Source organism: Candidatus Alcyoniella australis, assembly GCA_030765605.1.
Lineage (GTDB): Bacteria > Lernaellota > Lernaellaia > JAVCCG01 > Alcyoniellaceae > Alcyoniella > Alcyoniella australis.
On the sequence record JAVCCG010000098.1, the window covers coordinates 1 to 95,977 of the forward strand.

The 95,977-nt window shown below is 62.3% G+C and carries 79 protein-coding genes and 3 pseudogenes; 48 read left to right on the forward strand and 34 right to left on the reverse strand.

From position 1 onward, the window contains the following. From P9M14_11180 to P9M14_11200, 5 genes are all read right to left on the reverse strand, one after another. Nucleotides 1-2,318 (reverse strand): DUF4062 domain-containing protein (locus tag P9M14_11180; GenBank protein ID MDP8256303.1); only part of this gene is annotated, 2,318 nt, incomplete at its 3' end. Nucleotides 2,319-2,699: 381 nt separating this feature from the next. After that, nucleotides 2,700-3,824 (reverse strand): hypothetical protein, encoded by a 1,125-nt coding sequence (locus tag P9M14_11185; GenBank protein ID MDP8256304.1) that lies wholly within the window; start codon nucleotides 3,822-3,824, stop codon nucleotides 2,700-2,702. A gap of 16 nt (nucleotides 3,825-3,840) precedes the next feature. Next, on the reverse strand, nucleotides 3,841-6,024 hold the full coding sequence (locus tag P9M14_11190) for a hypothetical protein (protein ID MDP8256305.1): 2,184 nt from the start codon (nucleotides 6,022-6,024) through the stop codon (nucleotides 3,841-3,843). Nucleotides 6,025-6,035: 11 nt separating this feature from the next. Beyond that, nucleotides 6,036-7,067 (reverse strand): hypothetical protein, encoded by a 1,032-nt coding sequence (locus P9M14_11195; protein MDP8256306.1) that lies wholly within the window; start codon nucleotides 7,065-7,067, stop codon nucleotides 6,036-6,038. A 16-nt stretch (nucleotides 7,068-7,083) separates the two neighbouring features. Further along, complete coding sequence (locus P9M14_11200) at nucleotides 7,084-9,333, reverse strand: AAA family ATPase (GenBank protein MDP8256307.1); 2,250 nt, start codon at nucleotides 9,331-9,333, stop codon at nucleotides 7,084-7,086. A gap of 331 nt (nucleotides 9,334-9,664) precedes the next feature. Here P9M14_11200 and P9M14_11205 point away from each other — a divergent pair, with 331 nt between their 5' ends. Beyond that, nucleotides 9,665-12,715, forward strand: a complete 3,051-nt coding sequence (locus tag P9M14_11205; GenBank protein ID MDP8256308.1) for a tetratricopeptide repeat protein — start codon at nucleotides 9,665-9,667, stop codon at nucleotides 12,713-12,715. A 55-nt stretch (nucleotides 12,716-12,770) separates the two neighbouring features. After that, nucleotides 12,771-14,489: a sigma 54-interacting transcriptional regulator gene (locus P9M14_11210; protein ID MDP8256309.1), complete on the forward strand. Its 1,719-nt coding sequence runs from the start codon at nucleotides 12,771-12,773 to the stop codon at nucleotides 14,487-14,489. Between the two features lie 256 nt (nucleotides 14,490-14,745). Here P9M14_11210 and P9M14_11215 read toward each other — a convergent pair whose 3' ends face one another. From P9M14_11215 to P9M14_11230, 4 genes and pseudogenes are all read right to left on the reverse strand, one after another. Further along, the gene (locus tag P9M14_11215) at nucleotides 14,746-15,468 is read right to left on the reverse strand and encodes an integrase core domain-containing protein (GenBank protein ID MDP8256310.1); all 723 of its coding nucleotides are present in this window, start codon (nucleotides 15,466-15,468) and stop codon (nucleotides 14,746-14,748) included. Between the two features lie 204 nt (nucleotides 15,469-15,672). After that, nucleotides 15,673-16,044, reverse strand: a pseudogene (locus P9M14_11220) (integrase core domain-containing protein). Between the two features lie 105 nt (nucleotides 16,045-16,149). Further along, entirely contained in the window at nucleotides 16,150-16,566 is a 417-nt protein-coding gene (locus P9M14_11225) for a hypothetical protein (GenBank protein MDP8256311.1), read from the reverse strand. Between the two features lie 539 nt (nucleotides 16,567-17,105). Beyond that, a pseudogene (locus P9M14_11230) lies at nucleotides 17,106-17,420 on the reverse strand (transposase). 48 nt (nucleotides 17,421-17,468) lie between these two features. On the opposite strand from P9M14_11230, the gene P9M14_11235 reads away from it, so the two are divergent. The 4 genes from P9M14_11235 to P9M14_11250 all read left to right on the forward strand — a co-directional run bounded on the left by P9M14_11235 (nucleotide 17,469) and on the right by P9M14_11250 (nucleotide 20,506). Then, complete coding sequence (locus tag P9M14_11235) at nucleotides 17,469-18,413, forward strand: GNAT family N-acetyltransferase (protein MDP8256312.1); 945 nt, start codon at nucleotides 17,469-17,471, stop codon at nucleotides 18,411-18,413. Nucleotides 18,414-18,458: 45 nt separating this feature from the next. Further along, nucleotides 18,459-19,391, forward strand: coding sequence for a DUF6263 family protein (locus P9M14_11240; protein MDP8256313.1), 933 nt, complete (start codon nucleotides 18,459-18,461; stop codon nucleotides 19,389-19,391). A 7-nt stretch (nucleotides 19,392-19,398) separates the two neighbouring features. Continuing rightward, nucleotides 19,399-20,076, forward strand: coding sequence for a HEAT repeat domain-containing protein (locus tag P9M14_11245; protein MDP8256314.1), 678 nt, complete (start codon nucleotides 19,399-19,401; stop codon nucleotides 20,074-20,076). Between the two features lie 94 nt (nucleotides 20,077-20,170). Beyond that, entirely contained in the window at nucleotides 20,171-20,506 is a 336-nt protein-coding gene (locus tag P9M14_11250) for a LysR family transcriptional regulator (protein ID MDP8256315.1), read from the forward strand. A gap of 45 nt (nucleotides 20,507-20,551) precedes the next feature. Here P9M14_11250 and P9M14_11255 read toward each other — a convergent pair whose 3' ends face one another. Both P9M14_11255 and P9M14_11260 read right to left on the reverse strand, forming a co-directional pair. Beyond that, entirely contained in the window at nucleotides 20,552-21,322 is a 771-nt protein-coding gene (locus P9M14_11255; protein ID MDP8256316.1) for a hypothetical protein, read from the reverse strand. Continuing rightward, complete coding sequence (locus P9M14_11260) at nucleotides 21,315-22,127, reverse strand: hypothetical protein (protein ID MDP8256317.1); 813 nt, start codon at nucleotides 22,125-22,127, stop codon at nucleotides 21,315-21,317. Before P9M14_11260 ends, P9M14_11255 begins: the two co-directional genes overlap by 8 nt. Nucleotides 22,128-22,212: 85 nt before the next feature. Here P9M14_11260 and P9M14_11265 point away from each other — a divergent pair, with 85 nt between their 5' ends. From P9M14_11265 to P9M14_11280, 4 genes are all read left to right on the forward strand, one after another. Then, nucleotides 22,213-23,040: a substrate-binding domain-containing protein gene (locus tag P9M14_11265; GenBank protein MDP8256318.1), complete on the forward strand. Its 828-nt coding sequence runs from the start codon at nucleotides 22,213-22,215 to the stop codon at nucleotides 23,038-23,040. Between the two features lie 7 nt (nucleotides 23,041-23,047). Further along, nucleotides 23,048-23,740 (forward strand): ABC transporter permease, encoded by a 693-nt coding sequence (locus P9M14_11270; GenBank protein MDP8256319.1) that lies wholly within the window; start codon nucleotides 23,048-23,050, stop codon nucleotides 23,738-23,740. Continuing rightward, the gene (locus tag P9M14_11275) at nucleotides 23,740-24,420 is read left to right on the forward strand and encodes an ATP-binding cassette domain-containing protein (GenBank protein MDP8256320.1); all 681 of its coding nucleotides are present in this window, start codon (nucleotides 23,740-23,742) and stop codon (nucleotides 24,418-24,420) included. Before P9M14_11270 ends, P9M14_11275 begins: the two co-directional genes overlap by 1 nt. Before the next feature lie 302 nt (nucleotides 24,421-24,722). Then, nucleotides 24,723-26,693 (forward strand): hypothetical protein, encoded by a 1,971-nt coding sequence (locus tag P9M14_11280; GenBank protein MDP8256321.1) that lies wholly within the window; start codon nucleotides 24,723-24,725, stop codon nucleotides 26,691-26,693. A 6-nt stretch (nucleotides 26,694-26,699) separates the two neighbouring features. On the opposite strand, the gene P9M14_11285 is transcribed toward P9M14_11280, so the two are convergent. From P9M14_11285 to P9M14_11295, 3 genes are all read right to left on the reverse strand, one after another. Further along, nucleotides 26,700-27,488 (reverse strand): hypothetical protein, encoded by a 789-nt coding sequence (locus tag P9M14_11285; protein MDP8256322.1) that lies wholly within the window; start codon nucleotides 27,486-27,488, stop codon nucleotides 26,700-26,702. Between the two features lie 92 nt (nucleotides 27,489-27,580). After that, complete coding sequence (locus P9M14_11290) at nucleotides 27,581-27,889, reverse strand: hypothetical protein (GenBank protein ID MDP8256323.1); 309 nt, start codon at nucleotides 27,887-27,889, stop codon at nucleotides 27,581-27,583. A 49-nt stretch (nucleotides 27,890-27,938) separates the two neighbouring features. Then, nucleotides 27,939-29,552, reverse strand: coding sequence for a hypothetical protein (locus tag P9M14_11295; GenBank protein MDP8256324.1), 1,614 nt, complete (start codon nucleotides 29,550-29,552; stop codon nucleotides 27,939-27,941). A 240-nt stretch (nucleotides 29,553-29,792) separates the two neighbouring features. On the opposite strand from P9M14_11295, the gene P9M14_11300 reads away from it, so the two are divergent. The 7 genes from P9M14_11300 (at nucleotide 29,793) to P9M14_11330 (ending at nucleotide 38,387) form a co-directional block, all read left to right on the forward strand. Then, a complete protein-coding gene (locus P9M14_11300; protein ID MDP8256325.1) occupies nucleotides 29,793-30,395 on the forward strand; it encodes a hypothetical protein in 603 nt (200 codons plus the stop codon). Between the two features lie 121 nt (nucleotides 30,396-30,516). Beyond that, a complete protein-coding gene (locus P9M14_11305; GenBank protein MDP8256326.1) occupies nucleotides 30,517-31,692 on the forward strand; it encodes a thiolase family protein in 1,176 nt (391 codons plus the stop codon). A gap of 103 nt (nucleotides 31,693-31,795) precedes the next feature. Further along, nucleotides 31,796-34,093 (forward strand): efflux RND transporter permease subunit, encoded by a 2,298-nt coding sequence (locus P9M14_11310; GenBank protein ID MDP8256327.1) that lies wholly within the window; start codon nucleotides 31,796-31,798, stop codon nucleotides 34,091-34,093. After that, the gene (locus P9M14_11315; GenBank protein MDP8256328.1) at nucleotides 34,090-34,317 is read left to right on the forward strand and encodes a hypothetical protein; all 228 of its coding nucleotides are present in this window, start codon (nucleotides 34,090-34,092) and stop codon (nucleotides 34,315-34,317) included. The genes P9M14_11310 and P9M14_11315 overlap by 4 nt, the downstream gene beginning before the upstream one ends. Before the next feature lie 46 nt (nucleotides 34,318-34,363). Further along, entirely contained in the window at nucleotides 34,364-36,259 is a 1,896-nt protein-coding gene (locus tag P9M14_11320; protein ID MDP8256329.1) for a CocE/NonD family hydrolase, read from the forward strand. After that, nucleotides 36,259-37,269: a hypothetical protein gene (locus P9M14_11325; GenBank protein MDP8256330.1), complete on the forward strand. Its 1,011-nt coding sequence runs from the start codon at nucleotides 36,259-36,261 to the stop codon at nucleotides 37,267-37,269. The genes P9M14_11320 and P9M14_11325 overlap by 1 nt, the downstream gene beginning before the upstream one ends. Then, entirely contained in the window at nucleotides 37,269-38,387 is a 1,119-nt protein-coding gene (locus P9M14_11330) for an endonuclease/exonuclease/phosphatase family protein (protein ID MDP8256331.1), read from the forward strand. Before P9M14_11325 ends, P9M14_11330 begins: the two co-directional genes overlap by 1 nt. Nucleotides 38,388-38,781: 394 nt before the next feature. Here the strand turns inward: P9M14_11330 and P9M14_11335 are convergent, their stop codons facing one another. From P9M14_11335 to P9M14_11355, 5 genes are all read right to left on the reverse strand, one after another. Then, entirely contained in the window at nucleotides 38,782-38,976 is a 195-nt protein-coding gene (locus tag P9M14_11335; protein MDP8256332.1) for a twin-arginine translocase TatA/TatE family subunit, read from the reverse strand. A gap of 31 nt (nucleotides 38,977-39,007) precedes the next feature. After that, nucleotides 39,008-39,145 (reverse strand): hypothetical protein, encoded by a 138-nt coding sequence (locus P9M14_11340; protein ID MDP8256333.1) that lies wholly within the window; start codon nucleotides 39,143-39,145, stop codon nucleotides 39,008-39,010. A 31-nt stretch (nucleotides 39,146-39,176) separates the two neighbouring features. Beyond that, nucleotides 39,177-41,252 carry a M14 family zinc carboxypeptidase gene (locus P9M14_11345; protein ID MDP8256334.1) on the reverse strand — a complete coding sequence of 692 codons (2,076 nt, stop codon included), beginning with the start codon at nucleotides 41,250-41,252 and terminating at the stop codon, nucleotides 39,177-39,179. 193 nt (nucleotides 41,253-41,445) lie between these two features. Further along, nucleotides 41,446-42,402, reverse strand: coding sequence for a DUF6263 family protein (locus P9M14_11350; GenBank protein ID MDP8256335.1), 957 nt, complete (start codon nucleotides 42,400-42,402; stop codon nucleotides 41,446-41,448). Between the two features lie 63 nt (nucleotides 42,403-42,465). Then, the gene (locus P9M14_11355; protein MDP8256336.1) at nucleotides 42,466-43,392 is read right to left on the reverse strand and encodes a DUF6263 family protein; all 927 of its coding nucleotides are present in this window, start codon (nucleotides 43,390-43,392) and stop codon (nucleotides 42,466-42,468) included. A gap of 129 nt (nucleotides 43,393-43,521) precedes the next feature. Here P9M14_11355 and P9M14_11360 point away from each other — a divergent pair, with 129 nt between their 5' ends. Further along, nucleotides 43,522-44,673, forward strand: a complete 1,152-nt coding sequence (locus P9M14_11360; GenBank protein MDP8256337.1) for a mechanosensitive ion channel family protein — start codon at nucleotides 43,522-43,524, stop codon at nucleotides 44,671-44,673. A gap of 11 nt (nucleotides 44,674-44,684) precedes the next feature. Here the strand turns inward: P9M14_11360 and P9M14_11365 are convergent, their stop codons facing one another. Next, a complete protein-coding gene (locus P9M14_11365) occupies nucleotides 44,685-45,611 on the reverse strand; it encodes a pentapeptide repeat-containing protein (GenBank protein MDP8256338.1) in 927 nt (308 codons plus the stop codon). Between the two features lie 177 nt (nucleotides 45,612-45,788). On the opposite strand from P9M14_11365, the gene P9M14_11370 reads away from it, so the two are divergent. Beyond that, entirely contained in the window at nucleotides 45,789-47,372 is a 1,584-nt protein-coding gene (locus tag P9M14_11370; protein MDP8256339.1) for an aldehyde dehydrogenase family protein, read from the forward strand. Nucleotides 47,373-47,378: 6 nt separating this feature from the next. Here the strand turns inward: P9M14_11370 and P9M14_11375 are convergent, their stop codons facing one another. The 3 genes from P9M14_11375 to P9M14_11385 are packed head-to-tail and all read right to left on the reverse strand — an operon-like array spanning nucleotide 47,379 to nucleotide 49,712. After that, the gene (locus P9M14_11375) at nucleotides 47,379-47,819 is read right to left on the reverse strand and encodes a hypothetical protein (GenBank protein MDP8256340.1); all 441 of its coding nucleotides are present in this window, start codon (nucleotides 47,817-47,819) and stop codon (nucleotides 47,379-47,381) included. Further along, nucleotides 47,816-48,475: a hypothetical protein gene (locus P9M14_11380; GenBank protein MDP8256341.1), complete on the reverse strand. Its 660-nt coding sequence runs from the start codon at nucleotides 48,473-48,475 to the stop codon at nucleotides 47,816-47,818. The genes P9M14_11375 and P9M14_11380 overlap by 4 nt, the downstream gene beginning before the upstream one ends. A 16-nt stretch (nucleotides 48,476-48,491) precedes the next feature. Next, the gene (locus tag P9M14_11385; GenBank protein MDP8256342.1) at nucleotides 48,492-49,712 is read right to left on the reverse strand and encodes an ATP-dependent 6-phosphofructokinase; all 1,221 of its coding nucleotides are present in this window, start codon (nucleotides 49,710-49,712) and stop codon (nucleotides 48,492-48,494) included. Nucleotides 49,713-50,006: 294 nt separating this feature from the next. On the opposite strand from P9M14_11385, the gene P9M14_11390 reads away from it, so the two are divergent. Continuing rightward, on the forward strand, nucleotides 50,007-52,010 hold the full coding sequence (locus tag P9M14_11390) for a glycosyltransferase family 39 protein (GenBank protein MDP8256343.1): 2,004 nt from the start codon (nucleotides 50,007-50,009) through the stop codon (nucleotides 52,008-52,010). 5 nt (nucleotides 52,011-52,015) lie between these two features. On the opposite strand, the gene coaE is transcribed toward P9M14_11390, so the two are convergent. Both coaE and P9M14_11400 read right to left on the reverse strand, forming a co-directional pair. Then, complete coding sequence (coaE, locus tag P9M14_11395) at nucleotides 52,016-52,615, reverse strand: dephospho-CoA kinase (GenBank protein ID MDP8256344.1); 600 nt, start codon at nucleotides 52,613-52,615, stop codon at nucleotides 52,016-52,018. Further along, nucleotides 52,612-53,316: a PHP-associated domain-containing protein gene (locus P9M14_11400; protein MDP8256345.1), complete on the reverse strand. Its 705-nt coding sequence runs from the start codon at nucleotides 53,314-53,316 to the stop codon at nucleotides 52,612-52,614. The genes coaE and P9M14_11400 overlap by 4 nt, the downstream gene beginning before the upstream one ends. A gap of 203 nt (nucleotides 53,317-53,519) precedes the next feature. Between P9M14_11400 and P9M14_11405 the strand changes: the two genes are divergently transcribed. The 7 genes from P9M14_11405 to P9M14_11435 are packed head-to-tail and all read left to right on the forward strand — an operon-like array spanning nucleotide 53,520 to nucleotide 63,729. Then, entirely contained in the window at nucleotides 53,520-55,313 is a 1,794-nt protein-coding gene (locus P9M14_11405; protein ID MDP8256346.1) for a long-chain fatty acid--CoA ligase, read from the forward strand. A gap of 55 nt (nucleotides 55,314-55,368) precedes the next feature. Beyond that, the gene (locus P9M14_11410; GenBank protein MDP8256347.1) at nucleotides 55,369-56,478 is read left to right on the forward strand and encodes a 2-hydroxyacyl-CoA dehydratase family protein; all 1,110 of its coding nucleotides are present in this window, start codon (nucleotides 55,369-55,371) and stop codon (nucleotides 56,476-56,478) included. Continuing rightward, entirely contained in the window at nucleotides 56,478-57,689 is a 1,212-nt protein-coding gene (locus P9M14_11415; protein ID MDP8256348.1) for a 2-hydroxyacyl-CoA dehydratase family protein, read from the forward strand. Before P9M14_11410 ends, P9M14_11415 begins: the two co-directional genes overlap by 1 nt. After that, entirely contained in the window at nucleotides 57,689-58,507 is an 819-nt protein-coding gene (gene larE, locus P9M14_11420) for an ATP-dependent sacrificial sulfur transferase LarE (GenBank protein ID MDP8256349.1), read from the forward strand. Before P9M14_11415 ends, larE begins: the two co-directional genes overlap by 1 nt. A 31-nt stretch (nucleotides 58,508-58,538) precedes the next feature. Beyond that, a complete protein-coding gene (locus P9M14_11425) occupies nucleotides 58,539-61,916 on the forward strand; it encodes a glycosyltransferase (protein ID MDP8256350.1) in 3,378 nt (1,125 codons plus the stop codon). Then, a complete protein-coding gene (locus P9M14_11430) occupies nucleotides 61,913-62,431 on the forward strand; it encodes a hypothetical protein (GenBank protein ID MDP8256351.1) in 519 nt (172 codons plus the stop codon). Before P9M14_11425 ends, P9M14_11430 begins: the two co-directional genes overlap by 4 nt. Continuing rightward, complete coding sequence (locus tag P9M14_11435) at nucleotides 62,428-63,729, forward strand: nucleotide sugar dehydrogenase (GenBank protein ID MDP8256352.1); 1,302 nt, start codon at nucleotides 62,428-62,430, stop codon at nucleotides 63,727-63,729. Before P9M14_11430 ends, P9M14_11435 begins: the two co-directional genes overlap by 4 nt. On the opposite strand, the gene P9M14_11440 is transcribed toward P9M14_11435, so the two are convergent. Genes P9M14_11440 through ispH form a run of 4 tightly spaced genes read right to left on the reverse strand, consistent with a single transcriptional unit; the run spans nucleotide 63,726 to nucleotide 67,889 of the window. Further along, entirely contained in the window at nucleotides 63,726-64,460 is a 735-nt protein-coding gene (locus P9M14_11440) for an RNA pseudouridine synthase (protein ID MDP8256353.1), read from the reverse strand. The two genes, P9M14_11435 and P9M14_11440, sit on opposite strands and share 4 nt — an antisense overlap. Further along, entirely contained in the window at nucleotides 64,457-65,386 is a 930-nt protein-coding gene (locus P9M14_11445) for an RluA family pseudouridine synthase (GenBank protein ID MDP8256354.1), read from the reverse strand. The genes P9M14_11440 and P9M14_11445 overlap by 4 nt, the downstream gene beginning before the upstream one ends. After that, nucleotides 65,383-66,168 (reverse strand): class I SAM-dependent methyltransferase, encoded by a 786-nt coding sequence (locus P9M14_11450; protein MDP8256355.1) that lies wholly within the window; start codon nucleotides 66,166-66,168, stop codon nucleotides 65,383-65,385. Before P9M14_11450 ends, P9M14_11445 begins: the two co-directional genes overlap by 4 nt. Next, complete coding sequence (gene ispH / locus P9M14_11455; GenBank protein MDP8256356.1) at nucleotides 66,165-67,889, reverse strand: 4-hydroxy-3-methylbut-2-enyl diphosphate reductase; 1,725 nt, start codon at nucleotides 67,887-67,889, stop codon at nucleotides 66,165-66,167. The genes P9M14_11450 and ispH overlap by 4 nt, the downstream gene beginning before the upstream one ends. A 128-nt stretch (nucleotides 67,890-68,017) precedes the next feature. Between ispH and P9M14_11460 the strand changes: the two genes are divergently transcribed. The 17 genes from P9M14_11460 to P9M14_11540 all read left to right on the forward strand — a co-directional run bounded on the left by P9M14_11460 (nucleotide 68,018) and on the right by P9M14_11540 (nucleotide 84,873). Next, complete coding sequence (locus tag P9M14_11460) at nucleotides 68,018-69,262, forward strand: MFS transporter (GenBank protein ID MDP8256357.1); 1,245 nt, start codon at nucleotides 68,018-68,020, stop codon at nucleotides 69,260-69,262. A 56-nt stretch (nucleotides 69,263-69,318) separates the two neighbouring features. Next, nucleotides 69,319-70,551 carry an acyl-CoA dehydrogenase family protein gene (locus tag P9M14_11465; protein ID MDP8256358.1) on the forward strand — a complete coding sequence of 411 codons (1,233 nt, stop codon included), beginning with the start codon at nucleotides 69,319-69,321 and terminating at the stop codon, nucleotides 70,549-70,551. A 42-nt stretch (nucleotides 70,552-70,593) separates the two neighbouring features. Next, nucleotides 70,594-71,034, forward strand: coding sequence for a DUF3887 domain-containing protein (locus tag P9M14_11470; protein MDP8256359.1), 441 nt, complete (start codon nucleotides 70,594-70,596; stop codon nucleotides 71,032-71,034). A 282-nt stretch (nucleotides 71,035-71,316) separates the two neighbouring features. After that, complete coding sequence (locus P9M14_11475; protein ID MDP8256360.1) at nucleotides 71,317-72,549, forward strand: hypothetical protein; 1,233 nt, start codon at nucleotides 71,317-71,319, stop codon at nucleotides 72,547-72,549. Beyond that, the gene (locus P9M14_11480; protein ID MDP8256361.1) at nucleotides 72,549-73,265 is read left to right on the forward strand and encodes a hypothetical protein; all 717 of its coding nucleotides are present in this window, start codon (nucleotides 72,549-72,551) and stop codon (nucleotides 73,263-73,265) included. The genes P9M14_11475 and P9M14_11480 overlap by 1 nt, the downstream gene beginning before the upstream one ends. Then, the gene (locus tag P9M14_11485) at nucleotides 73,262-74,188 is read left to right on the forward strand and encodes a zinc ABC transporter substrate-binding protein (protein MDP8256362.1); all 927 of its coding nucleotides are present in this window, start codon (nucleotides 73,262-73,264) and stop codon (nucleotides 74,186-74,188) included. Before P9M14_11480 ends, P9M14_11485 begins: the two co-directional genes overlap by 4 nt. A gap of 3 nt (nucleotides 74,189-74,191) precedes the next feature. Continuing rightward, nucleotides 74,192-74,926: an ATP-binding cassette domain-containing protein gene (locus tag P9M14_11490; GenBank protein MDP8256363.1), complete on the forward strand. Its 735-nt coding sequence runs from the start codon at nucleotides 74,192-74,194 to the stop codon at nucleotides 74,924-74,926. Further along, nucleotides 74,926-75,819 carry a metal ABC transporter permease gene (locus P9M14_11495; protein MDP8256364.1) on the forward strand — a complete coding sequence of 298 codons (894 nt, stop codon included), beginning with the start codon at nucleotides 74,926-74,928 and terminating at the stop codon, nucleotides 75,817-75,819. The genes P9M14_11490 and P9M14_11495 overlap by 1 nt, the downstream gene beginning before the upstream one ends. Before the next feature lie 35 nt (nucleotides 75,820-75,854). Further along, entirely contained in the window at nucleotides 75,855-76,625 is a 771-nt protein-coding gene (locus P9M14_11500; protein MDP8256365.1) for a DUF4198 domain-containing protein, read from the forward strand. 8 nt (nucleotides 76,626-76,633) lie between these two features. Then, nucleotides 76,634-77,002, forward strand: coding sequence for a hypothetical protein (locus P9M14_11505; GenBank protein ID MDP8256366.1), 369 nt, complete (start codon nucleotides 76,634-76,636; stop codon nucleotides 77,000-77,002). A 142-nt stretch (nucleotides 77,003-77,144) separates the two neighbouring features. Then, complete coding sequence (locus P9M14_11510) at nucleotides 77,145-77,597, forward strand: Fur family transcriptional regulator (GenBank protein MDP8256367.1); 453 nt, start codon at nucleotides 77,145-77,147, stop codon at nucleotides 77,595-77,597. After that, nucleotides 77,598-78,338 carry a transcriptional repressor gene (locus P9M14_11515; protein ID MDP8256368.1) on the forward strand — a complete coding sequence of 247 codons (741 nt, stop codon included), beginning with the start codon at nucleotides 77,598-77,600 and terminating at the stop codon, nucleotides 78,336-78,338. After that, nucleotides 78,335-78,610: a FeoA family protein gene (locus P9M14_11520; protein ID MDP8256369.1), complete on the forward strand. Its 276-nt coding sequence runs from the start codon at nucleotides 78,335-78,337 to the stop codon at nucleotides 78,608-78,610. Before P9M14_11515 ends, P9M14_11520 begins: the two co-directional genes overlap by 4 nt. A gap of 7 nt (nucleotides 78,611-78,617) precedes the next feature. Further along, nucleotides 78,618-80,795 (forward strand): ferrous iron transport protein B, encoded by a 2,178-nt coding sequence (feoB, locus tag P9M14_11525; GenBank protein MDP8256370.1) that lies wholly within the window; start codon nucleotides 78,618-78,620, stop codon nucleotides 80,793-80,795. Between the two features lie 58 nt (nucleotides 80,796-80,853). Then, on the forward strand, nucleotides 80,854-81,489 hold the full coding sequence (locus P9M14_11530) for an L-2-amino-thiazoline-4-carboxylic acid hydrolase (protein MDP8256371.1): 636 nt from the start codon (nucleotides 80,854-80,856) through the stop codon (nucleotides 81,487-81,489). After that, nucleotides 81,489-83,204 (forward strand): DNA polymerase/3'-5' exonuclease PolX, encoded by a 1,716-nt coding sequence (polX, locus tag P9M14_11535; protein MDP8256372.1) that lies wholly within the window; start codon nucleotides 81,489-81,491, stop codon nucleotides 83,202-83,204. Before P9M14_11530 ends, polX begins: the two co-directional genes overlap by 1 nt. After that, entirely contained in the window at nucleotides 83,197-84,873 is a 1,677-nt protein-coding gene (locus P9M14_11540; GenBank protein ID MDP8256373.1) for a hypothetical protein, read from the forward strand. Before polX ends, P9M14_11540 begins: the two co-directional genes overlap by 8 nt. Nucleotides 84,874-84,951: 78 nt before the next feature. Here the strand turns inward: P9M14_11540 and P9M14_11545 are convergent, their stop codons facing one another. The 5 genes and pseudogenes from P9M14_11545 to P9M14_11565 all read right to left on the reverse strand — a co-directional run bounded on the left by P9M14_11545 (nucleotide 84,952) and on the right by P9M14_11565 (nucleotide 92,116). Then, nucleotides 84,952-85,842 (reverse strand): prepilin-type N-terminal cleavage/methylation domain-containing protein, encoded by an 891-nt coding sequence (locus P9M14_11545; GenBank protein ID MDP8256374.1) that lies wholly within the window; start codon nucleotides 85,840-85,842, stop codon nucleotides 84,952-84,954. Between the two features lie 740 nt (nucleotides 85,843-86,582). Beyond that, a pseudogene (locus P9M14_11550) lies at nucleotides 86,583-86,681 on the reverse strand (prepilin-type N-terminal cleavage/methylation domain-containing protein). Nucleotides 86,682-86,940: 259 nt separating this feature from the next. Then, nucleotides 86,941-88,740 carry a phosphatidylserine/phosphatidylglycerophosphate/cardiolipin synthase family protein gene (locus P9M14_11555; GenBank protein ID MDP8256375.1) on the reverse strand — a complete coding sequence of 600 codons (1,800 nt, stop codon included), beginning with the start codon at nucleotides 88,738-88,740 and terminating at the stop codon, nucleotides 86,941-86,943. Nucleotides 88,741-88,788: 48 nt separating this feature from the next. Next, complete coding sequence (locus tag P9M14_11560; GenBank protein MDP8256376.1) at nucleotides 88,789-89,655, reverse strand: FHA domain-containing protein; 867 nt, start codon at nucleotides 89,653-89,655, stop codon at nucleotides 88,789-88,791. Nucleotides 89,656-90,364: 709 nt separating this feature from the next. Further along, a complete protein-coding gene (locus P9M14_11565; protein ID MDP8256377.1) occupies nucleotides 90,365-92,116 on the reverse strand; it encodes a cadherin repeat domain-containing protein in 1,752 nt (583 codons plus the stop codon). A gap of 452 nt (nucleotides 92,117-92,568) precedes the next feature. On the opposite strand from P9M14_11565, the gene folD reads away from it, so the two are divergent. From folD to P9M14_11585, 4 genes are all read left to right on the forward strand, one after another. Then, entirely contained in the window at nucleotides 92,569-93,450 is an 882-nt protein-coding gene (gene folD, locus P9M14_11570) for a bifunctional methylenetetrahydrofolate dehydrogenase/methenyltetrahydrofolate cyclohydrolase FolD (GenBank protein ID MDP8256378.1), read from the forward strand. Nucleotides 93,451-93,462: 12 nt separating this feature from the next. Beyond that, nucleotides 93,463-94,029, forward strand: a complete 567-nt coding sequence (locus P9M14_11575) for a 4Fe-4S dicluster domain-containing protein (GenBank protein ID MDP8256379.1) — start codon at nucleotides 93,463-93,465, stop codon at nucleotides 94,027-94,029. A 2-nt stretch (nucleotides 94,030-94,031) separates the two neighbouring features. Further along, nucleotides 94,032-94,883, forward strand: coding sequence for a CoB--CoM heterodisulfide reductase iron-sulfur subunit B family protein (locus tag P9M14_11580; protein ID MDP8256380.1), 852 nt, complete (start codon nucleotides 94,032-94,034; stop codon nucleotides 94,881-94,883). Next, nucleotides 94,884-95,977, forward strand: a 1,094-nt coding sequence (locus tag P9M14_11585) for an FAD-dependent oxidoreductase (protein ID MDP8256381.1), incomplete at its 3' end; no start/stop codon positions are given.

Genomic DNA, 95,977 nt, shown 5'->3' on the forward strand with positions numbered 1-95,977 from the left:
AAGACCTTCAGGCAGGCTGAGCGCTCGAACTCCTCCGGTCGGTTGACACGTTCTAACCAGTGAGCCTGGGGCGCCTTTCCCTGATCTAAACGCGATTGAGCAACGCGGGAGACCACGCCTTTCTTGGGCTGGTTGTACGCCTGCTGGAAAGCGAGTTGAGGGAAATCCTTGCTGTACCGGTCGATTGTTCCAGCTTCGCTCTCCACAAACTGCTTCCATTCTGTCCAATCCGGCCCGAGCAGGCCTGACGTAGGTACACGTTTTTCTGCATCGATGAAATCGCGCACCAAATCGTAGACCATGCCGTGATTGACCTTGGCCTCGATAAAGCCCAGATCGCAGAGCGTTTGTCCGAGACGCTTCCACTGGGCCTCCTGCCGGACTGCCATCAGGTGGTGCGGCAGTTCGGAGACCGTACGTTTCGGTGCACCCTGCCAGGGGTTATCCTTGTCCGGGTTGCCCTTGTCAAAGAAATAGTTGGCCAGCTCCTTGTGCGCGGCCTGCGCGTCGGTTTCGTCCGGCAGGTAGCGCGCTCGCACAGCCTTGAACAGGTTGCGGTGGTAGAAATCAACGTACGGCCCGCGCTTGAGCAGGTAGGGTCGCAGGCGGCGCAGCATGGGGAACAGGTCTTCGTCTTTATCCAAACCGGCGACCAGCTCCTTCAGCTCCGCCTCGCTGAGTCCGTTGCGCGAGACGGCAACCAGCGACATTGCTTTGCGAACCACTTGCCTGTCAAACTCGCGTTCGACCTGATCCAGCACCTGATCGAACAGGTCGTCCAGCCCCTCAGACGGAAACGCCTTGATTCGCTCATTGAGCCGCTCGAACGAGCCGAAGCCACGCAGCTCCTCTAGCGACACCGCGAGGTAAAGCGGGTTGTCCGTGGCCGGGTTGTCGAGCAGCAACTTAACTTGGTCATTGTCGAGCCGTTTGGCCGCCAATGAGGGGATGAGCCGAACGATCTCCCTCCGGTCGTCGATAGTGAGCGGCTCGACTTGCTTGATCTCCCAATCCCGCCGCCTTGCCTCCTGCGTCGTGATCGAGGGCTCCGCCCCGTCGTCAATTGTGCTTAGCACCACGCGCACGCCCGGCGGAAGCTCCGCGGGCAGCCAGTGCAGGTTGTCGGCCTGCGACCAGGCGTCGAACTGGTTCACGGCGTCGATGAGGAACACCGCCTTTTTGCCGTCAGGGATCTTTTTCAGAAACTCCTGAAACGTCATAGGCAGCTTGTTGGGGTCGGAGGGAATCAAGTCCTCAATATTGAATGCCCTCTGAAGCTCCAGGCAGAAACGGCGTAGCGTGGTGTAGAGACTCGTCGAGCCCGGCGATGCGCCGACGAAATGCGGCACGTCGAGCGCGTAGCCCTTGCCTTTCACGGAGTCGAGATAGAGCTTGCCCAGAATCGCCGATTTGCCGCAGCCGGAAGGCCCTGTGAGCAGCAGCGGTTTAGGCGAGTCGCTTTTTAGATACGATGCGAGGTCCGCCAGCAACTTCTCCCGGCCAACGAAAACCCGCAGCCGCGACTCGATGAAACGCTCGTGAAAGTCGCGCTCGTCGTCCAGCCATTCCTCGCCTTGCGGCAACGGCTCATCAACCTTAGCGCCCGCCGCCTGGAACTCGCGCTCTTCCTCTTCGAGCCAGTCGAACTTCCGGCAGCATCCTTCCCACAGGTCCTTTTCGACCTGCTCGCCGAACTCCTTGAGCCCTTCGACTCGACCATGAGTTCCGTCAGGATTCTCGTGTGCTGGATTCCATTGACACGGGTAACGGTCGAAGAGCGGCAGGTGATGATCGGCGATCTCTCTCTTGAGCGCGTCGAGTTTTTTCCTCAGATCGGGCGCGGCGTCAACGAATACCTCTGAGCGCAGCGGCTCGGGCACTTTCTTCAGAAACGCCGGGTCCCGGAAGTAGAAGAAGGCCAGGCTCTCCATCTTGGGATCGCGCAGCACGCCGTGGACGATCTCCAGCGCCGTGACCGAGTGCTCGCACAGCTCGGCGTCTTTGATCCAGCCGTACTTGGCCAGCGCCTCCGCCGGATGCGATTTGGGCACCCATCCGTAGCGCTCGCCCAGCAGCCCGATAAAGAAGGGGCGGCTCTCGTCGATAAGCTGAAGGCATAGGCCGAGCACCTGGTCGTTGTCAGCGTCCTGCTTGGTCACGCCCCAGCGCAGGTCGATGTCAACGAAGTAGATGCGGTGCCGCTCTAGCTTTTCCCGTAGCCCCGGGAAGACCGACCGCACCAGGTAGTCCCGCTCCGCCTGCATGTCGCGGAAGGTCGATGAGATGAAAACCCGGACCGTTTGCCATTTGCGGCGCATGGCGCCCCCTTGATTCAACTGCAATAGTTATCCCAAACAGCATAAGAATGCAAAGATCCACCAGCAGGACCACAGGATCTCGAGGCGTTCTCTCAATCAATTGATGAGGGCAATATCGATATCCAAATGATCAATACGCCCGCTCTTGTCGCACTTTTCCGGCTATTCCGTCCATCCTTTGAACTCCATCTCGCCACTGCATACCGGGCATGAGCGCCTTTGGACTTCCATCAGGATCTCCTTTTGTCCCGGAGACTGATCGAACGCGCGGTAATGAAAGTCGTCCTCATCAAACTTGTATATCTTGTCCCGGCTCCTGATTTCATGGCCGCACTTGCCGCATTGATAAACAATATACGCTCTCCACATCGCTTGCTCCTTTCATTTATTATTTTTAGCAATATTCTCTTTGTCGTTTTCTATGTCCAAGATGACGTCAATTATCCTACGGGACTGGGTCTCAAGCTTCGTCGAGGCCTTGCGCACTTCCGGATTCTCACCAAGATTTCCGGCGACCAGGTGCATGCGATTCACGTTGGCGAAAACCAGCTTGTGCAGCGGGACCTTGGTTTGCCTAGATCCCCATACCACCTCGGTGCGCAAGAATGCGCTGAAGGCTTTTCCCAACTTCGAAAACTGTCTCAAGGCAACGCGCGGGATATCGTTCAGAGCGCTGCCGGGAACCCTTTTCAGGCAGGCCATAAATGCGACAATTGCCGGCTGCCTGTAGACCTTCTCAAAGAACTCGAAAAGATCGCCGCTGGCAACAGCTCGCAGCTCGCACAGTTCGCCGCTCAGACACAGGTAGAGCAGCTCGATAGCACGCTGAAAGCAGGGCATATTGAAATGCCGCGCCGCCAAAACTCCCAGCCGTTGGTCCTCGTGCCAGGCCGCCTGGAACACGTGCCTGCCCAAGAGGTACAGCAGCTCGTCCGTTTGGCGATCGATGCGCCACTGGTCACCCTTTATCGCCCTTATTGCGGGAAGATGTTTCATTCGCTCACGAAACTGCGCAAGGCGCAAATAATAGGTTTCGTGCCCGGTTGACATGAGTTTAACAAATCTATCGTCATGCATTGGATAATCCGGGCTGATGTATAAATCCTCGACGATCAACCCGTATTCCGACCAGTAATCACGGTGAATCCGGCACAGATAATATACCGGCATGTGTGTGGCAAGTTGTCGAACCTGAATGCTAAGATCGAATCCGTTGATGCTTATCAGGGCGGTCTTGATGGTATTTAGCTTCGTCAATGAAACCACGTGCTTCCCGAAATTGTCCCCCAACTCGAAATTTGCGCTGAGCAACGCGGCGATCATGCCCAAATCAAATAAGCTCCCCCCCTCTTGCTGCAGAACAAGCCTTCTTTTGTCATATGCTTTAATTTTTTCAATCAACGGTTTGAGGATTTTTTTTAGATCGCCGGAAGCCCTGGGGTAAACGTAATTCGTATATTGCCACCCATCGTAATCGCCCTCGGCGAGACTCTCGGTCTTGCTCATCGGATACTTCCATGGATCATCGTTTTGATAACTCATCTTGTCTCCCAGTTACTATCCTTGCTCGCGTGTTTTTTTTTCTTTCCTTAATGCAAGAAGCCACGTACACGCTGATCTGTTCGGCAACGGCGACGTAGTCTTCAAGTTTGTCCTTGGATACTGTTATCACCTTGTCCAACTGGTCTTCTAATTTTGTGCGTCCTTCGACTCCCAGGGCCACCAGCGTTGTGTGCAGCTTGCCCGCAAGGTTTTCATAGGCAGATTTAAAGCAAGAGATTACTTCCTCTCGTCCGCTTTTATCCGTATCAAAGGATCTGTTCCAGCGGCAATCGGATATTAGAATCAGGTAGATCATTTTTCCCTTGGCGATTTTCGTCGCCTCCTCGAGCATGAATGCAATGGACAACGCGTCCGATTGCACTCCCGTTCCACTATCCGGCAGCGAGACCAAGGTCCGCACAGCATCTTTTCGACCGAATGAAGGCGTCTTGTGCGGATGAAACATCCACTGCACAAGCGGCCCGGAGACGCCGTTTCTTATCTGTCCGCTGTGATACAGGCCCGCAAGAACCTGGATCTGACTTTTGATCGTGGAATCCAACCAGGCAGCAGCCAGTACTTTCAGCATTCCCATCTGTCTATCGTTTAGCGATCCGGAACCATCGCAGGCGATCAGTAGGACTGGCCGTCCTCGCATGTCAGCACGCTGGTGAATACGGTAGCGCTTGAACACGACCTGGGAGAACGTGGCCAGGGCCAGACGTGACGGGTCAAGCGACCCGCTGGTGCAAAGCCTCTCCGTTTCCGGGATCTGCTTGATGTTTGGATAGAGAACCAGTTTCAGTGCATCGGCAACGGGCCGGGAGCGATCGAGAAGTCTTTCGTAGGCGGGAAGATCGTCAGAGAGTTCGACCGCTCTATCGAAAATCTCGCCTCCGGCCATATGTTCCGCGTTCAGCCGGACCTGCACCTCGTGTCCGTCGGTCGGACTTCCCTGAATCGGCCCCTGTCTGAAGGCCGACTGCCTCATCGTTTGTTCGATAAGATCCGATCGCATATCCTCCCACTCACTACTCTGCTTCCCGGCCCTATCAACGGCGTTGCTGAATTCCTTTAGTATTTTTTCAGTGTTGCGGGAAAGGCCGCTTTCGCCATTGTCCGGCCAATCAGGCGGTTGGAGGGTTCCAGGATTCTGTGCTTCCTTGCCTTGTTCGATCATTTCGGCAATCTGTGCAGGCAAACTCGGTCCGTCTGTCAACGATGGCGGCCGGGGATCATTCAGGGGCGGGAACTCATCGTTCTCCTGGCGTGCTTGCTTCTCGTTGGTGAACTTATATCCTTTTCTTTCGCCGATACGTCCGATGATGTGCTCGAATTCCTCTATCGAATCTATCTCCTCCGAAATTGGTTCATCCGGCTTGGGTTCCGGAAGATACCTGGCGATCGTTGCGCAAAGGCTTTTTACCCATTGAACGCATATTTCCGGCAGCTTGGAATAGTCGTTCTGCGATAGAAGCGTAAAAAAGGGATCCGAGGTTTCCGTCATATCCTCAAGCATTTGACGGGTCATCGGATGAAGATTCTGGTCCCTCCAATTGGGCAGAACGTCTCCGAAAAGAACTACCGCAGCTATCATTTCCCTCAGGGTATTAAAATCCATTTTCTGCTGTGAGGCCAAAAATAAACGGTAGATCTCGATGGTTGCCATGGCCGGTATGCGGGATAGATCTTCGATAAAAAGCCGCTCTTGAACGGTTTTGGTCACGGTCATGGCAACAGCATGGTAACTCGCAGGATCGACGTTCACCCCGACCCCTGGCTCGGGGCACTCCAGGGATTCTTTTAGCAGTTCGATTAAAAATCTTGCCTCGGCCCTTGACTTGTATTCGAGGTAGCCGGTCATCCCAATCGCTGCAAATACGGCAAGATTGGAAGGGTATGTTGTATAGCAGGGACTCAGTTGCGGTTTCTCATGCGGTTGAAATACATCTTCCGAGGTTCCGGACGCGATGTTCGCTGAGAGCCTTTGAATCTTTTTAATCGTCCCGTAGAAAATGCGTTGGGCGGAGAGCCGGGTGTAATAATCGATGTTGCTTTTGAAGGCGTCTCCGATGTTGACGCCCGCCCAATCCGACTTGGCCCGACGTTTACGGTGAACATATGAATATCCATGACTCGGAGGGGTGGCGTGCGCCATGCTCATCAGTTTTCCCCTTAGAACAGGTTTTCTCCCAGCGCGGGATCTTCGTCCGGATCATTTTGGCGCAGGCCGAATACTTCTTTCAGCACGCTGGCGACCACCTTCTGGTCTTCCATGGCCGCATTCCCGAGCATGGTCAATCCTGCGACCTGTTGCAGGCTTAGATGGGGCAGCGATTTTGCCATCCTGAGGAATGTCAAATAACCGTAGATCGTGGGAGGTGCCAGGGATTGAAGCTCTCCTTCGGCCCTGTGGCGTCGGATGATGTTGCCAAGCTTTACGACGTTGATGATAATTTTCATCTCGTCCTCGTCATCGATACCCTCGCTTCCATTTCCATTGGCGAAAAGATGGCGAAGGATCTCCACCTCCTGCTCGGCTGAAAGATAATCGAGTGTCAGATTGACCGAGAAGCGGCGCTTCAGCGCGTCGTCCAATGTCACCAGGGTATGCGTCGAGTCGTTTTCCGCCTGGTAGTTGCTGTCCGCCACCCAGGCGACCCCTGATCCGTCGATATAGCGCCCGTTGGAGAGCCGCACATATCCTTTGGTCATCAGGTTCAGCAGCCCACCCTGGACGCTGGATGAGTGCACGCGTCCCATCTCCCGCACCCAGACCAACGGATATTGATGATCTTTCAATTTCTCGGCGTCCCCCAGCGCCCTGACCAGGCTGCTGTCCTCGTCAAATGTGGAGCCGTCCTTAAGCGCGCGCCTTTGGAAAAGCTCTCCGGGCGCCTCGTAGGTGGCCATCTCGATGTGGTAGATCTTCAGTTTCTTTGACGGCAAACCCAGCTCATCGCAGATCGTATTGAAGTTGTCAGGAACAGTGTGCATCGCCTCGAGCAACGAGCTTTTCGCGGTCCCGGTCGGACCGGACAGGTGGATGAACTCGTGATGAACGATGGCATAGACCAATGTCTCGAGCTGCAGCTTCATGATGAACAGCGGGTGACTGCCCGGAGCGGGCAGAAGTTGGATCAGATCCGTGGGACCCGCCTGGCGAAGTTCGTCCTTTTCCGATATTCTGAAGACTTGATTGGCCATGTTGCGTCTCCTTGTTTCAATAGGGGTCGATCACGAGATTGCCGTCTTGTCCGGCCCGAACACGTATTTTTTTCCCTGCCAGATCGGTTTTTGGGTTTAACGCGCATAGCAGGGCGTCGGATGCCGCGACGCGTCCGAGTTCCAACAGGCCCCGGGCGCCGAAAGCTCCTGCACCTTTCCCCATGCACGCCACGAGGAACTCCCCGATTCCGGGTTCGAGTTCAACGGCTGCAATTGGTATCTGAAGATGCTCTGTAGCCGAGCGGACTGCGGAGCGCACCGCGCGCTCGACAATGGTTGCCAGGGCCTCGCTCGTCAGGGGCTCGAAAAGGATCGGCGTGCCGACGCGGCTGAGGAAGGCGCTCGAAAGAACTCTCTTGATCTCGGCTGACACGCGGAAGGCGATCTCCTGCTTGGAGCGTTCGCCAAAGCCGATCGACCTGTATAGCGCCTCGTCCATGCCCTCGGGCAGGTTCATGGTAAAGGAGAAGATAATGTTCGAGCATGAGAACATTGCGCCCGTCGCGCTTTGGGCCTCGCCCGTCTCGAGGACCTGGAGAAACAGGTCGGCCAGGGCGCTGCGAACCGAGGGGACGGCGTGGTCCAGGTCGCTGATCTCGAGCAATACGCCCTGGTGATGCTTGGCAGCCTGCTCCAACCGTCCGCTTTGATGTGAGCCCACTATTCCACGACCGGAGCCGAGCAACTGGGCCGCGGCCGTATGGTAATCGGGCATGCTCGCCGCATCGATGTTGACGTATGGAACATTCAACGAATCAGCGAGCATCACCGCGCTTGCGGATTTTCCGGTCGCAGGGGTGCCCTGTGCGCAATAGCGAACCGGCTGATGCTCAGGGCGGGTCAGGATCTCCGCTCGTAATCGTTCGACCAGCATGCGTAGAGCCGCATCCTGTGCGAGCAGCTTCTCTTGCAAAAAACAGAGCAGGCCCGGGTCGGTCAGAACGCGGGTGAAGTGCTCCTGTACAGCGGGCGCGCGACTGACGCGGGGCTTGGCGCTCAACCCGGCCAGGGATTCGGAAAGAGCGCTGACCGATGTTACGAACGAGGCGCTCGATTCAGTTAAGCAGCTTTTTCCTGACGACCATTGGCTTACAGCCCTTCCGACGACTGCGGGCAGAAAACGTTTTTGACCCGCGGGATCTTTTTCCCGCAGCACGCTTATAACCGTTTGGCACAGCCTGGCCTGCGCAGATTGCGGAATGCCGCCGGCAAAACGGGATTGGGACCAGATTGCAAAACCAGCGAGATCCTCGAGCGAAACCTCGGGAACCCGCATGACCACAGGGCAGAGCGGATCGCTTTGTCCGCCTTGCCCGCCGTGAAACACCCCCTGGAGCTGTTCATAGGTGCCTGTAAACAACACCGGCGTGTTGGCCGAAGACAGCGCAGCCAACATGGCCTGCATCTCGTTGCCCAGCTCATAGGGGCTTGTCCCGAGGCTGATGCGTGACGCTGGCACCACAGCGGTTCCCGGTGCCTCCCTGGCAATATCAACTATCGCCTTGGCGTTGATCGCCGGCAGCAGACATCGGCCGAAAACGCGGCCGGACTGCTCCCCGGCCTTGGATAAGGCTGAGAGGGCGTACTCCAGGCATGTCTCAAACGGCGAGGCTACGGCGATGCACAGGGACCCGGACATGAAATCGCATAGCTGCTCGGCCCAGCGATTGACCTCTGAGCCTGAATCGATATTCCAGGAATAGACCGGCTGCAAGATCTGCGAGTGCTTTTCAAACAGCTTGTCCAGGTCGCTTTGGCTGCGCGGCGCAGGGACCTGCTTTTGAAGATCTTTGGCCAACTCGTCGATTCTCTTCAACTCGTTGAGCAGGGCGTTCGCCCGGACGGCTGAAAGGGGAACCGCCTTGGCCTGGAGCTCCAAGCAATATGAATAGTCGCTGGTTTTTTTCCAAATTGAAGGGGCGAGCACGCGGCATTTATTGCCCAGGGAGGACAGGGATCTGCAAAACATCCCCATAGAGATTCGTATGTTCTCGGGCGCCCTGAGCACTTCAACCTTCAACGAGATGATTGAATCGCCCATTGATTCGCCGATAATCGATAGGATTCCTCGCTTGCTCTTGTTGCTCTTCTCAAACGCTGTGAATACCCGTCCGCCTCGGGACACCTCCACTTGCAAGCCATTGATGTGTTTGCATAGGTCGGCAATTTGCTGCAGGGCCAGTTCAGCGGAGATCCCAGCGTCCTGGGAATCGTTTTTGGCATCAATGATGGGGTCTAGTTCCATGGACCTTGCCTGTGTTTGAATTCAACAGGAGCTTCTACCTCCAGGGCGGATCGCCCGGCTTTCTTTACCTGGGTTTTCCGTTGACTTACTTTCCTATTAAACCGAATTGCATTAGATGTGCCAATGGCTGCCTAGACAGGGTTGTCCCTTAATTTCAATAGGTTATCAAACGCCCGGGTGCTTTATTGCGTTGAATTACCCGCCTTTGCCCGCAGGAAATGGCGATTTAATCCTGATGGTGATAGCATTACAAGACTTTATCCATCGATCGGCGTGCACATGGATGTGGATCTATTCGATGTGACAAGTTTGGCGCAATGAGGGGGGCACGATGAGTACGACGGTAACTGCCTGGAAAGCCCGTCCGATGTTTGTGAGCTCGACGTTCCGCGACATGCAGGCGGAACGCGATCGTTTGCGCAATTTTGTCTTCCCGCTGCTGGAGGAGCGGCTGCGCGAGCGGCGGGTCCACCTGGAGCCGATCGACCTGCGCCAGGGCGTGGAAACCTCTGCTGTGCCAGACGAGGCCGGCCGCGAGATGCTTGTGCTCAAGGTGTGTCTCGACGAGATCAAGCGTAGCCGCCCGTTTCTGTTCGTGCTGCTCGGCGACCGCTATGGTTGGGTGCCACCGGAAGGCCGCATGGCCGCCGCTGCGCAGGAGGAGGGCTTCCAGGCCGACCTCGCGGGCAAGAGCGTGACTGCGCTGGAGGTCGAGTTCGGCATCCTGAAGAAAGACGCGGAGCAGAAACGCCGGAGCTTCTTCTTCTTCCGCGATCCGCTGCCGTGTCAGGACCCGGACTTCAACGACGAGTTCTCGCCCGATCCAGCCGTGCGCTCCGGACACGCGAAGCTGGAAGCACTGAAGACGAAAATCGCCACCGACCCGGAACTCGGAGCACGCGTTCACCACTACCAAGCGGGGTGGGACGGACGCGTGATTCTTTCGGAGGAATGGGACAAGCAGGTTGTCGACCTGATTTGGCCTGACCTCGAAGAAGAGACGCGGGCCCTGGCCGCGCAGCCGCCGCCGACCTGGGAGGAGGCCGAGCGGCAGGCGCTGGCCGAGTTCGTCGAGCACCGTTCGTTGGGTTTCGTCGGGCGCGAGGAGATAACGCAGCAGTTGTCAGACGTGGCGCGAGGCGACGAGGCGCAATCCCGTCTGGGCGCGTGCATCACGGGCGGGCCGGGCTCGGGCAAGAGCGCGCTGTTCGCGCACCTGTATAGCAAGCTGACCAGGGCCCAGGACGCTCAGCTCGTTCTGGCCAACGCGGCGGGGATCAGTGCGCGCAGCGGCTCCGTGGATGCGATGCTGCGGCGTTGGATTCAGGAACTGGCCGACTTCCTCAATATGGCCAACCCGTTGCCGGAGAAGGCGACGGAAGAGGACGTGGACAATACATTCTATTCGCTGCTGAGCCGGGCTTCCCAGCAACTGCGCGTTGTGGTGCTGATCGACGCGCTCAACCAGTTTGAGCAAAGCGTGCGTGCGCAGCACCTGACCTGGTTCCGACCCAAGTCCTGGCCTGCCAACGCGCGGATTATCGCCTCATCGCTGTCGTGTCAGCCGGCGGACATTCTCGCGCGGTCCGAAGGCGTCGCGCGCTTGGAACTTCAGCCCCTGGCTGAGCGGGATGCCGAGCAGATCGCACGTAACGTGTGGAAACGCTATCACCGGCAGTTCAACAACGAGGTCTATCGGGCACTGTGTGAAAAGCGGACATCGGATGGCGCGGCGGCATTGGGCAATCCGCTCTGGCTCAACCTGGCGCTGGAACAGCTGAACTTGCTCGATGCGGACGACTTCAGCCGAGCGGAGCAGGAGTTCACGGGCTCGCCGGAGGAGCGGTTGCAAGCCATGCAGGTTGACGTGGCGCGCCGCCTGCCGGCCGAGGTCGAGGGGCTGTTCGACTGGATGCTCGCACGCGCGGAGAAGGTCCACGGCGTGGGCTGGACTCGGGCGTTCACGGCGGCGATCGCCCTAAGCCGCTTCGGCTGGCGGGAGAGCGATTTGCTGACACTGGTGCCGAGCCTGGCGCCGGCGCTTTCTCCGGGCTGGGCAGAGACGGACTACGACGCCCTGCGCCTGGCCTCGCTGCGCCGGGCGTTTCGCGGGCAGGTGGTCCGGCGTGGAACGTTGGAGCAGTGGGACTTCTTTCATGCTCAGATGCGGGCGTCGGTCTTACGGCGCTGTGTGGATAATGATTTGGCCGCGAAGAGACTCCACGGTTTGATCGCCGACCATCTGCTCAGCCTGCCTGATGACGACTCGCTGCGCGAGAGCGAGACCATGCACCACCTGGTGGAGGCTGACGATCAGCCTCGCGCGGCACATTTCTATGCAACAGTGGTCCATGCGAATCCGGCGACCGAGACGCTTGCCCGGCAAATATTAGATGCCACGGAGTCCGATTCACGGGATGCAGTGGAGTGGATTATCGGCCTGCTCGTCCAGCCGGGCTTGGCGTCTGTGCGGGTTGCCGCGCTCTGCAATCGTTTTCAGTTCGACCTTGAGGATGCACTGGCTATTACGGGCAATCTAGTGCCCCGACTTCGCTTGCTGATATCTACGCGGGACGCAGGCGAGCGTCTGGCAACGGCCGATCCCAGCAACACCGGCTGGCAGCGGGACCTGTCCGTCAGCCATAACAAGCTGGGCGACGTGCTGCGGGCGCAGGGCGACTTGGCCGGGGCGCTGCGGGAATACCGGGCGGCTTTGGAGATTAGCGAGCGTCTGGCAACGGCCGATCCCAGCAACGCCAAACGGCAGCGGGATCTGTCCATCAGCCATGAAAAACTGGGCAACGTGCTGCGGGCGCAGGGCGATCTGGCCGGGGCGCTGCGGGAATACCGGGCGGATTTGGAGATTAGCGAGCGTCTGGCAACGGCCGATTCCAGCAACGCCGGCTGGCAGCGGGACCTGTCCCTCAGCCATATCAACCTGGGCGACGTGCTGCGGGATCAGGGCGACCTGGCCGGGGCGCTGAGGGAATACCGGGCGAGCTTGCAGATTAGCGAGCGTCTGACCACGACCGATCCCAGCAACACCGGCTGGCAGCGGAACCTGTCCGTCAGCCATAGCAAGCTGGGCGACGTGCTGCGGGATCAGGGCGACCTGGCCGGGGCGCTGAGGGAATACCGGGCGAGCTTGCAGATTAGCGAGCGTCTGACCGCGGCCGATCCCAGCAACGCCGGCTGGCAGCGGGACCTGTACATCAGTTACTGGAGAATGGCTGGTATCAGCGAGAATACGGGACAGGGTGACGCGATGAATTTGTATCGGAAGGCTTACGAGCAATTATCGGGTATGAAAAAGCGCGGCATCATGCAACCGGCGGACGAAAAGTTTCTGACGCGATTGCAAACGAAGGTCGGCGGCAGGTAAGACCGAAGAATAAGGATATATCCACGGTCCGATTGCTGTGAATTGGGAGGCGCAAATGAAGGTTCGGACATTGAAATTCGTCGCGGGATCCGACGACGGAGTTCCGGTCGTGTGCGAGGATTTTGGTCAGAACGAGGTGATGAGGATAATTGAGGAGAACAATTCGGACCCGCCCGCGCTCTATGTCGTGAATCCGGACGGCCTGGCAGAGCTTCGCAGATTGACCAGGCACGGCTACGTGGCAGACCTTGGAAAGCAAAGCCCGCCCATGCGCAGGGACCTGTTCAAATGCTTCCAGGGATGCGGGCAAATTCCGCTGATCGAGGGCAAATATAAAAGCTCGGGCAGGCTCGAGCAGGGTGTGACGAGCTTCTTAAATAGAGTCCACGAGATCAGGCCGGGAAAAGCCGGCAAGCGCCCGCCGATCTATATTCTCGGCACCACGGAAGCGATCTTCAACGAGCTGGTGATAAAGGGCAAGACCAAAGATGCGGCGGCCGCCAGGGGCGGCGAGGACGATCAGGCCACGTTAAACCGCATCCTGGAGCAGATGCTCGGAGAATGTGCCGGAGTCAACCCCGAGGATCAAGAGCGGATCGATGAGCTGGCGCAGGTCTTCATCGGCAACTCCATTGAGGCACAGGCCGTGCGCTGGCTGGCGCTGCGCGCGGCCCAGGACGACGTGTCCGTGCTGATTCTCGGGGAGTCGGGAACCGGCAAGGAGATCGTGGCGAACATCATCCATGGCTATAGCCGCCGGGGGAAAAGGCAGGACATGCTTTTTCCCCTGAACTGCGCCGCAATCAGCCCTTATCTGTTTGAGGCGATTCTCTTCGGCCAAGAGAAGATTTGGCATGACTCGCCCGCACGGGACGGCATCTTGACCAAGGCCAACGGCGGCACCGTGTTCCTCGACGAGATCGGCGACCTTTTGCTGGACCACCAGACAAAGCTGCTGCGTTTTTTATCCACCGGCAAATACCTGCCCATCGGCGCGACCAAAGAGCGTTCATCCGACGTGCGGATCATCGCAGCCACCAACCAGGATCTTTTCAGGATGGTGCTGGCCAAGGAGTTCCGCGAAGACCTCTATTACCGCCTACTGCCGATGCTGATCCGCACGCCGGCCCTGCGAGACCATGCCCAGGATATCGCCCACCTAGCCCAGCATTGCTGGAGGAAAATTTGTCAAGATCCCAGCGCTGTCTTGCCAAAAGATGTTCTATCTGAGCTTCAAATGCATAAATGGCCGGGAAATATCAGGGAGATGAAATTTATTCTGAAGAGCATGCACGTGATGTTCCCCGGACAAAAGCTGAGCCGCAAGCACTTTCGGATCGCATTGCAATACCATTACGGCCCGCAATTCGCGCCCAGCACCACGGAGGAGCTGCTCGACGCCGGTCTCCCCTGGCTTGAGACAATACGCCATTTACATCGCGTGGAGGAGCTTGTCCGAGCGTGCAAGGTATGCGTCGGCCCCCTACTCTCAGCCTCCGAAATGAGCAAGCAGACCGTTCTGGCAGTCAAGGGCCAGTTGGGATATCACCTTTTCGAACTGGAGCGCCTGCTGGAATCTCGGGACCTGTTAGATAATGACGCAATGTGGAACCTGGTCGTCCAGTTCAAGGAGAGAGTGGCGGAGTTGAGGGAATGCCTGCCGGAAAACGAGAGAAGGGCCGGGCGACTGTGGAACAAGGAAACAAAACGCGCCCACAAGAAAACCGCGTCGATGCTGGGCAAGACGATCGAGAGGCTGATTTCAGGAGCTTGAAAGACAGACAGGCTATTTCAGCGACCGGCGTGGGTACCGAAAACTCCATCCGGCCTTGAATTGGTGCAAAATTTGAAATTGTTCGAATCGAATTGGGTTTCGAAATAATGATTCCAGTCCGAGAAGAGCAGATATTAACACTGAAGGTTTTTGATAAGTTCATTGAAAATGGAAAACAGCGTGTTTGTGATAGAGAAGCCCATCGGCTTTATCGCCGGGTTGCCATCGGGATTGTCGAATAGGAAAGCCGGAAGCTTCAGGCGGCCAAACGATAGCTGTGATGCAGACCGTTCAGGATCGGTAGGGAAACCAGCGCGCCTTTGCCTTCAAGATTCCGGCTTTGGGTAATATCCTCGGCTGGCACGGAAATCCTTTTGACTCCCTGGTGGTATCTCTCGTGGTTGTAGAAGTCTCGGTATTCACTCAAAACACAAATCAGATGCCGCTCATTGAAAATCAGCATGTGATCCAGGCATTCCCGTCGTAGCGTACCGATCAATCGTTCGCAATATGCGTTCGCGTTGGGTGCTTCAAATGGAGTCGAAATTCCCCGGATATTCATTGTATGGACCAACCAGTAGTCCAACGAAGAGCGGCAGGAAGCGGTTTTTCCATTGAATCTGACCCTAACAGGCTTCCCCAACTGACCAAAGATACCGTCGTTATCATGGATAAGAAATTTGGGAGATTCATCCCAGGTGGCTTGACGAATTTGCTGCTTCAACCAATCCAGGGTCGGGTGTTGTGTCACTGTAATGTAAACGATCCGTCGGCTTTCCAGTTCCATGATGACGAGGATGTAAATCTGGGCGAAGAAAAAGGTGACTTGAACGCAGAAATCGAAGGACCAGATGGCGGATGCATGGTTTTTCAGAAAGGTGCTCCATCGCTGGATATCCCGGGGAGGCTTCGACTTATTGATCCGGTATCGGTCTACGGTGCTCGGGGCATGCACAACACCGAAAAGCTCTTTCAGCATTCCGGCGATTCGCCTGCCGCTGAAGTCCGGGTAATCGGCGGAAATGTGCTTGATAAATTCGATATGCTCCTTGGTAATGGTCGGTCTGCCCGCTTTCTTTTTCGGGTTCGACAGCTTTCGCCAATAGTCCTTGAAGCGCCTTTGGTTCCATCGTACGACAGTTTCCGGTTTGACCTTGCCCCGGTTTAGTGGACAGGTATTTCGCTAAGCTGCCACGCTGGCAGCCTGTTGTGCAATGCGTTCATACTCGGCCGGGCTGAGATAGCCCAGGTACGAGTGACTACGCTTGCGGTTATAGAAAACCTCGATGTATTCGTGGATCGCAATGCGGGCCGCCTCGCGGGTCTGCCATGCACAGCGGTCCTCGAGCTCGGATTGCAGCGTGCTGAAGAAGCTCTCGACCACCGCATTGTCCCAGCAGTCGCCCTTGCGGCTCATGCTGCACACGATCCCCGCGGCGTCCAGCGCACACCGATAGGCTCGGCTCGCGTACTGGCTCCCCCGGTCCGAGTGGTGCAGCAGCCCCGACGACGGACAACGCTGCATAAGCGCCATTTGCAGCGCGCTCAGGGCCAGGAGTGATTCCGATCTTTGATTGAAGCCTACCCGATCATTTTCTGTTTGAGTCAAATATCCTCTGGTAGTCTTGTCCGGTTAAAGATGTATAAAGATCCTCTTCCTTCATAGTACCGTCTGAACACAGGAATCGAAATGTTTTGATAGCCTCGCAAACACAAACCTGATTCCGGCCACATGCGATTCGACACTCTCAAAAAGACCCCAGAGCCCTTTTATTATTTGGTTTACCAGCATTTCCCGGTAATCGATGGTCTCAGGAGTGACCTTACCGGTAAAATAATCATGTCTGGAAGAATGATACTCCCACTCCATTGCGTTTCCCAATTCCTTCAAGTCTATCCCATCAATTGGCTCAAGTTCTTTTACTCGTTTTAGCGCCATTATCAACTGAAAGCGAAATTCCGAATCATGCTTACGTTGCCCTTCCAGACTATCCGCGACATCATGACATATCTCATGTATGATAAGGTGTTGAACTTGGTAATCATGTTCTAATCCCGGTTTTACTCTGATTGCCATACACTTTCTGTCACAGCGCCCATAAGCATTATCGCCCACGAACGTCGGTGCTAACCTCCATTGATTGTCAGGGTCCCAATTTGGGAATAGGGTTTCTCTTATCCATTTGTAGATTTTCTGTTCCCGATCAGTCAGACCGCTTCGTTCCGCATACATTCAGAGGTCACCCATTTCTCTTCTTATCAACAGCAGATTTTAATCTTCATCCTGAACCTCAGCACAGGTCAGATTGATAAATACTATTAAACTTTGCGCCCCTATTCAAGCGCGGAGTCTAGCCTGATATTAATGATCCCCTTTAACCTGGGAGGGAAGGCGGACACTGTCTGAACCCTTCTGGACCATCATCGAACCCTTCCTTATCGAGCGACCCGTCGCCAAGCCGAAGATCACAAAGTCCCTTGAACCCAGTCGGTTAGAACGCCTCCAGCGCGCCCAGGAGATGTTGAAGGTCTTGGAGCAGGATGGCTTGGGTTACCGCGAAATAGGGGCTCTTTTCGGCGTTTCCGGGCCTGACCTTCCCCCGAAAGTGGTACCACTCATTGCGGTAGTCCCAGGGTAGCCGCTTGGATGCGAGACCCCCCAAAGGTCTCGTCGCCGACAAGCGGCGGCAGGATCGATTCCGGTGCCGGTGGGCGGTAGCCCAATGCGCTGTGGGGGCGCACCGTATTGTATTCCCGCCGCCACCTTTCGATCAGCACCTGCGCCTCTTTGAGCGTATCAAACAGTTCACGATTGAGCAATTCGTCTCTCAGTTTTCCGTTGAAGCTCTCCACGTATCCATTCTCCCAGGGGCTGCCCGGCTCGATAAAAAGCGGTTTTACATCCAGGGTCTTCAGCCAATCCCGCGCCGCCTGCCTCTTGCCTGGAACGCGGGCGTTTTTCTGTGATAGGAATGCGCCATGATAAGTAAAAATTTCGAGCAACGTCTGGAAAAATGCCTGTCCCTGCCCCGCGAGCGCCTGGCAGGCGAGCTCGAGCTGCGTTGCGGCTACTACAACCAGCCGCGCGGCCGCGCCTGTCTCAACGCCTTTGCGGCCCGCGCCTTCCCGGGGTTTGATTTCAGCCCGTGGAACGCCCTGGGTTATGAATTCGACGAGTACCGGCCCTATTCATACTTTCTCGACGATCAGATCGTGGCCAACGTCTCGGCCTCGACCATGAACCTGGTTGTGGACGGTGCGGCTGTCGAGGCGCTGCAGATCGGCACAGTGGCGACCATCGAGCCGCTGCGCAGGCGCGGACTGATCCGCTCGCTGTTCAGCGAGGTCTTTGCCGATCACCCGGCGCCGCAGGGCCTGATGATGCTGTTCGCCAACCAGACAAGTGCCGGATTCTACCAGCAATTCGGCTTTCGCCGGGTGACCGAGCACGCGTTTCAGGCCCCGGCCCCGAAGTTCTCGCCGCCAATGCAAAGCGCGCGAACGCTGGACCTGAAAAGCGTTGCGGACCGCGACCTGCTGCGTGACCTGGCCCAGCAACGCGCTCCGGTCTCCCGCGTGCTGGGCGTGCAATGCCAAAGCTGGCTGCTGATGTTCCACGCGCCTGTTGTTTACCCCACGTGCCTGCATTACATTGAGCCGCTCAAAGTTGTCGCGATCAGCACGATCCAGGGCCGCACCCTGCGCTTGATCGACGTCATCGGCACGGAAGTTCCGTCGCTGGATGCGATCTACCCGTTTATCGGGGGGCCGCAGGTCGAGACGGTCGATTTCGAGTTCACGCCGGATCTGATGGGCGTCGAGAATCTACAGGTGACGCCCCTGGACGATTCCCTGGCCCTGGTGCGCGGCCCGTTCCCCATTGAGCACGAGCCCTTCGGCTTCCCCGCCACCAGCGAGGCCTAGCCTGGACATGATACATTGGATTAAATCATGCTCCGGAGGACAGAGATGAAGCGCGCCCTGCTGTGCATCGCCGCGGCCCTGGCTTTGGCCTCGTTGTTCGGCTGCGGGTTCAAGCCCTCCCTCGACCTTGAGCAGGGCAGCGAGTACCTGGTCGAGCAAACCTCGGAGCAGCACGTCAATCAGGCGATGGGCGGCCGACCGCAAAATGTGGACTCGACCATCAGCCTAAGCTACCTGTTTTCGGTCGAGCAGATCCGACCGGACAAGGACGCCGTTGTTAAGGTGCTCTACCAACGCGTACAGGTCCAACAGGTCGGAGCGGCTGGCAGCCTGACCTATGACTCCGATAATTCCAACGGCCTGGTCGACCCGCAGATGGCGGCCTACGCGACATTGGCCGGCCACAGTTTCAGCATGGTCCTGCAGCCCGGCGGCGAGGTCGCCGAGGTCTTCGGCATGGAGCAGCTGATTGCGGATATGGCCCGGAAAATGAGCCTGCCTCCCGAGGTCGACCGGCTGAGGGTAGAGCAGGCCCTGGCCCGACAATACGGCGGCCAGGCCATGCGCGAAAGCCTCAACCCGCTGATGCAGATCTACCCCCAGGGCGCGATCGAGCCCGGCGATTCGTGGAGCAGGACGTTCGACGTCGGCGGCAACACGCCGATGAAGATCCACAACACCTGGACCCTGGTCCAGCGCAGCAATGGGGTCTCGCAGATCGAGCTGAGTTCGCAGATCACGCCCGATACCAGCGAGGTCGAGCTGCCGATGTCCGGCGCGCGGCTGAGCTACGAGCTCGAGGGGACCCAGGGCGGCTCGTTGCAGATGCAGGAATCCAGCGGCCTGGTGATATACTCGCAGCTCAGCCAACAAATCAGCGGAACGGTCACCCTGCGCGGCAGGCCCGGTGAACCCGATTCGCTGCAATGGCCGATCGAGATCAACGGAACCCAGAGCCTGCGCATGAGCAAACGGTAATCCAGCGATGATCCCTGAGGCGAGATGGATTGGCCGCGCCGCGATCAGGGCGTCGCTATTCGTAGCGATCCTGGCGCTGCTGCTATGCGGCTGCTCGACCCCGGCGGACAAGCTGATCGCCCGCGCCAACGACCCCGACCCGGTGGTGCGGCTGCGCGCCGTGTGGAGCCTCGGAGGGCTGGACCCGCGGCAAGAGAACGTGCTGCAAGCGTTGATCAACGCGCTCGCCGACGAGGACAAACATGTAAAGATCGCCGCCTGCCGCCAACTGGGCGCCATCGGCCCCCAAGCCGCAACAGCCGTACCGCACCTGCTGCTGTGCCTACGTAACGAAGATCCGCTGATCAGACGCTACACAGCCTGGGCCCTGGGCAACATGGGGCATGCAGCTCGACCGGCAGTGCCCGAGCTGGCCGGGCTGCTCGTTGACCGCGAGGGCAAGGTGCGCGGCGAGGCGGCCCAGGCGCTGGGTCGTCTGGGACCGTACTCCCTGCCGGCCCTACGACCGCTGATCGAGCTGGCAATCTGCGACGAAGATCCCGCGCGATTGGTCGCGATCAACGCCTTGGGCTCGATCGGACCCGAGGCTCGCGCGGCCGCCCCCGCCCTCAAGACCTTGCGCCGCCACTGGGACCCCGAGGTGCGCGACGCGGCCTTCAAGGCGTTGAGCCAAATCATTCCCTAGGCCGAATCGACCCCCGCGACAGGTCCGAGAAAATAACTGATAGTATTTGACCATGAAGCGTCCTTAGGCTAGAACCATGTCATTGGAGGCATAATTGGAAGTCAAGACCAAAGTATGGATCGAGGACGACAAGGGACACGTGGTCTTCGGCGGCGGCAGGATGAAAATCCTGCAGGCCGTGCAAGATCTGGGATCCTTGAACAAGGCCTCCAAGGCACTGAAAATGAGCTACCGCGCGGCCTGGGGCAAAATCAAAACGACCGAGGAGCGACTGGGACTCAAGCTGATCAACTCGCAGATCGGCGGGGGATCCAGAGGCGGCTCGCAGCTCACCGCAGAGGGTCTGGCCCTGCTGGACAAGTACAATACCCTGCAAAGCGAGCTACGCGACATTTCCAATAAATACTTCGACGACCTGTTCAATCACTGAAGCCGATCACCGATGGAGGGGCGAGCGTTGCATTGCGGACGCGGGTTAGGCGTAGATCCGCACGCCCGTCTGTTCTCCGGCCAGCGCGCGAGCCAGCAGCTCGGGCCGCAGGCCGTTGACGATCCGTACTTCGCGCAGCAAATGCGCGCCTTGCAGCAGATCGAGCAGACAACGTTCGACGATCAAGTCGGGCAGGTCCATTTGCCGCAGCTGGTCCACGCTCAAATCGCCGAACAACTCGGCGCTCGGATCCTTCTTGGGGTCCGTGGCGTACATTCCGTCCTCATCCTTGACGTAGATCATCGCCCGCGCGCCGATCGCCTCGGCGGTCAGAAAGCTGCCCGCGTCGGTCCGATATTCGGGAATGCGACCCGCGGCCGGCGGCGTGGTCCAATAGCCGTAGGGCGGCATGCCGGCCAGCACCGGAAGCTGGCCCGAGCGAACAAAGGCCGGGAGCTGTTCGAACAGCTCGTCGGGAACGTAAACTCCGCCTCGGTCGGCCAGCAGCATCTGCACCATGCGCGCGTTCTGCTTGGCCACGGCCGCGCCCAACCTCGCCAGCACTCCGGTGGGCAGACCCAGTTCCACGCCCAGATGGTAGGCGTGCCTGGCGCGGGTTCCTCCGCCAGTGCAGATCACTAGCGGCTCGCGCACGTTGCGCAACACCTGGATCAGCGGCAACACAGCCGCGGCTCCGCGGTCGATGATGCTCTGTCCGCCGAGCTTGATCACCGTCACGTCGGGCAGCAGCCGTAGCGGCGCATCGGATCGTTGCGCCGCGAGCACGCGGTCGCTAAACGCGACCCGCTTAAGCATCTCCGGGCTCCAGCGCTGTGCCCTCGGGCTCGCCGCGCACACAGCGCTCCAGGGGCCCGGGCTCCAGGCCGCTGATCAGCCGCACCTGGCGCACCCGGCGGCAGCGCTTCAAGATCCGCGCGAACAGCGGCTCGAGCGGTCCGTCGCCTTGATCGAGCGCTGCGAGCCCGGCCGCGTTCAGCCGCTCGATGGGCTGAGCTTGGGGATTGCGTCGCGGATCAGCGTCGTAGATCGCCGGAACGTCCTTGAGCAGCAGCAGGCTGCATCCCAGGGTCTCGGCCAGCAGCAGCGCGCCGCAGTCGCAGCCGTGCATCGGCACGTTGCCGCGCTCGGGCGGAAACTCCCAGTATTCGTAGGGCGGATACGAGGTCAGGATCGGCAGCTTGCCCAGGGCCAGGAAGGTCGGCAGCAACTCGATCTCGTCCTTGGGCAGGCGCACGCCGCCGCGTTGTGCCAGCAGCGCCCAGAGCATCAGAGCGTTTTGTTCCGCGGCGCCGCCGGCCACTGCGGCCAGTCCGCCCGCGGGCAAGCCCAGCTCGAGGCCGATGCTCAGCACGTGGCGCTCGCGCACGCCGCCGCCGCAGCTCAGCGCAAGCTGGTGCTCGTTTATCAGCTCCGCCGCCTTATCAGCCAACGCCTTAAGCGGCGCGGCCCCGGCGTCGAACACCGAGCCGCCCACCGCCGCCAGCCAAAGCTTTGGCAGCAGCGGCAGCTCCTCGCCGCCGGTGCCGGCGATCACCCGGCGATCGACCAGGCTCTGGGCGGCCAGGCTCGACTCGATGTGTTTACGTTCGTCCTTGGGCATCGGCCCTGGGTAGCACAGATCGAAACAGCCAACAAGACAGCCGAGAGACACGTCCGATAGAAATGAAAAAAACCAAGGAGAAAATATGAACCGGAAACTTGTTTACTCGTTGACCATCGCCGTACTGGCGATTGTCCTGGCGCTGGGTGTGTGCGTGGCGAGCGCCGAGGAGATGCGGATCAAGTTGGCCACGACCACCAGCACCGACAACTCGGGGCTGTTGGCCTACCTGCTGCCCGAGTTCGAGAAGGCCAGCGGCTACAAGGTCGACGTGATCGCCGTGGGCACGGGCAAGGCGATCCGCCACGGTGAGAACGGCGACGTGGACGTGATCCTGGTCCATGCCCCGGCGGCCGAACAAGCATTCGTCGATTCGGGATTCGGAGTGCAGCGCGTGGGCGTGATGGAGAACGACTTCATCATCCTCGGGCCTGCCGACGATCCGGCGGGAATCAAGGGCCTGTCCGTGACCGAGGCGTTCGCCAAGCTCGCCGCGAGCGGCCAGCCGTTCATCAGCCGCGGCGACGACTCGGGCACCCATAAAAAAGAGCTGCTGATCTGGGCCAAGGCCGAAATCGAGCCCAAGGGCGATTGGTACATGGAGGCCGGCCAGGGCATGGGCGCCTGCCTGACGATCGCCGACGAGAAGAAGTGCTACGTTCTCGCCGACCGCGGCACCTACCTGGCGCGCAAGAAAGGGCTCGATATCGTCGTACTGAACGAGGGCGACCCGCTGCTGGCCAATCCCTACGCGATCATCGCGGTCAATCCGGCCAAGCATCCGCACGTCAACACCAAGGGCGCGCAGTCGCTGATCGACTGGATCACCAGCCCCGCGGCGCAGCAGCTGATCGGCGATTTCCGCGTGGACGACGAGGTGCTGTTCAAGCCCACGGCCGCAGCGCAGAAGTAAGGCAACGATGAACGATTGGAGTACGGGGGTCATTCAGGCCCTGCATCTGCTGTTCTCCGGCGACCCGCAGCTGTGGACCATTGTCTGGACCAGCCTCTGGATCTCGCTGTGCAGCACGCTGCTGGCCTCGTGCGCCGGCGTGCCCGCCGGAGTGCTGCTGGCCCTGCGCGACTTTCGCGGTCGCGAGACGTTGATCTCCGTGCTCCACACTATGCTCGCACTGCCCACGGTGGTGATCGGGCTGTTCTGCTACGTGTTCATCAGCCGCCAGGGACCGCTGGGCGAACACAACCTGCTGTTCTCGCCCGCCGGGATCATCATCGGCCAGACGTTGCTGATTTTTCCGATCGTCGTCACCTTCTCGCACAGCGCGTTGGCCGCGGTGAGCCGCGACGTGCGGGCCACGGCCCTGACGTTGGGCGCGGGCGCGGCGCGCGCATCGCTCAGCGTGGTCAACGAGGCGCGCTTCGGCATTATGGCCGCGCTGACCGCGGCCTTTGGCCGGGCCATCGGCGAGGTCGGAATTTCGATGATGCTCGGCGGCAACATTAAGGGCTTCACCCGCACGATCACCACCGCCATCGCCCTGGAGACCAGCAAGGGCGAGTTCGCCCTGGGCCTGGGCCTGGGCGTGGTGCTGATCGCCTTCGCCCTGACGATCAACCTCACCACGCGCCGCCTGGGAAAGCAGGGCAGCTGATGAATACCGTGCACGAAGCGGCGATCAGCGTCCGCAAGATCGAGCATCTGTACGGCAAGCAACCGGCGCTGCGCATCGATGAACTCGACGTGCCCCAGGGCAAGGTGACCGCGCTGGTGGGTCCCAACGGCTCGGGCAAGTCCACGCTGATGCTAATCGCGGCGCTGCTGATGCGCCCGACGCATGGAGAGCTGCGCATCTTGGGGCGGCCCACGGATCTCGGGTCCGATCGTTTCGAGCTGCGGCGCAGTATGACGATGGTCTTTCAACGGCCGCTGTTGTTCCGCTCCAGCGTGGCCGACAACGTGGCCTACGGCCTGCGCTGCCGCAGCCTGCGCACTCAGGAACGCGAAGAGCGCGTGCGCCAAGCACTGGAGCTGGTGGGTATGCAAAAACTCGCCACGCGCGCGGCCCGCGGGCTGTCCGGCGGAGAGGCTCAGCGTGTGGCCCTGGCCCGCGCCCTGGTGCTTGAAACCCCGCTGCTGCTGCTCGACGAGCCAACCGTGGCCCTGGACCGCGACTTCCGCCGCGAGCTGGAGCAGCTGCTGGTCCAGCGCTGCCGCGACTTGGGCACGACCGTGGTGATCGCCACCCACGAGCGCGGGTTCGTGCGTCGCGTGGCGCAAAACGTGGTCTACCTCGACCAGGGAATGATCGTCGACGCGCCCGAGATGTACTGATCCAAACCCAGCGAGCCGCCAGGACATGCAATTAAAATCATTATTAATATTTATGCTATACTGGGTTGGTCCACTCCACGACCCGGAATACCACTGGGAAACAAACCGTGACTCTGCGGCAGACTTGTTTGGGTATCACAACCTCAACGTTGACATTGGTCGTTGTTGTGCTGTGTCTGCTGATGGTGACAAACGGTTGCGATGCCGGTCAACTCCCCGCCCCGAACCTTCTTGACGGATCGCCCGACAAATCGACGATTACCAACAGGGACGACGATCCCTATTTCCTCAGGGAGCGCATCGTGGGATACCATCCGGGAGCGGGTGGAATCTCCTCGGTAATCGGCCTCGACGGCACGCTTTACACTGCGGCGGCCCACGACACCGTGCTGTTCCTTTACAGCCAGAGAGACGGCGAGGTGGCCAAGGAGCGCGTGGCCTTTGACGCGCGCTGGCCCGCACTGGCCCTCGACAGCGAAGGCTGCCTGCACATCGCCTTCCGCGACCTACGGCACCAGGCGCTGGGCTATGCCCTGCGTTGCGAAGACCGTTGGTCAACCCAGGTCGTGGACGATTCGGGCAATGTGGGCAGCACGCCTTCGATCGCCCTGGACTCGGGGGGCGGGGTGCATATCAGCTACAACGATCTGGCGAACGGCGAGCTGAAGTATGCCCACGGCGCAATGGGCGACTGGACGGTGGAGATTTTGGATGGGCACGAGGTCTACGCCGGCCTAAGCTCGTCGATCGCGATCGAATCGGCCGGGACCGTGCATATCGGCTATTTCGTGGTCGACGTACGCGACACCCTGCGTTACGCCACCAACGAAGGCGGCCAGTGGTCGATCAGCATCGTCGACTCGGGAATCGTCGAGGGTGCCTTTGCCTCGCTGGCCCTGGACTCGTCCGGCACGGTGCACATCGCCTACTCCGACCTGCTGGGCACACGCCTACGCCATGCCTGGGGCGACCTCGAAGGATGGGAAACCGAGACGGTCGATCCCGAAATGTTCAGCGGCGCGTTCTGTGATCTGGAAATCGATGATGAGGACAACCTGCACATCGCCTATCACTGGCACCTGGGGCCACGTTACGCAGTCAAGGTCGACGGCGAGTGGCGGATCACCCAGCTTGGCGATGTGCTGCTCTTCGGCCTGAACGTCACCCTGGCCCTGGGCCCCGAGGGCAAGATCAACGTTGTGTTCGCCGATGTACCGCACCAGAGGATGATCAAGCTCGGCAATGAGGAGGGCGGGCATTGGGGGATCAACCCGCTGCTCTACCCACAGATGATCGAGCCCCCCAACGGCTACGTCCGTGACGACCCGCCGCCGATGCTGGCCCTGAACTCGAACAACGTCGCGCATGTCTGCTTGTGCCGCACCGGTCTGCTGACGCAGCCGGGCATGGCCTATGCCACCAACGAATCCGGCCTGTGGCGCATTGAGGTACCCGATCCGGACACGACATACGAATGCGAGTTCTCAATCGGCCTGGACAACGTCGACGTGCCGCACATTTTCTATACCGTCTCCGGACGTAGCGCGTTGCAGCACGCGGCGCGAACTGCCCAAGGCTGGCTGATCGAGCAGATCCCCGAGGCGGGCGATGTGTCCGGCATGCACTCCTGGCTGTTCGATGAGAACGATCACTTCTTCGGCACATACCCCTCCAACGAGAAGGGTGTACTGTACGGTTTATTCCTGCTCACTGATGCCTCGGGACAATGGGAAAGAGAACTGATTAGCCGCAACTACGCCCGCGACTCCAAGCTGGCGATCGATTCCCAGGGCGTGGTGCACGTCGCCTTCAGGAGTAATGACAAGCTGCTGTACGCCGAGAACTCGAACGGCGAATGGCTCTGCCAGACCCTTGAGGAAGACGACCGAGTCAACGAGCTGTCAATGCAAATCGACCACGACGACGTGCTGCACCTGGTCTATGCTTCAGCCCAGAACGACGCAGCGAAAGAGGCGGTCCGTCGTCTGATCTACATGGTCAAGGCTGATGGCCAGTGGCAATCCCAGACGCTCGTAGAAAATGAGAGTTGTTTCGTCATCCGCGCCGTCGGACTACAGCTCGATTCCGCCTCGGAGCCGCATCTCTTCTACAAGGATGCCGGGATTACTTATCATCTCCGTAGAGTCGGCGGCCAGTGGTCCAGCGTATTGATCGATGTAAATCCCGAGTCAGTGCGCATCGACTCCGAAGATCGGCTGCACGACTGCCATTACGATGGTAATTACTGCGCGGTCTACGGCGTGTTCGAGTAACTCCGGCTAATCCCCGGGCAACTCTTGATCCACCAGCTGGAACAGCCGCGCCAAATTTTCCGCCGACACAGCCGACTCGAAGATCCCCGCGCTGAAACACAGCGTGTCGCGAAAGCCCGAGAGACCGCAGGCGAACGCCGGCGGAACCGCCGGCGGACACAGTAAGTGCGCAGCAATCACAATCGGCCCGTCGAGCCCGAGCAGCTCATGGTCCACGCGTCCCATGTTGGTCATGGTCGGAGGCATGTTCCCCGAGCTGATCATTCGGCCGAACATCCGGCGCACCATCGACCGCCGCCAGGCAAACGGCAGAGCCCCCATTAAAAGGTACGCCACGAGCATGAACGGCAGGCCGATCATATCGGCCTTGATCGGGTCGATCTGCGCCTTGACCGCGTCCAGCGTGTCCGCGAAGTCCTCGCCCAGCTCGTAGCCCAGGTTGGGCTGAAACATGAACGAGCTTAGGTTGCAAAGGGCCGCGCCGCGTCCGCCGGGCAGGTAGCGCCGCAGGTCCACGGTGCCGGCCAGGCGCAGGGCCGAGTCGCCCTGCCAGTCGCTGAAACGCGCCAGTCCGCGCAGCATGCCGGCCACGGCCAGGTCGTTGAGCGTGGCGTTGCGCTTTGCCGCAAAGGCGCGCAACGCCTGCACGCGCTGCGGTCCCAGACGATGGATCACAAAGCGCGGCGCTCCGCTGTGTTGCTCGCCGACTTTAAACGTCATGCTGCGGTACGGCCGTAGCGCCAGCAGCTGGTCCGAAGCGTGTCTGCGCAACAGATGAAACAGGCTGCGCGGCAAGAAGCCGTCGTAAATCTGGCGTAGCGAGCGCGAGCCGCGGTTGGGCTGCGGCCGGTGGTGCGCATCGTCGCCCAGCGCACGATAGATCTCGGTCAGCCGATAGAGGTACTTCTTGACTCCGCCTCGTCCTCGGCCTTGCCCTGGGCCAGAAATTGCACCGCGTCGAGCTGCTCATCGGACAGCCGCTGCCAGTAGGGCACGGCCCAATGCTCGACAAAGCGGCAGCCGAGCACCGGCTCGGCGTCGCACAGCAAACGCATTGCCTGCGCCAGCCGGTCGCGGTCGATCCGCCCCTCGAGATCGAGCACCGCGTGAATCTGGCCGACGAACAGCGAATCCATCGCCAGCACCGCCTGGTCCAGGTAGCTGGCGCGGATTTTCTGCGGGGTCGAACCCTGCATCACACCCCTTCCCTTGATTGCTTGGAATCCAGTCGCCTTGGCACGAGTGTCAATAGTCCAGGCCCAGGCCGAACAGCGCCTGGACGGCCCGGCTGCCAGCGGAGGCGAGCATGAAAAACGGGTCGTGGGTGCGCGCCCAATGTCCGGGCGTACCCGGACCGAGTCGGTCGAAATCAAGGCGAAACACACCGCAATGCGTGGAGGTGAAGTAGACGCTGCGTCCCTGGTCGTCCACGTCGAACCAACGGACCCAAGGCGGCGCGTAGATCCGGTCGATCAGCGACAGGTCGTCCAGCGAGCGCAGCTCGAGGTATGGCCCGAACCCGCCCAGCAGCAGCCGACGCCCCGGGACGTCAACGTGCAGCGCGCGCACTCCGGGCAGCGAATCGATCAGCGCCGTGGTCTCGTAGGTCGCGGCGTCCACCACCAGCACCTGGCCTTGCAACGGCAGGGCGACCAGCACGCGATCGGTCTGCGGGTCAAAGCCGATACGGTCGGCAAAGGGCGGAATCGCGATTCTGCGTCGCTGGGTGAGAGTGCGCGCGTCCAGAGCCACCAGCGCGCCCGGATCGAACAGAGACAGGTGCAGCTCGTCGCGCGCCGGGTCCAGGGCGTAATAAGCGATGCTCGCATTGTAGGTCGCCTCGATCCGGTCGGCCTGCGGGTTGAGCAGCACCAGCCAGCGCATGCAGTAGCTGATCAGCGAGCCGTCGTCCGGACGAACGGCGGTGCGCCATAGATGGCCGCCCGGCGGCCGATCGACCAGATCCAGGGGGTTGTCGATGCGCACATCGCGTACTGTTCGCAGGTCCGCGGCCCGCACCAACAGCGTGCGTCCTACGTTCAGATTGCACAGCACCACCAGGCCCCGACGCTCGTTATAGCCCACGCCCTGCATGTTGGGCATAAAATCGAAGTTGGAGGCCAGCCGCTCGCCGCTACGTTGATCGATTTTAAACAGCCCGTCATTGTTGGTCGAGAGGATCAGCCCGCCGTTCTGACGGTCGATGATCACCTGGTAGTACTCGCGCGGATCCAGACGCGTCAGCGCCGGACCGAACGCGGTCTGCGGATCGAACGGCCCGGGCGCGATGATCCAGGGCAAAAACGGCACAACCAGCAGCAGCAACGCGGGCAGCACGCGCAACGGAATCAGCCGCGGCCCGACCCGACGGCGATAGGCTGCCCAGACCAGCGTGGGCGCGAACAGGTCGGCGATCAGCACGCCGCGCACCAGCGCCCGGCGCAGCTTTTCGCCGAGGCGTCCGCCGATGTAAAAATAGAGCGCCGCCCAGAGGTTGAATCCGACGTAGACCGCGCAGACCAAGGTCCAAACCCGGAACGCGCCCGGACGCCGTAGCTCGACCGCCGAGACGATCAGCCCGGCGGCCACCACTGCGGCCAAGCATGTGAGCGCGAGGATCGGCCAAGACCAGCCGCAGTCGTCGCGGCGGGAGCCGGGGACCAGCAGTGCCACAACGGCCGCGGGCAGCAGGGCGTAAAACAACTCACGGTAAAGGTCGAGCTGCTCGACTAAAAAAAACAGCTCGTTGGAGATCTGGCCATCGGGGAAGAACCCGGACAGTCGCAGTTTGAGCGCCATCGCCAGGACCAGCAGCGGCCAGCTGCCACGGATCAGGTAGATCCACCAACCGAACCTCATACTGCGATCCGGTGCTGGATTATTTGCAATCGCACTTGTCATCTTGCGACTAACCTGGAGTATTGAAAGAGGTTCGTCAATGCAACCAAGGTTCGGGCCGGATCGCTGGATCGATTACCGTAAGGTATGTAGGATAGATGTAATCATATGTACGCCAAGGCTCCATTTATCCGCCTTATCGCTGCATTGTCCGGCTTTTTCAGGCGACCGTCGGCATGGCTGATCGGCTTATGCCTGGTTGTGGTCTGCAACCTCTTGCTTGCCGGCAACATCCTCACCGATCAGCTCGAACTAGAGCGGGCGATGCTCGCCAAGGGACCGGCGCTACCCGCGCTCAACGACGGGGTGGACGATATCGACTTGTACCAACTGAACGATCCGTTGGTCGAATCGTTGTTGCGCATCGCCGAAAACAGCAACAACTACAGTCTGCACCGCTATCTGGGCGAGGTCTTCCTCGAGCGCCCGGACTACCAGCAGCTGGCCGAGCAGGAGTTTCTCGCGGCCCTGGATGCGGCGCAATACCTGCCCGACGGGCTGACCCCCTATCAGAAGCCTCCGCGCTGTCCGCACATGGGACTGGGCGCGATTTACATGAACCGCGGCGACCTACGTGCCGCAGCCGAGCACTTCGAGACCTACATCGCCAACTCCGACGATAACGCGGCAATCAATCCCACCCGCTGGCAAGCGGCCCTGCTGCGCTCCAAGCTCGGTGATTACCAAGCTGCACGCTATCAACTTGATGGGATCGTCCGCACCTCTGACAAAGATGCGCAACGCCTGCTCGCCCGGCTACACTGCGGCGCACTGAAAATCCGCCAACGCCTGGCCTCGGCCTGATCTAATCCAGATCGAATTTTAGGGGACTGGTTAGCCGCGCGCTGATCTGGTAAATTCCCTCGACCCGCAACTTGGCCCGCATTATTTATGCGGGCTGGATACCACTATAGGAGACGCCAAAATGAAGGAAGTGTGGATTGTCAGCGCCGCACGTACGCCCATCGGAAGCTTCGGCGGCGTACTAAAGGATAAGAGCGCCATTGAGCTGGGTGTAGTCGCGGCCAAAGAGGCGATCAAGCGCGCAGGAGTGGAACCCGACGTATTTCAAGACGTAATCGCCGGCCAGTGTATGGCCCGTTCCGATGAGCTGAACATGGGCCGCTGTATCGGCCTCGAGGCCGGTCTGCCCTTCACCGTCCCCGGTTGTACGATCCAGCGCCAGTGTTCGAGCTCAATGCAGGCGATGGTCTTCGGCGGCCAGCAGATCATGCTCGAAGAGAACGACTGCGTACTGATCGCCGGTGTCGAGGCCATGAGCCGTACGCCCTACGTGCTCTACGATATGCGTTGGGGCGCGCGGATGTGGGACAAGAAGGTCACCGACGCCCTGATGGAAGGTCTGGCCGACCCGCTGGGCCATTTCATGATGGGCATCACCGCCGAGAACCTGGCCACCAAGCACAACATCAGCCGCGAAGAGCAGGACGAGCTGGCCTACACCAGCCAGACCCGCGCCATCGCTGCGATCGACGCCGGCCGCTTCAAAGACGAGATCGTGCCGGTCGAGGTGGTTACGCGCAAAGGGACCACGATCGTCGACACTGACGAGCACCCACGCCGCGGCGTGACCCTCGAGAAACTGGCCTCGCTCAAGCCCGCGTTCAAGAAGGACGGCACGGTCACCGCAGGCAACTCCTCGGGAATCAACGACGGCGCCGCGGCACTGGTCTTGATGAGCCCGGAACGCGCCAAGGAGCTGGGTTGCAAACCGATCGCCAAGCTGATCGGCAATGCCGTGGCCGCGGTCGAGCCCGAATTGATGGGTTACGGACCGGTGCCCGCAGTGCAAAAGGTGCTCAAGAAGACCGGAATGGATCTCAAGGACATGGAGCTGATCGAGCTCAACGAGGCGTTCGCCGCGCAGTACCTGGCCTGCGAGAAGCTGCTGGGCCTGGACCGCGACATCACCAACGTCAACGGCTCGGGCGTCGCCCTGGGCCACCCGGTGGGCTGCACCGGCATCCGCATCGTCATCTCGCTGCTCTACGAGATGGCAAGACGCGACATGAGCGTCGGCCTGGCGTCGCTGTGCGTCGGCGGCGGCATGGGCAAAGCCGTGATCGTGGAGCGCATCTGAGCAGCAAGGCTGCTAATCGGATTTTTACAGGCGGGCCGTTTGAGCCCGCCTGTTTATTTTTTATCGAACCTTTAACCGGGGCAATCATTCAAAGCATCTGATTATGGAACGTTGTTTCAGCTACGTGCTGCGCCACCGCTGGGTCGCGCTGATAGTGCTGCTGCTGATCAGCCTGGCCGCCGTGGCATCGCTGCGGCGCGCGGTATTTGCCTCGTCCATAGGCCAGATGTTTCTCGGCGAGCACCCGGGCTACGCGCGCTACCTGGAGCGTATAAGCGAGTTCGGCAGCGACGAGGTGGTGCTGGTCGCCATTGAAGAAGACGACGCGCTGAGCAGCCCGGGCCGCCAGCGGCTGGGGCGAGCGGTCGGCGCGGTCCGCGAGCTGCCCGGCGTGGTGCGGGTACGCAGCCTGCTCGACGCCCAGCGGGTCCAGGGCGATGCCCAGAGCATCTGGGTGCGCGACTACGCCGCGCTGGCCGAGCAAGATCCCGGACAGATCCCGCAGCTTATCGAACAACTGACCCAGGATCCGTTCTACGGCGGCCTGCTGGTCTCGGACGACGGCGCGCACCACGCGGTGATCGTCCAGCTACAAACCGAGGACGACCGGCCGGTGGAACAAACGCCGGAGCTGATCCAACGCATCCTCTCCGCGTTTACCGACGCGGGCTACGCGCGCGAGTCGCTGCATCCGCTGGGCGCGCCGGTGAGCTTCAGCTCGGTGGTGTCCGAGAGCATCGCCAATATCAGCACGCGGCTGCCGCTGGTTGCCGTGCTGCTGCTGCTCACCGTGTGGCTGATGTTCCGGCGCATGTGGCCGGTGCTGGTGACCTCGCTGGTCGCCGCTCTGGCCTCGCTGTGGACCATGGGTTTCGCCGTGTTGCTCGATCCGCGAGTAAATATCCTGGCCAGCATGGTGCCGATGGTGATCATGATCATCGCCTTCTCCGACGTGGTCCACCTGTGCAGCGCCTACCTGCTTGAGCTCGGCGCGGGAAAAAGCAAATCCGAGGCGATCTTGCACAGCGGCTCCGACGTGGGACGCGCCTGCCTGATGACTTCGGCCACGACCTTCGTTGGTTTCGTCTCAATGTCGATCGTGCCCGCGCCGATCTTCCGCCACCTGGGGCTGGTGCTGGGCTTCGGCGTGGCCGTGGCGCTGTTGATCGCAGTGACCTTGGTGCCGATCCTGTTCTCGCTGATTCCGCAGCCCAAGCCCTGGCGCAGGGGCGCGGCCGGTCGCGTACAGGACCTGCTCGATCGCTTCCTGCACGGCGCGGCGCAGCTCGCCGCCGCCCGTCCGCGCACCTTGATCGCGCTGTTCGCCCTGCTGGGGCTAGTCGCGGTCTACGGCATGACCCGAATGCACGTCGAGACCGACTTCGCCAAGCGGCTGACCTACGACCATCCGTTGCGCGTCGATGCCCGCTATTTCAACGCACACTTCGGCGGGGCCAACTCGGTCGATATCTACGTTGACTCCGGCGAGATCGACGGATTGCTCGACCCCGAGCTGATCGGGCTGGTCGCCGCTTATCAACGCGATTTGGCGCGCCTGCCCGGGGTGACGCGCGTCTCCTCAATCGTCGACCTGATCGCGCCGCTGCATGCGGCGATCCACTACGGCCAGAGCGCTCCGGGCGACTTGCCGCGCACGCGCTCGGCCCTGGCCGACGACTTTCAACTGCTCGAGATCAAGGGCTACAACGATCTGGAACAGCTGATCGACTTCGACCGTCGCCGAATGCGCCTGACCCTACAGCTTCCCGAGGAGGGAGTGCGCGCAACCCAAGAGATCGGCGAGCAGGCCGCGCGTCTGGGACGCCAGATGCTTGGCGAACAAGCGGACGTGGAGGCCACGGGTATGCTGTTTCTGCTCGGCCAATGGCTGGGCGAGATCGTCGCCGGACAGCGCCGCGGCCTGGCCTTCGCCGTGTTCACCATCGCACTGATGATGATCATCGGCCTGCGCTCGTGGCGCGTGGGGCTGTGGTCGATGATCCCCAACCTATTGCCGCTGGCCGTACTCGGCGGTTACCTCGGTCTGGCCTGGGAGCAGATCGACTCCGACGTGCTGGCGCTGATGATGATCGCCCTGGGCATCGGCGTGGACGACACGATCCATTTCCTGATGCGGCTGCGCATCGAGTGGAAACGCCACGACGACGTGGAGGGTGCGCTACGCAGCACATTCAATTTCTCCGGCCGCGGGATCGTGATCACGACAGTGATCCTGGTCGTGGGATTCGCACCCTTTGCCTTGTCGGACTACCTAAGCGTGAACATGCTCGGCACCCTGTTGCCATTGACGTTGATCGTGGCGCTGCTCGCGGACTTGCTGCTTCTGCCCGCCCTGGTTAAGGTCGGATTGCTAAGTTTTGATGAAAGATCACAACAATGAAAATCGACGACGAGAGCATCGCGCGCATCCGCGAACGACTGCGGATACTGGCAACCCAGGGGATCGAGCCGGACCTCTACTGTTCTTTCAGGTGCAGCTTCTCCGACTCGGGACAGGCGCAGCACGCGGCCTGCCTGGCGGTCAACGGCGTGCATTGCCGATTAATCGAGGGTGTGGTGGAAAAGGGCGCTCCATGCCGGGTGCGCTCACTGATCGAGACCTGAGCACGGCCCGGCCGTTCACAGCCAATTTCAACGTCGAGAACCAATCATGCGTAGAACACGAAACTTGAACCTTGGATTGCCGGCGATCCTGCTGCTGATCGCGGCCCTGGTCTGCACAGCTTGGGCCTGCGCGGGATCGCGCCCGGCCAAGGCCCGGCTGGATCGCAATTGGTACCTTGACGATGCGCAGCAGCGGGAAGCGACCGAGGCCGGCCGCGTCGTGCGCAGCTCGCTGTACCTGACCATGCGCGACGGCGTGCGTATCGCCGTTGACGTCTACCTGCCCGCGAACCTCGAGCCCGGCGAGAAGCTGCCCACGCTGCTTAACCAGACGCGCTATTTGCGCCACCTCGAGCTCTACCCGCCCTACAACGAACTGCTGATGCCGCCCGAGGAGATCCTGCAAATTGTCGGACTCGGATACGCCGTGGTGCGCGTGGACGCCCGGGGCAGCGGAGCCTCGTTCGGCACACGCCCCTGCCCGTGGTCGGCCGACGAGGTGACGGACGGCGCCCAGGTCGTGGACTGGATCATTGAGCAGCCGTGGTCCAACGGCTTGGTCGGCGCGGTGGGTGGATCCTACGAGGGAACCGCCGCCGAGATGCTGCTGGTCAACCGCCACCCGGCGGTTAAGGCCGCAGCCCCGATGTACGCGCTGTACGACGCTTACGCCGACATCGCGTTTCCCGGCGGAATTCACCTCTGGTGGTTCACCCAGATCTGGCAGCGCGGCAACCTGGCGATGGACGCCAACGACCTGTCGCAGGCCGCATGGTTCGCGCCGCTGTTCACCAGCGGCGTCTCGCCGGTGGACGACGATCATGACCGCGTGTTGCTCGAACAGGCCGTTGCCGAACACGCGACCAACTACCATGTACACGAAGAGGCCGCGCAGATTTTCTATCGCGACGACGTGAGCAACGGCGGTTTGCACATCGACAGCTTCAGCCCGCATCATTATCTTGGGCAGATCGCCGAATCGGAAGCCGCGATCTACAACTACAGCGGATGGTTCGACGGCGGATATGCGCACTCGGCCATCAAGCGCTACCTGACCATGGGCCAACGACCCCAGGATCGGCTGATCCTCGGGCCCTGGGATCACGGCGGCGACGATCACGTGCGGCAATTCCAGCGGCCCTATCGCTCGAACTTCGATCACATGGCCGAGCTGGCCCGCTTCTTCGACTATCACCTCAAGGGGATCGACACCGGAATCTACGACGAGCAGCCGGTGCACTACTACACCATGGGCGAGGACACTTGGCACGCGGCCGATACCTGGCCGCCGCCCGAGGCGCAGCCCGTTGCGCTGTATCTGCGCGCCGACGGGACCCTCGATTTTGCGCCCCCCGACCAGGTGCAAAGCGTGGAGTACGCGGTGGACCCCAAGGCCGGTACCGGAGGCTACGCCCGCTGGAACAGCCTGGCCTTGGGCATGGCCGTGCGCTACCCCGACCGCCGCAAGGCCGATCGGCGTCTGCTGGTGTTTCAAAGCGCGCCGCTCGATCAAACGCTGGAGGTAACCGGCCATCCACTGGTCCACCTCTACATCAGCAGCTCCAAGACCGACGCCGACGTGTTCATCTACCTTGAAGACGTGGACCCCGCGGGGCGCGTGGGCTACGTCAGCGAGGGCATGCTGCGCGCCTCGCACCGCAAGCTGTGCGACGAGCCGCTCTACACCACGCCCGCGCCGTGCCACAGCTTTCTGCGCGCCGACGCCATACCGCTGGAGCCTGGCGAGCCGACCGAGCTGATCTTCGACCTGCAGCCGACCTCCTACCTGTTCAAACGCGGCCACAGCCTGCGCATCGCCGTGGCCGGGGCTGACGCCGACCACTTTCGGCCGCTGCCCGGAGATCCGTCGCTGCTTACGGTGCATACCGCCCCAAAGCTTGCCTCACGGATCGTGCTGCCGCTGATCGTGCGAGATGAGTGATGAAAATCGTGACCCAAGCCTTTTCCCGCGCCGGGCTGATGGGCAACCCCGGCGACGGCTATTGCGGCAAGGCGCTCGCGTTGAGCGTGCGCAATTTCAGCGCGCAGGCGACCATCGAGCCCAGCGCGCGGCTGTGCATCGCGCCCCAGCGTCAAGACCTGCTCGAGTTCGACAACGTGCAGCAGCTAGTGCGCGGCGTGCGCGAACACGGTTATTACGGCGGCGTGCGACTGCTCAAGGCGACGATCAAGCTCTTTGCCGAGCACTGCATTGCCCGGGGGATAGAGCTGCGCCCGGATTGCTTCACCATCAGCTATTGCACCACGATCCCGGTGCAGGTCGGACTGGCCGGATCCAGCGCAATCATCACCGCCGCGATGCGCGCACTGATGCGCTTCTACAACGTCGAGATCGAGCGCGAGCTGCTGCCCTCGCTGATCCTGAGCGTCGAGCGCGAGGAGCTGGGCATCGGCGCGGGGCTGATGGACCGCGTGATCCAGGTCTACGAGGGACTGGTGTTCATGGACCTCGGCCGCGAGCTGGTTGAAGGTCGGGGCTTGGGCGACTACGTGCCGCTGGACCCCGCGGCCCTGCCGCCGCTTTACCTGGCCTACAACGAGGGCTTGGCCAAGGGCAGCGAGTTCACGCACAACCCGTTGCGCGCGCGCTTTGAACGCGGAGAGCCGGAAATGCTCGCGAAAGTCGCTCAACTGGCTGAGTTGGCCGTACGCGCACGAGAGCTGCTCGAACACGGGCGCGGCGACGAGCTCGGGTCGCTGATGGATGAGAACTTCGATTTGCGCGCCGCGCTGTGCAATATCGGCCCGGGCGATATGCAGTTGATCAACATTGGCCGCGAGCTGGGCGCGCATCCCAAGTTCGCCGGATCGGGCGGCGCGGTGATCGGCGCGTTCGATGGCGACCCACAGCGCCTGGAACGTCTGCGCCGCGCCTACGCCAAGATCGACGCCACGCTGATCGTGCCGCAGATCGCGGCCGAGGAGGACTGATGCGCTTCAGCCTCGGCGTTGCGGCCCTGGCGCTGGCATTGTCGCTGCTGCCGGTCGGGTGCGCGTCGCCGCCGGACGGGGGAGAGATGGACCGTACATTGACCGTGATCGACTACAACCTCTGGCACGGGCTCAATCCCGTAGGGCTGCTTAAGTTCGACGAGTTCGAGACTCCGGCCGAGCGTGAGCTGCGGCTCGAGGGATTCCTGGCCCAGGCGCGGGCCCTACAGCCGGACCTGATCTTTCTGCAGGAGGTCAACCCGGTGCCGGGCCTCTCGGCGCGGATCGCCGACGAGCTGGGCATGCAGCGCGTGTTCCAGGTGGGCAACTCCGGAATCAAGATCGGTTCTCTGGGGCCGCCGATCAACCTGCGCTCGGGCCTGGCGATCTTGGCCGCCCCACAGTTGCATCTTGAGAAGCTCGACGGCTGCAAACTCTCGGGATCGACCGGGCGTTGCGGCCCGTGGCTCTCGATCCAGACCGGGGAGTTCCGCTACGCGCTGGTCGCCCGCGTCGAGATCAACGGCCGCGAACTGATGCTGATCAACACCCATCTGCACCACGGGATGGAGATCGACCAGCAGGTGCGGCAGGGGTTGGATGAGCTGGTCGATAAAGGAACGATCACGCGCGAGCAGGCCGACGCTGCGCTGGCCGAGGTGGCCCTGGCCTCGCAGCGCAGGCGTAGCGAGATCGAGCGCGCCTTGGACTGCGCCGCGGACGCCGGTCTCGACCAGTCCACGCCCGTACTGTTTGCCGGCGACTTCAACGCCTCGCCCGATGCCCCCGAGCTCACGTGGCTGAAAAGCCATCTGGGCTTCGCCTCGGTCACTGACGATAGCGACCCGCAGAACCTGCTTTACACCTGGGACCCCCAGCGCAATTCCAACACGCTGTTCGTCAGCGATTTCAAGCCGCCCAGCGACGGCGAGGGGCTGATCTTCGCGCACCTGGGGCAGACGCTGGTTCATCAGCGACGGCGGCTGGACTACATCTTCACGCGCTCCACCGGCTCGCTGCTCGAGCCGCGCGAGTCCGGCCTGTTCGCCGACCAGCCGCGCAACGGCACGATGAGCTCGGACCACTTCGGCGTGTTCGCCAAATTCGAGATCAAATAAAGCAGCTATGAGCTGCACCAAAACTCGCAAGCGAACCTTGCGCGTTGCTCTACGATATTTTCCGCGTCGCGGAGTGGATCGTAGGTAACCGACAAACGTAATACACGAGATTTGTGCCGACTCAGAGCCGCTCGCGTTGGATGGGGCGGCAAGGTGAATTGTTTTAATTAATCTCGAGCCAATACCCCGCGAGCCTTCACCTAATAATGTTATTCAACATTATTATCCCTCCCCGATGCTTAGTCGCGGGGTGGATCGTTGCATCAAGACCGGCGTACTGCGCGAGCCTTGCCGCGGCTCCAAGCCGCCTCCAAGGTGCCCAAACAAAAACCGCACCTGCTGGGATGTCGGTCCCGGCCGGTGCGGTCTTGGTCGCAGGTGCGTCAGGCGGCGGCTACTCTGCCTTGTCTTCGTCTTTGAGCTGTTTATCTTTAGGCGTCACGTCGATCTCGTCATGGTTGGCCTTGCGAAACTCGCGGATGCCCTTGCCCAGGCCGGCGCCGATCTCAGGCAGCTTGCCCACGCCAAAGATGATCAGCACGATGGCCATAATAATTACCAGCTCGCCCATGCCCAAATTGCCGATCATGGTCTTTCTCCTTGTTTAGTCGGCCGACACTCTAACGGAAAAACCCGGCCAGCAGCCCCCAGCCGAGGATATCGTCGGCCGTGGCGAAACATAACAATAGCGTATAGACGATCATCGCCGCAAGAGCGAGTTTGCCGGTCCGGCCGCCCTCTTGATCGCGCTGTTCCATCCGCCTTTCCTCCTTAATCGAACGGCGCTGCTCAGCCGCAGCACGCGTCGTCATCGTCGTCGTCGCCCGCACTATCGTCATCGTCGTCGTCGTCATCGCCGCCGGTGATCACGATGTAGTCGGCTTTGGTTTCGACGTTCTCACCGGCCACGCCCAGGCCGGTGAGTGAAACCGTGTAGATGCCCGGCGTATTGAAGATGTAGGTCGGCGAGTTCTCGGTGGACGAGCCGCCGTCGCCGAACTCCCAGTACTGCCCCAGCAGGCAGCCGGGCAGCACATCGATCGCTGAGCTGAAGTTTACGCTCAGCGGCGCGGCTCCCTGGGTCACGTCGGCGCTGAAGTCGACGACCGGCGCCTCGCAGGGGACCGTAACCACTACCGCGTCGAGATCGAAGCCCGGGGTCGCTCCGCTGCCGCCGCTGCCGTCGTCCTCGATCTTGATGTAGCGCGCCTCGGACAGGCCCGAGGGCGAGATGTCGAGGTCGGTAGTGCCGTCGGCCACGCCGATCACCTGCCAGGGCCCCAGCCAATGCTCGGCAACGAAGATCGCAGCTCCCTCCGGGTCGGAGCCGGACTCGACGATCTGCACGTCGGCCCCGGCCGAATCGACGATCGGCGTACCAAGGCCCATGTCGAGCACCACGTAGCCGTCGTTGCCGATGGAGTAGGCATAGCCATCGGGCGCACCCAGGGCGGTCAGGGGCATCGAGGGATTGGCGTGGGTCCAGCCATCGGCGCGGTCGTTGGCGATCACGCGCATGGCGTAATATTCGGGAGTCGCCGCCGGCACCAGCTCAAAGCTGAGTTCCTCTTTGGATCCGTCGAACACCTGCGCGGAGGATGTGGCCGGGGCGTAGCCGTTGGCCCAGGCGACCACGGTCCAATCACCGGCGCGGATGTAGCGGTGGAAGTCGCCAAGATCCGAATCGCTGTAGAACGCCCAACCCTCCTGGGCGATGCGCAACATGGCGAACAGCGGCGCGCCCGAGGCCGCGTCGACCACCGTGCCGCTCAGCCCCTGGTCGAGCACATCGAGCAGCGCCAGTTGGCCGCTGAGATTGCGCGCATTGTAGCTCGGAATCTGCGAGTACGACGGCGTCTTGGTGCTGCTGACCTCGACGATGAACGCCATGGCGCCGCCGGCCAGATAGTAGGTCTCCTCGCTGATGCCCTGCACCTCGTACCAATCGTAGCCGTTGGTGATCGGATAGCTCGCGGCGCTGCCGTAGACAGATGCAAGCCCGCTCAGCGTGGTGTCGTCCGGCGCGAGTTGGGGTTGGGAATCCATCGGGTAGTTGATCGTCTCTGCACCCGAATGATAGTTCGCGCCGAAGGTCAGGGCGTGCTCGAGGAAGAACTCGGTCACCGCCTGCAATTCGGGTTCGCTGCCGCCGACTCCCGAGCCCTCGTAGAAGATCGGGAACGAACGGTTCAGATCTTTGCCGTGGGAGTTGTAGCGTGTGCTCGCGGTGCAGCCGTCGGGGTTGAGCATCGGCATGATGTAGATCTCGAACCCGTCGACCAGCTGCTGTACGCTCGCGTCGCTGTCGTACGTGCTGAGCAGATGGTTGGCGAGGTTGATCACCGCCTCAAAGCTGCTCCATTCGTCGCCGTGGATTCCGCCATCGAACCAGACCTCGGGCTCGGGCTCGTTGGTATCGGCGTTGTCGCTGATTTTAATCACCCACAACTCGCGGCCATCCACGCTCTGGCCGATGCTGAAAAGCTGCGTCAGCGCGGGGTAGCCGTCGGCCAGGTTGCCAAGCAGCGCGGCCATCGAGCTGTAGTCGTAATACCCGTCGGGCTTGGGCGAGGAGAGCTGCTGCGGTGTTTGCAGCACCTCGATCTCGTAGCCCAGGGCCTCGAGCTCGTCGATCTCCTGCGGATTGAGAAACGCCTTGAGCCCGAACTCGTCGGCCCCGTCGACGATCAGTCCCATGTGCGTTAAGGCGTCGCGCTCCGCGCGGTCCTGGGTCAGGATCAGACAGTACGACTCGTTGGCGTAATCGCGAATCTCGTCCTGGGCCGCAACCACCGTACAAGCCAGCAGCACCGCCAGGGCGCTTGATATCGCGAGAGTCAAAGCTGAGGCTCGTTTACGTCTCATGGTTGGTTCCTCTATGCGGCTTTGAGCCGTTGCAAAACTCGCGTATCTCTATGGTCGTTTACTAAAAATCCACTCCGCGTCGCGCAGAGCATCATTGAACAATGACTACTGTCCGCTCGCGTGCTTTGCCGCAGCGCCAAGCTGCCTGATTGATAAATCATCATGAATAATCCGGACTGGGGTTTCAAGCGAGCTAATGCACCGTCTCGGTGCTCAGACTGCGCTCGAAGGCCAGGCCCACGCGGCGCGGTTCGCCCTCGTGCTCAAAGGTCAGCCGGACCTGGGTGGTCGATTCGATCGAGACCACAACTCCCTCGTGGCGGTCCAGGACCATCGTCCCGGCCAGGGAGCCGACTTCGACCTCGTACTTAACTCCGTGCAGGTCGTTGGCCGGAAACTCGAGTTCATCGATCAAGGGCGCGATATCGGCGGAGAAGCTGATGATCGCCAGCGAGTCGTGTCGGCCCTCGAGCCGCTCGAGGGTATAGCGCGTGCGCAGCTCCAGATCGCCCAGCAGCGGATCGCTCCACGTGCGGTTCGCGTGCCAGCTGCGGCCGGGCGAGACCCGGCCCGCGGGAAGCGGCGGAAAGCGCAGATGCAGCAGCCGCAGCAGGAAGTCCGAGCGCAGCACATCGGCCAACCGCTTTGCCAGCTCGTCGGCCTGGGGCCCCTCGCCCAATGCCTGGGCAATGCTGCGGGCCGCCCCGTCGATCCCGTCGACCAGCTCGATTGAGCCGTCGTCGTTTAGGGCGATGGTGACCGGCCGCTGGAGCAGCATGGTCATCGGCGCGTAGGCCTCGCGCGCCAGGAGATCTTCGTCTTGACTGTCGAAGCTGCGCCGCGGTCTGCTGGGCAGATCGTTTTCGCTGATGAACCGGCTACAGGTCAGACGCATCAGCCGCGGGCCGCGTTGCTCGGATTTGAGGTGCTCCAGCCGGTAGTAAAGCGTGTGGCTCTCGACGAACTGGTGGGGCACGCCCTGGATCGAGCCGACCCCGCTGATCCGCTCCTGGGCGCGGTATTCCAGCGGCCGTCCCGGGTCGGGATCATAGGTCAGCCGCACGCCCTGGGCGCAGCCGGGAATCAGCCAAGCCGCCCACAGCGCGGCGAGGACAATCGATCCCCATCTGAAGCACGGTTTGCGTTTCATCTTAGCCCGTATTATTCACGAAGCTTCGACTACAGCACGGGCGGTGCAATCGACGGCAGGCAGCTATTTGACCTGCAGTATGATCGTGGCCGTAATCGCCATCGACATCGTTGCCTGACCCTCTTCGCCCATGGACATCGCCATATCGATCAGGTCCTCGGAGCGCACCACGGTGCCGCTATTGGTGTTGAAGTCGATGTTGCCCTCGACCTTGAGCCGGTCGACCTTGGTCGGCGGATCTCCGGGATTGGCCGGCTGCTCCAGGGTCTTGCGCAGATCGTCGGTCTTGACCGCGTACTCGAGCTTGGCCAGGTCGCCCTCGCGCGATTTAAGCGTGATTTGGGCCGGCATTGTATCGGCGTCGACCACCTCTCCGCCCCAGATCTTCTCCCAGGAGTCACCGGGTTTGACCTTCTTTTGCGGGTCCAGGTCGCGGATGTTGACTAGCGCGCCGATATCGGTGGTATCGGAGAACAGGCTGTCGAACTCACCGGCCACGGCCTGCTTATCTTCGGGCGTCGAGATCTTGGACTGAACCGACTCGACCAACGCTTCGCGTCCGTCGACCTGCACCACGTTGTTCTTGTTGTCCAGCACAACGACCACCGGCTTATTGACCAGCGCGGCATAGAGCTGTTGCTCCGGAGCGCCGGGCTCATCGCCGGAAATGGTGCTGTAGGTCTTGGCCGGCTCGCCCTGGCTTGTCTCCTCGAGCTGCACCGAGCGCACTGTGATCTGAATCCGACGTCGTTTCTGATCGTTGGGCTTGAGCACCTCGCGGTCGAACTCGATGGTGCGCTTGGTCTGCGCGTCGCCAAGCGAAGAGCCGAACATCGTCAGGCTCATCTGTAGGTTCATCGTCTGTACGTAGCCAAGCTTGTCGCCCGGCTTGAACTTGGACTCCAGCTCGCCCGCGACAGCGGCCGTGGCGACCATCGCCAGGCACAGGGCGATCGACAGGGTCCAGGCAGTGCGTCTCGAAATAATCATCGAACAATCCTCCACGCGGATGTGAAGCCTCCGTTTATCATGGGGCGAATTCCAGAGCAAGCGGGATTGACATCGCCGGGTCGATCTGGAAGTTTCAGCCCTGTGCCTGGATAACCGTAGAGGAGCTAGATGGAAACCAACGCGGCCAACGGACTAATGGCGATGATCCTGGAATACGTCAAATACGAATTCATGGGGATCGCGGCCTGGCAATATTTGGCGGCCTTCGGGCTGATCTTGCTGGGCTACGTGCTCAAGCGGGTCGTGGTCGCGGTGCTGGGCAAGGCGCGCTGGGTGGCCGACAAAACCACGGTGCGCATCGACGACATCGTGATCACCGCACTCGAGCGCCCGTTGGGAACGGCCTGCGTGCTCGGCGGCCTGGCCCTGGCGGTGGTGATCTTGCCGCTGCCCACCGAGCCGTTGAACATCGAGCGCTTTGCCTACGCCGTGCTGCGCGCCGCCTCGACCCTGCTGGTGATCTGGTTCCTGGTGCGCCTCTCCGACGGGCTGATGAGCTACTGGGAGGAGCGCGCCGAAAAGACCGAGAGCAAGTTCGACAACCAGTTCGTGCCGATCCTGCGTAAAAGCCTCAAGGCGTTCCTGGTCGTGATCGGACTGGTGATGATCCTGCAACACCTGGGCTACTCCGTGACCTCGCTGCTCGCGGGACTTGGCATCGGCACCGCGGCCATCGCCCTGGCCTCCAAAGACACTTTGGCCAACCTCTTTGGCTCGATCGTGATCTTCGTGGATCGGCCCTTCGCCGTGGGCGACTGGGTCGAGATCGGCTCGGTGGAGGGGACTGTCGAGGAGGTCGGCCTGCGCGTGACCCGCATTCGCACCTTTGCCAACAGCCTGATTACGATTCCCAACTCCCAGCTGACCACCACCGCCATCAACAACTGGTCGCGGATGAAAAAACGCCGAATTAAGATGCGCGTGGGCCTGACCTACGACACCACGCCCGAGCAGATGGAGGCCGCGGTGCTCAAGATCCGCGAGGCCATCGAGTCCGACCCCAACCTGCACCACGACTTCTATTTGGTGAACTTCGAGGAGCTGGCCTCAAGCTCGCTGAACATCTTTATCTACTGCTTTACCGTGACCACCAACTGGGCCGAGCATATGCAGGCCAAACAGGAGTTCCTACTGCGGCTGATGCGCGTGACCCACGAACTCGGCCTGGAGTTCGCCTTCCCGACCCAAACCTTGCACGTGCCCGAGCTGACCCTGGAATCAGGCGCACCCGAGGCCATGCTATCGGACGTACCTCGATAGGTAGAATCGAATTAGCTTCTGCGAGCCAACTTGCTGACGAAGGCCGGGATCAGGATAACGAGCATCACGTAGCCCAGTAACATTTCTATATTCACTGCTGTGGCCGCGACGTTTGTGTGGGGAACTAGGTTGCTGGAACCAATGGGTACGAAAGTGAAAAAGCTGTAGTGCATGACGCTGAATCGGGTCCAAGGCAAAGGCTCAGCATCAAATGAGCCAGGCGGCAGAAAGTCATAGAATAAGAATCCGAAGCCAATAGGTAGGACAATACATAAGCCAAGCAAGAGCCAGAGAAACCTCCCGCAGTCAGCGAATATCAGCCAGGGATAGTAGAGGACTTTTTCCCTCTTCGTCTCCTGTAGCTCTTCAAGATAATCCTGGTCCTGGGCAAAGCGCTTGAAACGCTGACTGCCGTAGCAACCCTCGACACGAATGCCTCTGCACCTCGTTTTTCGATTAAAAGTAACCCCAGCAACATTGGCTTTTTCCAGGTTCGCGAAGCCGAGGTAAGCGCCCTTGAGGTGTGACCCAATGAGGTCAGCTCCATCGAGGTGTGCCCCATTTAGGAAAGCGCCCTTGAGATGCGCCCCAGAGAGGGCAGCGCCCTGGAGCTGCGCCCCCAAGAGTTTAGCTCCCTCGAGATGCGCCCCTACAAGGTTGGTTTTCTCGAGATGCGCCCCAATGAGGTAAGCGCCATTGAGGTGTGCCCTGCTGAAGTTAGCACCCTCGAGGTGTGCCTCAAAGAGGTTAGCGCCCTCGAGGTGTGCCTCGCTGAGGTCAGCGCCCTTGAGGTGTGCATCATTGAGGATAGCGCCCTTGAGGTGCGGAAACCATCTAGGGTTTTCCTTGCGAAGTTCGTTCCATTCCTTGACCCGGCTTTCCTGAAGCATGGCGATTGCTTCTTCTTTGGAAATCGGGGGCTGATATTTGTCGGTCATGGTCCAACCCTTAATAGACTTAGTTGCTAAGTGTACAAGTCATGCAAGCCCTGCGTCGATTAGTTAGACATTCCACAAGAGCCTTTGCAACCTGCAACAACCGGCCCGCAATACGAGCTACGTCATAAGCTGCCTTGCGATGCTCTGCGAAGATCCTATCCAAGATTGGAGGGCACTATGCAGAGCAATCCCAAGGATGCGGACCCTAAAAATATAATCCTCTCACGCAGCCCGTCCACTGGCGAGATTTTAGGCGAGGTGCCGATCACATCGCGCGAGCAGGCGGCCCAGGCTATCGAGTCGGCGCGCGTGGCGGCCCGGCAGTGGGGCGAGACCGACTTTCGCGAGCGCGAAAAGGTGCTCAAGGCTGCCAACGACTACATCTACAAGCACTTCGACCGCATTGCCAAGCTGATCTCGGATGAGAACGGCAAGTCGCGGGTCGAGGCGGTGAGCGCGGAAATCACCCCCGCGATGTACACGATCAAACATCTGGCGGACAACGCCCGGCGCATTCTCTCGGACGAGCCGATCTCGATGTTCCTCTGGGGACTGGCGGGCAAGACCAGCACGATCCACTATTTGCCCTGGGGAGTGATCGGCATCATCTCGCCCTGGAACTACCCTTTCGGCATCCCCATGACCCAGCTCAGCGCGGCGCTGGTGGCGGGCAACGCGGTGGTGCTCAAGCCCAGCTCGTCCACGCCGCTGATCGGCGAGATGATCAACGAGATCTGGGCCGCGGCCGGATTGCCCGCGGACGTGCTGAGCGTAATCCAGGGGCCCGGACCTTTGGGCGAGGTGCTCATCGAGCAACGCGTGGATCGGCTGGTGTTCACCGGCTCGGTGGAGATCGGCCGCCACGTGGCGCGGCTGGCCGCGGACAAGCTGATCCCGCTGACCCTCGAGCTGGGTGGCAAGGACCCGGCGATCGTGCTTGAGGACGCGGACCTCGAGGCGGCCACCAGCGGCATTCTCTGGGGCGCCATGGCCAACGCGGGCCAAACCTGCGCGAGCATCGAGCGCGTGTACGTACACGACTCGATCTTCGAGCCGTTCGTCGAGCTGATCACGAAAAAGGCGCGCAGCCTGCGGGTGGGGCCGGACCGCGATTTCGACACGGACGTGGGCGCGATCACCAGCAGCGGCCAATTGCGAATCATCGAGCAGCAGGTCGAGCAGGCGCGGGCCGCCGGAGCCACGGTGCTCTGCGGCGGGGACTCGCCACAGATCGAGGGCGGGCGCTTTTTTCCGCCGACGATTATCATCGACGTGGATCACACAATGCCGGTCATGGCCGAGGAGACCTTCGGCCCGCTGCTGCCGATCATGCGTTTTACCGATGTGGAGCAGGCAATCGAGCTGGCCAACGACTCGCCCTTCGGCCTCTCGGCCAGTGTCTGGACCGCGGATATCGCGCGCGGCAAAGGCATCGCCCGCAAGCTGCGGGCCGGGACCGTGACCCTCAACGACAGCCTCTACACCTACGGCTTGGCTGAGACGCCCTGGGGCGGAATCAAGGACTCGGGCTACGGCCGGACCCACGGTCGCGACGGACTGCTGGAGATGGCGCGGCCGCTGCACGTGGCGTCGGATCGCTTCTTTAAAATGAAGAAGCCCTGGTGGTACCCCTACAACCGCGAGCTGTACGACTCGCTCAAGCGCGGCCTGGCGTTCCTCACCGGCGTCAATATTGGCAAGCAGCGCAGTGCGGGATTATTCAAGCTGATTAAAAGCTTCTCGCCCAAGAGCAGGCTCTGATCGGAATCAGGGGTTGTAGCGGTCGACCCAGACGCGGACCACGCTTGCGGCGCGGTTGCCCCGCGCATCTTCGGCCATGGCGTAGATGTCCAGGTAGCGAAAGTTGGGGTTGAACGGGACGTTGAGCGTTCCCGCGATCCGCGCGTCGCGCAGCGGCACGGCCAGCCGTTCCAGCCCGTACTGGAGCTGCATCGGATGCACGTTGAGCAGCGCCACGCAGTGCCACTGGATCATCACCACGTCGTAGGGGCCTGTGGCGCGCACGCTGATCGCCAGCTCGTCGCCGATGGTCGCTCGGACGCCGTTGGCCGGAGTCTCGATCGATACGCTCAGGGCCTGCTCGCCTTGATCCGGGCAGTCCAACTCGTCGCGCTCCTCCTCGCAGGCGCACAGCGCCAGGCAGGCGATCAACGCGGTTATCATTAACAATTCGGTAAATCGCCTCATCTGCCGACCTCCAAACATCCCGCACCGACCTCCACCAGGTTCTCATTGCCGGCGTTGCCCAGATATTCGACCAACGCCCCGTCCTCGCACTGGACCACGGCGCCGTTGCCCACGGCCACGTTGGAGTACATCCCGATCCAGCTATCGGCGTCGGCAATCAGCGAATAGTCCGAGAACTCGAGGATCGAGTCGGCCACCACAACTTCGGAGTTCTGGGCCAGTACGCCGATCTCGAGGTAGGGCAGTTTGCAGCTGAGCACGGTCACTCGGTCGCTGTCGATCACGTGCAGCGCCGTGCCAAATGTCTGGGGCAGGTCCGGATCGCCCAGCAGCACCAGGCCGCTGATCGTCACGTCCGAGGTGCCCGCGATCGTGCTGGCCTGCTGGCCCTGAAACAGGCGCGCCGCGTCGATCCCGCCGGCGCAGAGGTACAGCGGCTTGTCGATGTACAGGCTCTCGTAGTAGTTGCCGCGCAGCACATAGACCGTGCCGCCTGCCGCGCAGGCGTCGATCCCCTGCTGGATCGAGACGAACGGAAGCTCGGCGCTGCCGTCGCCGTCGGGCTCGGCGTCGATGGAGACGTAGACTTGATAGGGGTCCAGGGCGCAGGCCGGACCCGCCGCGAGCAGCACGGCCGCCAGGATCAAAGTCAGCAATCTTTGGTTCGTGAGTCTAGTCTCCGAAGCTGATACCCATCAGTTTACTGTTCTGCACCAAGTCCGACTCGGGGTCAACCTTGCGCAGGTGGCCCACGGCGTCGGCGATCGGGACGCTGCGGATCTTGGTGCCGCGGATTACCACCATCCGGCCCCACTTGCGTTCGGCCACCGCATGCGCCGCGGCCATGCCCAGCCTGGTGCACAACACCCGGTCGTGGGGTGTGGGCGTACCGCCGCGCTGCAAGTGTCCCAGAACAGTATAACGGGTTTCCAGCCCGGTGAGCTCGTGAATCCTGGTCGCGACCTCGGAGCCGATCCCGCCAAGGCGGACCGGATCGCAGCTGTCGTTGACCATCTCGCGCACCACCATCTCGCCGTTCTTGGCGCGTGCGCCCTCGGCCACGCAGATAATCGAGAAACGACGACCGCGGCGGTTGCGCTCGAAGATCTTGCGGCAGATCTCGTTGTAGTCGAAGGGGATCTCGGGGAGCAGGATGATGTCTGCGCCGCTTGCCACCCCGGAGTGCAGCGCGATGTGACCCGTATAGCGCCCCATGGTCTCCAGCACCATCACCCGGTGATGGCTCTCGGCCGTGGTCTGCAACTTGTCGATGGCCTCGGCGGCCGTATTCATCGCCGTGTCAAAGCCGAAGGTCACGTCCGTGGCCGGCAGGTCGTTGTCGATGGTCTTGGGAACGCCCACCAGGCGCACGCCGATCTTGTCGAATTCATTGGCAATGTGCATTGTGCCATCGCCGCCGATCACCACCAGCGCGTCGATGTCCTGACGCCGCAGAGTACCGATCACCTTCTTTGAGTAATCGACGGTCACAACCTTACCATCCTCCTCCTCTTTCCAGGCGAAGGGGTTGCCGCGGTTGGTCGTGCCCAGGATGGTTCCGCCACGACGCTCGAGACCGGAAACATTGTCATAAGTCAGTTCGACGATCCGCGGACGCCGCACCAGTCCCTCGAAACCGTCGCGCACGCCGATCACCCGCCATTTGTAGCGATACTGCGCGGTCTTAACCACCGCGCGGATCACTGCATTGATCCCCGGGCAATCCCCACCGGCGCTGACGACCCCGATTTTTTTAATGCGAAATCGTCTTTTAGTCCGAGGTCCGTCAGGCGAAAAATCCGACGAAGCGTCCTGTTCGCCTTGGGCTTCGTTGGAATATTCCTCGTTGTCTTGGTCTTGCCTTTCGTCGATCTCTTCCTCGAACGGATTCATGAGTATTCCTCATAGTACGATGAATTAACGATCAAATACTGGGGGTGCCTCCACCTGAGATAAGCTCATAGCACAACCCAAAGGCTATTTCCAGAAATTTTTGCTTAGCTTTTCACTTCAAGAGAGCAGGAGGATACAATTTCTTGTATTCAAGCCCAGCCATTGCAAATGATCAACCGCATTTAGACTTGGCGGAAAGGGCGAAATTGTCGGAACTGCAACCACGATCCGCGTTGATAAAAATTGTTAAACCATCGAGGTACGGGTAATCTCTTTACACTGATGACAAGCTCGATGATCAGACTGTCAATGTTGGGCGATCTGGGTGCGCCGGCGATTTTGCGCGGGTTCGCCCTGGTGGCGCTGGTGCTGCTGGGCAGCGCCGGGATCGGACGTTTTCTGCGCAAGCGCATGATTGCAAAGGCGATCCCCGCGCAGAACAGTATCGACATCGCCCTTGGCCTGGGCCTGTGGGGCCTAATCTGCCAGTTCTATGGACTATTTGTGGGCGTGGGCCGCAGCTCGGCGCTGGTGCTGCTGATCGTGCTCGCCGCGTTGGGTGCACCGAGCCTGGGACGTGCTTTGCGTTGGGTGGTGCGCGCCAATAAATCGCGCGGCCCGCTGCTCGGCGCGTTGGCAAGCGGCCCGCTTTTCGATCGGCTGTTGGGTCTGAGTATTTTGATCGTCAGCAGCTGGACCGTGCTCGCGGCGCTGACCCCGGAGATCGAGCCCGACGCACTGGCCTACCACCTGCAACTTCCACGGCTGTGGCACGAGCAGGGGCGGATTTTCCTGCCCTACGATTTATACATGGCGGGCTATCCGCTGTTGGCCGAGACGCTGTTCTGGCCGTTGTGGTCGTTGGGCGCGCCGCTGGCCGCCAAGTGGCTGCATCTGGCCGCGGGCCTGGTCGTGGTCATGGGCGTGATCGATTTCAGCGCGGCGTTGCACGGCCGTCGCGCCGGGCTGCTCGCCGGGCTACTGCTGGTCTCGGTCCCGGGCTGGATCTGGTCGAGCACCACGGCCAACGTCGATCTGATGCTATGCCTGTTCGTCTGGGCCGCGGTGGTGCTGGTGCTGCTGCGCGAGCTGGAGTGCGGTCGCGGCGTGCTGCTGCTCGCCGGGATCTGCGCCGGACTGGCGCTGAACGTCAAGGTCACGGCCGTGATCTTTGTCGCCCCGCTGTTCGTACTGGCCGCCGGGCTGTCCCTGCGGCGCTCCCGGCTGAATTACGGCAAGCGCAAGATTTTGATCGCGCTGTTCGACCTGGCGCTGGCGGCGCTGCCGGCCGTTGCACTGTTCATGCTTTGGCCGCTGAAGAATTGGTTGCTGGGCGTGCCCGCGCTCTATCCCGCGGCGATCGACCCCTGGCGCGCGGGCTGCACGGTGCTTCGCATTGCCCAGCATCCCTGGTGCGCAGCCGGGCCCAATTGCGAGCTGTGGTGCGAGGACGCGGCCCTGGTGACCTTCATCAAGGTCCAGCTGCTCAACCTGTTTGGCATGGGCAAGGACGCCGCCGGGTTCGCCTTGCTGCCCTGGAACCTGACGTTGCACCCGGAGAAGTTCGGCGGCGTGCCCCTGGGATTGGCCTGGCTGCCGCTGTGGGCCCTGGTGCTGGGCCTGCGCAAGCCCGACGTGGGCAGCGTTAGTTTGTTGTTTGCAAGCGCCCTGGGCTTTGTTGCCTGGTCGCTGGGCAGCCAGCAGTCGCGCCTGCTGCTGCCGTTGCTGCCGCTGTGCGCCACGCCCCTGGTGCTGCCCCTGGCGCAGCCTGCACTCCTGCGCATGGGCAAAGGCAGCGCAAAGCTGATCAGCACAATTTTCAGCGCGCTGCTGGTGGCCGCGGCCGTGGCCGGGCTGCCCGCGATCTATCCGCTGTTGTATGGTGATCCGCTGTTCAAGACCCAATCGGCATTGACCGTGTTCGAGCGCCGCGCACCGCTGGAGCTGCTCGTTTCGCATGCGCATAACGACGCGCTGAGCCTGCTGCTATCCGCCGAGCAGGTCGTGGCCGCGGACGAGGCCGTGCTCACCAGCGGGGTCGAGGAGTACCTCTACACTGACCTGGAGCTGATCTCGCCGTCCCACTCCCCGCGCGCATTTGGGGTGGAGTACGAGCTGCGCAACGGGTCGTGCGATCGCGCCCAAGAGCTGTTGCAACTCCACCGGCTGCGCTACGCGATAAGCAGAAACGATGAGGCGGCCGAGCGCTTTGGCCGCTGCGCCGTCGAATTTAAGCCGCTACTGCAAACCCGCCACAGCGGCTATTCGCTGTTTGAATTAAACCCAGGCGGGCAATGACGCCGTCAATGCTGTGATTTGAGGGTCTGCCAGAGCCGCTCGACCTGGCGCTGCAACGCTTCGAGGCTGCCGTTGTTGCGAATCGCGAAGTCGGCGTAGTCCAGCTTCTCCTTCATCGGCATCTGCGAATCCAGGGCTGCTTGAGCTTGCTGCTCGTCCACACCGTCGCGCTGGATCAGTCGCTGGATCTGTTTGCGCTGCGTGCAATAGACCACGATCAAGCCGCTAAGCGGAAACGGATGCTCGGTCTCGATCAGCAGCGCCGCCTCGACAATCACCGGCTCGGTGCTGTGCTCGAAATGGTCGCGCACGCGGCCGACGATGCTGCCGATAATCAGCGGATGGGAGATCTCGTCGAGCTTGGCCTTGGAGTCGGGGTCGGTGAAGATCTGCTCGCGCAGCCGCCGGCGGTCGATCTCGCCGTCCGGGCCGACAATTCCGCTGCCGAACTCGGCCACGACCCGATCAAAGGCCGACTGCCCCTTGGCCATCACGTCGCGCGCCACCTGGTCGGCATCGATCACCGTGGCGCCGAGCTTGGCAAAGACCTTGGCCGCAGTGCTTTTTCCCGAGGCGATGCCTCCGGTCAATCCGTAGATTTTCATCCGTTGCCAAGCATCCGTTGGGCCTCGGGCAACAATTGGATCTGCAGCCCGCCGAAGCGTTCGCGGTCGTAATGCGGAACAACCTTGCCCTGCTTCAGCGCATCGATCATCCGGCGCGGAGTGTCGGCTGATTCGGGGAAAGTGGTCCAACACTTGAAAAAGCTTTCCTTTTCGTGGGCGTCGGAACCGGCAGTGCAGGTCAGTTTCTGCGATGTGGCGATCTGCTGCAGACGGTCGAAGTAGACCTGCCGTACCGAGCCCATGGTCGCCAGGAACAGCATTGTGCCGTTGTACAGCTCAAGGCCGTCGATGTGGCGCGCCACCTCGAGAATCTCCTTGGAGATCGGGTCGGGTCCGGTCCAGCCCGAGGATTGCGGCACGCGCGGATGGGCCCAGATCACTGCGTTGTGCTCGTCGCGGCGCAGATCGCACACCGAGCGGTGGAACACGGTGAGAGAGGACAGGTAGTCGGTGTCCTCTGAGAAAATCAGGAAATCGCCCTCCTCGGCCGTGACCTCGACCCCCCAGAGCACGCACAACTCGGGGAAGTCGCGGCTGAGCCGCGCACAGGCCTTGACGCTGCCGTGGTCGGTGATCGTGATCGCCAGGGGCATTTGCTTCTCGACGTACTCGCAGACCGTTTCGTAACTCAGGCTCGAGCAGTCGGAGAAGGTCGTGTGTAGGTGGAGGTCGATATCCATTCGGTGGTGTTCCCAGGCCTTTATATCACCCTAGCGAGCGGCCGGTCGGTTCCTCGGAATACGGACGAGGCCGACAAGCTGCAATCCTATGGCCGGTCGGCCAAGCTGTCAATTATCGATCTGGGCGTAAAAACTGTTGTCTTGCATTACCACTACCGCACAACTAGGATTGATTTTTCACCATAAGATGGGGATTTATTAAAATGGAACAGCTTACCATTCCCCGTATGGTGTTCGGCCGCGTGGCACGGCAGGGCGATCGTTTGGCCGTGCGCCATCGCCGCGGCGGGGTGTTCCACGATCTATCCTGGAACCAATACGGCGAGGCGATCGCCGACGTCGCACGGGGGCTCGAGGCGCTGGGTCTCGAGGAGGGCCAGCGCACTGCGATACTCTCCAACACGCGCATCGAGTGGCATTTCGCGGACCTGGGCACCCAGAGCCTGGCCGGCATCGCCGTGGGGATCTACCCCACGCTGCTGGCCGAAGAGGTGGGATTCATCCTGCGCGACTGCGGCGCCAAAGTCGTATTTTGCGAGGACTGGACCCAGTACGAAAAGGTCGTGCAGGTACGTGCCCAATGTCCGGAGCTGCTCCAAATTGTACTGTTGGATCCCGAGGGCGTGCAGCTCGGAGCCGACGTGCTGTCGCTCGATCAGCTACGCGCCAAGGGAGCGCAACTGCGCGAGGCCGATCCGGGCGGATTTGGCGACCTGCTCAAGCGCGGCAAGCCCGACGACCTGTTCACGATCATCTACACCTCGGGCACTACCGGCCGTCCCAAGGGGGCGATGATCTCCCACAACAACGCCCTGTCGGTCTGCCGCGCCATCGAGGAGCTAAACATCATCTCCGAGCGCGACGTATCGATCGAGTACCTGCCGCTGGCGCACGCCTACGAGCGGATCGGCGGGATGCTCCTCGGGCTCTACGCCGGCGGCGTCACCGCGATCGCCGAGAGCTTCGAGACCTTGCGCGACGACATCATCACCGTGCAGCCGACCGTGATGGTTGGAGTGCCGCGGGTGTTTGAGAAGATCTACGACTCGATCCGCAACTCGGTCGAGCAAAGCGGGACGGCTCGCCGCAAACTTTTCGAGTGGGCACTTAGCGTGGGGCGCGAGGCGCTGCCCTATCGCCTCAAACGGCTGCCGTTGCCCTACCAGCTCAAGCTGCGCTACGCCCTGGCCGACAAGTTGGTATTCACCCGGCTGGCCCAGAAGCTGGGCGGCAGGCTGCGCTTTGCGCTCTCCGCGGCCGCTCCGTTGTCCCAGGAGATCATCGAATTCTATTTCAGCCTCGGCGTGACCCTGTTGCAGGGCTTTGGCATGACCGAGTGCTCGGCTCCGGCGGCGATCACCACTCCCGAGGACCCGGCGATCGGCACGGTGGGCAAGCCGCTGAGCTGCAACGAGATCAAGCTGGCCGACGACAGCGAGGTGCTGATCCGCGGCGCCAACGTGTTCAAAGGCTACTGGAACAATCCCAAGGACACGGCCGAGGCGCTCGACGATAAAGGCTGGCTGCACACCGGAGACATCGGCGTCATCGACGCCGACGGCAACCTGATCATCACCGACCGTAAAAAGCACTTGATCATCACCGCCGGCGGCAAGAACATAGCCCCCGTGGCAATCGAGAACGCGTTGAAGTCCGAGCCGTACATCACCGAGGCGCTGGCCTACGGCGACAGGCGGCCCTACCTGGTGGCGCTGCTCACCGTGGACGAGGAACGCATCCAAAGCTTCGCCCACGAGCAGCAAATCCAGGCCGACGACTTCGCTACGCTGCTCAATAACCCGTCGATCAAAGTCTTGATCGACCACTGCGTCGAGAAGGCCAACTTGACCCTGCCGCGCTTCGAGCAAATCAAGCGCTTCCATATACTGCCCGGTCAATTCTCGATCGAAGACGGGACCCTGACGCCGACACTGAAACTCAAACGCCGTAAGATAATCGAAAGGTACTCTGAACTCATCGACGAGATGTACAACTAGGACCCGGATCTTTGATGATGGTTATCAGGCAATCATCCGGGCGAGTGAGGAGCTTATGAGCGAACAGATCCAGAGAATGGTCGAACTGGCCGCCGATCCCGCGGCCACGCTGGCCGACTACAGAAAAAGCAGCGGTCGGCCGGCGATGCTCATCGTGCCGCTGTACTTCCCACGCGAGGTGCTCGACGCCGCGGGCTTCATCCCAGCCGAGATCTGGGGCGCTGCCCTGCCGTTGGACGAGTCCGGCGCGTTTTTACAGCCGACGATCTGCTCGTTGATGGTCGGGCTGTTCGAGCTGGGACTGTCCGGCGGCCTGGAAGGGGTCAGCGGGGCTGTGTTCCCCTCGACCTGCGACACGGTGCAAAACTCCGAGAGTATCTGGGCCTCGCGTTTCCCCAAGATGTTTGTCGGCCACGTGGTGATGCCCAAGATCACCAGCGCCACGGGCGCGGGCGAGTTCATCGCGGCCCAAATCCGCGAGTTCATCGCCGCGCTGCATAAGGCCACGGGCGCCACTCTCGACGACGAGTCGTTGGCGCGCTCGATCGCCTTGGGCAACACGGCGCGCGCCGCGGCCAGAGGGCTGCTCGATCTGGCGGGGCGCGGGCTGCTCAGCGCAACCGAGCGCAACGCGGTCTACGTGCTGTACAACCTGCTGCCCTTCGACGCCTTTATCGAGCTGGCCGCAGCCGCGGCCGCCCAGGCCGAGCAGCGCAGCCCGGCCCTCGATGCCAAGCCGGTGCTGGTCTCGGGCATGGTGCTCGGGCCGCGGCCGGTGATCGCGCTCTACGACGAGCTGGGCGCGCGGATTGTAGACGACGATCTGGGCATCGGCCGCCGCAGCATCGACCCGGACGTCGACCAGAACGGCGACCCGATCGTGGCGCTGGCCGCACGGCAGCTGGGACGCCGTGCGTGCTGCACGATTCACGACTCGCAGCGCGATCGCGCGGCGGAGTTGGTCGAGCAAACCAAAGCCTGCGCAGCCGAGGGCGTGATCTTCTCGCGCCTCAAATTCTGCGACCCCGAGGCTTTCGACTACCCCTGGCTCTCCGGCGCGCTCAAAGAGGCCGGAGTACCCAGCACGTTGCTCGAGATCGACCTGGGCAGCGACGCAATCGAGGCCACAACAACCCGCATGCAAGCATTTCTGGAGAGCCTCTGATGAACGACAAAGCAGCAATCCCGCGGATCGAGGCGACGCGCAAGCTCAAAGAGCTGATGGGCATCTACTATCTCGAGGCCAAGAACGCCGAGTACAACAACCAGAAGGTGGCCTGGGTCACCTCCGGCTCGCCGGTCGAGACCTTGATCGCCATGGACGTGATCCCGATCTACCCCGAGAACCACGGCGCGATGATCGGCGTGACCCGCATGGGCGTCGAACTCAGCGAGGTGGCCGAGGGCATGGGCTACTCGCCGGACCTCTGCTCGTACTTCCGCGCCGACGTGGGCCAGGCCGCAACCGGCAACAGCCCCATCGCCGGACTGCCCAAGCCGGACTTCCTCTACTGCTGCGACAACATCTGCTCCACAGTGGTCAAGTGGTACGAGGTCCAGGGGCGCAAGTACGACGCGCCGGTGTTCTGGATCAACACGCCCTTCGTGCCCGACGAGATCACCCCGGCGCACCGCAGCTACGTGGCCGGCCAGCTCGAACAGCAGGCCTACGCCATTGCCAAGCTTCTCGGGCGCGAGTTCGACATGGAGCACTTCATCGACGTGCTGCGGCTCTCCGAACAGGCGACCCGCGTGTGGCAGGAGTGCCTCAACCTCTGCCAACACAAGCCCGCGCCCATGAGCTCCATCGACAGCTTCTTTCACATGGCGCCGATCGTCACTCTGCGCGGCACGCAGAAGTGTCTGGACTACTACACCATGCTGCGCGACGAGCTGCAGGACCGCATCGACAAGGGGATCGGCACGGTCCCCCAAGAAAAGCACCGGCTGCTGTGGGACAACCTGCCGATCTGGTTCTGGACCAAGGGGCTGGCCGAGCTGACCAACAGCCTGAGCGCGGTGTTCGTGGTCTGCACCTACACCTCGAGCTGGGATATCGGCGCGGACACCATGCTCGTGGACGACCCCTGGCAACCGATGGCCGACACCTACCTCTTCCCGTACATCAACCGCGGGATGGAGGTGCGCATCAGAATGCTCGAGAACTGGATCAAACAGTTCGACGTGGACGGCCTGGTGTTCCACTCCAACCGCTCGTGCAAAGCCTACACCCTGGGCCAATACGAGCTGGCCAAGCTGGTCAGCGAGCGCACGGGCAAGCCCAGTCTGGTGATCGAGGGCGACATGTGCGACATGCGGCTGTTCAGCGAAGCCCAGACCGTCACCCGGCTCGAGGCGTTCATCGAAAGCCTCTAATGCGTAACCCCGCGGGCCGGATCGTTGCCCTGCGTGAGCAGATCCGCGGACTGGGCTCGGCCCTGATTGCGCTCTCCGGCGGCGCGGACTCAGCGCTGCTCGCTGCCCTGGCCGCGGATGAGCTTGGAGAGAGTGCTGCAGCGGCAACCGCCGTGGGACCATTGTTTGCGCAGCACGAGGTCGAGCGCGCCCAAGGTTTGTGCCGCCGCCTTGGCCTGCGCCACGAGCTAATCGAGTTCGATCCGCTGCACCACGAGGCGTTCGTGCGCAACCCGCCGGATCGCTGCTTTTTTTGCAAACACGAGATGCTGCGCCTCTGCCGCGAGATGGCCGACCGGCTGGAACTGGAGCACGTGTGCGAGGGGACCAACGCCCAGGAGCTCTCCGAGCACCGTCCGGGCCTGGCCGCAATCCGCGAGCTTTGCATACAAACGCCACTGCTCGACGCGGGCCTGGACAAGTCCGATGTACGGCGCGCCTTAGCCAAGTTGGGGCTAAACGACTGGGTCCGGCCTTCATCAACCTGCCTGGCCACGCGCTTTGCCCACGGCATGCCGATCACCCGCGAGGGTCTGCGTCGGGTGGAGGCCTGCGAGCAGGACCTGGCCCGGATGGGGTTTACAGAGTTCCGCGTGCGACACCACGGCGATAGCGCGCGCATCGAGCTTTGCGAAGATCAACTCAGCCGGGCCCTGGATCCCAAGCTGCGGCGCGCCATCGTGACTGCCCTGCGCGGCCATGGCTTTTCCTTTGTCAGCCTCGACCTCGAGGGCTTCTCAAGCGGCAAGATGGAGCGTAACGCTGACAAAGGGGTGTAACCAACGCCGCGGCGCTGTAATATCTGAGCCCATGGAGTTCACCGGAGAACGGCTGGTCCCAGGCAAGACGCCGGACCGCGACCTGGAGCGCGAGCATCTGGCGCGCTACATCTTTGCCGCGGGCCTGGCCAAGGGCCGCCGCGTGCTCGACCTGGGCTGCGGCGCAGGGTACGGCGCGCAGCTATTGCTCCAATCCGGCGCACAGAGCGTTCTGGGCCTGGACGTCGCATCCGAGGCCGTGGAGTACGCGCGCCAAAATTACAGCGCCGATAACCTGCGCTTTGAAATCGGCGACGCCGCGAACCCCGAGATCGAACCACAGAGCTTCGACCTGGTGGTCTGCTTCGAGGTCATCGAACACCTGCTGCAGCAACGCGAGCTGGTCCAGGCAGCGGCGCGCACCCTGGTGCCCGGCGGACTGTTCGTAGTCTCCACGCCCAACGTCGCGGCCCCCAGCTACGAGGAACACGACAATCCGTTCCACGTCAAAGAGCTCAACCGCAAGCAGTTCGACAAGTTGCTGCACGGCGCGTTTCAACACGTCGAACTGCTGGGACAGTCGCGCTTCGCAGGCCACGCGGTGCTGCCGATTAAGGGCGATGCACAGCCGCGCATCGAGCGCCTCGACCTTAAGCAAAGCGATCTGGAGCCGCTGTACTTCGTGGCGGTCTGCTCCTCGCGCAAGCTGCCCAAAATCAAGCCGCTGCTGGCGCGCGCGCCGTATTTTGGCAACCTCGACGAACTGCTAAGCCACCTCAAGACGCGCGATGCGCAGATCGAGCAGCGCGACGAGCGGATCGTCGAGCTACAGGACGAGGTCGGCCGCTCCAACCAATGGGCCCAAGGCCTGGATCAAGACCTCAAGCGCAATGAGCGCGAGCTGTCGCGGGCCAAGCTGCGCATCGCGCACCAGAGCGCCGAGATCGAGCGCGTGCGCCAAACCCTGGGCTACCGACTGCACCAAAAGCTCGCCCCCTGGGCACGCGGCACGCTGACCGTGCTCAAGTTCGCAACGCGGCTGACCGCAGTTGCTTTAGGCCTGGTTCTGGCCGTGCCGCTTGGCGCGCTGGCGCTGGTGCTGCTCGTACCGCGGCTGCTGCTGGCAATCGGGCTGACGCCGCTGGCGCTATACGTCTGGCTGCGCCTACGCCTGGCCGGAAGTGCTCAGCCCAAGCCCACGGGGCCCATCGCGCCCGCGCAGCCCATCGAGCCGCAGCGCGACGGGATCAGCGTGATCGTCCCCACCTGGAACGGCCTGGACCTGGTGCGCGAATATCTACCGGGCGTGGCGCAGGACATCGCGGGCTATGCGTTCGAGGTCGAGCTGATTTTGGTGGACAACGGCAGCGACGACGGCACGGCCCAGTGGGTTGAGCAGCACTTGCCGCAGGTGCGCGTGCTGCGTTTGGATCGCAACCTGGGGTTCGGCGGCGGTTGCAACGCCGGGGTCGAGGCCGCGCGCTTCGGCATCGTCTACATGCTGAACAACGACATGCGGGTCGAGCCCGGATTCCTCGAGCCGACCTGGCAAGCGTTCGAGGATCGCGAGCTGTTCGCCGCCACCAGCCGCATCAGCTTTGAGCAGCGCGACGGCGCAGCGCGACGCAGCGAGGAGTCGGGCCTGACTGTTGCGCATTGGCATCGCGGCCTGCTGCAACTGCGGCACCTGTTCGACAACCAAAGCGACGTTGCGCCCGCGCTCTACGCCGGCGGCGGTTCCAGCGGCTATTGCAAGGCCAAGTTCCAGGCGCTGGGCGGGTTCGACGCGCTCTACGAGCCGTTCTACGTCGAGGATCTCGACCTGTCGTATCGCGCGTGGAAACGCGGATTCCGCGTGCTCTACCTGCCCCAAAGCGCGGTGGTGCACAAACATCGCGGCACCATCGGCAAACACTACAGCCGTGCGCGTCTGTTCGACGTGTTCAGCCTCAACTATTTGCGTTTCACCTGGCGCGACATCACCGGCCGTGGCGAGCTGCTGCGCCACTGCCTGTGGCTGCCGTGGTCCGCGGCCCGCACGCTTTACGGCCGCAGCTCTCCGGGACAGGGCGTGAGCCTGCGTGCGCTGATCGGCGCGCTTAAAGACTTGCCGCAGATCTGCGCCGGTCGAACCCTCGAGTGCAAGGCGGCGGTTGTAAGCGACGATACGGTGCTGCAAATCAGCTCGAACCCCCTGGCGTTCCGCGAGCGTTGCGCACGTTTGGCAAAGTCGCCCCATCGCAGCGATAAAAGCGGCGCGCCGATCTTGTTCATCTCGCCCTACTGCCCCTTTCCGCCAACCCACGGCGGCGCAGTGCGGATGTACAACGTGATGCGCCAGGTGGCCAAGCACCATCCCATCGGGCTGGTCTCGATGATCGAGCACGAGCATGAGCGCGACTCGCGCGACAAGCTGCTCGAGATCTGCGACGAGGTGCACTTCATGCTGCGCGGTCAACCCGACCGCATCAGCTGGAGCGATCCGGCCAGCGTACAAGAGTTCTACAGTGACGAGTTCGCGCGGTTGATCCAGCGTGTGCTGGCCCGCGGCGACTACCGCATTGTGCAGATGGAGTACACGATCCTGGCGCACTTCATGCCGCAAGATCCGCGGGTCAAGACCGTGTTGACCGAGATCGATCTGTACTTCGTCAGCTATCTGCGCGCAGCACGCGCGCAACGCGCATTGGGCAAACGGCTGCTGGGCTTTTACGAGTGGCTGCGGATGTTCCGCTACGAGCTGCGCTGGTGCCGACGCTACGATTTGCTGCTGGCGATGAGCGAACACGACCGCGACGTGCTGGCGCAGTACGTGAAGGAAACGCCGATCGAGGTCGCGCCCAACGGCGTGGACGTCGAGGACTTCAAGCTTTTGCCGCGCGAGCCCGACGGCCCGGAGCTGCTGTTCGTGGGCAACTTCCGTCACGCGCCGAACCTGGACGCCGCGTTGTGGATGGCGCGCGAGATCTTCCCCGAAGTGCGCAAGCGCGTACCCGATGCACGGCTGGCGATCTGCGGACCCAATCCGCCGGAGTCGATCGCGCGCTGCTCAGCCGACGAGGGGATCGAGGTCGCGGGATTCGTGCCCGACCTGGCGCCGCGCTACCAACGCGCCGCGTGCTTTGTCGCGCCGATCACCCGCGGCTCGGGCACCAGACTGAAAATTCTCGAGGCGCAAAGTTCGGGCCTACCGGTGGTCAGCACAACCCTCGGGGCCGAGGGGCTGGCAATCGAGCACGGCGAAAATTTACTTATCGCCGACAACACCGCAGACTTCGCCCAGGCCTGCGTGCGGCTGCTGACCGACGAAGCGCTGGCCCTGCGACTGCGTCGCAACGGCCGCGAGCTGGTCGAACGGGTCTACGCCTGGGAGCGAGTCGGCGATAAGCTCGAGGCGGCCTACGCGCGGCTGCTGGAGGAGGACCGATGAGGTTCCTGCTCTCGCGCGGCGCACAGACCGACGACCCGGGGCGGGTGCTGATCGTGCAGACCTGCAACCCCAACCTGCTCGAGTACGTGATCGTTGACGCGCGCAAACGCTGGCCCGGGGCCGATCTGAGCGTGCTGCTACAGCGCGGGATGCGCGAGCACGTGCGCCTGCCCCAGGGCGTGCGCGGACTGGACAATCCCGCGGGCGGACATGGGCAGTTCGCGCGCGAGCTGCGCTCCGAGCGCTTTGATCTGATAGCGTTCAGCGGCGTGCGCGACCCGGGCTATTGGAAACTGCGGCTGCTGCCGTTCTATCTCAACCCGCCGCGGATCGCGCTTTACGATCGCCACGCGCGTCCCGCTGACCTCGGACTTGCCGGATTGCTCGCAACGTTGCTGGGATCCGTGGGTCCGACCGGCGGCCCCAAGCGCCTGCTGCGCCGGCTGCTCGCGCCGCTGATTGCGGGCGGGCTGTTGCTCTACCTGTGGTACGAAAGGGCGAGGAGGGCCCGATGAACCTGCTGAAAAAAATTGAGAACCGCCAGGCCCGCGTGGGCGTGATTGGAGCCGGATACGTCGGCCTGCCGCTGGCCGTGGAGTTTGCCAAGGCCGGGTTCGACACCACCTGCTTCGACGTGGACCCCGACCGCATCGAGTCGATCAACCGCGGACGCTCGCAGATCCAGGACGTGCCCAGCGCCGATGTGCTGCGGCTCAAACGCGACGGCCTGCTGCGCGCCACCGGCGACTTTGAAGAGCTGGCCCAGATCGACGCGATCAGCATCTGCGTGCCGACCCCGCTGCGCAAAACCAAGGACCCGGACGTGAGCTACGTGGTGGCCGCGGTGGAGGAGATCGCCCTGCGCTTCAGCCCGGGCAAGCTGGTGGTGCTCGAGTCCACGACCTACCCGGGCACCACCGACGAGATCCTGCAGCCGGTGCTCGAAAGCTCGGGCCTGGTCTGCGGCAAGGACTTCCATCTGGCGTTCTCGCCCGAGCGCGTGGACCCAGGCAACCAACAATACAACACCAGCAACACGCCCAAGATCATCGGCGGCGTGACCCCGCGCTGCACCCAGGTCGCATGCGCGCTGTACGGCGCGGCGGTCGAGAAGGTTATCCCGGTCAGCTCGACGCGCGCGGCCGAGATGGTCAAGCTTTTGGAAAACACATTCCGCGCTGTGAACATCGGCCTGGCCAACGAGACCGCGCTGATGTGCGACCGGCTGGGGATCGACGTCTGGGAAGTAATCGACGCCGCGGCGACCAAGCCCTTCGGCTTCATGCCCTTCTACCCCGGACCGGGCCTGGGCGGCCACTGCATTCCCATCGACCCGCACTATCTGAGCTGGAAACTGCGCTCGCTGAACTACACCGCGCGCTTTATCGAGCTGGCGGGCGAGGTCAACTCCTCGATGCCGCGCTACGTGGTCGAGCGCTTGGCCGACCTGCTCAACGCGCGGCGTAAGCCGCTGAACGGCAGCCGGGTGCTGGTGCTGGGCACGAGCTACAAACGCGACGTGTCCGACACCCGCGAATCCCCGGCCCTGGACATTATCAAGCTGTTGGCCCAACGCGGCACGCTGGTCGCGTATCACGATCCTTTCGTCAAAAGCCTCGATTTGGGCGAGGTCGAGCTGGAGTCGGTGCGGCTAACGCCGCAGGAGCTGTCTTCAGCCGACCTGACGTTGATCGTAGCCGACCACTCGCGCTTTAACTACAACTCGATCGTGCGCAACTCGCAGCTGGTGCTGGACACGCGCAACGCCACGCGCAACGTGCGCCGCGGCCGCGACAAGATCGTTTTACTTTAGGCTGAATACTTGCGCAGCATCTTCAGCGCCAGGGCGAAGTCGGCTGCCTGTGGCGCCTCGAACGCTTGCGGCAGATCGCTTGCGGGCAACTTAATCTCGAGTCGCGCGCAGTGTAGCGCCTGACGGCTGATCAGCGGCCGCTCGGGCCGTTCGGACTTACTGCGGTAGCCGCGCTTGATCGAGCTGAGCAGCAGTTCGCGTTCGCCGCTGTTGGCCGCGTCGCCCAGCAAAGTGAAACCCGCTGCCGCCAAATGCTCCCGCACCTGGGTCTGATTTGCTCCGTTGGTCCGGCAGGCGACCATTGCGTGGCGCGCAAAGCGTTCCAAACAGATCATCTGGGTCCGGACATCCACGCTCCCGCGCGCTTTCATGGCGCGCAACGGCAGGTCGATGGTCGCGGCCGCGGGCGGCGCGCCGCTGACGATGGCTAGGTAGAGCTCGCCGACCTGTTGCTCCTGGAACTGCCGCTCGAGAAAACTGCGTGCCTGCTCATGGCGCGCGACGATCGTCACTCCCGACGTCCAGCGCTCGAGCCGGTGCACCGGCAGCACCTCATAACCCAGCTCGATCTCGATCAGGTCCAGCAGCGTGCCCTCGAGCTTATCGCGTCCCGGATCGCTGAGCAGTCCGGCGTCCTTGTCGGCGACCACCAGATCGTCATCGCAGTACAGCAAGCGTATTCCCGGTAACGGCGCAGGCCGCTCGCGCTTAGGCCCCTGTTCGCGAATCATGGTTGAGCCGCTCCGACCATCGCATGCTTGAGCGCCTCGAAATCCTCGGGGGTCGGGCAGCGAATCTCGAGCGGTACGCCCGAGCGCGGATGGTCGAACTCAAGTCCCGCGGCGTGAAGCATCGTGCGCGGTGCGCCGCGGCTCTCGCCGTAGAGCGGGTCGCCGACGATCGGCCAACCGGCGTTGGCAAGATGCGCGCGCACCTGGTGCCGCACTCCGGTGCGCATCACGGCCAAGACAAGGGCCGCACTGACGAAGCTCTCGATCACGTAGACGTCGGTACGCGCCTCGAGCGCAACGCGCGGCGCCTCCTGCGGGTCGCGCAGTACCCGCACCCGCTGGTTGCCGCGTCCCACGGCCGAGCTGATCGGCCAGGTCAGCCGCGTGTTCTCGGGCTCACCGCGCACCAGCGCCAGGTACGACTTGGCAATCCGCTTGTACGAAAACAGCGTGCGGAAGGCCTCGAAGGTCTGCTGATCGCGCGCCGCGAGCACCAGGCCCGAGGTATGAAAATCGATACGGTTGACCAATCCCGGCTGCTCGGGGCCGAAGCCCACGCCGGACATCTCGGGGTAGCGCGCCAAAATCGTGCCGGCCAGAGTCCCGCGCTCGCCGGGTTTGAGCGGATGCACGTGCTGGAACGGCGGCTTGTCCACCGCCACGAAGAACTCGTCCTCGAACGCCACGCGCAACGGCATGTCGGGTTCGGGGTCGACCGCCATGTCCAGGACCGGTGGATCGAGCTCCACCACGTCGCCCGGATCAAGCAACGCGCCCTTGACCTTGCACGGACGGCCGTTGAGCAACACCTCGCCGCCCTCGATCAATTCACGGGCGTGATTACGGCTCAGATCGTTGATCGCCGCGGCCAGGTAGGCGTCGAGCCGCACTCCTTCGCAGGAACCATCAACAGTCAGTTTGATCAACTGCGCGTCTCCTTTCGCGCGTTGACGCGCAACGCAGTGCTCAGCAATTTCAGCGGCCAGAGGCTCGTCAGCAAACGGTCGAGCCCCAGGTAGGCCCGCACGATCACTCCCGGCTCGCGCCCCAGCCCCAGGCGCGTGGGCAGGTTGCGCGGCAGCCAGTGATAAGACTCCACCAACTCCACCTTAAAACCATGTTCTCGCAACAGCCGCCCCACCCCGCGCCGCGAGTATAGCCGCTCGTGGGCAATGCGGCCCAGCAGCCGCCCCAGCGCCTCGGTCCACGACAGACGGTTGGGCAGATGGTAGATCGCCAGCAGGCCGCCGGGACGCAGAATGCGTTGGATCTCGTCAAGGGAGGCCATGTCGTCGGGCACGTGCTCGAGCACGCCGCAGCTGAGCACCGCGTCGAACGAGCCATCGGCGAACGGCAGCGCGGAATCGTCGGCTCCGCCGATTAGGGGACGCGTGCTTTGATCACCGAACAGCCAGGGCCAGGCTTGATAGTAAGTCGGCCGCACGTCGAAGCTCGTGACCTTGAGCCCGGCCGCGTCGAGCAAAAAGCTGTTGTGTCCCCAGCCCGATCCCCAGTCGAGCACGCTCGCGCCCGGCGGCAGCTGCGCGGCCAGCTCGCGCGCGATTTGCACGTACTGCGCCGCGCCCAGAGCCGAGCCGATGTGAATGCTGCGCCGGTGGCGCGTCAGCTCGTCGACCTCCAACCGCCGGCCGTACTCGATAATACGACTCAGGGCCGTATCGAGCCGCGGGGTGAGATCGTCGCTCATTGGACGATCGCCATCAGCAACACGGCCAGGAGGAAGTGGGCCTCAATCAACGCCTGGGTCCAGATTCCGTTGACCTTGCGCGGTAAGCGCATCAGCAGCGCCTCGATTCCGACCAACGCGCCGATCAGCCCCGCGGCCCAGGGCAGCCAACCCAGCAGCGCGCAACAGATCAGCCACAGGCCCAGGCCCAGGGCGGCCAGTCGCGCGGCGCGCACGCTGGCGTCGATGCCGAAGATCGTCGGCACGCTCTCGCGGCCTGCGAGCCGATCCGAGGCGAAGTCGGCCAAATCGAACAGCAGCGAGCGCAGCCAGGTCGCGGCAAGCAGCGCCAGAGTCGCGGCCAGGCAGGGTGCGGCCGCGGGGCGCGCGTACCAGGCAATGGGCCCGGCGGTGATGATCGTCCAGCCCAAAGCGACCGAGACGTTCTTGCTCGCGGCCAGGTCCTTGAGCCGCGCGGCGCCCAGTCGCGTTGCCGCCACTTTTGGAAGCAGCGGCACCGAGTAGACGAACCCGAGCAACGCCGAGACGAGCACGATCAGCGCCGGGACCGCGCCCAGCGCCGTTGCCGCAAATGCCGAGCCGACTCCCGCGGCCAGACACAGCGGCCACAACGCCAGCCGGTAGCGCCTCATGAAGCGTTGGCGTTGGGGCTCGTCGCGGTAGCGGTCCGCGGCAAAGTCGGTCAGGCGGTTGAGCAGATGGATGAACATCACGAACAGCGCCGGGACCAACAACGCCGGCAGATACAGCGCACGGTCGACGGCGAGCAGGAAGAACGCGGCCAGCGCGGCCGCGGCCAGGGCGGATGATAATCCGGCGAGCACCAGGCCGCGCAGCCCGGCGAAAAGATACAGGCTCAGCCGCCGCAGGCCCGTGGCCTCGGCGTAGGCCGCGCGTTCGCCCAGGCGCTGGACCACCTGTTCGATAACCCACGAGGGCGTGCTTGCGCCCGCGGTAATTCCCAGCCGTTGCACGCCCTCCAGGTCCAGCTCGTCGACCTGCTGCGGCTGTTCGATTTGCACGGTGCGCACGATCCCCCGGCCGATCTGCGTCAGCCGCGAGGTGTTGCCGCTGTTGCTGCCGCCGACCACCAACAGCAGGTCGACCTTGGCGGCCAACTCGCGTACTTCCTTCTGCCGCGCGCGCGTGGCGTCGCAGATCGTGTTGCGCACCTCGGGCTCGCCGGTTGCCAGCTCGCGGGCGCGATCCACCACCTCGCGGAACAACTCGGGGTCCTGGGTAGTCTGAGCCACCAGGCAGACCGGCTCGGGCAGCGGGTCGGGCAGCTCCTGCGGCCCGCCGATCACCAGGCCGCGCCCGCCGGCATAGCCCAGCAGCGCCCGCACCTCAGGGTGGTCGCGGTCCCCGAGGATGATCACGTGCTTTCCCTCGGCCGCCTGCTTGGCGATCACCTTGTGCACTGCCTTGACCTTGGGACAGGTGGCGTCGAGGATCCGCAACCCGCGCTCTCGCAGTTCCTGCTCTTGCCGCGGTCCGATGCCGTGACTGCGGATCACCGCGGTGCCACCCTGGATCTGCGCCGCGTCCGCCGCGCACAAAACGTTGCGCAGTTCGAGCAGCTCGACCACCTGCGGGTTATGCACCAGCGGACCGACAGTGGCCATCTGCCCGGCGCCGGGCCGGACCGCCTCGAGCACCATGTCCACGGCGCGGCGCACTCCCATGCAGAAGCCCGCGGTCCGGGCGAGGATAATCTCCATGATCTTTCCCTGCTGCTGATCAAGACTCGACTTCGAACACGTAAGTTTACATGATCAGAGTCCGCGAGACAGCCTGCGAGAGCCGCGCCCCTTTACAAGCATCGCGCCGATCTGACAGATTCTGCGGCATGACGTCGGCGGGAACATCGGGTAACGGCCGTTTTACGCTCAGCGGCGCGTTCCGCGCCCTGGGCAACCGCAACTTCCGTTTGTTCTGGTCCGGCCAGGTAGTTTCGCTCACCGGCACCTGGATGCAGATGGTCGCCCAATCGTGGCTGGTCTATCGACTTACCGATTCGGCGCTGCTGTTGGGGCTTACCAGCTTCTTACAACGCGCGCCGATGTTCTTCCTCTCGATTCCCGCGGGCGTGGTCGCCGATCGGCTGCCCAAGCGCAGCCTGGTGATCGGCACCCAGTTGCTGGCCATGCTCCAGGCCGGAGTAATGGCTTGGCTGACGCTCAGCGGCCGCATCACCATCACCGAGGTGCTGGTGCTCTCCACGCTGCTGGGGCTGATCTACTCGCTGGACATGCCCTCGCGCCAGGCGTTCATCGGCGAGATGGTCGGCCCCTCCGACCTGGGCTCGGCGATCGCGCTGAACTCCACGGCGGTCAACGCCGCGCGGATCGTCGGACCGGCGCTGGCCGGAGTGCTGGTGGCGGCGATCGGCGAGGGACTGTGCTTCCTGGTCAACTGTCTGTCGTACTTGGCGGTGCTCGCCGGACTGCTGATGATGCGCGTACCGCGCGCCGCGCCCGGACCCTGGAGCGGATTCCGCCGTGAGATGTTTGCCGGGCTGCGCTACGTACGCGACACCAAGTGCGTGCTCTATCCGCTGCTGGCCGTGGCCGCGGTGAGCTTCTTCGGCATGCCCTACGTGGTGCTGATGCCGATCATGGCCCAGGACGTGCTGATGCGCGGCTCCCAAGGCCTGGGACTTTTGATGGCCGCCGCCGGAGTCGGCGCGCTGATCGGCGCATTTGTGCTCGCCGGGCAGCCCGACGCGCGCCGGCTGCCGCGGATGATCGCACTGGCCGCGCTGCTGATGGGCTTCGGCCTGACCGGGTTCGGCCTGAGCCGCAGCTTTGCGCTGTCGATGGCAATGATGCTCGGGGTGGGGATGTGCCTGATGATGGTCACCGCCTCGACCAACACCTATTTGCAAAGCGTGGTGCCCGACAAGCTGCGCGGCAGGCTGATGAGCGCCTACGCAATGGTCTTCCTCGGCGTGGTCCCCTTCGGCGGCCTGGCCGCAGGCACGTCGGCCCACCTGATCGGCGCGCCGCTGACGATCGCGATCTGCGGCGGGCTGACCATGCTGCTTTCGCTGCCGCTGGGCCGAGCAATCCAACGCCACTGCCGGCTAGCTTGACCGCGACAGGCCCGGCGTCATAGGTTTGTTTTGAATCCCACAGAGAGGAACCGACGATGTTCGACGTGTTGCTGAGCCCCGAGGAGCGCGCGGTCCGCGACGAGGCGCGCGAGTTCGTCAAGGCGGTCGATCCGCAGATGATCCGCAAGATGGAGAGCGAGCAGATCCGCTTTGCCCGCGAGTTCGTGGAGGAGGCGGGTCGACGCAAGCTGCTGGGCCTGCGTTTTCCGACCGAGTACGGCGGACGCGGCCTGAGCTGGGTCGGCGAGTGCGCGGCGATCGAGGAGGTCGGCGTGTTGGGCAACACCCTGGGCTGCCACTACTCGATGCCGAGCATCGTGGGCGAGGCGCTGAACACCTTTGGCACCGATGAGCAGAAACGCAAGTTCCTCAAGCCCACCTGCGAGGGTCGGCTGACCTCGGCCGAGGGGCTGACCGAGCCGCGCGGCGGATCGGACTTCTTCGGCGCGACCACCCGCGCGGTCAAGGACGGCAACGAGTGGGTGCTCAACGGCCAAAAGCGCTTCGTGGTCGGAGCCGAGGGGGCCGACTACTTTCTGATCTACGCCAAGAGCGACCCCGAGGCCGAGCCGCACCTCTCGCTCTCGCTGTTCATCGTCGAACGCGATCACGGGGTTAAGGTCGAGCACCTCTACGGCCTGATGGGCTGCCGTGGCGGCGGCACGGGCCGCATTGTGTTCGAGGACGTGCGCATTCCCGCCGACTGCCTGGTCGGGCCGCAGGGCGGCGGCGGGATGATCTTCAACCGCATGATGCTCCCCGAACGAATGACTTCGGCCGCCGGAGCGATCGGTGCGGGTCGCGCCGCGCTGGAGGTGGCGGCGCGTTACAGCAACAAGCGCAAGGCCTTTGGCCGCTTCATCCGCAAATTCCAGGCGGTGAGCTTTAAGGTCGCCGACTCGGTGGCGCGAATCGACGCGGCGCGCGCCCTGACCTACGTGGCGGCGCGCACCATCGACGCCGAGCTCGACGCCCGGCGGATGGTCTCCGAGGCCAAAAAGGTGGCGACCACCGCGGCCTGGGACACGATCAACGACGCGATGCAGGTGATGGGCGGCATCGGCTACACCCACGTCTTCCCGGTGGAGCGGCTGCTGCGCGACAGCCGACTTTCGATGATCTGGACCGGGACCAACGAGATCATGAGCCTGCTGATCCAGCACGAGTACTATAAGGAACTACTGCAAAACGCCGGCAAGACCCGCAACGTGGAAATCGACGCCATTGAGGAAGATGCCGAGGCGGAAGCCGAAAAGATCTTCGAATAATCCGGACCCCCGTCCTGGGTTCCGGGAATGAGGGGGGTGACGATGAGACATGCGGCTCTGTACGTATTGGCGGCCGTTCTGGTCGCGGCGTTGGCAGCGCCCGCGTCCGCGGGAATTATCGAGAATGCCGTGGACCGGATTTACGACATCGCCGATCCGGTGGCCGAAAACATCCTCGGCGCTTTGCGCGAGGGCGACTATCAGCGGGCGGTACGCGACTTCGATGCGACCATGCTCGCCGCGTTGCCGCCGGACAAGCTCGCAGTGGTCGACCAGACCAACCGCGAGCTGATCGGCACCTACCTGATCAAGCGCCGTCACAGCGTGACGATCACCGAGGAGGGCTTCATCGTTGTGCAGTACGCTTGCAGCTTTACCCTTGAGGATCCGGTGATGGTGCGGGTGGTCTTCCGTCGCGGCGTGGACGACCACAAGCTCACCGGCCTGTGGTTCGATTCTCCCAAGCTGCGGCAGGCCCAGTAGCAGCGCCTGGCAGCGAATCTTTAGTCAATTCAATTGAGCCGCGCCAGTCCTAAAAGCACCGCGCCGCAGTGCTGTTGCGAAGGTCTGTGAGAGGAAATCGCAGCCTTCGCTTGGGAGCACGATTTTAATTACTGTGCTATAGTGCCGCTCGTTGCGACATCCTTTTCGGTAATATGCCGCAATCCGCGAAAATATGAGATAGATCAGCAAATTCGGCGGTCTGATCGGCAAAGATCAGGTGAATAAACTGGATAACAACAGAATCGACCAATGGAGAGAGTGATGTCCAGATTCCAGACCGCTATTTGCTACGTCTCGGCCACAGCGCTGCTCCTGGCTCTGGCCATGGCGCCGCCGCCGGCATTGGCCCACGGCGGACACGGCAAGCCCGAGCTGCAGTTTATCCTCTCCCCGACCCAGCCCATATCCGACCCCGACGTCGCACTGATCAAAATCGATGGGATCGAGATCTCGCGGGCCGAGTTCCTGGCCTACATCCGCGCGGTTGCCGCGTTCCAGATGCGCGCCGACCTGCTGCAGCGCGACTTCATGCTGCATTACTGGATTGCCGAGGGGCTCTCGCGTTACTACCCAGCCGACATCAACGAGGTAATGCCGCGGATCATCGTGCTCGGGCCGGACCATCCCAAGTCAAAAGAGCTGATCTCGGACTGGATCGACAAACAGGCCGGGCTGGCTGGACTTTTCTACTATTACGCACGCAAGGCCCAGCGCGCGGGCCGGGCCGACGATCCGCAGACCCTGGCGGCACTCGACGTGTTCAACGCCCACATCAAGGCCGAGTTCCTCGAGGACTTGGTCAGCTTAGGCCAGATGGAACCGACCAAGGACGGCCTGCGTCAATTCGTAGGCGGGATCTCGGCCGAGGATAAGCTGGGGATCGCCAAATTCTACGCAGATCCGAACAAGGTCGGCAGCGTCCAGCGCAACATGGGCAAGCAACGCTGGGTCGGCTATCGCCGCGAGCTGCTCAAGGACACGGTCGTCACACGCGAATACCTCAAGGTCGATTCTCTTGATGTAGCGGCGGACACCGTGCTGCTGACCGTGGGCGATCACAAGCTGACCATGGGACAGTTCCTGGCAGTCTACGGACCGGTGCCCGACGAGCTGAACTGGAACAACATTAAAAAAACGCGTTGCGCCCAGGTAATACGCGCCTACGCCTTGGCCGACGAGATCGACAAGCTGGGGCTGGCGCCGCAATTCCTCGACGAAAAAATCGTGGCCGCGCGAATCTTCTACCTTGCAGCGGACCAAGCGGTGCGCGATTTCGGACCACAGACGCTAAGGATCTCCAACCCGGTGATCGACTTCCAGTTCTTGCGCCAAGTGGCGTATTACCTAAACCTGACCCTGTTCGAAAAAATATTCATCGACGCCAACATGCAGAACGAGGTCTACCGCAAAATGTGGATCGACCGCGAATACCTCGGCGGGCTGAAGTGGAACGTCGAGGAGGCGTACACCGGGCAGCAGGCCCAATATTTCTGATGGTGAACGCGCAGATCCGTGGATCACAGGGCGCGGGGCACACTGTTGATCGCGTGGTCCGGCCGGCCAACGGCCGGCGCGAGACCCTGCTGGTGCTGCTGGCCCTAGCTGCGATCATCGCGCTGATGCTGGTGCGCGCCTGCGCCTTCGGCGGCGAGCAACAACAAACCTACCTGCGCCCCTACCAGCAACTGGACAGTGTGCTGAGCAACCCCGAGCGTACGCTGTTCCAGAGCCTGCTGGCGAGCATGGGCGAGATCGAGGGCCTGCGCGAAGACGAGGGGCAGTGGCCTGAGGCAGCGCTGCTCGCCATGGATTCGATTCCGCCGTTCGATCCGCGCTTTTTGCCCTCGACGCTTCAGGGATACCTTTGGACCGACTACAACAACCAGTCGTGGGTCGACTACATCGGCACCCTTCCCGAGGCCGGCCAGGGCCGCACCTTTTTACTGCGGCTGATCGATCTGCACGCTGAATACCACCCGCACCCGCATCCGGGCATTGACTACGATCCGAACATGCGCGTCAGCTCGCAGATCTGGATTTACGACGAGCCCGACCGCTTCTATCCCGGCGAACGCCTGGCCGAGGCTGGATGGATGTGGGTCGTCACTCCCAACGACCGCTCGCTCAACGCCACAGAGGAGCAGGTCGAGCAGGCCAACCAGGTCTATCAACAGAACGATGAGAAAAACGAACAGGAGAATGGGCAATGAGACTGCGAACGTTCGTCGCATTGCTTGCCATGTTGCTGATCGCAACAGCCGCGCCCGCGGTTGCTGCCGACAAACTGATTATCGGCGTGGCGCTGCACCCCTACTACTCATGGGCGCTAAACATTGTCGGTGACCGCGCCGAGGTGCGCACGGTGATTCCACCGGACAGCGACCCGCACAGCTACCAACCGCGGGCCGAGGATCTGGCCAACCTCTCCAACCTCGACGTGGTGATCTTCAACGGCCTGGGACACGACCAATACCTGGAACAGATGATCCAGGCCGCGGGGCGCACTGACATGCCGCTGATCCGACCCAACCAGGGGCTGCCGCTGATCCCGGTGTTCCGCGAGACCTACGAGCTGGTGGACGGCAAGCCGCAAATTCGTCAACACACGGCCTACAACAGCCATTCGTACATCGCGATCCTTGGCGCGATCCAACAGATAAACACCATCGCCCGCGAGCTGGGAAACCTCGACCCGCCCAACGCCTCGTACTATCGCTCCAACGCCCGGGCCTACAACCGCCGCCTGCGCAACATGCTGGGCAACGCCTTGGACAAGATCAACGAGATCGACGCCGCGGGGACGACCCTGGCCACGGTCCACGACGGCTACGCCTACCTGTTCCAGGAGCTGGGACTGAATGTCTCGGCGGTAATCCAGCCGCGCCACGGCATCGAGCCCTCGGCGCGCCAACTGGCCGACACGATCGAGCAGATTAAAAGCAAGGGCATCACCATCCTCTTTGCCGAGCTGGACTACGACAAGAAGTACGTGGATATAATCTTTCAGGAGACCGGCTGCCGAATTTACCAGCTCAGCCACATCTCCCACGGCGAGTTCTCGCCCGAAAAGTTCGAGCGCGACATGCAGGCCAACCTCGATTCGATCATCAAGGCGCTAAGCGAGGCGCGTTGAAAGATGGCCGCGATTCTCGATATCCGTGACCTGAACGTCGAACTCGGCGGGCAAACAATTCTCGACCGGGTGAGCTTCAAGGTCGAGCGCAGCTCGATTCACGCGCTGATCGGCCCCAACGGCGCGGGCAAGACCACGGTGATCCGCAGCATCCTCGGCGGCATGCCGCACCGCGGTTCTATCGTTTTTCACAGCAACGATGGCGGCTGGATCGGTCACGTGCCGCAGTTGCTCGAGTTCGACCGCTCGCTGCCGATCACCGTGGCCGATTTCATCATGATCAGCCTACGCCGCAAGCCGTGCATGATCTGCCGTCACAGTACGATGCGCATGCATGTGTCCCGGGTGCTCGAGCGCATGGAGTGCGCGCACCTAGCCGATCGTCTTCTCGGCGGACTATCCGGCGGCGAGCTGCGGCGGGTGCTGCTTGCCCAGGCGCTGGAACCGCTGCCCGAGATGCTGCTGCTCGACGAGCCGACGAGCAGCATCGACGAGCACGGCGCGCGGCTGCTCGAGAATCGGCTGGCACGGCTGTGTAGCGAGCAGGGTGTGACGATCCTGATGGTAGCCCACGATATCGCGCAAATTTTGCGCATCGCGGATCACGTAACCGCAATCAACCGCACGGTGACATACGACGGCGGACCCGAGCGGCTGCGCGATCCTCAGCACCTGGGCCTACTGTTCGGCATCGAGGGTCGGGCCAACGACGCGCCGGTCAAACGGGAACTGGATTGATGGACTGGTTCTACGAGTTGGTCGCCGGCTGGGCTAGGGAGGGATGGCTGCCCTCGACGTTCGAACACGCTTTCATGGTGCGCGGAATGCTCGCGGCACTGCTGATCGGCCCGCTGCTCGGCGGCATGGGCACGATGGTGGTAACCAAAAAACTCTCGTTCTTCACCCAGACCGTGGGCAACGCCGCTCTGAGCGGGGTCGCCCTGGGTCTGCTGATCGGCGAATCTGTGGACGGCACCTACTTCGGCCTCTACGGTTTTTGCCTGGCCGTGGCGCTGCTGATGAATTATGTGCGCAACCGCACGCGCATCGCCGTGGACACCGTGATCGGCGTGGTGCTGGCCCAGGTGTTGGGCCTGGGTGTGGTCCTGCTGGTGCTGGTGACCAAACAGTTTAACATCCACCAAATCGAGGCAATCCTCTTTGGCAGCCTTATAACCCTACGCGACATCGACCTGTTACTGCTGCTGATCGTCGGTGTGCTGGCAAGCGGCCTGGGGCTGCTGCTGTTCAACCGCACGATGCTGGTCAGCTTCAACCCGGTGCTGGCCAAGGCGCGCGGCCACAACCCGCTGCTGATCGATTACCTGTTCATCACCGCGCTCACCGCCGTGGTGGTCGCCAGCCTCAAATTGATCGGCGCACTGCTGGTGCTGGTGCTGATCGTTGTCCCGGCGGCCGGCGCGCAGAACGTGGCGCGCAACCTGCGCTCGTTCTTTTGGCTCAGCGTGGCGCTCTCCACGGTGAGCACCGTGGCCGGGCTGCTGATCTCCAGCGCCTGGCCGGTTCCCACAGGCGCGGCGATCGTGCTGGTGGCCTCGCTGTTGTTCTACATGGCGTTGATCCTCAGGCCGCTGTTCGGGCGCTCGGGCATCGGGCAGGGACAGGCCTGAGCTGATAAGCATTGATATAGAAAGAGGAGATGAAAATGAGCAAGCGAATGGCGATAGCGATGATGCTTGCGGCGGCCCTGCTGCTGCCGTTGAGCGCACTGGCACATTTCGCCGTGGTTCAACCCTCCGACGATATCGTCGCGGCCGGCGACTCCAAGACGATCAAGGTCGATCTGCGCTTCGGCCACCCCTTTGAACAGGGGCTGATGAATATGGTCAAGCCCCAGCAGTTCGGCGTGCTGGCAGGCGGAGAGAAACAGGACCTGCTGAGTTCGCTGCAACTGGTCAAGCAGGGCGATTTCAGCACCTGGAGCACCGAGTACCAGATCGGACGGCCCGGCGACTATGTGTTCTACCTCGAGCCCACCCCCTACTGGGAACCGGCTGAGGGCAAGCTGATCATCCACTACACCAAGGTGGTGGTTCAGGCCCTGGGCCTGGAGGAGGGCTGGGACGAGCTGCTGGGCTTTCCAATTGAGATCCGGCCGCTGACCAGGCCCTACGGCCTTTGGACAGGCAACGTGTTCTCCGGCCAGGTGCTGCTCGAGGGCAAGCCCGTGCCGTTCGCCGAGGTCGAGGTCTCCTACGACAACAAGGACAAGATCCCGTCCCCGGACGAGGTCTACTGCATCCAGGTGGTGATCGCCGACCAAAACGGCGTGTTCTCCTACGCCATGCCGCGAGCCGGTTGGTGGGGATTCGCCGCGCTGGAGGACGGGCCCGAGCAGCTGCTGGCGCCCGATGGCGAGAAACACCCGGTGGAAATCGGCGGCCTGATCTGGGTCAATACCGTCGATTTCAAGTAGAGGTCAAGATGAGAAACATAAAGCTGCTTTTAGTCGTATCGATGTTGGTCCTTGCATCCTCGGCCCTGGCCCACGGGGTCAGCCTCTGGGCCTATGTCGAGGACGGCACGGTGTTCATCGAGGCCTTCTTCTCCAACGGCAACAAGGTAATGAGCGGCCAGATTTTCGTGCTCGACTCGAGCGGCGAACAGATCCTCGCCGGCGAGACCGACAATCAGGGCAAGTTCAGCTTCAAGCCGCCGAAGATCGACGATCTCAAAATCGTCCTGATCGCCGGAGAGGGACACAGCGCGGAATACCTGCTCAAGGCCGACGAGCTGCGCGGCGATACGCCGCAGCCAACTCCCACGCCCGCGGAGCAGCCAACGAAACAATAGGCCCGCATCGACGGAAGATCGAGACGAGACGAAACGAGCGGCCCGCAGGCTTCCTCCTTGACAATTGATACTGAGTTTCAATAAAATGAATTGAAACTTGGTTTCATTTAGCCCGCGTTTTCGTGAGGGTTTGATCGAGGAAATGAAGTCGCCGCTGGAACAGTTCAGAGAGTTCGCCGCTTGCGAAGGCCTGCGCCTGACCCGCTCGCGCGAGGACGTTGTTCGGGCGGCCTTCGCGCTGGACGACCATTTCAACACCGATGATTTATTGCGTGTGCTGCGTCGACGGCGCTTGCACGCCTCGCGGGTTACGGTCTACCGCACGCTGCCGCTGCTAATCCGCGCCGGGCTGATCCGCAAGGCCCTGCCCTGCGCGCAGAACGAGCAGCAGCTCTACGAACACGTTTGGGGCTTGCCGCACCACGATCACCTGGTGTGCGAGGTCTGCGGCCGGATCGTCGAGTTCGCGGACCAGCGCATCGAGCGCGCCCAGCGCCGGGTCGCCGAGGAATACGGCTTTGCACTGAATCGCCACACCCTGGAGCTGCGCGGCGTATGCGGCGATTGCAGCGCCAATCCCGAGGTAGAGCAATAGATGTACAGCATCGACGACGCAACCAACGCTTTCAAATCGTACCTGGCCGGCACGGGCAAGCCCTTCGGCCTTGACCGCGAGGCGGTGCTGCTGGCGGCCCTGGACACCCACGAGCACTTTACCCACGGCCGGCTTGTGGACCGACTGCGCGAGGCCAACCCCGAGATCATGCCCGATCTGGTGCAGATGGCTCTGGGCGAGATGGTGCGCGCGGGCTTAATTCGCAAGGTGTTTTTCGGCGAGGGACCTGTCTACTACGAACACGTCTACGGCCATTTGCACCACGACCACTTGGTCTGCGTGCGCTGCGGAGAGCTGATCGAGTTCCGCTCTGACGTGATCGAGGCTGAGCAGCGCCGGATCGCCGAACAGCATGGGTTCAGGATTTTGCGTCACAGCCTGCAGATCATGGGCGTCTGCGAACGATGCAGCGCCGAGCCGCTGTCCCAGCTGCCGGAATTCGCAATCGAGGAGCAGCCGGACCCGGACCGCGTGCTGCCCTTGAGCCTGGTGCGCGACGGCCTACGCGCCCAGGTGGTGCAGATCGAGGGCGGCAGCAACCTCAAGCAGCGACTGACCTCCCTGGGTTTGACCCCCGGCGACGAGATCGAGGTCTGCCACAACACCTTTGCCGGACCGTTCGTGATCAAGGTCAAGGGCTCGCGCATCGCCCTGGGTCGCGGGATGGTCGATCGAATCCAGGTACGGCGCATCCTCGAACCTGCAGAGGACGACGCATGAGTCCCGGGCATCGCCACGGACACGGTCACGACCACGGGCCGACGCTGCGCGACTGTCGCGAGGGCGACGTGGCGACCGTGCTTCGCGTGCACGGCTCCGGCGCGTTCCGCCGGCGGCTGATCGAGATGGGCTTTACACCCGGCAGCGTGGTGCGCGTGGAGAAGTACGCCCCGCTCAAGGACCCGGTGGAGTTCGTGCTCAAGGGCTACCACGTCAGCCTGCGCCGCGAGGAGGCCGACCTAGTCCAGGTCGAGAAGCCAACCGAAGATTGAGACGACAGTGAAACGCATCACTATCGCCCTGGCGGGTAATCCAAACTCGGGCAAGACCACGATCTTCAACGCGCTGACCGGCGCGCGGCAGAAGGTCGGCAACTGGGGCGGCGTGACCGTCGAGCGCAAGCAGGGACACCTGGAGTTCGAGGGGTACGAGGTCACGGTTGTCGATCTGCCGGGCACATACTCGCTCACCGCTTACTCGATCGAGGAGCTGGTCGCCCGCAACTACATCGTGGACGAGCGACCCGACGTGGTGGTGGACATCGTCGACGCGGGCAATCTGGAGCGCAACCTGTACCTGACCACCCAGCTTGTGGAGCTGAGCTGCCCGCTGGTGATCGCGCTGAACATGATGGACGTGGCCGAGCAAAAGGGGCTGAAGATCGCCATCGGTCGGCTCAGCGAGATCTTCGGCGCGCCGCTGGTGCCCACGGTCGGCTCACGGGAAAAGGGACTGGAAAGCCTGCTGCGAGCCTGCATCGAAGTCGTCGAGGGGCGCAACGACGCAATACGCCCAGTGCGCATCCCCTACGGCTCCGAGGTCGAGGGTCACCTGGCCGAGCTGACACAGATGTTGCCGACCAGCCAAATCGAGCGCTGCTACGCTGCGGAGCGCTGGATGGCGATCAAACTGCTCGAGAACGACCGCCGGGCGATCGAGAACATCGCCGAGGCCGAAAATAGCGAGAAGCTGCTGCTGACGATTGAGCGCCTGCGCGAGCATCTGGTCTCGCTTTACGGCGACGACCCGGAATTGCTGTTCGCCGAACGACGCTACGGCTTCATCGCCGGCGCGCTTAAGGAGACGCTGACCGAAACGCTGATCGACCGCGTCTCGGTCTCCGAGCAGATCGACCGCGTGCTGACCAACAGGCTGTTCGGCCTGCCGCTGTTCGCGCTGATGGTCTGGGCGATGTTCCAGTTCACGTTCACGGTCGGCGCCTACCCGATGGACTGGCTGGACATCGGCGTTTCCTGGCTCGGCCGAAGCGTGGGCGCGCTGCTTCCCGCGGGACTGCTGCGCGGGCTGATCGTCGAGGGCGTGATCGGCGGCGTGGGCTCGGTACTGGTGTTCATGCCCAACATCCTGCTGCTGTTTTTGTGCATCAGCTTCCTCGAGGACTCGGGCTACATGGCGCGCGCCGCTTTTTTGATGGACCGCGTGATGCACCTGCTGGGTCTGCACGGCAAGAGTTTTATCCCGTTGCTGATGGGCTTTGGCTGCACGGTTCCGGCGGTGATGGCCACGCGGACTCTGGAAAGCGAACGCGACCGGATTCTGACGATCATGATCAATCCGCTGATGTCGTGCTCTGCGCGGCTGCCGGTCTACGTGCTGCTCGCCGGCGCGTTCTTCCCCCCGGCGCGTGCCGGGACCGTGATCTTCTCGATCTATTTGCTTGGCGCGCTGCTGGCGGTGCTGGTCGGCAGGCTGTTCTCCAAAACAATCCTGCGCGGTCAGGCCGCGCCGTTCGTGATGGAGCTGCCGCCCTACCGCCTGCCCACGTTCAAAACCACGGCGATTCACATGTGGGAGCGCTCCAAGATCTTCGTGCGCAAGATGGGCGGCGTGATCCTTGTGGGCAGCATTGTGATTTGGTTTCTTGGCGCGTTCCCGGTGCACGGACCGCGGCACCAAGAGCTGACCGGGCGGATCGATGCCCACGGCCTGAGCTACGGGCTGTACCAGGCCGGTGCCAACTCCAAACAGCGGTTGACCATCGAGCTTTACCACACGGAGCACGTGGCCCAATTACAGCAAACACTGGAGGCCGATCGCATCGCTGAGAGCTACATCGGCCGCATCGGCCGGACCATCGAGCCGATCTTCGCGCCGCTTGGACTGGATTGGCGCGCGGCCGTGGCCGTGCTCACCGGGTTCGTGGCCAAGGAGATTGTGGTCTCGACCCTGGGCGTGCTGATGCAGGTCGACGACGAGCAGCAGCCGGGCAACGCGGGGTTGATCGTCGCCCTGCGCAATACCGGCATGACCCCGCTGATCGCCTACGCTTTTATGGCGTTCATTTTGATCTATACGCCGTGCCTGGCCACGGTGGCCGCGATCCGCCGCGAGACCAACTCGCGCAAGTGGGCGGCGTTCAGCGTGGCCTACTCGTTCGTGCTGGCCTGGGTCGTGGCCTTTTCCATCAAGTCGGTCGGCGGGTTGCTCGGATTTTAGCTCGTGGCGTTATGAGCGTTATAATCGATTTCTAAATACGTCGACTGCGAGGGAAAGCATGGGCGAGCGGCTCGATCTGGCATTGTTCGACCTGCGGTCCGGCTGGGCCGCGCTGAAGATCCTGGCGTCCGAGCTGGGCTGGTTCGGGGCGCTGGGGGTCGGCCTGCGGATCGCGGTCGGCCAGGCGCGCGGCGAGCCGTTTAAAAAGCTCGGCCCGCCGCAAAGCCGTGGCGAGGAGCTGACCCGGCGGCAGGCAGCGGGCGCGGTGCTGCTCGAACGCGCGTTGGCGCGGCGGATGGAGAGCGACCAGGCGTTTAACCTCACCCAGCGCGTGGTCGAGGAGGGCTCGCTGATCTTCCTGCGCGCGCAGATCCCGCGCATTGAGCGGCCGCGGGTGCTGGCGATGTCCGGCGACGAACGGTTGGCGTTTTTGCGCGGCATCAGCGCGCGCTTTCCCAACTCCACGGTCGAGGGGCTGAAGATCGAGGGCGAGAGCGAGTTCGAGTTCAAGGTGGTGCGCTGTTTGTTCGTCGAACTCTGCGCGCGCATCGAGCGGCCCGACTTGGCGCCGTTGTTCTGCGCCGGCGATTTGCTGTACTTCGAACGCGAGCAACCCCAGGTGCGGCTGCAACGGCCCAGCACGCTGTCCGAGGGTGGCGAGTGCTGCCATTTCCAGTTCCGCTGGAAAGGTTAATGGACAACCGCGGAATCGCCGAGAAGCTCGAACAGATCGCCCTGCTGCTCGAGCTGCGCGGCGAGGTGGTGTTCAAAATTCGCGCCTACCAAAACGCGGCGCGGATGCTCAAGGGACTCGAGGAAGACCTGGAGCAGTTCGTCCAGCGCGCCAATGCCGGCGAGGTCAAGGGAATCGGCAAGGCGCTGAGCGAAAAGATCGAGGCCCTCTATCGCACGGACGAACTGCCCTACCTCGAACGCCTGATCGCCCAGTTCGAGCCCGGAATGCTCGAGCTGCTCAAGGTGCCCGGCCTGGGAGCGAAAAAGGTGCGGGCGCTGCACGAGCAACTGGGGATCAGCTCATTGGGCGAGCTGGAGTACGCCTGCCACGAGAACCGGCTTGTAGAGCTCAAGGGGTTCGGCGCCAAGAGCCAGGCGGCGATTCTTGAAGGCATCGTGCGCGTGCGGCGCTTCTCCCGCCGCGTGCGCTATCCCACGGCCCGCACGGCCGCCGATGCCATGCTTCAAACGTTGAACAGCAGCGGATTGGCCCAGAGGATCGAGGTCGCCGGCTCGTTGCGGCGCAGGCTCGAGACGGTCAAGGACCTCGACCTGCTCGCCGCCTCGAACGACCCCGAAGCCATGATGCGCGCCTTTATCGAACAGCCCGAGGCAACGCAAATCATTGGCCACGGCGAGACCATGTCATCGCTGGTGCTGCAATCGGGAATCGCCGCGGATCTACGCGTGGTCTCATCCGAGCAGTGGCCCGCGGCCTTGATACACTTCACCGGCAGCAAAGAGCACAACACGCAGCTGCGCTCGCGCGCCAAAGGCCTGGGGTTCAAGCTCAACGAGTACGGATTGTTCCGCGGCGAGACGCCCCAGCCGCTGGCCGACGAGGCCGATCTCTACGCCAAGCTGGGTCTGCACTATATCCCGCCCGAGGCGCGCGAGGGCCAAGGCGAGATCGAGCTTGCCGAACGCTCGAAGTTCCCGCGGCTGGTCGAGGTCTCGGACCTGCGCGGGATAGTGCACTGCCACACCACATTCTCCGACGGCAGCAACACGCTGGAGGCCATGGCCCACGCCGTGCTTGAGCGCGGCTACCAATATTTGGGCGTGTCCGACCACTCCCAAAGCGCGTCGTACGCCGGCGGACTCAAACCCGACGACATCAAACGCCAGCGCGAAGAGGTGCAGCGGCTCAACAGCGAGCTGGCGCCGTTTCGCATTTTGCACGGTATCGAGTCCGACATTCTGGCCGACGGATCGCTGGACTACGACGAGGCGCTGCTGGACTCCCTGGACTTCGTCATCGCCTCGGTGCACTCGCAATTCAACATGAGCTTCGAGCAGATGACCGCGCGGATCGTCGCCGCGGTGCGCAACCCCTACACCACGATCCTGGGCCATCCCACGGGCCGGCTGCTGCTCTCGCGCGAGGCCTACCCGCTGGACGTCGAGGCCGTGCTCGAGGTCGCGGCCCAAACCGGCACGGCCATCGAGCTCAACGCCAATCCGCACCGTCTGGACCTGGATTGGCGTCATCACCGCCGTGCCAAGCAGCTCGGCGTCTTGATTGCAATCTGCCCTGACGCGCACTCGATCAAGGGCATCGACGACGTGGCCTACGGCGTGGGCATCGCACGCAAGGGCTGGCTGGGTCCGCAGGACGTGTTGACCTGTCTGGACCTGCCGCACCTGCTGTCGTTGCTGCGGGCGCATGGCTGAATCGAAGCACACCTCAGCCCATCCACGGGCAATCCGTCAACACCGCGCCGCGTACAACGCCCTAGGCTACCTGATGCGTACGCTGTTGGTGTGGGCTGCGCTGATCTACGTGATCAAGCAGCTGCACGAGCGCTACTTCTCGATCCGCAACGCCGTCGGCCTGATGGACGTGATCGCGCAGCTCGACCTGTTCCACGATTTAAGTTACGCGCTGCTGCCCGCGGCGCTGCTGTTGCTCTTGGCGCCGCGATTGCGCACCAAGCCGCTGCCACGTTTGATGCTGCTGCTTGCGCTGCCCGTCGCACTGGCCGTGTCGTTCTACTTGTCCCGACTCCCGTTGCACGTCGCGCAGGGCTACTGGCCGCAGACCGCGGAGGTCAACGGATCGGACCGGGCCGCAAACTATCTGGGTCTCAACCTGTTCATCGTGCTCTGGTTTCACGTGCTCGGGCAGTCCGGCGGCGCCTTGCAGACGGCGGCGGCGCGTCTGCCGCTGCTCTCCGACCTGTTGGTACCGTCTCTGGTCTGGGCCACCGGCCGCGCGCGCAACGGGCTGTGGTTCGCCCCTTTGCGCGTATTTCAGACGGCGCTGGTCTGCACTGCGCTGTTCGTCCCCTGGGTGATCCACCCCCATCCGCTGGAGTCGATCCCCCCGGAACTGGACCGCTTCAGCAATGCGCCGATGCGGCGGCTGATCGGCCCGCCCGCGTACCAGGTCTTCGTGCATCCAAATAACGGCACGCTGCTGATGACCATCAACACCCAAGGGATCTACCTGATCGATCCGCAGGACGGTTCACGCCTGGCCGAGCTCGAGCCCGGGCTGCCGAACATGCAGATCGTGGCCTATGACGATCAAACCGATCAATACGTGTACGTCGATGCGGACGCGGGACGCACCCTGGAGCTCGACGCAGCGACCCTGCAGATCGTGCGTGAGACTGCAATCGAAAATCCGATGCCCGATCTGATCGAACAGTACATGCTGATGACGCTGCTGCCGGACGGACGCGACACGCTGGCGGTCTACTGCCAGGTGGCGGTCTTACGCGTCACTCCCCAGGGCGATCGAATCAGCGCCTATAATATTCACCAAAGCCTGCTCTCCTCGGTGGAGTACGACCCACGCCGCAAGACTTACCACGTCCCGTTGTGGGCGCCTGGAGAGCTGGTCGAGATGGACGGCGAGTCGCTGTGGATCGGGCGCAGGCTGGCCATCCCCAACTTCGCCGAGCGCACGGCTCTGGACCCGCAGACCGACCTGTTGTACGTGGCGTTGCCCCTGCGCGGCCAGTTGCTGGCAGTGGATTTGGAGCGCTATCAGCCCGCGGCGCTGGTGCCAAGTTTTCCGGGACTGCGACTGGTCAGCCTGGATCACGCCGGCGGCCGGATGATTATCTCGGGCTTCGCCCCGCTGATCGAGGTGCGCTCGCTTAGCGATTACTCGCTGATCGACCGCATCCCCGGACCGCCCTGGGCGCGCTGGATGGACGTCGACGAGCGCAACTCCAAGCTCTACCTCACCTCTTGCATCTATGGACTGTACGAGTTGGACCTGGATGCGCTGGGCGGCGATTCGTGGCCCGCACGCTGGCGGCGCATGGATCCGTTCTACCCGGCGGCCGGCCTGCTCGCGCGCCTCATCACAAGCTTGCTGGGATGGAACTGAGAAACACGCCATAAATACAAACAAGACGGGCGCGGCCAAGGCCGCGCCCGCCATTCTCGGTTGCTGGCTATCCGGGGCTTACTTTCCGCAGTTTGACTGGGCGGCGATGGAGGTGATCATCCCCTTCTCCGCTCCGCTGATGATCCCTGCCTTCTTGCACTCATTGGTGTAGTGGGCCACGCAGGACTCGTACTCACCGTGGTTGGCCCAATCCCAGTCGCAGGGGCACATTGCCTCGATCGGGCAGTCGCCGGGATACACCGGATTGTCATCATCATCATCATCATCGTCGTCGTCGTCGTCGTCGCCGCCAATGTCGTCGTCATCATCGTCGTCGGCATCGTCGTCATCGTCGTCGTCGCCCAGGTCGTCGTCATCGTCGGCGTCGTCATCGTCGTCGCCGTCATCGTCATCGTCGGCGTCGTCATCGTCGTCGCCGCCCAGGTCGTCGTCATCGTCATCGTCGTCGCCCGCGACAGCCCCGTCTCCGGGCCCGCAACATAGAGGAGCCATCGGATCCTCGTCAAACTCGGCGACGTCAGGGGCGTTGTCGTCAAGGGCATAGATATAGTTGGAGCTGTTGAGCTGCGAGGTGCTGCAGATCACCCAGTCATGCGGCTGGTATCCGTCTATTCCCTCGGGAAAGGCGTTGACCAGGGTGCCCGATCCGCCCTCACCGTCCTCGTCGATGTAGGGGCTGATGATCTCGTATTCACCTGCAATCGAATCCTTGCCCGTGCGGCTGTACATATCATCCAACTCGGCCGTGGTCGGCGGCATGCCATGGTCCTCCTGGAAGATAACCGCCAGGGACTGCAGATTGCGAACGTCCATCATCACACTTGCGTTCTCGGCGTCTCCGCGCACTGAGGCGTAAATCGGGATGGCGATCGCCGACAAAATGCCGATCACTGCGACCACGATCATCATCTCGATCAGAGAGAATCCGTTCTCTGCTCTTGTGTGCATTGCTTTTCTTTCCATGACAGCCCCTCCATTTTGAGCGCCAGCGAATAAGAGATATTCACGAAGCATGCCAAGGGCTTCGCTAAATATAAACGACCTGATTACAATGAGTTGAATGCCATAAGGGATGAAGTTCCGTAATTGCTCAAGTTGGTTATAAAACTTTTTGAAACCAACTGTTTACAATACGTAACAGCGACCCCGCACAATTGGTCGCCAAACAGCGGCGCCAGCCCGGAATTGGGGCGGTCCGCGTTTAGCCCGATTTTATCTTTGGAAATAGGTGGTCGGTGCGGCGGCTGTGAGCCGCCGCACTCGAAGAATAATGCGGGCTATAAAAACTGGTCGATATTCAGTGGATCCTGCCCGTCGGGCACGCGCACCAGCGGGTTGTCGTCCATGCCGAAGATGTATTCGTATTTCGGAAGTTCGCGGGTGCTGAAGATCAGGAAGAACTTGGGCGCGTATTCCGATGGAGCAGGCAGGCCGTTGGCGCCGCCCACACCGGGATTGCCGTCGTCCCAACCGTCCCAGTCGTTGCCGTGGCCGTTGTTGTCGTCTTCACTGTTGATCATGATCATGTATTCGCCCACGATCGAGTCCTTGCCCGACCTACGATACATTTCGTCGAGCTGATCGAGCGTCGGCGGCGTCCCCTTGTCCTCCATGTAGATCACGGCCAGCGACTGGAGGTTGCGGATATCGCTCACAACTTCAATGAGTTCGGCATCGGCCCGCACTCCCCTGTAGGTGGGAATTGCGATTGCAGACAGAATACCGATAATACCGATCACAATCACAAGCTCGATTAGGGTGAATCCTGCTTTCGCTCGAGCATCCATTTTATCGCCCTCCTCGCCTTTGGATCGGCTCCGTCGCTCCAATTGCGGTGTTTCATGCTACCTCTCCGTCTTGATGAGATACATTCCCCATGCCACAATGGAGATAAATCTTGATTGCTTTATCGTTTCAACTGATTGATGTTAGAGCTGCACAACATGTGGGGGCGATCGCTGCATAACTTATTCGCCAACAGGCTTACAAAAGGTAAGTATTTAGCCCGTAATACTAGTATTAAACTTGTCTTTGTTTACGCGATTGTCAGTACAGCAGCTCTGCGTAGCGGGCGATCTCCATCCGTTCGCGGGCCTGTTCGCTGAGTTCGGAGAACAGCTCGGGAGTCAGGCGGGAGCACTGGGTCTCCAGGCGCTGCTCGAACACCTGCTCGAGCCTGCGCACCAGCGTGGAGTCGAACAGGTTGATCATATTCTCGGACTCGATGTAGCACGAGCGCATGGTCAGATTGAACGAGCCGACAGCCGCAACCTCGCCGTCGACGATGATCTCCTTGGCGTGGTAATACGGCTGGGGCTGCTCCGAATCGCCGGTGCCGTTGACTAGATAGACCTCGATCCCGGCGCGGATCAGCTCGCCGAAGTGCCGTAGCGAGACAAAGTACCCGCTGCCGAAGGTCACTTCGCTGCTGGTCTCCAGCGAGTTGCTGATCAGCTTGACCCGCACTCCGCGCTGCACCGCATCGAACAGCGCTCGGCGCAGCAGGCAGTCCTGAAGCGCCACGTACTGCGAGCCGATCAGCACCCGCTGCCTTGCAAGCTGGATCAGCGTGACCACGCTGTGCAGCACCGACAGGTCGCCGGCCCAAGGGCGCGATTGTACGAATTGCGCCTCGACCGAGCCTGAGGGCGCGGGATCGGGCAGCAGCTCGATCGGCTGTACGCGCTGCTCGTCGTCCGCGGAAAACTCGTTGAAGCTGCGCAGGAATCCGCGCTGGATGGATTTAACCAGCGGCCCGTGGATCATCAGGTCGAGGTCGATCCAGCTATGGAAGTAGCGGTCGTCGAGGTTGCGTCCGCCGACGATCGCCCGTTCGCCGTCCACGATCAGCAGCTTCTCGTGGATCGCATAGTCCAGCAGCGGCAGTGCCGGCAGGCCGCCGGGGCCCTGGAATCCGGGCAGCCAGTCGGGTACCCGGCCCTCACGTTTGGCAGCGTTGCGCTCCGAATAGGCGCGCAGCCAGACCGCCCAGCCCGGCCGCTCCTCGGGCGGTCCCTGGGCCTTACGCAGCCGGTCGGGGTCGAACATCACCAGGTTGACCCCCTGCATACCGCGGTCGAAACCGCGACGCGCCTCATCGAAATACTCACGGAACGTCTCACGGCTGCCCAGGCGCGAGATGTCGAACTCAATTCGGCGTCCCAGGCTCTGTAGCTCGCGGACCACGCCCGCGAACTTCAGCCGTAGCGCGCTCAGCGGCGAGGCCGCAATCTGAGTCGTGGCGTTGAGGATCACGTTGACCTCGATCCCCGCCGCAGCGCGTTCCTGCAGCGCCTTGACGATCTCGCCGACCTGCCCCTCGTCGTCCATGATGTAGGTCTGGAGGTTGATCTGCCGCTTGGCCGAGCGGATCAGCTCGAGCCTGTCGCGCATCGAATCATCGCCGCTCAGCAGCGGCTCAATGCGGTTGCCCCCCACCGTCTCAACCTTGCCCGCGCGTTCGAGCATCCACCGGCCCAGATCCGCGCCCGGCCCGCCCTGGGCCGCGATTCGCGCGTATTCCACTTCCAGTCGCGCCCGACCTTTGGCCGAATTCCCCTCACTGTCCAGCGCCCTGACCAACGGATCGTGCCGTCCGGTCTCGGCCAGCAGCGGCACCTCGATCTCGACGTGGTAGACCCCTTCGCGGGTCTCGGGGATGCTGCGCCCCGGGTCAAGCCGCATGGCCGCGTCCGCCGGGCCGCCCAGGGTGCGCAGATCGACGCTCACCGATTCGATCGTCACCGCGTCAGCGCGCGAAAATACTGTACAGCAGACGCGCGTATGGCCGCTGCCGTCGTTGGGCGCGCTCGCGGGTTGGGCTCGCAGATCTTTGATTATTGCCATTAAGATCAGTATTAAGCGCTACGGCACCCCGGGTCAATCGCACCCATTTTACGCGTCGAGCTTGTCCAGCACCGAGCGCAGTAGGTCCTCGGCCGTGGCGACCGATGCGTCGGCCTCCACCAGCGCGCTGGAGACGCTCAGTTGCAGCGGTTCGTCGTCGAGGTCGAACATTGAAGAACCGATCAGATTCACCAGTTGCTCCAACTGCTCGGCCGCCTGCTGATAGTTCAGGCTGGGCAGCACCAGGGCGAAGGTAGCCGGTGCGATGTTGTACAGCGACTCGTCGGTGTTCAGCGATGTCAGGGCCAGCGCACGGAACTGGGCCAGCAGCCGGTCGCGCGACTGCGAACCACGCTCGTTGAGCACACCGTCGAGCTGGTCGATGCGCAACACGGCCAGGCACAGTTGCCTGCCATAGCGCTTGAGGCGGTACAGCTCGCGCTCGAGCTCCTTGGTCACCGAGCTGCGGTTGAACTCGATCACCAGATTGTCCACGCTGTTACACGTAGCAAGTTCGTTTTCCAGCTCGCGATCGGCCTCCTCGCCGGCCAGGAACAGGAAGCGCGACTCGCCGACCTTGATCCGATCACCGTTCTCGATGGGCTGCGAGGAAACGCGTCGGCCGTTGACATAGGTGCCGTTGGTCGAACCCAGGTCCACGATGTACGGCCCCTCGTTGCTGACCACGATCCGGCAGTGCAGCCGCGAGACGAATTGCTGGTTGAGCGTCACGTCACACTTATGGGAGCGGCCCATCAGTAACGAGGAATTACGGATCGAAAATAACTTGCCGACCTCGTCGCCCTGAATCGTAACCAGGCAGCAGAACAGAGCCTTATCCTGGAAAATGTCGCTGTCCGTGATCGATTCACGGTTAATCATGGTGATTCCGCTGGTTTGCCTAGCGTGTTCCACTTGACTTTCCTCACTGCTCATCTTTTTTAGCCTCTCGTTCATGACCAAACTAAACAGCAACCCGCATGCCGAACTGTGGACAAGACGCTGTATCTACTTGATATTAGGCTAATCTTATTTTTTTAGTGTTCTTTGGCCCAATCCAGCCCAAGCAAGCTGCTTCACACCTAGCGGCCCAATTTGACCCAATCTTCCCCAATCCGAATCTTAATTTTCCACCCCGCACCCGGCACCTTGGAGGTGCCCGCATGACTCGCGTAGTTCGATGGTTGTTAGGCAACGATCCACCCCGCGACGACACCTTTGAGGTGCCACAAAACTCGCGTAGCTCGCTGGTCGTAATGCCACGATCCACTCCGCGGCGGCACCTTGGAGGTGCCCACAAAACTCGCGTAGTTCGATGGTTGTTAGGCAACGATCCACTCCGCGGCGACACCTTTGAGGTGCCACAAAACTCGCGTAGCTCGATGGTTGTTAGGCAACGATCCACTCCGCGGCGACACCTTGGAGCTGCCACAAAACTCGCGTAGTTCGATGGTTGTTAGGCAACGATCCACTCCGCGGCGACACCTTGGAGCTGCCCGCAAAACTCGCGGATTACGCTGGTAGTTGACCAACGTGCCACTCCGCGACCAAAGATCGGGGAGGTGGGGTAAAGATCGTAGAAACGATCTTTGTTTGTAGGCTCGCCGAGGCGGCTTGGAGCCGCCTACCACTCGGGGCTGATGTAGCCGTAGTGGCGCCCCATCCAATAGGGGAGCATGTAGTCGTGGCCCGTGCGTTCGCGGCCGTTGTCGTTGCCGCCGTCGAGGATGTAGGGGCTGCGGTGCCAAATGCACATGTCTTCGCGCCGCAGGTTCGAGGGCAGCGGATATAGCGCCTGGGTCGGGTCCTGGGGATTCTTCTCGATCTCCGGGTTCTTGCTGTTCTCGATGTAGCGGTCGCGCAACGGCGGATCGCGGAACACCTCGAGCTGCCAGATCGACTTCATGATCCCCACCGGGTCGCGCTCGCCCATGGCCTGCAAATACCACTGGGTAAAGGTCGGGTTGGCCTCGACGTCTGCGCGACGCCAGACCAAATCCGGGCTCTGGGGCGATTCCCAAAGCATGGCGCGGAAGGTCTCTTTATATGATTGCTGCAACTCCTCATCGTCCTGTTCGAGGCGTGTGAGGGTGAACACGTTCTCGAAACCCATGTAAACGTTGTAGTGCTTGGTCAGCGGTCCGATCCAGACCAGCAGAAACTTCTCCATGAAATCCAAATAATGGGCGCCGTAGGCCCGGTAGTAGTACTGGTCGATGTACTTCTCGTCCCCGGAGACGTGGTAGGCCAAGCGCATCCAGGCCAGGCTGGCCGCGGCGCCCAGGCCGTCGGGAATCGGCTTGTACTCCAGATGGTCGCCGCGAAAATCGCCGTACTGGGTCGGCTCGCCATCCCAGTCGTAGATGATGAAGTCGCCCTGGATCAGATAGTCGGCGACCTCGAGAATGTTGCGCTGCATGGTCTGGCGAACCTGCTCGTTATCCACCAGTTCGTAGGTCAGATACAGGCCGACCAGTGTTCCAGAATACTGATCGAGGCTCACGTCGCCCTTCCAGTGATATCCGGCGAACTCGCCCGATTCGACCAGGTGGTCGTCGCCCGCGGGCCAGAGGTTACTGTACTCGCCGGGGGCCAGGGGCGCGCCGGGAGGTGCGTAAGAGCGCGAATAGAGCCCGGGCACGCCGTTGACCCGGTTGAGCAGGTCCAGCCCGCGCACGTGGCTCTCGACATTCTCCAGGGCCTCGGGAGTTTGCTCTACCGCGTAGCGGTAGGCGGCCCCGGCCGAGGCGTTGCCGTGGATAAAGCAGGCGTCGCCCAGGGTAAGAAAGCCGTATTCGCCGCTAGGGTCGTCGGGGTACAGCGCGTCCACCGACAGGCCGTCCATGTTGTGCCGCGCGACGTAGACCTCTTGGTAGGCGCGGGCCCGTCGCAGCAGCGGGCCGTCCTGGCCTTGCGTGCCGACCAAAATGCCGAAGACCTCTGTGGCGCTCTGGGGCTCGGGCGAGGAATCCTGGACCGAGACCACGAAGTAATAGAGCTGCTCCTCGTCCAGCACCGTGCCGGTAAGCACTCCGCTGTGCGGATCGAGGGTCAGCTTGGGCGGAATGCGTCCATCGACGATCTGCCAATGATGGTACGGCTCCACGCCGCCGAGGGCCTGGAACTGATACTCATATTGCGCGCTACGCGCAGCTACCGGCGGAAACTCGTGGACGATGCTCAGCAGGTCGGGCTCGACGTCATCGTCGTCGTCGTCGTCGTCGTCGTCGTCGTCGTCGTCGTCGTCATCGTCGCCCGGCGTATAGTCGTCGTCGTCATCGTCGTCGTCGTCGTCCTGATCGCAGGCCGCGAAGATCGTTGCCAGTGCGAGCGTTAGGCTCATGATCAAGACAATTTTTAAAAGTTTGTTCCACATACGCGTCTCCCAATGGAAGGCTGGGGCCAATAGGATTAGCATGCCACGAACGGCCGGTCAAAAGCCCGTCATCGCATTTGGAATTGTTTTCGCGCTAGCCTGGATTATTTATGATGGTGCGTAGCGAGGAGTACAAGATGCCGCAAGAACAAGGAAGCACTCCTAACTCAAAGGCCGACGAGGGTCTCTGCGACGCGGGGAGGTTCGTTGGTCAACGAGAGGCGCGATACGCGAGCTTTGCGGGCGGCTCAAAGCCGCCTGCGCAGGCGTACCAATTGAGGTACGTCGAGGACGGATCGGCGAGGATGACACAGTTATTGCCAGCAGATTGTGCCCGCAGTAGAACCCTTATGAATAATCCCGGCTAGGCCGTTTGACACGGCGCAGGCCAGCCGGGATCATTCATTCAAGCTTCACAGGCCGGTATTTCCAGACAGTGGGAGGTGTGCACGATGACGGCGCAAATCATCAGCGGCAAAGAGATCTCGCAGCAGATCCGCGACGAGCTGCGGGACGAGGTGGCCGAGTTTAAAGCCTCGCGCGGAATCGTTCCCGGACTGGCCACGGTGTTGGTGGGCGAGGACCCGGCGTCGGTCTCGTACGTGCGCGGCAAGGCCCGCGGCTGCGAGCAGATCGGGGTCGCCAACTTCCAGCACAACCTGTCCGCGGATGTGTCCGAGGCCGAGCTGCTCGAGCTGGTGGCGCAGCTCAACGCCCGCGCCGACGTACACGGCATCCTGGTGCAGCTCCCGCTGCCGCAGCAGATCGACGAGAACAAGGTGCTCTACGCCATTGACCCGGACAAGGACGTGGACGGGTTCCACCCGTTCAACGTGGGGAGGCTGCTGATCGGCCAGGAGCGTTTCGCACCCTGCACCCCGGCCGGGATCAGGGAACTGCTGCTCCGCTCGGGCACGCAAACCGCCGGGGCCGAGCTGGTGATCGTCGGCCGCAGCAACCTGGTGGGCAAGCCGCTGGCAGCGATGATGGTGCAAAAGCAGGTGGGCGCAAACGCCACGGTCACGATCTGCCACACGCGCACCCGCGAGCTGGCCGAGCATACCCGGCGCGCCGAGATCCTGATCGTGGCCGCAGGACGTCCGGGCGCGATCACAGCCGAAATGGTCAAGCCCGGAGCCACGGTAATCGACGTGGGCGTCAACCGCATCGGCGTAACCGAGTCGGGCAAGGCCCGGCTTTGCGGCGATGTGGACTTTGAGGGAGTCAGCCAAGTGGCGGGCAAGATCACGCCGGTGCCCGGCGGCGTGGGTCCGATGACGATCACGATGTTACTGAAAAATACGGTCAAAGCCGCCAAATTAGCATCCGCGTAACATCAACGGACATTGCGCCGGGAGGCGATCATCAGCGAACACGCGCAGCATCCCAACTCCGATCTTCTCGACGAGATCAACGCGCGCGGCCATGCGAACGTAGCGCGCTGCTTCAACTGCGGAAAATGCAGCGGCGGCTGCCCGCTGGCGTTCGCCATGGAGTTCGGGCCGCAGCAGATCGTACGCATGGTGCAACTGGGGATGCGCGACGCGCTCTTGCACTCCCACGCGATCTGGGTCTGCGCCTCGTGCCAGACCTGCACCGCGCGCTGCCCCAACGAGGTGGACGTTGCCGGGCTGATCGACGAGCTGCGGCGGATGAGCCTCGAGGCGGGCCTGGAACCGGCCGAGCCGCGAGTGGCGCAGTTCCACCGCGCGTTTTTAGAAACCGTCCAACGCAGCGGTAGGGCCCACGAACTGGAGCTGACCGCACGCTTCAAGCTCGCGGCGCGCGACCCACTGGGCGACGCCCGGCTGGGCCTGGAGCTGCTGCGTCGCGGCAAGCTCAAACTAACGCAGGGCAAGGTCCGCGGCCGCGACGAGGTGCGCCGAATCCTCGACCGCCCCAAGGGGAGCTGACCCTGCGCGCGGCGTACTACCCGGGCTGCTCGCTGGCCGGCATAGCCAACGACTACGACCGTAGCGTGCGCGCGGCCTGCGCGCTGCTGGGGGTAGAGCTGGTCGAGCTGCCCGACTGGAGCTGCTGCGGTGCGACCTCGGCGCACATGCTCGACCCGCAGGCGGCAGTGATGCTCCCGGCGCGCAACCTTTTAATTGCAAATAAGTTGGGGCTGGCCGAGCTGCTGGTTCCCTGCTCAGCCTGTTTCGCGCGGCTGCGCGCGGCTGACATTGAATTGCGCAACGACCCCGGTCGCCTGATCAACGAGCCGTACGACGACCCACCGACGATTTTTCACATCAACGAGTTTTTCGACCGGCCCGAGCTGCTCGAGCGCCTGACGCAACGCGTCAAACAATCGCTGCACGAGCTGCGCGGCGTGTGCTACTACGGCTGCCTATCCCAGCGCCCGGCCGCAATCACCGGCAGCGCGCGGCCCGAGGACCCGCTGTCGATGGAACGCGTGCTCGAGGCGCTTGGCATGCGCGCGCTCCCCTGGTCGTACAAGACCGACTGCTGCGGCGCTTCGCTGAGCCTGTCGCGACCCGACCTTGTACGGCAACTCAGCGGAAATCTGTTCCAGGCGGCCAAACTTTGCGGGGCCGAGCTGATGGTGGTCGACTGCCCGATGTGCCAATCCAACCTCGACACGCGCCAATCGCAGATCGAGGACGAGCGCAACACGCGCTACGGCCTGCCGATCGTCTACATCAGCGAGCTGATCGCCCTGGCATTGGGCGACGAGGGGAACGATTGGTGGCCGGGGCACCTGGTCGACCCGCGTCCGCTACTACACGACAAGGGGCTGCTCTAGATGGCCGGACAGCGGGGACGCAGCGTGGGCTCGGTGCTGGTGGTCGGCGCGGGGATCGGCGGAATGCAGGCCTCCCTGGACCTGGCCAACGCCGGGTTCCACGTCACGCTGGTCGAACGCTCCACGGCCATCGGCGGCCGGATGGCCCAACTGGACAAGACCTTCCCCACCAACGACTGCTCAATGTGTACGATCTCGCCCAAGCTGATCGAGGTCGACAAGCATCTGAACATCGACGTGCTGACCGACAGCGAGGTCACTGCGCTGCGCGGCGAAGCGGGCGACTTCCGCGTGCGCCTGCTGCGCGCCCCGCGCTACGTGGACCTGGAGCGCTGCAACAACTGCGGCGACTGCCTCGAGGTCTGCCCGATCAACGTGCCCAGCGAGTTCGACCAGGGACTGGGCACGCGCCACGCGATCTACAAAAGCTACCCCCAGGCGATCCCCGCGGCCGTGGCGATCTCCAAGGCCGAGCGTCCGCCGTGCGTGCTCGCCTGCCCGGCGGGGGTCAACTGCCAGGGCTACACCGCGCTGATCGCTGACGGCCGGTTCGCCGAGGCCTACGCGCTGATCCGCGAGCGCAACCCGTTCCCCTCGGTCTGTGGCCGGATCTGCCACCATCCCTGCGAGGCCGAGTGCAACCGCTCGCAGCTCGACCAGGGCGTGGCGATTAATGACCTCAAACGCTTTGTGGCGGACTGGGTCGCAACGAGGCGCGCCCAGGGCGACGATCCCGCGCCTTTGGAACAAATCGAGATCGACCCGCACAAGGCGCGCGTGGCCGTAATCGGCGGCGGTCCGGCCGGGATAAGCGCGGCGCGCGATTTGCGGCGATTGGGCTACCCGGTGACGCTGTTCGAGGCCGCGGACGAGCCCGGCGGCACGATGCGTAGCGCGATTCCGCGCTTCAGGTTGCCTGACGAGGCGCTGCAACGCGACATCCACGAGGCGATTGCCGGTGTGGAGCTACGCCTGGGGCGCAGCCTGGGCCGCGACTTCACACTCGACGAGCTACGGGCCGAGGGGTTCGCCGCAACATTCGTGGCCCTGGGCTGCGCAGCTCCGTTACGAATCGAGCGTGCGAGCGACGGCTC

Bases quoted from the DNA above. Each gene is read 5' to 3' on its own strand.
- P9M14_11185 (MDP8256304.1), bottom strand. From the start codon at position 3,824: ATGAGCAAGACCGAGAGTCTCGCCGAGGGCGATTACGATGGGTGGCAA.
- P9M14_11435 (MDP8256352.1), top strand. From the start codon at position 62,428: ATGAACCTGCTGAAAAAAATTGAGAACCGCCAGGCCCGCGTGGGCGTG.
- P9M14_11375 (MDP8256340.1), bottom strand. From the start codon at position 47,819: ATGAGGCGATTTACCGAATTGTTAATGATAACCGCGTTGATCGCCTGC.
- P9M14_11365 (MDP8256338.1), bottom strand. From the start codon at position 45,611: ATGACCGACAAATATCAGCCCCCGATTTCCAAAGAAGAAGCAATCGCC.
- P9M14_11530 (MDP8256371.1), top strand. From the start codon at position 80,854: ATGGGCGAGCGGCTCGATCTGGCATTGTTCGACCTGCGGTCCGGCTGG.
- P9M14_11400 (MDP8256345.1), bottom strand. From the start codon at position 53,316: ATGGATATCGACCTCCACCTACACACGACCTTCTCCGACTGCTCGAGC.
- P9M14_11520 (MDP8256369.1), top strand. From the start codon at position 78,335: ATGAGTCCCGGGCATCGCCACGGACACGGTCACGACCACGGGCCGACG.
- P9M14_11255 (MDP8256316.1), bottom strand. From the start codon at position 21,322: ATGCTTAAGCGGGTCGCGTTTAGCGACCGCGTGCTCGCGGCGCAACGA.
- P9M14_11245 (MDP8256314.1), top strand. From the start codon at position 19,399: ATGATCCCTGAGGCGAGATGGATTGGCCGCGCCGCGATCAGGGCGTCG.
- coaE (MDP8256344.1), bottom strand. From the start codon at position 52,615: ATGAAAATCTACGGATTGACCGGAGGCATCGCCTCGGGAAAAAGCACT.
- P9M14_11240 (MDP8256313.1), top strand. From the start codon at position 18,459: ATGAAGCGCGCCCTGCTGTGCATCGCCGCGGCCCTGGCTTTGGCCTCG.
- P9M14_11190 (MDP8256305.1), bottom strand. From the start codon at position 6,024: ATGAGCATGGCGCACGCCACCCCTCCGAGTCATGGATATTCATATGTT.
- P9M14_11200 (MDP8256307.1), bottom strand. From the start codon at position 9,333: ATGGAACTAGACCCCATCATTGATGCCAAAAACGATTCCCAGGACGCT.
- ispH (MDP8256356.1), bottom strand. From the start codon at position 67,889: ATGGAGATTATCCTCGCCCGGACCGCGGGCTTCTGCATGGGAGTGCGC.
- P9M14_11555 (MDP8256375.1), bottom strand. From the start codon at position 88,740: ATGGCAATAATCAAAGATCTGCGAGCCCAACCCGCGAGCGCGCCCAAC.
- P9M14_11315 (MDP8256328.1), top strand. From the start codon at position 34,090: ATGAAAATCGACGACGAGAGCATCGCGCGCATCCGCGAACGACTGCGG.
- P9M14_11345 (MDP8256334.1), bottom strand. From the start codon at position 41,252: ATGAGACGTAAACGAGCCTCAGCTTTGACTCTCGCGATATCAAGCGCC.
- P9M14_11500 (MDP8256365.1), top strand. From the start codon at position 75,855: ATGAGCAAGCGAATGGCGATAGCGATGATGCTTGCGGCGGCCCTGCTG.
- P9M14_11210 (MDP8256309.1), top strand. From the start codon at position 12,771: ATGAAGGTTCGGACATTGAAATTCGTCGCGGGATCCGACGACGGAGTT.
- P9M14_11270 (MDP8256319.1), top strand. From the start codon at position 23,048: ATGAACGATTGGAGTACGGGGGTCATTCAGGCCCTGCATCTGCTGTTC.
- P9M14_11225 (MDP8256311.1), bottom strand. From the start codon at position 16,566: ATGGCAATCAGAGTAAAACCGGGATTAGAACATGATTACCAAGTTCAA.
- P9M14_11440 (MDP8256353.1), bottom strand. From the start codon at position 64,460: ATGATTCGCGAACAGGGGCCTAAGCGCGAGCGGCCTGCGCCGTTACCG.
- polX (MDP8256372.1), top strand. From the start codon at position 81,489: ATGGACAACCGCGGAATCGCCGAGAAGCTCGAACAGATCGCCCTGCTG.
- P9M14_11405 (MDP8256346.1), top strand. From the start codon at position 53,520: ATGGAACAGCTTACCATTCCCCGTATGGTGTTCGGCCGCGTGGCACGG.
- folD (MDP8256378.1), top strand. From the start codon at position 92,569: ATGACGGCGCAAATCATCAGCGGCAAAGAGATCTCGCAGCAGATCCGC.
- P9M14_11540 (MDP8256373.1), top strand. From the start codon at position 83,197: ATGGCTGAATCGAAGCACACCTCAGCCCATCCACGGGCAATCCGTCAA.
- P9M14_11290 (MDP8256323.1), bottom strand. From the start codon at position 27,889: ATGCAGGGTTCGACCCCGCAGAAAATCCGCGCCAGCTACCTGGACCAG.
- P9M14_11385 (MDP8256342.1), bottom strand. From the start codon at position 49,712: ATGAATCCGTTCGAGGAAGAGATCGACGAAAGGCAAGACCAAGACAAC.
- P9M14_11460 (MDP8256357.1), top strand. From the start codon at position 68,018: ATGACGTCGGCGGGAACATCGGGTAACGGCCGTTTTACGCTCAGCGGC.
- P9M14_11360 (MDP8256337.1), top strand. From the start codon at position 43,522: ATGGAAACCAACGCGGCCAACGGACTAATGGCGATGATCCTGGAATAC.
- P9M14_11295 (MDP8256324.1), bottom strand. From the start codon at position 29,552: ATGAGGTTCGGTTGGTGGATCTACCTGATCCGTGGCAGCTGGCCGCTG.
- P9M14_11390 (MDP8256343.1), top strand. From the start codon at position 50,007: ATGATCAGACTGTCAATGTTGGGCGATCTGGGTGCGCCGGCGATTTTG.
- P9M14_11305 (MDP8256326.1), top strand. From the start codon at position 30,517: ATGAAGGAAGTGTGGATTGTCAGCGCCGCACGTACGCCCATCGGAAGC.
- P9M14_11340 (MDP8256333.1), bottom strand. From the start codon at position 39,145: ATGGAACAGCGCGATCAAGAGGGCGGCCGGACCGGCAAACTCGCTCTT.
- P9M14_11425 (MDP8256350.1), top strand. From the start codon at position 58,539: ATGGAGTTCACCGGAGAACGGCTGGTCCCAGGCAAGACGCCGGACCGC.
- P9M14_11325 (MDP8256330.1), top strand. From the start codon at position 36,259: ATGAAAATCGTGACCCAAGCCTTTTCCCGCGCCGGGCTGATGGGCAAC.
- P9M14_11515 (MDP8256368.1), top strand. From the start codon at position 77,598: ATGTACAGCATCGACGACGCAACCAACGCTTTCAAATCGTACCTGGCC.
- P9M14_11430 (MDP8256351.1), top strand. From the start codon at position 61,913: ATGAGGTTCCTGCTCTCGCGCGGCGCACAGACCGACGACCCGGGGCGG.
- P9M14_11310 (MDP8256327.1), top strand. From the start codon at position 31,796: ATGGAACGTTGTTTCAGCTACGTGCTGCGCCACCGCTGGGTCGCGCTG.
- P9M14_11490 (MDP8256363.1), top strand. From the start codon at position 74,192: ATGGCCGCGATTCTCGATATCCGTGACCTGAACGTCGAACTCGGCGGG.
- P9M14_11370 (MDP8256339.1), top strand. From the start codon at position 45,789: ATGCAGAGCAATCCCAAGGATGCGGACCCTAAAAATATAATCCTCTCA.
- P9M14_11205 (MDP8256308.1), top strand. From the start codon at position 9,665: ATGAGTACGACGGTAACTGCCTGGAAAGCCCGTCCGATGTTTGTGAGC.
- P9M14_11265 (MDP8256318.1), top strand. From the start codon at position 22,213: ATGAACCGGAAACTTGTTTACTCGTTGACCATCGCCGTACTGGCGATT.
- P9M14_11275 (MDP8256320.1), top strand. From the start codon at position 23,740: ATGAATACCGTGCACGAAGCGGCGATCAGCGTCCGCAAGATCGAGCAT.
- larE (MDP8256349.1), top strand. From the start codon at position 57,689: ATGCGTAACCCCGCGGGCCGGATCGTTGCCCTGCGTGAGCAGATCCGC.
- P9M14_11415 (MDP8256348.1), top strand. From the start codon at position 56,478: ATGAACGACAAAGCAGCAATCCCGCGGATCGAGGCGACGCGCAAGCTC.
- P9M14_11510 (MDP8256367.1), top strand. From the start codon at position 77,145: ATGAAGTCGCCGCTGGAACAGTTCAGAGAGTTCGCCGCTTGCGAAGGC.
- P9M14_11335 (MDP8256332.1), bottom strand. From the start codon at position 38,976: ATGATCGGCAATTTGGGCATGGGCGAGCTGGTAATTATTATGGCCATC.
- P9M14_11320 (MDP8256329.1), top strand. From the start codon at position 34,364: ATGCGTAGAACACGAAACTTGAACCTTGGATTGCCGGCGATCCTGCTG.
- P9M14_11260 (MDP8256317.1), bottom strand. From the start codon at position 22,127: ATGCCCAAGGACGAACGTAAACACATCGAGTCGAGCCTGGCCGCCCAG.
- P9M14_11350 (MDP8256335.1), bottom strand. From the start codon at position 42,402: ATGAAACGCAAACCGTGCTTCAGATGGGGATCGATTGTCCTCGCCGCG.
- P9M14_11330 (MDP8256331.1), top strand. From the start codon at position 37,269: ATGCGCTTCAGCCTCGGCGTTGCGGCCCTGGCGCTGGCATTGTCGCTG.
- P9M14_11475 (MDP8256360.1), top strand. From the start codon at position 71,317: ATGTCCAGATTCCAGACCGCTATTTGCTACGTCTCGGCCACAGCGCTG.
- P9M14_11215 (MDP8256310.1), bottom strand. From the start codon at position 15,468: ATGCTGAAAGAGCTTTTCGGTGTTGTGCATGCCCCGAGCACCGTAGAC.
- P9M14_11450 (MDP8256355.1), bottom strand. From the start codon at position 66,168: ATGAGCGACGATCTCACCCCGCGGCTCGATACGGCCCTGAGTCGTATT.
- P9M14_11410 (MDP8256347.1), top strand. From the start codon at position 55,369: ATGAGCGAACAGATCCAGAGAATGGTCGAACTGGCCGCCGATCCCGCG.
- P9M14_11480 (MDP8256361.1), top strand. From the start codon at position 72,549: ATGGTGAACGCGCAGATCCGTGGATCACAGGGCGCGGGGCACACTGTT.
- P9M14_11565 (MDP8256377.1), bottom strand. From the start codon at position 92,116: ATGTGGAACAAACTTTTAAAAATTGTCTTGATCATGAGCCTAACGCTC.
- P9M14_11495 (MDP8256364.1), top strand. From the start codon at position 74,926: ATGGACTGGTTCTACGAGTTGGTCGCCGGCTGGGCTAGGGAGGGATGG.
- P9M14_11355 (MDP8256336.1), bottom strand. From the start codon at position 43,392: ATGATTATTTCGAGACGCACTGCCTGGACCCTGTCGATCGCCCTGTGC.
- P9M14_11235 (MDP8256312.1), top strand. From the start codon at position 17,469: ATGATAAGTAAAAATTTCGAGCAACGTCTGGAAAAATGCCTGTCCCTG.
- P9M14_11465 (MDP8256358.1), top strand. From the start codon at position 69,319: ATGTTCGACGTGTTGCTGAGCCCCGAGGAGCGCGCGGTCCGCGACGAG.
- P9M14_11485 (MDP8256362.1), top strand. From the start codon at position 73,262: ATGAGACTGCGAACGTTCGTCGCATTGCTTGCCATGTTGCTGATCGCA.
- P9M14_11195 (MDP8256306.1), bottom strand. From the start codon at position 7,067: ATGGCCAATCAAGTCTTCAGAATATCGGAAAAGGACGAACTTCGCCAG.
- P9M14_11545 (MDP8256374.1), bottom strand. From the start codon at position 85,842: ATGCACACAAGAGCAGAGAACGGATTCTCTCTGATCGAGATGATGATC.
- P9M14_11470 (MDP8256359.1), top strand. From the start codon at position 70,594: ATGAGACATGCGGCTCTGTACGTATTGGCGGCCGTTCTGGTCGCGGCG.
- P9M14_11505 (MDP8256366.1), top strand. From the start codon at position 76,634: ATGAGAAACATAAAGCTGCTTTTAGTCGTATCGATGTTGGTCCTTGCA.